General features: G+C 67.5%; 95 protein-coding genes and 1 riboswitch (2 of these 96 cut by a window edge). Of the genes, 56 read left to right on the top strand and 39 right to left on the bottom strand.

Annotated elements, in window-relative coordinates; genetic code table 11:
* Positions 1-1017, top strand: partial view of an aldehyde dehydrogenase family protein gene (locus tag Y958_RS28925; protein ID WP_244909743.1) — the 3' portion only. The gene continues 396 nt to the left of window position 1, outside the view; the window shows 1017 of its 1413 coding nt (coding positions 397-1413); its start codon lies off the left edge, out of view; its stop codon occupies positions 1015-1017.
* A 42-nt stretch (positions 1018-1059) separates the two neighbouring features.
* Here Y958_RS28925 and Y958_RS28920 read toward each other — a convergent pair whose 3' ends face one another.
* Positions 1060-1479, bottom strand: a complete 420-nt coding sequence (locus tag Y958_RS28920) for a YkgJ family cysteine cluster protein (RefSeq protein WP_211098834.1) — start codon at positions 1477-1479, stop codon at positions 1060-1062.
* 156 nt (positions 1480-1635) lie between these two features.
* Here Y958_RS28920 and Y958_RS28915 point away from each other — a divergent pair, with 156 nt between their 5' ends.
* Positions 1636-2361 carry an SDR family oxidoreductase gene (locus tag Y958_RS28915; protein ID WP_088875391.1) on the top strand — a complete coding sequence of 242 codons (726 nt, stop codon included), beginning with the start codon at positions 1636-1638 and terminating at the stop codon, positions 2359-2361.
* 282 nt (positions 2362-2643) lie between these two features.
* On the opposite strand, the gene Y958_RS28910 is transcribed toward Y958_RS28915, so the two are convergent.
* Complete coding sequence (locus tag Y958_RS28910; protein WP_088875390.1) at positions 2644-3750, bottom strand: threonine aldolase family protein; 1107 nt, start codon at positions 3748-3750, stop codon at positions 2644-2646.
* 264 nt (positions 3751-4014) lie between these two features.
* Between Y958_RS28910 and folB the strand changes: the two genes are divergently transcribed.
* Positions 4015-4380: a dihydroneopterin aldolase gene (folB, locus tag Y958_RS28905; protein WP_088875389.1), complete on the top strand. Its 366-nt coding sequence runs from the start codon at positions 4015-4017 to the stop codon at positions 4378-4380.
* Positions 4381-4460: 80 nt separating this feature from the next.
* Here the strand turns inward: folB and Y958_RS28900 are convergent, their stop codons facing one another.
* A complete protein-coding gene (locus Y958_RS28900; RefSeq protein ID WP_088875388.1) occupies positions 4461-5453 on the bottom strand; it encodes a LysR family transcriptional regulator in 993 nt (330 codons plus the stop codon).
* Between the two features lie 324 nt (positions 5454-5777).
* Here Y958_RS28900 and Y958_RS28895 point away from each other — a divergent pair, with 324 nt between their 5' ends.
* The 6 genes from Y958_RS28895 to Y958_RS28870 all read left to right on the top strand — a co-directional run bounded on the left by Y958_RS28895 (position 5778) and on the right by Y958_RS28870 (position 11366).
* Complete coding sequence (locus Y958_RS28895) at positions 5778-6356, top strand: TetR/AcrR family transcriptional regulator (RefSeq protein ID WP_088875387.1); 579 nt, start codon at positions 5778-5780, stop codon at positions 6354-6356.
* A 92-nt stretch (positions 6357-6448) separates the two neighbouring features.
* Entirely contained in the window at positions 6449-7192 is a 744-nt protein-coding gene (locus Y958_RS28890; protein WP_088875386.1) for a 3-oxoacyl-ACP reductase family protein, read from the top strand.
* 192 nt (positions 7193-7384) lie between these two features.
* Positions 7385-8866, top strand: a complete 1482-nt coding sequence (locus Y958_RS28885) for a catalase (protein WP_186291656.1) — start codon at positions 7385-7387, stop codon at positions 8864-8866.
* A gap of 191 nt (positions 8867-9057) precedes the next feature.
* On the top strand, positions 9058-10437 hold the full coding sequence (locus tag Y958_RS28880) for a serine hydrolase domain-containing protein (protein WP_088875385.1): 1380 nt from the start codon (positions 9058-9060) through the stop codon (positions 10435-10437).
* Between the two features lie 71 nt (positions 10438-10508).
* A complete protein-coding gene (locus Y958_RS28875; protein ID WP_088875384.1) occupies positions 10509-10859 on the top strand; it encodes an antitoxin Xre/MbcA/ParS toxin-binding domain-containing protein in 351 nt (116 codons plus the stop codon).
* Positions 10860-10868: 9 nt separating this feature from the next.
* The gene (locus Y958_RS28870; protein ID WP_088875383.1) at positions 10869-11366 is read left to right on the top strand and encodes an RES family NAD+ phosphorylase; all 498 of its coding nucleotides are present in this window, start codon (positions 10869-10871) and stop codon (positions 11364-11366) included.
* 7 nt (positions 11367-11373) lie between these two features.
* Here the strand turns inward: Y958_RS28870 and Y958_RS28865 are convergent, their stop codons facing one another.
* Positions 11374-11952 carry an NUDIX domain-containing protein gene (locus Y958_RS28865; protein WP_088875382.1) on the bottom strand — a complete coding sequence of 193 codons (579 nt, stop codon included), beginning with the start codon at positions 11950-11952 and terminating at the stop codon, positions 11374-11376.
* A gap of 124 nt (positions 11953-12076) precedes the next feature.
* Positions 12077-12661, bottom strand: a complete 585-nt coding sequence (locus Y958_RS28860; protein ID WP_145727917.1) for a chorismate mutase — start codon at positions 12659-12661, stop codon at positions 12077-12079.
* Positions 12662-13038: 377 nt separating this feature from the next.
* Between Y958_RS28860 and Y958_RS28855 the strand changes: the two genes are divergently transcribed.
* The 3 genes from Y958_RS28855 (at position 13039) to Y958_RS28845 (ending at position 15620) form a co-directional block, all read left to right on the top strand.
* Entirely contained in the window at positions 13039-13479 is a 441-nt protein-coding gene (locus Y958_RS28855; protein ID WP_088875380.1) for a baeRF12 domain-containing protein, read from the top strand.
* 80 nt (positions 13480-13559) lie between these two features.
* Positions 13560-14462 carry an ROK family protein gene (locus Y958_RS28850; RefSeq protein ID WP_088875379.1) on the top strand — a complete coding sequence of 301 codons (903 nt, stop codon included), beginning with the start codon at positions 13560-13562 and terminating at the stop codon, positions 14460-14462.
* A gap of 60 nt (positions 14463-14522) precedes the next feature.
* Positions 14523-15620 (top strand): LacI family DNA-binding transcriptional regulator, encoded by a 1098-nt coding sequence (locus tag Y958_RS28845; RefSeq protein WP_088875378.1) that lies wholly within the window; start codon positions 14523-14525, stop codon positions 15618-15620.
* Here the strand turns inward: Y958_RS28845 and Y958_RS28840 are convergent.
* Positions 15589-17190, bottom strand: coding sequence for a sodium:solute symporter (locus tag Y958_RS28840; protein WP_088875377.1), 1602 nt, complete (start codon positions 17188-17190; stop codon positions 15589-15591). The genes Y958_RS28845 and Y958_RS28840 overlap by 32 nt on opposite strands.
* 354 nt (positions 17191-17544) lie before the next feature.
* Here Y958_RS28840 and Y958_RS28835 point away from each other — a divergent pair, with 354 nt between their 5' ends.
* The 15 genes from Y958_RS28835 to Y958_RS28765 all read left to right on the top strand — a co-directional run bounded on the left by Y958_RS28835 (position 17545) and on the right by Y958_RS28765 (position 42508).
* Positions 17545-20019, top strand: a complete 2475-nt coding sequence (locus tag Y958_RS28835; protein ID WP_088875376.1) for a TonB-dependent receptor — start codon at positions 17545-17547, stop codon at positions 20017-20019.
* Between the two features lie 112 nt (positions 20020-20131).
* Positions 20132-22003 carry an alpha-amylase family glycosyl hydrolase gene (locus Y958_RS28830; protein WP_088875375.1) on the top strand — a complete coding sequence of 624 codons (1872 nt, stop codon included), beginning with the start codon at positions 20132-20134 and terminating at the stop codon, positions 22001-22003.
* Positions 22000-22917, top strand: coding sequence for an ROK family protein (locus Y958_RS28825; protein ID WP_088875374.1), 918 nt, complete (start codon positions 22000-22002; stop codon positions 22915-22917). Before Y958_RS28830 ends, Y958_RS28825 begins: the two co-directional genes overlap by 4 nt.
* A gap of 337 nt (positions 22918-23254) precedes the next feature.
* Positions 23255-26335, top strand: a complete 3081-nt coding sequence (locus tag Y958_RS28820) for a TonB-dependent receptor domain-containing protein (RefSeq protein ID WP_211098833.1) — start codon at positions 23255-23257, stop codon at positions 26333-26335.
* A gap of 233 nt (positions 26336-26568) precedes the next feature.
* Positions 26569-27123 carry a hypothetical protein gene (locus Y958_RS28815; protein WP_145727918.1) on the top strand — a complete coding sequence of 185 codons (555 nt, stop codon included), beginning with the start codon at positions 26569-26571 and terminating at the stop codon, positions 27121-27123.
* A gap of 174 nt (positions 27124-27297) precedes the next feature.
* Positions 27298-29610 (top strand): TonB-dependent receptor, encoded by a 2313-nt coding sequence (locus tag Y958_RS28810; RefSeq protein ID WP_088875372.1) that lies wholly within the window; start codon positions 27298-27300, stop codon positions 29608-29610.
* A 48-nt stretch (positions 29611-29658) separates the two neighbouring features.
* The gene (gene copC / locus Y958_RS28805; RefSeq protein ID WP_088875371.1) at positions 29659-30033 is read left to right on the top strand and encodes a copper homeostasis periplasmic binding protein CopC; all 375 of its coding nucleotides are present in this window, start codon (positions 29659-29661) and stop codon (positions 30031-30033) included.
* Positions 30034-30051: 18 nt separating this feature from the next.
* On the top strand, positions 30052-31965 hold the full coding sequence (locus tag Y958_RS28800; protein WP_088875370.1) for a CopD family protein: 1914 nt from the start codon (positions 30052-30054) through the stop codon (positions 31963-31965).
* A gap of 184 nt (positions 31966-32149) precedes the next feature.
* A complete protein-coding gene (locus Y958_RS28795; protein WP_088875369.1) occupies positions 32150-33136 on the top strand; it encodes an OmpA family protein in 987 nt (328 codons plus the stop codon).
* 233 nt (positions 33137-33369) lie between these two features.
* Entirely contained in the window at positions 33370-34305 is a 936-nt protein-coding gene (locus tag Y958_RS28790; protein WP_088875368.1) for a VOC family protein, read from the top strand.
* Positions 34306-34393: 88 nt separating this feature from the next.
* Entirely contained in the window at positions 34394-34711 is a 318-nt protein-coding gene (locus Y958_RS28785; protein WP_244909742.1) for a Rieske (2Fe-2S) protein, read from the top strand.
* Positions 34712-34908: 197 nt separating this feature from the next.
* Positions 34909-37395: a TonB-dependent receptor plug domain-containing protein gene (locus Y958_RS28780; RefSeq protein ID WP_244909741.1), complete on the top strand. Its 2487-nt coding sequence runs from the start codon at positions 34909-34911 to the stop codon at positions 37393-37395.
* Between the two features lie 465 nt (positions 37396-37860).
* Entirely contained in the window at positions 37861-40041 is a 2181-nt protein-coding gene (locus Y958_RS28775; RefSeq protein WP_088875367.1) for a methyl-accepting chemotaxis protein, read from the top strand.
* Between the two features lie 317 nt (positions 40042-40358).
* Complete coding sequence (locus Y958_RS28770; RefSeq protein ID WP_088875366.1) at positions 40359-41513, top strand: alpha/beta hydrolase family protein; 1155 nt, start codon at positions 40359-40361, stop codon at positions 41511-41513.
* 11 nt (positions 41514-41524) lie between these two features.
* On the top strand, positions 41525-42508 hold the full coding sequence (locus Y958_RS28765; protein WP_088875365.1) for a fumarylacetoacetate hydrolase family protein: 984 nt from the start codon (positions 41525-41527) through the stop codon (positions 42506-42508).
* Here the strand turns inward: Y958_RS28765 and Y958_RS28760 are convergent, their stop codons facing one another.
* Positions 42509-43570 carry an alpha/beta hydrolase gene (locus Y958_RS28760; RefSeq protein ID WP_145727919.1) on the bottom strand — a complete coding sequence of 354 codons (1062 nt, stop codon included), beginning with the start codon at positions 43568-43570 and terminating at the stop codon, positions 42509-42511.
* A 114-nt stretch (positions 43571-43684) separates the two neighbouring features.
* Here Y958_RS28760 and Y958_RS28755 point away from each other — a divergent pair, with 114 nt between their 5' ends.
* Entirely contained in the window at positions 43685-43945 is a 261-nt protein-coding gene (locus Y958_RS28755; protein ID WP_088875363.1) for a type II toxin-antitoxin system Phd/YefM family antitoxin, read from the top strand.
* 168 nt (positions 43946-44113) lie between these two features.
* On the opposite strand, the gene soxR is transcribed toward Y958_RS28755, so the two are convergent.
* Positions 44114-44542: a redox-sensitive transcriptional activator SoxR gene (gene soxR / locus Y958_RS28750; RefSeq protein WP_425600699.1), complete on the bottom strand. Its 429-nt coding sequence runs from the start codon at positions 44540-44542 to the stop codon at positions 44114-44116.
* A gap of 355 nt (positions 44543-44897) precedes the next feature.
* On the opposite strand from soxR, the gene Y958_RS28745 reads away from it, so the two are divergent.
* The 8 genes from Y958_RS28745 (at position 44898) to Y958_RS28710 (ending at position 55302) form a co-directional block, all read left to right on the top strand.
* On the top strand, positions 44898-47243 hold the full coding sequence (locus Y958_RS28745) for a TonB-dependent receptor (protein WP_088875361.1): 2346 nt from the start codon (positions 44898-44900) through the stop codon (positions 47241-47243).
* 133 nt (positions 47244-47376) lie between these two features.
* A complete protein-coding gene (locus tag Y958_RS28740; protein ID WP_088875360.1) occupies positions 47377-48369 on the top strand; it encodes a LysR family transcriptional regulator in 993 nt (330 codons plus the stop codon).
* Positions 48370-48452: 83 nt separating this feature from the next.
* Positions 48453-48695 carry a type II toxin-antitoxin system Phd/YefM family antitoxin gene (locus tag Y958_RS28735; protein ID WP_088875359.1) on the top strand — a complete coding sequence of 81 codons (243 nt, stop codon included), beginning with the start codon at positions 48453-48455 and terminating at the stop codon, positions 48693-48695.
* Positions 48695-49117 carry a type II toxin-antitoxin system VapC family toxin gene (locus Y958_RS28730; protein ID WP_088875358.1) on the top strand — a complete coding sequence of 141 codons (423 nt, stop codon included), beginning with the start codon at positions 48695-48697 and terminating at the stop codon, positions 49115-49117. The genes Y958_RS28735 and Y958_RS28730 overlap by 1 nt, the downstream gene beginning before the upstream one ends.
* Before the next feature lie 465 nt (positions 49118-49582).
* On the top strand, positions 49583-49792 hold the full coding sequence (locus Y958_RS28725) for a hypothetical protein (RefSeq protein ID WP_088875357.1): 210 nt from the start codon (positions 49583-49585) through the stop codon (positions 49790-49792).
* A gap of 260 nt (positions 49793-50052) precedes the next feature.
* Entirely contained in the window at positions 50053-50826 is a 774-nt protein-coding gene (locus tag Y958_RS28720) for an alpha/beta hydrolase (RefSeq protein ID WP_244909740.1), read from the top strand.
* A 35-nt stretch (positions 50827-50861) separates the two neighbouring features.
* Positions 50862-52055, top strand: coding sequence for an efflux RND transporter periplasmic adaptor subunit (locus Y958_RS28715; RefSeq protein WP_088875356.1), 1194 nt, complete (start codon positions 50862-50864; stop codon positions 52053-52055).
* A gap of 52 nt (positions 52056-52107) precedes the next feature.
* The gene (locus tag Y958_RS28710; protein ID WP_088875355.1) at positions 52108-55302 is read left to right on the top strand and encodes an efflux RND transporter permease subunit; all 3195 of its coding nucleotides are present in this window, start codon (positions 52108-52110) and stop codon (positions 55300-55302) included.
* A gap of 60 nt (positions 55303-55362) precedes the next feature.
* Here the strand turns inward: Y958_RS28710 and Y958_RS31685 are convergent, their stop codons facing one another.
* Positions 55363-55575: a hypothetical protein gene (locus Y958_RS31685; RefSeq protein ID WP_145727920.1), complete on the bottom strand. Its 213-nt coding sequence runs from the start codon at positions 55573-55575 to the stop codon at positions 55363-55365.
* Positions 55576-55785: 210 nt separating this feature from the next.
* On the opposite strand from Y958_RS31685, the gene Y958_RS28705 reads away from it, so the two are divergent.
* A complete protein-coding gene (locus Y958_RS28705; RefSeq protein WP_211098831.1) occupies positions 55786-57012 on the top strand; it encodes an AGE family epimerase/isomerase in 1227 nt (408 codons plus the stop codon).
* 126 nt (positions 57013-57138) lie between these two features.
* Positions 57139-59226 (top strand): glycoside hydrolase family 31 protein, encoded by a 2088-nt coding sequence (locus Y958_RS28700; protein WP_088875354.1) that lies wholly within the window; start codon positions 57139-57141, stop codon positions 59224-59226.
* 10 nt (positions 59227-59236) lie between these two features.
* Here the strand turns inward: Y958_RS28700 and Y958_RS28695 are convergent, their stop codons facing one another.
* The 7 genes from Y958_RS28695 to pdxR all read right to left on the bottom strand — a co-directional run bounded on the left by Y958_RS28695 (position 59237) and on the right by pdxR (position 72833).
* Entirely contained in the window at positions 59237-60094 is an 858-nt protein-coding gene (locus Y958_RS28695; protein WP_088875353.1) for an alpha/beta hydrolase family protein, read from the bottom strand.
* A 4-nt stretch (positions 60095-60098) separates the two neighbouring features.
* Positions 60099-61262, bottom strand: coding sequence for a glycosyltransferase family 9 protein (locus Y958_RS28690; RefSeq protein WP_211098830.1), 1164 nt, complete (start codon positions 61260-61262; stop codon positions 60099-60101).
* A 14-nt stretch (positions 61263-61276) separates the two neighbouring features.
* The gene (locus Y958_RS28685; protein ID WP_088875351.1) at positions 61277-63628 is read right to left on the bottom strand and encodes a tetratricopeptide repeat-containing sulfotransferase family protein; all 2352 of its coding nucleotides are present in this window, start codon (positions 63626-63628) and stop codon (positions 61277-61279) included.
* Between the two features lie 45 nt (positions 63629-63673).
* A complete protein-coding gene (locus Y958_RS28680; protein ID WP_244909739.1) occupies positions 63674-64285 on the bottom strand; it encodes an invasion associated locus B family protein in 612 nt (203 codons plus the stop codon).
* 363 nt (positions 64286-64648) lie between these two features.
* Positions 64649-70432: a hypothetical protein gene (locus tag Y958_RS32645; protein WP_244909738.1), complete on the bottom strand. Its 5784-nt coding sequence runs from the start codon at positions 70430-70432 to the stop codon at positions 64649-64651.
* Between the two features lie 202 nt (positions 70433-70634).
* On the bottom strand, positions 70635-71180 hold the full coding sequence (locus Y958_RS28665) for a cysteine hydrolase family protein (protein WP_088875350.1): 546 nt from the start codon (positions 71178-71180) through the stop codon (positions 70635-70637).
* Between the two features lie 231 nt (positions 71181-71411).
* A complete protein-coding gene (gene pdxR / locus Y958_RS28660; protein ID WP_088875349.1) occupies positions 71412-72833 on the bottom strand; it encodes a MocR-like pyridoxine biosynthesis transcription factor PdxR in 1422 nt (473 codons plus the stop codon).
* 122 nt (positions 72834-72955) lie between these two features.
* On the opposite strand from pdxR, the gene Y958_RS28655 reads away from it, so the two are divergent.
* From Y958_RS28655 to vapC, 3 genes are all read left to right on the top strand, one after another.
* Positions 72956-73408, top strand: coding sequence for a carboxymuconolactone decarboxylase family protein (locus tag Y958_RS28655; RefSeq protein WP_088875348.1), 453 nt, complete (start codon positions 72956-72958; stop codon positions 73406-73408).
* 240 nt (positions 73409-73648) lie between these two features.
* The gene (gene vapB / locus Y958_RS28650; protein ID WP_040849228.1) at positions 73649-73873 is read left to right on the top strand and encodes a type II toxin-antitoxin system VapB family antitoxin; all 225 of its coding nucleotides are present in this window, start codon (positions 73649-73651) and stop codon (positions 73871-73873) included.
* Positions 73873-74280 (top strand): type II toxin-antitoxin system tRNA(fMet)-specific endonuclease VapC, encoded by a 408-nt coding sequence (gene vapC / locus Y958_RS28645; protein ID WP_088875347.1) that lies wholly within the window; start codon positions 73873-73875, stop codon positions 74278-74280. Before vapB ends, vapC begins: the two co-directional genes overlap by 1 nt.
* A gap of 47 nt (positions 74281-74327) precedes the next feature.
* Here vapC and Y958_RS28640 read toward each other — a convergent pair whose 3' ends face one another.
* From Y958_RS28640 to Y958_RS28625, 4 genes are all read right to left on the bottom strand, one after another.
* Positions 74328-74591 (bottom strand): toxin-antitoxin system HicB family antitoxin, encoded by a 264-nt coding sequence (locus Y958_RS28640; protein WP_088875346.1) that lies wholly within the window; start codon positions 74589-74591, stop codon positions 74328-74330.
* Positions 74588-75013: a putative toxin-antitoxin system toxin component, PIN family gene (locus tag Y958_RS28635; protein ID WP_244909737.1), complete on the bottom strand. Its 426-nt coding sequence runs from the start codon at positions 75011-75013 to the stop codon at positions 74588-74590. The genes Y958_RS28640 and Y958_RS28635 overlap by 4 nt, the downstream gene beginning before the upstream one ends.
* 81 nt (positions 75014-75094) lie before the next feature.
* The gene (locus Y958_RS28630) at positions 75095-76678 is read right to left on the bottom strand and encodes an MDR family MFS transporter (RefSeq protein WP_186291655.1); all 1584 of its coding nucleotides are present in this window, start codon (positions 76676-76678) and stop codon (positions 75095-75097) included.
* A gap of 43 nt (positions 76679-76721) precedes the next feature.
* Positions 76722-77822 (bottom strand): HlyD family secretion protein, encoded by a 1101-nt coding sequence (locus Y958_RS28625; RefSeq protein ID WP_088875344.1) that lies wholly within the window; start codon positions 77820-77822, stop codon positions 76722-76724.
* 209 nt (positions 77823-78031) lie between these two features.
* On the opposite strand from Y958_RS28625, the gene Y958_RS28620 reads away from it, so the two are divergent.
* Entirely contained in the window at positions 78032-78616 is a 585-nt protein-coding gene (locus tag Y958_RS28620; protein ID WP_088875343.1) for a TetR/AcrR family transcriptional regulator, read from the top strand.
* Between the two features lie 8 nt (positions 78617-78624).
* Here Y958_RS28620 and Y958_RS28615 read toward each other — a convergent pair whose 3' ends face one another.
* The gene (locus Y958_RS28615; RefSeq protein ID WP_088875342.1) at positions 78625-78975 is read right to left on the bottom strand and encodes an antibiotic biosynthesis monooxygenase; all 351 of its coding nucleotides are present in this window, start codon (positions 78973-78975) and stop codon (positions 78625-78627) included.
* Positions 78976-79148: 173 nt separating this feature from the next.
* Between Y958_RS28615 and Y958_RS28610 the strand changes: the two genes are divergently transcribed.
* Positions 79149-80339, top strand: a complete 1191-nt coding sequence (locus Y958_RS28610) for an acyltransferase family protein (protein WP_088875341.1) — start codon at positions 79149-79151, stop codon at positions 80337-80339.
* On the opposite strand, the gene Y958_RS28605 is transcribed toward Y958_RS28610, so the two are convergent.
* Positions 80336-81241, bottom strand: coding sequence for a ketopantoate reductase family protein (locus Y958_RS28605; RefSeq protein WP_088875340.1), 906 nt, complete (start codon positions 81239-81241; stop codon positions 80336-80338). The genes Y958_RS28610 and Y958_RS28605 overlap by 4 nt on opposite strands.
* Positions 81242-81416: 175 nt before the next feature.
* Here Y958_RS28605 and Y958_RS28600 point away from each other — a divergent pair, with 175 nt between their 5' ends.
* Positions 81417-82172 (top strand): Crp/Fnr family transcriptional regulator, encoded by a 756-nt coding sequence (locus Y958_RS28600; RefSeq protein WP_244909736.1) that lies wholly within the window; start codon positions 81417-81419, stop codon positions 82170-82172.
* A gap of 6 nt (positions 82173-82178) precedes the next feature.
* Here Y958_RS28600 and Y958_RS28595 read toward each other — a convergent pair whose 3' ends face one another.
* Positions 82179-83438 (bottom strand): MFS transporter, encoded by a 1260-nt coding sequence (locus Y958_RS28595; RefSeq protein WP_088875338.1) that lies wholly within the window; start codon positions 83436-83438, stop codon positions 82179-82181.
* Between the two features lie 209 nt (positions 83439-83647).
* Here Y958_RS28595 and Y958_RS28590 point away from each other — a divergent pair, with 209 nt between their 5' ends.
* The 4 genes from Y958_RS28590 (at position 83648) to Y958_RS31680 (ending at position 87414) form a co-directional block, all read left to right on the top strand.
* Positions 83648-84358, top strand: coding sequence for a glutamine amidotransferase (locus tag Y958_RS28590; RefSeq protein ID WP_088875337.1), 711 nt, complete (start codon positions 83648-83650; stop codon positions 84356-84358).
* 36 nt (positions 84359-84394) lie between these two features.
* Positions 84395-84919 carry a GAF domain-containing protein gene (locus Y958_RS28585; protein ID WP_040849237.1) on the top strand — a complete coding sequence of 175 codons (525 nt, stop codon included), beginning with the start codon at positions 84395-84397 and terminating at the stop codon, positions 84917-84919.
* A 257-nt stretch (positions 84920-85176) separates the two neighbouring features.
* A complete protein-coding gene (locus Y958_RS28580) occupies positions 85177-86388 on the top strand; it encodes an NnrS family protein (RefSeq protein ID WP_088875336.1) in 1212 nt (403 codons plus the stop codon).
* 372 nt (positions 86389-86760) lie between these two features.
* Entirely contained in the window at positions 86761-87414 is a 654-nt protein-coding gene (locus tag Y958_RS31680; protein WP_145727935.1) for a hypothetical protein, read from the top strand.
* A gap of 42 nt (positions 87415-87456) precedes the next feature.
* Here Y958_RS31680 and cydB read toward each other — a convergent pair whose 3' ends face one another.
* Both cydB and Y958_RS28565 read right to left on the bottom strand, forming a co-directional pair.
* The gene (gene cydB, locus Y958_RS28570; protein ID WP_211098829.1) at positions 87457-88470 is read right to left on the bottom strand and encodes a cytochrome d ubiquinol oxidase subunit II; all 1014 of its coding nucleotides are present in this window, start codon (positions 88468-88470) and stop codon (positions 87457-87459) included.
* Positions 88467-89903 carry a cytochrome ubiquinol oxidase subunit I gene (locus Y958_RS28565; protein WP_088875333.1) on the bottom strand — a complete coding sequence of 479 codons (1437 nt, stop codon included), beginning with the start codon at positions 89901-89903 and terminating at the stop codon, positions 88467-88469. The genes cydB and Y958_RS28565 overlap by 4 nt, the downstream gene beginning before the upstream one ends.
* Positions 89904-90197: 294 nt before the next feature.
* Between Y958_RS28565 and Y958_RS28560 the strand changes: the two genes are divergently transcribed.
* Both Y958_RS28560 and Y958_RS28555 read left to right on the top strand, forming a co-directional pair.
* Positions 90198-90662 carry an Rrf2 family transcriptional regulator gene (locus Y958_RS28560; protein WP_088875332.1) on the top strand — a complete coding sequence of 155 codons (465 nt, stop codon included), beginning with the start codon at positions 90198-90200 and terminating at the stop codon, positions 90660-90662.
* A gap of 127 nt (positions 90663-90789) precedes the next feature.
* Positions 90790-91623 (top strand): metallophosphoesterase, encoded by an 834-nt coding sequence (locus Y958_RS28555; protein WP_088875331.1) that lies wholly within the window; start codon positions 90790-90792, stop codon positions 91621-91623.
* A 5-nt stretch (positions 91624-91628) separates the two neighbouring features.
* On the opposite strand, the gene Y958_RS28550 is transcribed toward Y958_RS28555, so the two are convergent.
* The 11 genes from Y958_RS28550 to Y958_RS28500 all read right to left on the bottom strand — a co-directional run bounded on the left by Y958_RS28550 (position 91629) and on the right by Y958_RS28500 (position 103324).
* Positions 91629-92603, bottom strand: a complete 975-nt coding sequence (locus tag Y958_RS28550; protein ID WP_088875330.1) for a PDR/VanB family oxidoreductase — start codon at positions 92601-92603, stop codon at positions 91629-91631.
* A 41-nt stretch (positions 92604-92644) separates the two neighbouring features.
* Positions 92645-93409 (bottom strand): GntR family transcriptional regulator, encoded by a 765-nt coding sequence (locus Y958_RS28545; RefSeq protein WP_244909735.1) that lies wholly within the window; start codon positions 93407-93409, stop codon positions 92645-92647.
* Positions 93406-94542, bottom strand: coding sequence for an aromatic ring-hydroxylating dioxygenase subunit alpha (locus Y958_RS28540; RefSeq protein ID WP_088875329.1), 1137 nt, complete (start codon positions 94540-94542; stop codon positions 93406-93408). Before Y958_RS28540 ends, Y958_RS28545 begins: the two co-directional genes overlap by 4 nt.
* A gap of 111 nt (positions 94543-94653) precedes the next feature.
* Positions 94654-95886, bottom strand: a complete 1233-nt coding sequence (locus Y958_RS28535; protein ID WP_186291654.1) for a ComEC/Rec2 family competence protein — start codon at positions 95884-95886, stop codon at positions 94654-94656.
* A gap of 13 nt (positions 95887-95899) precedes the next feature.
* Positions 95900-98281, bottom strand: a complete 2382-nt coding sequence (locus Y958_RS28530) for a TonB-dependent receptor (RefSeq protein WP_276328599.1) — start codon at positions 98279-98281, stop codon at positions 95900-95902.
* 147 nt (positions 98282-98428) lie between these two features.
* Positions 98429-99394: a FecR family protein gene (locus Y958_RS28525; protein ID WP_186291653.1), complete on the bottom strand. Its 966-nt coding sequence runs from the start codon at positions 99392-99394 to the stop codon at positions 98429-98431.
* A complete protein-coding gene (locus Y958_RS28520) occupies positions 99391-99894 on the bottom strand; it encodes an RNA polymerase sigma factor (protein ID WP_088875326.1) in 504 nt (167 codons plus the stop codon). Before Y958_RS28520 ends, Y958_RS28525 begins: the two co-directional genes overlap by 4 nt.
* Positions 99895-100049: 155 nt before the next feature.
* Positions 100050-100466, bottom strand: a complete 417-nt coding sequence (locus Y958_RS28515) for a hypothetical protein (protein ID WP_145727937.1) — start codon at positions 100464-100466, stop codon at positions 100050-100052.
* A gap of 150 nt (positions 100467-100616) precedes the next feature.
* The gene (locus Y958_RS28510) at positions 100617-102212 is read right to left on the bottom strand and encodes a FlxA-like family protein (RefSeq protein ID WP_088875324.1); all 1596 of its coding nucleotides are present in this window, start codon (positions 102210-102212) and stop codon (positions 100617-100619) included.
* A gap of 455 nt (positions 102213-102667) precedes the next feature.
* Complete coding sequence (locus tag Y958_RS28505; protein ID WP_040849120.1) at positions 102668-102916, bottom strand: hypothetical protein; 249 nt, start codon at positions 102914-102916, stop codon at positions 102668-102670.
* A gap of 3 nt (positions 102917-102919) precedes the next feature.
* On the bottom strand, positions 102920-103324 hold the full coding sequence (locus Y958_RS28500; RefSeq protein ID WP_088875323.1) for a hypothetical protein: 405 nt from the start codon (positions 103322-103324) through the stop codon (positions 102920-102922).
* A gap of 602 nt (positions 103325-103926) precedes the next feature.
* Here Y958_RS28500 and Y958_RS28495 point away from each other — a divergent pair.
* The 3 genes from Y958_RS28495 (at position 103927) to Y958_RS28485 (ending at position 106956) form a co-directional block, all read left to right on the top strand.
* Positions 103927-104613 (top strand): response regulator transcription factor, encoded by a 687-nt coding sequence (locus tag Y958_RS28495; RefSeq protein WP_004273973.1) that lies wholly within the window; start codon positions 103927-103929, stop codon positions 104611-104613.
* Between the two features lie 30 nt (positions 104614-104643).
* Complete coding sequence (locus Y958_RS28490; protein WP_088875322.1) at positions 104644-106158, top strand: sensor histidine kinase; 1515 nt, start codon at positions 104644-104646, stop codon at positions 106156-106158.
* Between the two features lie 120 nt (positions 106159-106278).
* The gene (locus Y958_RS28485) at positions 106279-106956 is read left to right on the top strand and encodes a Fe2+-dependent dioxygenase (RefSeq protein ID WP_088875321.1); all 678 of its coding nucleotides are present in this window, start codon (positions 106279-106281) and stop codon (positions 106954-106956) included.
* A gap of 12 nt (positions 106957-106968) precedes the next feature.
* Here Y958_RS28485 and Y958_RS28480 read toward each other — a convergent pair whose 3' ends face one another.
* Positions 106969-109986: a DUF748 domain-containing protein gene (locus tag Y958_RS28480; RefSeq protein WP_088875320.1), complete on the bottom strand. Its 3018-nt coding sequence runs from the start codon at positions 109984-109986 to the stop codon at positions 106969-106971.
* 130 nt (positions 109987-110116) lie between these two features.
* Positions 110117-112528 (bottom strand): exo-alpha-sialidase, encoded by a 2412-nt coding sequence (locus tag Y958_RS28475; RefSeq protein ID WP_244909734.1) that lies wholly within the window; start codon positions 112526-112528, stop codon positions 110117-110119.
* 264 nt (positions 112529-112792) lie between these two features.
* Between Y958_RS28475 and Y958_RS32085 the strand changes: the two genes are divergently transcribed.
* Positions 112793-112966, top strand: a complete 174-nt coding sequence (locus Y958_RS32085) for a hypothetical protein (protein ID WP_186291652.1) — start codon at positions 112793-112795, stop codon at positions 112964-112966.
* 59 nt (positions 112967-113025) lie between these two features.
* Positions 113026-113137: riboswitch (yybP-ykoY riboswitch) on the top strand.
* A gap of 120 nt (positions 113138-113257) precedes the next feature.
* Positions 113258-113833 (top strand): manganese efflux pump MntP, encoded by a 576-nt coding sequence (locus Y958_RS28470; RefSeq protein ID WP_088875319.1) that lies wholly within the window; start codon positions 113258-113260, stop codon positions 113831-113833.
* 8 nt (positions 113834-113841) lie between these two features.
* Here Y958_RS28470 and Y958_RS28465 read toward each other — a convergent pair whose 3' ends face one another.
* Complete coding sequence (locus Y958_RS28465) at positions 113842-114852, bottom strand: adenosine deaminase (RefSeq protein WP_088875761.1); 1011 nt, start codon at positions 114850-114852, stop codon at positions 113842-113844.
* 219 nt (positions 114853-115071) lie between these two features.
* Here Y958_RS28465 and Y958_RS28460 point away from each other — a divergent pair, with 219 nt between their 5' ends.
* Positions 115072-115343 carry the beginning of a multicopper oxidase family protein gene (locus tag Y958_RS28460; RefSeq protein ID WP_244909733.1) on the top strand. It continues 1852 nt past the right edge of the window, so the window shows 272 of its 2124 coding nt (coding positions 1-272); the start codon lies at positions 115072-115074; its stop codon lies off the right edge, out of view.

Here is a 115343-nt window from a genome sequence, read left to right as displayed (position 1 = left end):
GATTACGTCCCCATGGGCGTGGTGGGGGTGATCGCGCCCTGGAACGCGCCGCTGATCCTGGCCATGCAGATGGTGGCCCAGGCCCTGGCCGCCGGCAACGCGGTGGTGGTGAAGCCCTCGCCCTTCACGCCGCTGGCCACGCTGCGCCTGGGGGAAATCGCCGCCCGCGCCCTGCCGGCCGGGCTGGTCAACACCCTGTCGGGTGGCGACGCCCTGGGACGGTGGATGACCACCCATCCCGGCATCGACAAGATCGCCTTCATCGGCTCGACCGCCACCGGCAAGAAGGTAATGGCATCCGCCGCCGCGACCCTGAAGAGAGTGTCGCTGGAACTGGGCGGCAACGACGCCGCCATCGTCCTGGACGATGTGGACGTGGCGGCGGTCGCCCCCCGTCTGTTCGCCAGCGCCTTCGCCAACAGCGGCCAGATCTGCATGGCGGTGAAACGCGTCTACGCCCAGGCCGCCATCGCCGACGCGCTGGCCGAAGCCCTGGCGGCGGAGGCGCGGCGGGTGCGCCTGGGCAACGGGTTCGAGCCGGACGTCGACTTGGGCCCGGTGCAGAACCGGCCGCAGTTCGACAAGGTGCTGGCCATCCTCCAGGACGCGCGGGCGCGGGGCGGACGCATCCTGGCCGGGGGTGGCGCCCTGGACCGGCCGGGCTATTTCATCGCCCCCACCATCGTCACCGGCCTCACCGAGGGCGCGCGCCTGGTGGATGAGGAACAGTTCGGGCCGGTGCTGCCCATCCTGGGCTTCGACATTGAGGAAGAAGCGGTGGCGCGGGCCAACGCCACGCGCTTCGGCCTGGGCGCCTCGGTCTGGAGTGGCGACCAGGCCCGCGCCGAGGCCGTCGCCCGGCGGCTGGAAGCCGGCACCGTCTGGATCAACGGCCACGGCGGCGCCACACCCGACCTGCCGTTCGGCGGCTTCAAGGAATCTGGCATCGGGCGGGGCATGGGCGTGGCCGGCTTGCGCTCCTACGCCGAAATCCGGGTGGTCCACGGTGCCCATTGAGCGGAACACGATCATGGGTGATCGGATCTCGCCCAAAGGCGCTTAGCGTCGCCTAGGGGGGACCGGCTTTGGAGGCGGCATCTCCGCGATGCGCTCAAACGCCGCCACCTGCTGGTCGGTGTCCAGCACTTGTTCCAGCCCCATCTCGCGGGCGCGTTGCAGCCGGTCGCGGCCGCGCGCCAGCAGGGCGTCGTCAAACACGTCCCCACGCCGCAACAGGATCTTGCGGACCCGGCGGGGCAGGCGCTCCAGCGCCAACGCCGTACGGGCGCAGTGGAAGCGGCGGCAGACCGAGGGCCGCCGGGCGTGGATGGAGCACCCGGTTTCGACCAGGTAGACGCAATCGCCGGTGGCGGGGTTGCGCTTCAGCGCCGGCACGGTCCGGCCAGGATAGAGCGCGGAAACGATCGGCTCCCACAGGTAGAACCCCAGGTCGTCGCCAGCCTCGGGATGCAGGATCACCTGGTCGTTCCGACAGCACTGGACGCAGCCGTCACAGGGGATGGCGTCCTGGTCTTGGGGTGGCCGTTGCCCATCACTGTTTGCCGATGTCGTATTATCTTTGTCCATGTCATATTAGAAGCATGGTCGGTTCAACATGAATAGAGGATTTCAACGATGGATCTTTCCGGCCAGGTGGCGATCGTGACAGGCGCCAGTTCCGGCATCGGGGCGGCCGTGGGTCGCAGGCTGGCGGCGGCGGGCATGAAGGTTGCCTTGGTCGCCCGCAGCTTGGATCGGCTGGAGGCGGTCGCGGCCGAGGCGCGGGCCGCCGGTGGCAGCGCCCAGGCCTACGCCGCCGACGTGACGCGGGAAGATCAAGTGGAGAACGTGTTCGCCGCCATCGGCCATGACCTCGGCTCCCCCGATCTGCTGGTGAACAATGCCGGCATCGCCGACAAGACCCCGCTGGAGGAATTGACCCTGGCCCGGTGGCGGGCGGTGCTGGACATCAACCTGACGTCGGCGTTCCTGTGCAGCCGCGCGGCCGTTAGGCTGATGAAACCCCGTCGGCGGGGGCGCATCCTGATGGTCGGCAGCATCTCCGCCTTGACCCCGCGCGAGGACACCGCCGCCTACACCGCGTCGAAATTCGCGCTGGACGGGCTGACGCGCGCCATCGCCTTGGACGGCCGCGGCCACGGCATCACCGCCGGCGTCATCCGCCCGGGCTCGGCCATGACGAACTTGGTTCCCGGGCTGGACCGGCTTGGCCCGGAACAAACCATGCAGCCGGAACACGTGGCCGACCTGATCCACTGCGTCGCGGCGATGCCGGCAGAGATCAACGTCCTGGAATCCGTGATCCTGCCGATAGGGCAGCCCTTCCTGGGGCGGGGGTGAGGCACTGCGAGTACCCCTGCAAAACAATGGCCCACTCTTACACGACGGCGTGCTCAAGAAGTTTCGTTTATCATTGAATTAATGGACTTTATCGACAGGCCCCCGCGCGGATAGGGGTTCCCGTATTCCGCCGCCCAATTCCAGCGCGCCAAAGACGCGAAGGGGTGCTGCATTGTCGCTCTCGAACAATCCGACATCCCGAATACGGCGTTGAATTTCCGGATAGCGCTTACGCGAGATTCAGCTCGCCTGAGACAGCGACGACCCGCTTGGCGCCGTCCGTCAAACGCCGGCCAGCCGCGCGAAGTAGGGCAGCACCTGGGCGTTGTCGAGGCCCAGCAGGGTGTCGCCGACATACAGCTCGGTCACGCTCCAGCCCGGCACGTCGGTGGAGCGGATTTCCCCCGCCACCCAGCGGCCCTCGTCGCCGGCGATGGCGTCCCGCGTCTCCGCCACCATCTCCGCGGGACGGTCGAAGAAGATGTGCAGCATGTTGGTCTGCGGCACGGCGGGGTTCAGGCGGATGCCGGGAATGCCGCCCAGGCCCGCCGCCAGGTCCAGGGTGCGGCGGTAGCAGGCGTCCATCTGGGCCAGCCGCGTCTCGAACCGCATGGCGGCGGTGGCCACCATGGGGCTCTGCCGCACCAGGGTGCCGCCCAGGCGCCGTTGCCACAGCCGGGCGTTGGCGATGAAATCGGCACCACCGGCCAGCACCGCCCCGGCGACGCCGCCGATGCCCTTGTAGACCGAGACGTAGACGGAGGCGAAGCCGGCGGCGATCTCGGCATAGCTGCGGCCGTAATAGGCGCGGCTTTCCCACAGGCGGGCACCATCCATGTGCAGCGGCAGCTGGCGCGACCGCGCCAATTCCTTCAGGGCCTGCAACTCATCCCAGTCCGGCAGTTGCCCGCCGATCTCGCGCAAGGGCAGTTCCACCAACAGGCACGCCAGCGGCTGGGACACAGCCGCCAGATCGCGGGCCAGGATGGGCCGGCGGCGATCACCCACCGGCACGCCGTGGAAATTGAACAAGGCCTGATAGGCCTCCTCCTCATGCAGGGCGAGGTGGGAGGTGTGGGGCATGCCGAAGCGGGGTACGCCGCTGACCTCGGTCCACAGCCGCATGGCGATCAGCTGGGCCATGACGCCGCTGGGCATGAAGGCCGCCGCCTCCTTGCCCAGCAGACCCGCCACCGTGCCCTCGAACGCCGTCAGCAGGTCGCCCTGGCCGTACTGGTCATGGGTGACGCCGTTCGCGTCGCACCAGTCTGCCACGGCCCGAAATTCCTCCGCCGGGGTCAGGGTGCGGAAGCCGGGGAAAACGACGGGGCAATCCAGGCGCAAACGCTGGCGGTGGACGGCGAGAGTCCCGGCGGGGGCGGCAGGCATGGGCGTACGATCCGGTTTTACGGGAGAACCCGCTGGGGATGGCCATTATAGGACGGAGGGCGCCACCCTGCGACGGCCCCTTTCCCGGCGCAACAGCCAAATCACATGCCCACATTTATGCCACAGCGCGGGCAGGGCAAGGCGTGACGGAACGGCCGTGACAGCGCACCGGGGAAAGGGCAGCCTGTGCCGGGCCCAGCGGCGTTGGCCCCAATGGCGTTGACCCCAGTGGCGTTGCCCCCGGCCTTGAGAGGAAACCACCCCATGACCGATCACATCCTGGTCCACCGCATCGCCATCTACGCCCACCACGGCCTGACGGCGGAAGAGGCCAAGCTGGGCCAGCGTTTCTACATCTCGCTGGACTGCACGCTGGATCTGTCGGTGGCAGGCAAGGCCGACGATTGGGATCTGAGCGTGTGTTATGCCAAGCTGACGGCGGCGACCACCCGCGTCGCCACCGCCCGGCGCTTCATGACCATCGAGGCGGTGGCGGAGGCGGTGGCCGGCACCCTGTTGGATGAATTCCCCCGCATCGACACCATCACGGTGCAGGTGGACAAGCCCTCCGCCCCCGTTCCCGCCATCATCGACGGCGTATCGGTGCGCATCACCCGGGGGAGAGGATAATCCGCGCGGGCCTCCTCCGGGCGCGAAGGGGCGGACCGGCAGACCCGCCCTCTTTCCATGACCACGGCGGCGCGGCCGGCTCAGGCAACGGCCTCCAACCCCACGCGGCGTTCGGCCCGGCCGTGAACCGCGGCCATGGGCGCGGTGGCGGGAGCGCCCGCCTGATAGCCGCCGCCCTGGCCCCAACGGTGCACCTGCTGTTCCAGCAGCGACAGGGCCAGCGTGGCGGCGTGGGGCAGTTGACGGCCCAGGCGGGTCACCAGGTCGACGGTCGTGGTGTCGGTATCGACGTCGCACAACGGCGTGGCCACCAGGCAGCCGTCCTCAAGATCGGCCAGCACAGCGGCGCGCGGCAGGATGGTGGCGGCGCGACCGCTGAGCGCCAGTTCACGCATGGTATGGACGGAATTGGTGGTGATGGTGGCGCGCAGCCAGACCTGGTGGCGCATTTCCGCCGCCGACAGCAGCTGGCGGATGCGGGTGTCACGCGGCGACAGGCACAGATCGTGGGCGGACAGATCCTGCAGGGTCACCGCCCCACGCTTGGCCACGGCGTGGTCGGGGCGGCTGACCACCATCAGCGGCTGGCGGGCGGAGGTGCGGACGCGCACCTTGGGATCGCTGGGAATCTGGGCGCCGATGGCGATGTGCACCTCGTCATCCACCACCATGCGCACCAGCTCGGCGGTTGAGACGGTGTGCAGCGCCAGCTCGACGCCGGGATAGCGGCTTTGGAAGGTCTCCAGCACGCCCTGCACGGCCTGGACGGTGCAGCCCTCGCCCACCGCCAGTTCCACCGTGCCCATGCGCATGCCGCGCAACGCCTCGAGCCGGGCGGTGAAGGCCTCACGGTCGGCCATCTGCGCCTGGTAGTAGTCGAATACCATTTGCCCGGCGGTGGTGAGCTTCACCGACCGGCGGCCGGTCTCCAGCAGGGGCATGCCCATGGCCGCCTCCAGCTGGGCGATCTGCCGGCTGACGGAGGACACCGCCACGTTCATCTTCTGGCTGGCCGCGCGCATCGACCCGTGGATGGCGGTGGCGTAGAAGTACTTCATCGCAACGTCTGACATCTCGCGTCCCTCATCTCTGTTCCGGGCCGGCAGTCGGGGAACCGCGGGCCTCAGGTCTGGTGATCACAGGGGGGATGCCAGAGGTCCGTGACGGACCCCAACCAGGCGGCGGCTTAGCCCCCATTCGCCTTGCAGTGTATGTGCGCCAACCGCACCACTATTGTCCGGACCTGCACCGATTTGGCGTTAAGCCTTGTTAAATGTTGCAGGGCGGCACTTTTTGCGGCGGCCAATATCGTTTCACATCCAAGGATTTAGAAGAATCGTGCGGCTTTTTGTCGAATAATTATGGACAGATCAGTCTGGAATCACTATCTGGGAATCATGGCGAGACCCAAGGAATTCGACGGCGAGGTGGCGTTGGGCGCCGCCATCGCCCTTTTCTCCCAGCACGGCTTCGAGGGCACCTCGACCGACGCTTTGCTCCGCGCCATGAGGATTAGCCGGCAGAGCCTGTACGACACCTTCGGCGACAAGCGGCAGCTCTATCTCGCGGCCCTGCGCCGCTACAACCAGGAGAACGTGGCCGATTTCATCCACGCCATGACGGCGGCGCCCACGCCCCTGACGGGGGTGGAATACGCCTTCATGGCCTTCATCGCCAAGGCGGCGGCGTCCCATCATCCCAGCTGCCTGGGCGTCAGCGCCGTATGCGAGTTCGGCCGGGCGGACGCGGAGGTCGCGGCCATCGGTGACGCCTCGGCCCATACCCTGGCCCAGGCCCTGGAAACCCAGCTGACCGCCGCCCGGGCGGCGGGTGAAATGGGAACGGACGTGGACGTGCCAACGGCCGCCGCCTTTCTGGGCGCCACCCTGGCCGGGCTGAAGGTGTCGGCCAGGGCCGGCGCCGACGCCGACACGTTGCGGGGCGTGGCCCGCCTGGCGCTGAAGAGCCTGAAGTGACTGCTTAACCCCCTTGGGCTCCATGAGCCTCAAGGATCGGACTCAGCCTAATTTTAGACTGTTACATCTGTAACAATATGGAGATAGACATCATGACCCTTCCCTTCGGCGGAAAGATCGCCCTGGTCACCGGCGGCTCTCGCGGCATCGGCGCCGCCATCGTCCGCCGCCTGGCCCATGACGGCGCCACCGTGGCCTTCACCTATGCCTCGTCGGAGGCGCTGGCCGGGGCCCTGGTGGATGAGATCAAGGCCGCAGGTGGCCGGGCCCTGGCCATCCGCGCCGACAGCGCCGACGTGGTCGCCCTGCGCCAGGCGGTGGATGAGGTGGCGCAGCTGCAGGGCCGGCTGGACATCCTGGTCAACAACGCCGGCCTGTTGACCCATGGCCTGGTGGACGATTACCCGCTGGAGACTTTCGACCGCATGGTGGCGGTCAATGTCCGCGCCGCCTTCGCGGCGGTGCAGGCGGCCCTGCCCCATATGGGCAGGGGCGGGCGCGTCATCACCACCGGCAGCGTAGCGGCCAACCGCACCGCCTTTCCCGGCGCATCGGTCTACAGCATGACCAAGGGGGCGGTGGCGGCGATGACGCGGGGCATGGCCATCGACCTGGCCCCCCGGGGCATCACCGTGAACGCCATCCAACCCGGCCCCACCGCCACCGACATGGTGCCCACCGACCCGGCCGTGTTGACCCGCCTGATGACGCTGATGCCCATCGGCCGCCTGGGCAAGGATAGCGAGATCGCCAGCCTGGTGGCCTATCTGGCGGGGCCGGAGGCGGGCTTCATCACCGGCGCCTGCCTGACCATCGACGGCGGCTACACGGCGTGACGCCAGCGGCATGAGGTCATGCCGTCGTAGGCCCGAAGGGGCCGCCGGAACACCGCAGAGGTGATGCGGTTGGCGCAACAACGGCAGGGCGGGTTGTGAATGAAACCCGCCCCTGCTTACGGGCCAAATCCGACGCGTGAGCACCGGGGCCCTACCCCGGGCTTCCCCCACGCCTTCATGGAGCCCGCACCCATGTCCGATACATTCGAGTCCGGTGGCCCGTCCACGCCCCACATGACCCATGCCACCGGCGCGCCGGTGGTGGACAATGTGAATATCCAGACCGCCGGACCGCGCGGTCCCGCCCTGCTGCAGGACATCTGGCTGATCGAAAAGCTGGCCCATTTCGATCGCGAGGTGATCCCCGAGCGCCGCATGCACGCCAAGGGCAGCGGCGCCCACGGCACCTTCACCGTCACACAGGACGTCAGCCGCTATACCAAGGCCAAGATCTTCGCCGAGGTGGGCAAGCAGACGCCCCTGTTCGTCCGCTTCTCCACCGTGGCCGGTGAGCGCGGCGCCGCGGACGCGGAGCGAGACATCCGCGGCTTCGCCGTCAAGTTCTATACTGAGGAAGGCAACTGGGACATCGTGGGCAACAACACGCCCGTGTTCTTCTTCCGCGACCCCCTGCGCTTCCCCGACCTGAACCACGCCGTGAAGCGGGATCCGCGCACCGGCATGCGCAGCGCCAACAACAATTGGGACTTCTGGACCCTACTGCCCGAGGCGCTGCACCAGGTCACCATCGTCATGAGCGAGCGCGGCATTCCCCGCAGCTATCGCCATATGCATGGCTTCGGCAGCCACACCTTCAGCCTGATCAACGCCGCCAATGAGCGGCACTGGGTGAAGTTCCACTTCACCTGCCAGCAGGGCATCGAGAACCTGACGGACGGCGAATCCGAGGCCGTCATCGGCAAGGACCGCGAAAGCCACCAGCGCGACCTGTTTGGCGCCATCGAGGCCGGCGACTACCCGCGCTGGACCCTGTCCATCCAGGTCATGACCGAGGCCCAGGCCAAGGCGCACAAGCATAATCCCTTCGACCTGACCAAGACTTGGCCCAAGGCGGACTTCCCCTTGATCGAGGTCGGGGTGATGGAGCTGAACCGCAACCCGGACAACGTCTTCGCCGAGGTGGAGCAGGCGGCCTTCTCCCCCGCCAACATCGTGCCCGGCATCGGCTTCTCCCCCGACAAGATGCTGCAGGCCCGGCTGTTCTCCTATGGCGACGCGCAGCGCTATCGCCTGGGGGTGAACTTCAACCACATTCCGGTGAACGCGCCCAAGTGCCCGTTCCACAGCTATCACCGCGACGGCGCCATGCGCACCGACGGCAATAAAGGCGGCACGCTGCACTACTACCCCAACAGCTATGGCGAATGGCCCGACCATCCCGACTTCGCCGAGCCGCCCCTGCCGCTGGAAGGAACGGCCACCCACTGGGACCACCGGGTGGACGACGACCATTGGGAGCAGCCAGGCATCCTGTTCCGCAAGATGAACCCGGCGCAGCAGAAGCTGCTGTTCGAGAACACCGCCCGGTCCTTGAGCGGGGCGGAGGCGGCGATCCAGGAGCGCCACATCGCTAACTGCGCCAAGGCCGACCCGGCCTATGGCGAGGGTGTGGCCCTGGCCCTGCGCGCCCTGGCGGTGGCCACCGCGCGCTGATCCCGTGACAGGGGCGCCGGCGCCGGTCGAAAGGCGGTGCTTCCCAAGGAGCGGAGGGCCGTCCCCTTTTTCTTGCGCTGGAGGCGACGGTCTTTGGCACGGCAGGCGCCTGGGCGCGTTACTAAGCCCCGTTTCCTAAAGCGGGACGGAGTGACAGGATGACCGTCCCTTCAGCCCACCCCGGGAAGCTCATGCGTACGTTGCTCGCCACCCTGTTCATGAGTGGACTGTTGCTGTCTGGCGCCGCCACCGGCGCGGACCTGGCCCCCGACGTGACCGCCAAGATCGACGCGGCGGTGACGCAGGCGCTGGCGGATAGCGGCACGCCCGGTGCCTCCATCGCCGTGGTGCGCGACGGTACCATTGCCTACGTTCACGCCTATGGCCAGGCGCGGCGGGAACCGGCGGTGGCGGCGACGCCGGCGCAGCGCTTCGCCATCGGCTCGGTCTCCAAGCAGTTCACGGCCGCCGCGGTGATGCTGCTGGTGGAGGATGGCGCGCTGTCGCTGGACGACACGGTGGGCAAATTCATCCCCAACCTGACCGACGGCGATCGCATCACCATCCGCCAGGTGCTGAGCCATACGGCGGGCTATCGCGATTTCTGGCCGCAGGACTACGTCCCCGCCATGATGGAAAAGCCCATCACGGCCGACGGCATCTTCGACCGCTGGGCCCGAGTACCGCTGGATTTCCAGCCGGGCGAGGCCTGGCAGTACTCCAACACCGGCTTCACCATCGCCGCCCGCATCGTGGAAAAGGCCTCGGGCCAGCCATTCTTCACCTTCCTCACCAACCGGGTGCTGAAGCCCCTGGGCCTGGACGCCGCCGACATCGACAAGGGCCCGCTGGGCCCCAAGGACGCCGCCGGCTACACCCGCTACGCCCTGGGCCAGCCGCGCCCCGCCCCGAAGGAGGCGCCCGGCTGGCTGGTGGGCGCCGCCCAATTGGCCCTGACGCCGCAGGATCTGGCCCGCTGGGACATCGCGTTGATGGGGCAGAAGCTGCTGAAGCCGGAAAGCTGGCGCACCATGGAGACGAGCGTGCGCCTGAACAACGGCCAGGACGCGCGCTATGGCCTGGGCCTGACGGTCACCAGCGACGGCGCCGCCCGCCTGCTGCGCCACGGCGGCGAGGTCTCGGGCTTCCTGGCGGAAAACCGGGTGTGGCCGGACCTGGGCATGGCCATCGTCGTGCTGGTCAACAGCGACTATGGCGACCCGGCCGGCATCGCCCAGAAGATCAGCGCCCTGTTGCCGCTGGCGACCCAACCCAGCGCGGAGGAAACCGCGACCGCGCGCGCCTTCCTGGAGGGCCTGGCCCATGGCCACGCCGACGCCACCCACCTGACCGCCAATGGCGCCGCCTATTTCAGCCCGGCGGCGCTGGCGGACTATGCCGCGACCTTGGGCCCGTTGGGCGCCGTGACGGACCTGAAGCCCATGGCCCGCCGCCTGCGCGGCGGCTTCACCGAGGAGATCTACCAGGCCCGCTACGCCAGCCGCAGCGTGCGCATTGTCGCCCGGGCGGACGCGGGGCGGTATGAACAGTTCCTCGTCTATGTCGACTGACCGCCAATCTTGATAGCCGCAGGAATTGACGCCATATTGCGTCATATATGGTGGCTATGAGGATCGCGGCCATGTCACTCACCCAATACGCGGACCACGGCCTGTTCGCACCGGCCAAGATCGCCGACAGCCTGCGCACCACCAGCGAGGAGATCGCCCGGTCAGCCGGCTTGGGCCGCGACGCCATCCAGCGCAAGGATCGCCTGCGGTCCGCCAAGACCCAGCGGCGACTGCGGGAAATGGTGGAGGTCATCAATAAGGTCGAGCCACGTTTCGGCTCGGCCCTGATCGCCTACGCCTGGTACCGATCCGAACCCCTGGCCGGCTTCGCCGGTCAAACGGCAATGCAGCTGGTGCGCGACGGCCGGGCCACCGATGTGCTGGACTATATCGACGCCGTCGACGCCGGCATCCACGCCTAGCCCCCGCCTATGGAGTATCGGGGCCTGCTCTATCGTGCGCTGAATCCGGTGTATGCACGGGAGCCGCTGTCCGGACGGGGGGCGGAGCTTCATGGTGGCCGCTTCAACGCCAAGGGCACACCGGCGCTCTATTGCTCCCTCTCCATCATGACAGCGGTGCGGGAGGCCAACCAGGTGGGCGCCCTGCAACCCACCACCCTTGTCTCCTATGACGCAGACATCGCCGCCGTCTTCGACACCCGCGATACCGCCGCGCTGGCCTCGGAAGGCATGGATGCCGACGGCCTGGCCGACCCGGCTTGGCGCGAGCGGATGCGCCAGACGGGGGAGGCCGCCACCCAGGCCTTCGCCCGGCGTCTGATCGCACAAGGCTTCCACGGCCTGCTGGTCCGCAGCTACGCCCGGGGCGCCGGGGCGATGGACCTGAACTTGGTGCTCTGGCGATGGGGTTCCGCAGCCCCGCGCCGGCTGACCCTCATCGACGACGAGCAACGGCTTGCCCGCTGACGGGTCGTTAGCCCACCAGTCCGTTCAGCTTGGCGTACTGCAGCAGCATGATGGTCTTGGCATCGACGATGCGGCCGTCGGCCACCATGGCCAACGCCTCATCCAAAGTGGGCTCCAGCACCTCGATGTCCTCGCCCTCCGCCACCAAGCCACCGCCGGCGCCGACACGGTCGGCGGCGCTGTAGGGGGCGACGAAGAAGGTCAGGCGTTCGGTGACGGAGCCGGGGCTCATGAAGGCCTCGAACACCTTGCGCGCCTCACCGATGCGGCAGCCGGCCTCTTCCTCTGCCTCGCGGCGGATGGTTTCCTCGGGCGAGGTGTCGTCCAGCAGGCCGGCCACCGCCTCGATCATGGGGGTCGTGTAGCCGGCGACGTAGGCAGCATAGCGGAACTGGCGGATCAGCAGCACGGTGCCACGCACCGGGTCATAGGGCAGGATGACGGCGCCGTGTCCCCGGTCATAAACCTCGCGCGTCATGGTCTGCCAGTCACCGTCGCGGCGGTGATAGTCGAAGGTGACGCTGCGCAGTTCGGACCAGCCCTTGGACAAGAGACGGTCCTCACGAACGCGAATGCGGTCTTTCATGGGGGTACGCTTTCATAGGGGCCGCGGCAGGGCGCCGGGCTCGATAAGGCAATCATTCTGTCGCAAGACCGGTTCTGCCCGCATCCCCCGGGCCGCGAACCCCACCTGCGCCCCACACGCAGGGCTACCCGCCGCACACCCCGACCATGGCGCGGTCCAGCGCGATGGCGTCCAGCGTGCCCGCCGGCAGTTGGCGACGATAGAGATAATCGTTCACCGCCGCCGCCACCTCCGCCCGGCAAGTCTTCCGTGCGCGCAAGGGGGCCACGCCCGGCAGGGCAGCCATCAGCGCCTTCTGCGCCGTGTCCAATTGCGGGCGCACATCACGCACCAGGTCAATCGGCGCATGGTCCGGCGCCGCCCCGCTTCGCGCCCAGTCCGCGATCAAGCCGTATTGCACCAGCTTGTTGGCCTCGATCTGCGCACGGAAAACGCTGGCCACCCAGATGCGCTCCAACCCCTGGCCTTCGCCCTGGGAGACGGCGCTCATGATCACCACCGCCTCGCGTCCGCCATCCTCCACCGCGGCACCACTGTCCCACTTGGACAACGCCACCTGATGGGCCAATGCCAGACGATCGGCCGAGGCCTCGACGACGGCCCGCAGGCTGTCAGCCGGGTCTGCGGGCGGCGCGGCCCTGCCCACGGAAGCCATGCCGATAACGGCCATACCCAGGGCGACACAGGCCAAGAGATGCCGGCGCACCATCAGCGACCATCCGTTCCGGTAATGCAACGATCCAAGCGGACCGGGATTCCATCAAGGCGGCGGTCGTTGGACGCAACGGTCATGGTTCCCCTTTCAAGGCTTGGGCGGGCTCTCTCGCCTCAGACTGGCGTGCGGACGGGTGTGGAGACAAGCGGAATCCCAGACCTTGAGGATGGCCGGAAAATTTTCCACCCTGTCGGGCCAGCTGTCGATTCCGCCCTGTGTCGCACGTCTCTTGGCCACCGGGTGCCCGAAGGGCTGGAACCTTTCCACCGCCCCGCCGTTCCCCGGCAGGCGTCCCCGCAGGCTTGGGTCCCGTAAATTCGGATCCCGTAAGCCCGGGTGACGAACGAGCATCGACTGGGAGGGATGAGATCATGGACGGTATTGTGATTGCCCGGCACAGCTGGATCGTGACATGCGACGGCGCCAAAATGCTGGTCCTGCGCAACGATGGCGACGCCCAAGCCCTGAACCTGACCGTCCAGCACACGGAGACGCGGCCGACCACGCCCACCCGCGAGTTGGGTACCGACCAGCCCGGGCGCTTCGGCATGGGCACCGTGCGCAGCGCCACCGAGGAAACCGACTGGCAGGAGCAGGCGGAGGCGGAATTCCTGGCCCATGTGGCCCAGCATCTGGACACCATGGTGCAGGCCGGCACGGTCGGCCGCATGGTACTGGCCGCTCCGCCGCGCGCCCTGGGTATCCTGCGCAAACATCTGACCCCGGCGACCCGTGACGTCATCGTGGCTGAGGTTGCCAAGGACCTGACCAACCTGCCCGTGCCGGACATACAGCAATTGCTGGCCGCCTAACCACGCGGCCGGCAACTGCCATCGTTGTCAGACGGCCCTGCCCTTGGCAGGATGCCCGCCTCAAAAGCGGGAGGCAGGGCATGAAGCGCATCGGGGCGGTGGAACTGGGCGGCACCAAGGCCGTCGTGGGCGCGGCCGTCATGGAGGGTACAGGGCGGCCGCAGCCCATCGGGACCGTCCGCATCCCCACCACCTCGCCGGAGGAAACGCTGGCGCGCTGCGTTGAGACGCTGCGCGAACTGGGCGGTCGCATGGGCGGCCTGGACGCCGTGGGCGTCGCCAGCTTCGGGCCCCTGCAACTGGATCCCCATCGCCCTGAATACGGCAGCATCACCCGTACCCCCAAGCCAGGGTGGGCCGGCGCGCCGGTGCATGATTACCTGGCCAACGCCCTGGGGGTTCCCGTCGCCATCGACACCGACGTCAACGGCGCCGCCGTGGGTGAAGGCCGTTGGGGTGCCGCCCAGGGCCTGGACAGCCATGTCTACGTGACCGTGGGCACGGGCATCGGCGTTGGCGTGGTGGTGGGCGGACACCCGCAGCACGGCCTGGTGCATCCCGAGGGCGGTCACCTGCTGGTACGGCGCGATCCGGCCCGCGACCCCTACGGTGGTCATTGCCCCTATCACGGCGACTGCTTGGAGGGTCTGGCCTGCGGTCCCGCCATCGAGGCGCGCGTGGGCCGGCCAGCCACGGACCTGGCGGACGACCACCCCGTCTGGGACCTGGTGGGCGACTATCTGGGTCAGATGGCGACCAACCTGCTGTTCGCGCTGTCGCCCCAGCGGATTGTCATCGGCGGCGGCGTGGGTGGGCGCCCCGGCCTGCTGGACCGCGTCCGCCATCATGCCCAACGTCACATCGGCGGCTACATCGACCACCCCGCCCTGACCGAGGGCCTGGCCGGCTTCATCGTGCCGCCCGGCCTGGGCGGGGAGGCGGGCCTGGCCGGCGCCTTGGCCTTGGGGTGGGACGCGCCGTGACCGTCGGCAATCCGGACCCGCTGTTGTATGGTCCGCTGGTTGAACTGTCAGGATCAGGACATGGCTGATAAGCCGGCCGCGACGGCCGCGACACAGGAAGGCCAGGCGAGGACCAAGATGGGCGCTGTCAAGATGGACGACATCGCGCGCATGGCCGGTGTTTCCAAATCGACCGTATCACGCGCCCTGTCCGGCAGCCCGCTGGTGAATGAGGAGACGCGGGCCCGCATCCAGGCCCTGGTGGAGTCCCACTCCTACCGGGTCGACACGCGGGCGCAGGGTTTGCGCAAGGGACACACGCACACCATCGCCGTGGTCATCCCCCTGCTGCACGAACACGACCAGCCCATTTCCGACCCGTTCTTCCTGGAATTGCTGGGCCATATCGCCGACGCCGTTGCCGACCACGGCTATGATCTTCTGCTGTCCAAGATCGGTCCCGGACGGACGAACGGCATGGCCGACCTGGTCGATACCGGGCGGGTGGACGGGCTGATCGCCATCGGCCAGAGCACCGCCCACCTGGGGCTGGAGCGGCTGGCTGCCCGCGGCATGCCCCTGGTGGTCTGGGGAGCCCAGCTGCCCGAGCAACACTATGTGACCGTGGGATCCGATAACCGGGCGGGGGCGGAGCGCGCCGTGGCCCACCTGATCGCCCAGGGGCGGCAACGCATCGTGTTCCTGGGCCAGCGGACGGTGCCGGAAATCCGCCTGCGTCATGAGGGGTATGTCGCGGCCCTGGCGGCGGCCGGCATCGAACCCGATCCAGCGCTGGACGTGCCCACGCGCTTCGCCAGCGCCGCAGCACTGACGGCGATGCGCAGCCTGATCTGTGGCGGCGCATCCTTCGATGCGGTGTTCGCCTGTTCCGACGTCATCGCCATCAGCGCCATCCGCGCCCTGCAGGACCAGGGCCTGAAGGTGCCCGAGGACGTGGCCGTGGTTGGCTATGACGACATCCAGATGGCGGCCTTCTACAACCCCGCCCTGACCACCGTGCGCCAGGATACCGCCACCGGCGGCCGCCTGCTGGTGGACCTGCTGTTCGCGCAGATCGCCGGCCGCACCGCCCGCTCGGTCATGCTGCCGACCGAACTGGTGGTGCGGGCCAGCTGCGGGGCCGCCCTCAGCGGAACCACCACACCAGGACCGCGGTGAGGCCCACCAGGCCCAGCGACAGCACCCGATAGTTCATCCACAGCGGCTGCCCCGCCAGGGTCGCCGTCTCCGCCCGGAAGACGGCCGGCGTCCATACCAGCGCCGCGCCCTCCTTGGATTGGCCGGTGCCCGGCTTGCCGTCACCCGTGGCCAAGCTGACCACCACCAGGATGAGGGCGGAGGCCAGCACCAGCACGGGCGCCATCAGCAGGAAGTGGGGGCCGCCGTGCCCCAGCACCACGCAATAGACGAACAAGCCCAGGCCCAGGGCCAACCCTCCGGCGAAGGCGGCGAAGGCGCCCGTGGCGTTCGCCCGCGCCCAGAACAGGCCCACCAGGAACAGGGCCACGACCGGCGGCACGGCGTAGGCCAGGATGGCCTGGAGGTACTGCCACAGCGAACCGAAGCGGGAGATCTGCGGCGCCCACAGTACGGCCAGGGCCATGAAGGCCAGGGTGGCCAGGCGCCCGGTGGTCACCAAGCGCTTCTCCCCCAGGTGGGGCCAGCGCAGGCGCACGAAATCCATGGTCACCAGGGTGGAGGCGGAATTGAAGGTGGAGGCGGTGGCCGACATGATGGCCGCCAGGAAGCCTGCCACCACCAACCCGACCACGCCGGCGGGCAGCAACTTGAACACCAGCGAGGGGTAGACCAGGTCGCCGCGCGGCAGGCCCGGGAACAGCAACAGGGCGGCGGTGCCGGGCAGCACCATCAGGAACAGCACCGGCAGTTTCAGCAGGCCGGCGAACAGGCAGCCCCAGCGGCCATGGTCGATGCTCTTGGCCGACAGCACGCGCTGCACCATGAACTGGTTGGTGCACCAGAAATAAAACCCGATGAGCGGCACACCGGTGACCAGGCCCGTCCAGGGCAGCACCGGGTCGTTGGCCGGGCGGATGAGGCTCAGCATCTCGGGCTTGGTGGCGGCCATCACCGCGTCCCAACCGCCGGCCTGGCTGAAGGCCATGACGGCGATGACGGCGGCGGCGGTCAGCAGCAGCACGGCCTGGATGGTCTCCGTCACCATAACCGCTGCCAGGCCGCCGGCCGTGGTGTAGATGCCGGCGCCCAGGGCCAGCAGCAGCACGATGACGCCCATGGGCACGGCCGGGAAGGCCAGCTGGAACATCAACGCCCCGCCGTACAGCGTGCCGGCCGTGTCCACCGCGATGTTCAGGAACAGGGTCAGGCCAGAGAACAGCAGGCGCGAGCGCCGGTCATAGCGCCGTTCCAGGAATTCCGGCGTGGTGTAGACGCCCGTCTTGAGCAGGAAGGGCAAGAGGAAGATGCAGAAGAACACCAGGACGACACCCGCCATCCATTCATAATCGAAAACGGCGATGCCGTGGTCGTAGGCGGCGCCCGCCAGGCCGATCAGCGTGGTGCTGGAGATGTTGGAGGCCAGAAGGGCCAGGCCGATGACGGGCCAGGTCTTGGACTTGTGGGCCAGGAAATAGTCCGACGCCGTACGCTGGCGCCGGCTGACCGCCAGGCCGATGGCGATGATGACCACGACATACACCAGGATGATCGCCACATCCCAGGACCCCAGCGGACTGCCGCCGTTCATCCCATCCTCCCTTCAACTCTTGCTTATCCTTGGCGCCGGGGCGGCATCGAAGCGAGCCCCAGCGGACGCACCTTGATCGCCCCAGCAGAAAATTGCAATCGGTTGTATAAAAAACAATTGCCGCTGCCCTGGCCGGCCCATTGCCCCACCACCAAGCCGACTGACAAGCTCTTGGTTAATAAAGATTAATGCGCCTGTCGCGCACCGTGTCATTCGCGGAATGAAGCCACTCAGCAAAACTCCAGAAGACTATTGCAATCGGTTGTAACGTGTGTTTGGGTAAAGGCGTCCAGAGGCGGCCGGGGAGGTCGCCCACAATCGACAATAAAAAAAAGACAAACTAGGGAGATCACCATGAAGCGCCATTTGGCCCGCGCCCTGCTGTTGGGTGCCGCCGTCACGCCCGCCCTGTTCACCCCCGCCCTAGCCGATGAGGTTCCCGCCCAGGGCCAAGCCCCGCAGGGCCTGGACATGGATGAAATCGTCATCACCGCCACGGCCCTGCCGCAGAGCAAGTTCAACACCAGCATCTCGGTCAGCACGCTGAACCCGGACCAGATCGCCCAATCCGCGCCCAGCAGCGCCGCCGACATCCTGCGCAACATCCCCGGTTTCCGGGCCGAGGCGTCGGGCGGCGAAGGCAACGCCAACATCGCGGTCCGCGGCCTGCCGGTCGCCTCCGGTGGCGCCAAATTCCTGCAGTTGCAGGAGGATGGCCTGCCGGTGATGCAGTTCGGCGACATCGCCTTCGGCACCGCCGACACCTATCTGCGCGCCGACTACAACGTGGCGCGCGTGGAGGCCGTCCGCGGCGGCTCCGCCTCCACCTTCGCCAGCAACGCGCCCGGCGGCGTCATCAACTTCGTCAGCGACACCGGCGAGAAGGAGGGGGGAGCCATCGGCCTGACCCGGGGTTTGGACTATAACGAGACGCGGGCCGACTTCGCCTATGGCGGCCCCATCGCCCCCGGCTGGCGCTTCCATGTCGGCGGTTATTACCACACCGGCGAGGGCCCGCGTTCCGTCGGCTATGACGACGCCATGAACGGCGGCCAGGTGAAGGCCAACGTCACCCACGACATGGAAAAGGGCTTCATCCGCCTGGACTTCAAATACCTGAACGACCGCTCGCCCGTTTACCTCCCGGTGCCGCTGGCCATTTCCGGCAGCGGCAGCAACCCGCACATCTCCTCCCTGCCCGGATTCGACGCGCTGAGCGGCGCCTTCCAATCACCTTACTTCCGCAAGGACCTGGCGATAGATGCCAACGGCAACCGCCTGACCACCAACATCGGCGACGGCTATCACCCGGTCAGCACGGCGTTCGGCGGCGAGGCCTCATTCGAGGTGGCGCCCGGCTGGACGCTGGACGACAAGTTCCGCGTGGCCGACAACACCGGCGACTTCGTTGGCCCCTACCCGCAGGAGGTGGACCGCGCCTCCGTCCTGGCGACGGAAATCGGCGGCACCGGCGCCACCCTGCAATACGCCAGTGGTCCCAACGCCGGCCAGACGGTCGGCGCCGCCAGCGTGGGCGGCAACGGGCTGGCATCCCGCATCGCCCTGTTCAACGTCAAGCTCAACGACCTGGGCACCTACACCAACGACCTGAAGGTCACCAAGACGCTGGACACTTTGCCCCTGGGCAAAGGCGCCGTCTCCTTCGGTTATTACAAGGCCCGCCAGAACATCGACATGGACTGGCACTGGAACACCTATCTGGAGACGGTCAACGGCAAGGACGGCGCGCTGCTGAACGTGCTGAACGCCAGTGGCAAGGCCGTCACCTCCAACGGCCTGGTCGCCTATGGCGAGCCCTACTGGGGCAATTGCTGCGTGCGCAGCTATGACATGCACTATGACATCGACGCGCCCTATGCCGCCCTGAACTGGGCCTGGGACAAGCTGACGGTGGACGCCAGCCTGCGCTACGATTACGGCCATGCCTCGGGCAGCTACGCCGGACCCACGGGCACCACGTCCCTGGACGTGAACCAGGACGGTGTGCTGCAGGTGCCGGAGCTGACGGTGCCGGTGGTCAACCAGTCTGCGGCCAACCCGGTCAATTACGACTGGCACTACATTTCCTATTCCATCGGCGCCAATTACGCCATCGACCACGATCTGGCGCTGTTCGTGCGCTATAGCGAGGGTGGACGCGCCAACGCCGACCGCCTGGCCTTCGGTTCCATCAACGCCGATGGCTCCACCGCCTATCAGAACGCGGTGAACAAGGTGAAGCAGGCCGAGGGCGGCGTGAAATGGCGGTCTGACGTCGGCCTCAGCGTCTTCCTCACCGGCTTCTACGCCAACACCGAAGAAGCCAACCAGGACGTGACCTCGCTGACCCAGCGCTTCATCTCCCGCGTCTATGACGCGGAGGGGGCGGAGTTGGAGGCCAGCTACCGCTACGGCGCCTTCCAGCTGGACGCGGGCGTCACCTATACCCATTCCCGCATCACCAAGGATGAGATCACCCCCAGCGACGTGGGCAACGTGCCCCAGCGCCAGGCCGATTTCGTCTATCAGATCACCCCGTCCTACGTGGGCAACGATTACAGCGTGGGCGTGAACATCATCGGCACCACCGACAGCTACGCCGACACCACCAACAAGCTGGTGATGCCCGGTTATGCCCAGGTCAACCTGTTCGCCACCTATAACCTGACCAACGACATCGTCTGGTCGTTCTCCGCCAACAACCTGTTCAACACCCTGGGCCTGACCGAGGTGGATGGAACCACCGATGCCGTGCCCAGCAACGGCATCCTGCTGGCGCGGTCCATCAACGGCCGCACCTTCAAGACCGGCGTCAAATACAGCTTCTGACCCTGGCACCGGCTGGCGGGCCCCACTTTCCTCCCCAGTGGGAACGCCCGTCGCGGGCACCCTCCCGCCAGCCGGTTCTTTTTGACATCGACCCTCCTGGAACTTTCACGGCATGACCTCTTCCGTCTTCAGCCGGGCTGCGGCCCTGCACGATCGCCTGGACCGGCACTGGCCCGTGGCCGACGCCCTGCTGCGGCGGCTGTATGGCGGCACCCCCGGACCGGACCACTGGCTGGACCACTGGCTGGGCCAGGTGCGTGAGGCCGTCACCCGGGCGGCGCGGAACCGGCCGCAGGCCCTGGCCGACCTGGACACGTGGCGTCAGGCGAAGCCCGACTGGTTCCAGCGGCCGGACCAGCTGGGCTATTGCTTCTATGTCGACCGCTTCGCCGGCACGCTCGCCGGGGTGCGGCGGCGGCTGGATTATCTAGCGGACCTGGGTGTGACCTACCTGCACCCCCTGCCCCTGCTGGCCATGCAGTCCGGCGACAATGACGGCGGCTTCGCCGTGGCCGACTATCGTTCGGTGGAACCCCGCCTGGGCACGGCGGAGGATCTGAGGGCGCTGGCGGAGGATGCCCACCAGGCCGGCATGGCCTTGTGCCTGGACGTGGTGTGCAACCATACCGCCCGCGACCATGCCTGGGCCCAAGCCGCACTGGCGGGCGATCCGACCTATCGCGCCTATTACCACGTGCTGGACAGCGCGGACGAGGTCGCCGCCTATGAGGCCACGCTGGGCCAAGTCTTCCCCAAGACGGCGCCGGGCAATTTCACCCCCGAGCCGTCGCTGGCCCGCGATGGCGGTGGCGCCTGGGTATGGACCACCTTCTACCCCTACCAATGGGACCTGAATTACGCCAACCCGGCCGTGTTCCTGGAAATGCTGGAGGTGCTGCTGCACCTGGCCAACCAGGGCGTCGACGTCTTCCGCCTGGACAGCACGCCCTTCCTGTGGAAGACGCCGGGCACGTCCTGCCGGGGGCTGCCGCAGACCCATTGGATCGTGCAGGCCTGGCGGGCGCTGCTGGCCATTGCGGCGCCCGGCGTGCTGCTGAAGGGCGAGGCCATCGTCGACCCGGACGACGTGGTGTCCTTCTTCGGCCGGGATGAGGCCACCGGGCTGCCGGCCGCCAACGAATGCCACCTGGCCTACAACAACGGCATGATGACGGCCCTGTGGCTGGCCCAGGCGACCGGCGACGCGAACCCCGCCCATGCCCTGCTGGACCGGCTGTCTGGGCGGCCGCGGCAGGCGGCCTGGATCACCTATGTCCGTTGCCATGACGACATCATCTGGGACGCGCTGGCCGCCCTGATCCCGCAAGAGACGCTGCACCGGGTTTCCGCCTTCTACGCCGGCGCCACGGCCGGCAGCTACGCCCTAGGCGCCGCCTTCCAGGCAGACGGCGGCGGCGCACCCAGCACCAACGGAATGGCGGCCTCGCTGGTGGGCCTGCGGCCGGAAGGGCGCCCCGGCGAAGCGGACACGGATGCCGCCCTGGCCCGCCTGCTGCAGCTGTACCAGGTCACCCTGGCGCTGGATGGCCTGCCGGTTCTGTACATGGGGGACGAAATCGCGCTGACCAACGCCCCGCTGTCCGGCCTGCCCAATGGCGAAGGCCGCTGGCTGCATCGGCCGCATATGGACTGGGACCAGGCCGCTGGACGCGATGACGGCGCCACCGCCGCAGGCGCGTTCCATACCGCCCTGCATCAGCTGATCAGAGTGCGCGCCAGCCTGCCCGCCCTGCATGGCGCGGAACCTGCTCAGCCCTTGGCTGGCTTACCGGCGGGTGTCCTGGGCTTCCGGCGCGTCGGCTTCCGACCCCTGCTGTGCCTAGCCAACCTGACGGGCGAGACGGTCACGGTAGCGCTGCCCACTGGCTCCGCCGGGCGGGACGTGGTGGTGGAAAAGGATGTCGACCCGGCGGCCGTGCCCCTAGCTGCCTGGCAGGCACGCTGGATCGAGGTCCGGTCATGAGGCGTATCGGGGCGGTGGAACTGGGCGGCACCAAGGCCGTCGTGGGCGCGGCCGTCATGGAGGGTACAGGGCGGCCGCAGTCCATCGAGACCGTTCGCATCCCCACCACCTCGCCGGAGGAAACGCTGGCGCGCTGCGCCGAGACGCTGCGCGAGCTGGGCGGGCGCATGGGCGGGTTGGACGCGGTGGGCGTCGCCAGCTTCGGGCCCCTGCAATTGGATCCCCACCGCCCGGAATACGGCAGCATCACCCGCACACCCAAGCCGGGGTGGGCCGGCGCGCCGGTGCGTGACCATCTTGCCAACGCCCTGGGGGTTCCGGTCGCCATAGACACCGACGTCAACGGCGCCGCCCTGGGCGAAGGCCGCTGGGGCGCGGCGCGGGGCCTGGACAGCCATGTCTACGTGACCGTGGGCACGGGCATCGGCGTGGGTGTGGTGGTGGGCGGGCGTCCGCAACACGGCCTGGTGCATCCCGAGGGCGGCCACCTGCTGGTGCGCCGCGATCCGGCCCGCGACCCCTATGCTGGCCATTGCCCCTATCACGGCGATTGCCTGGAGGGACTGGCCTGCGGCCCCGCCATCGAGGCGCGCGTGGGCCGGCCGGCCACGGAGCTGGCCGACGACCATCCCGTCTGGGACCTGGTGGGCGACTATCTGGGCCAGATGGCGGCCAACCTGCTGTTCGCGCTGTCGCCGCAGCGCATCGTCATCGGCGGCGGCGTGGGCGGGCGCCTCGGCCTGCTGGACCGCGTCCGCCATCATGCCGAACGTCACATCGGCGGCTACATCGACCACCCCGTCCTGACCCAGGGCCTGACCGGCTTCATCGTGCCGCCGGGCCTGGGCGGGGAGGCGGGCCTGGCCGGCGCCTTGGCCCTGGGGTGGGCGCACCTTGAAACCGTCTCCGCCTGAGTCGCGCCCCTGTCGCCGCTCATCAATCGGCTGTCGGAACAAGTAAGCTACCGCCGTAATCACGCGCCTCGAATGGCCACCCCAACAGGTTGAGCCATCCTACCCTGAATGGGGGTAGGTGCGGCCATCCCACCGCACCAGAAAGTTATAAAATTCCATTCATTGTGTTGCATTCTTGCGACGTTCGTTTTGAACATCAACAAGAGAGCAACAAAACAGGATTGACCCTGACCGTTTGGTCAACCTCCCATTGATGCCATAACAGGCATCAATAACAACGGGGGCAACTATGGGTCGGTCTACCCAATCGTCGCACTTCTGCCAAAAAATCAACCCCTTGCGCCTATCCCTGATGGTTGGCGCCGCCATCGGCACCATGGGAACGGCCGCCAGCGCCTGGGCTCAGCAGGCTGGGGACGCAACTCCTGCGCCGGCGCAGGTGGCGCAAGCCGCTCAGCAACCGGCCGACACCGCCGCCACCGGCACGCAGCAGACGACCTCCCTCAACGAAATCGTCATCACCGGCTCACGCATCAAGCGCGCCAACTTCGACACCATGCAGCCGGCCGAGGTCATGGGATCGGATGAGATCGCGAAGCGTGGCTTTACCAACCTGGGCCAAGCGCTGCAAGAGCTGCCGGCGTTCGGTGTCCCGGGCAACAGTCCCGTGGGCAGCCAGGGTTCCTTTGGCGCCGGCCAGACCTTCGCCGACCTGTACAATTTGGGCTCCCAGCGCACCTTGACGCTGGTGAACGGCCGCCGTTTCGTGTCGTCCGCCAGTTCGTCCATTTTCGGCGCCGTCGCCGGCAGCCCGGTGGACCTGTCGGCCATCCCCACGGCCCTGGTTGACCGCACCGAAGTGGTGGCGGTGGGCGGCGCGCCCATCTACGGCTCCGACGCTATCGCCGGCACCGTCAACATCATCCTGAAGAAGGATTACCAGGGCGCCGACGTCAGCGTGTCCAGCGGCCTGTCGGAATATGGCGACGCTGCCGACTACAACGCCTCGGCGGTGCTGGGCCGGAACTTCAACAACGGCCGCGGCAACATCACTGTCGCGGTCCAGTACGATAAGCAGAATGGCCTTACGGACGAAGACCGCAAGGGCACCATTGGCGGCGCCAGTAAATTCTACGGCAGCGCCACCAAAGGCCAGACCTTCACACAGCAGCTCTATTCCGGCGGCCGGCATTACAATATCTTCACCAACACCGGCATGCCCATGGTGGACGATGGCATACCTATTTCCCGGGGCCAAGCCGCGTCCGCCATCACCAATGACGCCGGCCAGGCCCTGTACTTCGGCCCCAACGGCCAGCTGACGCCGTTCATCAATGGCCAACTGACAGGCAACGCCATCTATCAAGCCGGCGGCAGCGGCTTCCCCCTTGCCGACTACGGCAACCTGCAGGTCGAAAGCAACCGGACCCAGGTCACGTTGCTCAGTCATTACGACCTGACCGACCATGTGCGTTTCAATACAGAGCTGTGGTACGGCCACCTCCGTGCCGCCAACTTGCGCGACCAGCCCTATTACAACACCGCGCAATTCGGCAATGCGGGCGATCCCAACGGCAACCTTATCCTGAGCACGGACAACCCCTATCTAAGCGCCGCCGACCGCCAAACCATCATCAACAACCTGGTGGCCGCGGACGCCGACCCCAGCACCTTCTACATGGCCCGCGCCAACACGGATCTCGCCACCGGCGCCTTCCGTAGCACGACCAACGTCTATCGCGTCGTAGCGGGGCTGGAGGGTGACTTCTCGGCGCTTGACCGCACCTTCAACTGGGACGTGACGGGAACCTACGGCAAGTCGGAAACCTCGAACGAGGACCGGCAGGTGGTGACCCAGAACCTCTTCAACGCCATCAACGCGGTGCGGGACAGCAGCGGCAACATCGTCTGCGCGCCCGGCTACACCAACGCCGCCATCGCCACGCTGAGCAGCACCTGCGCGCCGTTGAACATCTTCGGCATCAACCACGCCAGCAAGGCGGCAACGGATTACATCACCGCTATCGCCGACCCCAGCCAAGACAATGCCCAGTACGACGTGCTGGCCAACATCGGCGGCAGCATCGTCACCTTGCCCGCCGGCGACGCAAAGTTTTCGCTGGGCTATGAATACAGGCGCGAGACGACCGCCTTCGATCCCGGTGCGTTCTATTACGGACAGCCCAACGGCGACGGCACCCGCACCCAATTCGGCAACAGCATTCCCATCGACCCGGTGGCGGGCGAGTACCACACCAACGAAGGCTTCGGCGAAGTGGACATTCCGGTGGTGGCGCCGGACATGAATCTGCCGCTGATCTATAACCTGGAACTGCAGGGGGCGGCGCGCTTCGTCGACAACAGCCAGACCGGCACCTTCTGGTCCTACAGCGGCGGCGGCACCTACCAGCCCATCCGCGACATCACCCTGCGCGGCAACTACACCCGGTCCTTCCGTGCCCCGGCGGTGACCGAGGCCTATAGCCCCACGGGCAAGATCTACACCACCGCCGACGACCCCTGCGACCAACGCTACATCACCGGCGGCCCCAACCCGGCCAACCGCGCCGCAAACTGCGCCGCCGCCGGCATCACCCAGCCCTTCACGTCCGACATCGTCGACTTCACCAGCCCAGGCACCAGTTCCGGCAACCCACACCTGCAGAACGAAATCGCCGATAGCTGGACGGTGGGCACGGTGCTGCGCCCCCGTTACACCCCCGGGCTGACGCTATCCGCTGATTACATCAGCATCGACATCACCAATGAAATCGCGCAACTGAGCGCCACCGACTTGCTGGACGCCTGCTATGACGGCGCCCCCGGCAATTCGTTCTGCGGCACCTTCGCGCGCGATGGCAGTGGGCAGGTGACATCGGTGGCCGAGGGCTACTACAACGCCGCCATCGAAAGCTTCAAGGCCCTGCAGGCCGAACTGGATTATGCCTTCAACCTGGAGGACGTGGGCCTGCCAGCCAACTATGGCGCCATCGACTTCAGCGTCAATTACCTGCACACCTTCAGCCATTATTATAAGGTGGGCACTGGCGATAAGCAGTACACGGTGGGTGCAGTGGAAGAACCCCGCAACAACTTCACCGCCAACATCAACTACAAGAATGGCGGGTTCGATTTCCTATGGCAAACCCAGTACTATAGTGAAACCCGCCTCAACGTGAACACACCGCTATCCAACTACCAGTACCCGGTCATGGACCCGTACGTGATGTACAACGCCTCGGCCGGCTATGAGTTCGAGGGCGGCTATCGCATACGCTTCCTGGTGGATAACGTTCTGAATTCCCACGTTCCCTTCCCGCAGGCGGGCTATACGGGCGCGAGCGGCACAGCCCTTCCCCGCTACTACAGCGCCGTTCTGGGCCGGTACTATCGCCTCACGGCCGGTTACAAATTCTGATCCACTGACGGTTCGGAGTCGTGAAAAGGCCCGCCTTCGAGTTCCCGGAGGTGGGCCTTTTTTATAGAATCGGATCGACGCAGCGCACACCCGGCCGAATCCACACCGGTGATCCGGTGGCGATGGCAGGCTTGACCCATCTCAGGGTAGACAAATCGGAACCGGGATAGGATGCTGGCGGCACATCGTTCTGGTTGCTGATTAACAATCTTTGCGCGCACAAAAGTAGCATTATGACACTCCGCCCCTTGTCCCCCCTGTCGGCTGTGCTGGCCGCCGCGCTGAGGTTCCTGGACCTCGGACGGGCCCGGCGTGCGCCGCGCGGATGGGCTTGGCTGGTGCTGGCGGCGGTGCTACTGCGCGGGCTGATTCCTGTCGGCTATATGGTCAACACCGGTGGCGGGCCGGCGCCCTTCATGCTCTGCCCTGGCGTGCATGACGTGCTGGATCAGGTGATGGCCCCCATGGACGCCCCCTGGGATGCCCCCATGCCGCCCGCCTCCGTGGCGCACGTGCATCACCATCACCCCGACGCCGAGCCCGGCGGCCTGTTGACGCCATCAGGTCATGCCGGCCATCACGACCACCGGCCGGGCGGCGACCAGGACCATATGGGGCCTTGCGCCTTCGCCGCCTTGGCGGCGCTGGCCGTCCCGCTGCTGCTGCTGATCCTGGCGCTGCCCACGCGGCAGGCGCGGCAAAGCTGGCGGCCCAGCACCCGGGCCCGGCGTTTCACCTCGCGCCTGCCCGGCACCCCCGGCGCCCGCGCCCCGCCCCTGGCCGCTTGAGCCCGGGGCACCCCGCGTTCCAGCGGCCTTCCCACCTCGGGCATCCCCGACATCGCCCGCCGTCCGGCCCCTTTCCGGGGCCGGCGACGGCACCCCTGTCCTGAACGGCCGTGTCCCGCGCCGCCCGGCACCGTCCCGGGCCGCCGCCGGCCGTCCCCCGAAGGGATCACCTTCATGGTATGCCTATCCCGGCGCCCGTCGCGCCGCCCGCTCACCGCCGCCATCGCCCTGGGCGTCGGCCTCTTGGGCATGGTTCCGTCTGCCCCGTCCCTGGCCGCCCCGGCGCCGGAGGCCGACGCCGACCTGGACCTTGCAGCCAACCCCATCGTCATCACCGCTGACCGGCCGGCCCTGGAGAAGTACGCCGCCCCGCAGACCGCGGTGGGAGTCACCGGCGCCACGGTCATGGAAACGCAGAACGTCCTGGACAGCGAGGACGCGCTGAAATACCTGCCTAGCCTGTTCCTGCGTAAGCGTAACAACGGCGACACCCAGGCCGTGCTGGCCACCCGCACCTGGGGCGTGAACTCCAGCGCCCGCACCCTGGTCTATGCCGACGACGTGCTGATCTCGGCCCTGATCGCCAACAACAACACCATCGGCGCCCCGCGCTGGGGCCTGGTGGCGCCGGAGGAGATCGAGCGGGTCGACGTGCTGTACGGCCCCTATTCCGCCGCCTACGCCGGCAACTCCATGGGCGGGGTGGTGCAGATCACCACCCGCACGCCCGAGAAACTGGAGGCCGATGCCCGCCAGTCGGAGGCGGTACAGAGCTTCGGCCTTTATGGCACACACAAGGATCTGGTGACCTCGCAGACCAGCGCCCATGTCGGCGACCGCCTGGGGCGGTTCACCTGGTCGCTGAGCGCCAACTACCAGGACAGCGACAGCCAGCCGCTGAGCTTCGTCACCAACGCCAAGGTGCCCACCGGCACCAGCGGCACCTTCCTGGCACAGAACAAGACGGGGGCCGTCGCCGACGTGGTGGGCGCCAGCGGCCTGCTGCACACCCAGATGACCAACGCCAAGCTGAAGCTGGGGTATGACCTGTCACCGGTCTGGCGGCTGAATTACACCCTTGGGTACTGGCAGAACGACGCGACGTCGGACGTGCAGACCTATCTGCGCGACAGCACCGGTGCCGCCACCTTCGCCGGCCTGTCCGGTTTCGCCAGCGGCAAGTACAGCCTGTGGCAAAGCCATCTGGCCCAAAGCGTCACCCTGCGCAGCGACAGCAAGGACACGTGGGACGCGGAAGTGACGGCCAGCCATTATGAGATGCTGGACGACATCCAGCGCACCCCCACCGGCGTGACCGCCAACGGCACCGGCTTCAGCACCGCCGGCCGCATCGCCCGCATGGACGGCACCAACTGGACCAATGTGGATGCCAAGGCCCTGTGGCGCACCACGCCGTCCAATACCGTCAGCGCCGGCCTGCACGCCGACCAGTATGAGCTGGTCAATCCCACCTACAACACCGCCACCTGGCAGGGCGGCAGCGACCAGGGTCAAAGCCTGTACAGCAGCGGCCGGGGCAAGACCCAGACCCTGGCCCTGTGGGCGCAGGATGAATGGAGCTTCCTGCCTGACTGGACCGCCACCCTGGGCGGACGGCTGGAGCGCTGGCAGGCCTTCGACGGTTATAACTACAGCGGCGGCAAGGGGGTGCAGCAGCCGGACACGGAAAGGGGCGCCTTCTCACCCAAGGCGACCCTGACCTGGACACCCACCGGCGACTGGCACGTCACCGCCTCGTTCGGCGAGGCCTATCGCTTCCCCACGGTCAGCGAACTGTACCAGCTGGTGCAGACGGGCCTGACCTATACCGCGCCCAACGCCAACCTGAAGCCGGAACGGGTGTTGAGCGGCGAACTGGCGATCGAGCGCAGCTTCACCGATGGCCCCTTCGCGGACGGGCGCGTCCGCCTGTCGCTGTTCCAGGAGAACACCCACGACGCCCTGATCGCCCAGACCGCCTTCCTGACGGGATCCACGCCGGTCAGCTACACCGTGAACGTGGATGAGGTACGCAACCGGGGCGTCGAGCTGGCCGCCAGCCAACAGGATGTGCTGGTCAAGGGGCTGGAGCTGTCGGGCAGCGTCACCTATGTCGACAGCACCATCCTGTCCGACCCCAATTTCGCCAGCACCACCGGCACCACGGCCACGGGCAAGCACGTGCCCTACGTCCCGGACTGGCGCGTCACCCTGGCGGCGACCTACCGGCCGGACGAGCAATGGGCCTTCACCATCGCCGGCCGCTATAGTGGAAAGCAGTATTCGACGCTGGACAACACCGACAGCGTGGCCAAGGTATTCGGCGCCTTCGACAGCTTCCTCGTCGCCGACGTCCACATCGACTACAAGGTGCTGGACAATTTGACGCTGGACCTGGGCGTCGACAATCTCAATGATGAGAAGTACTTCCTCTACCATCCCTTCCCGGGGCGGACTTTCTTCGGCGGCCTGAAAGTGTCGCTCTGACGCCCGGTCACGTCACCCGTTTCCCCTTTCATCTCAAGGATACGCCCCATGACCTACCGCACCGTCGCGGCCTCCGCCGCCGCCTTCGTCATCGCCCTGGGCCTGGCCGGCACCGCGGCCGCCCACGCCCACCTGAAGCGTTCCGTCCCCACCGCCAGCAGCACCGTCGCCGGCCCCACCCAGGTGGAGGCATGGTTCACCGAGGATCTGGAGCCCAAGTTCAGCACCATCACCGTCACCGGGCCTGGTCCGAACGGCAAAAAGGTGGACAAGGGCGACACCCACACCGATCCGGCGGACGCCAAGCACCTGATCGTCGGCATCGACGGCGCCACCCCCGGCACCTACACGGTGACCTGGGCCGTCACCTCGGTCGACACCCACAAGTCCAATGGCAGCTTCACGTTTGAGGTTCAGAAGTAAGGCGTCTAAACCCATCTTATGAACACGTTGGAAACCGGCCTGGCCATCGCCCGGGCATTGCATCTCGCCCTGGCGCTGGCCGCCTGGGGCCTGCCCGCCTTCGCCGCCCTGGTGGTGGCGAAGGCGCCCGCGGGCCCCGCCCGTGACGACCTGACCGCCACCCTGCGCCGCTGGACGCGCGGGGCGGCGGGAACAGCCGTCGCGGCCGGGCTGCTGTGGTTCGCCGCGCAGGCGGCCGTGTTCGTGGGTGACGACAACCCCGCCGCCGTGCTGGGTGCGCTGGCTGCCACGGCGGCGACCCGTTACGGGCATGTCGTGTTGCCCCGCCTGGCGTTGCTGGTCGCGGCGGTGGTCCTGGAAAAACGGTTGTCGGTGCAAAGGCTGGCCGGCCTGCTGGGCCTGTCGCTGGCGCTGCACGCCGGCGTCGGCCATGTCGCCGTCACCTTCGACGCCGCCAGCCTGCCGGGCCTGGTGGCGGAGGTGCTGCACCTGCTGGCGGCCGGCGCCTGGCTGGGCGGCATGGCCGGGCTGCTGCTGGCCCTGTCGCGTCCGGCGCTGGCGGCTGATCTGGCCATGCGTTTTTCTACCCTGGGCGTCACCTGCGTCACCCTGCTGGCTGCCACCGCCCTGCTGAACGGCATGGGCCTGATCGGTACCCTGGCCGGCCTGATCGGCACCACGTATGGCCATGTCGCCATCGCCAAGGCCGTGCTGTTCGCCCTGATGCTGGGCTGTGCCGCGCTGAACCGCTGGCGCATTGCCCCCGGCTTGGCCCGGGGCACGGTGCCGCTGGGGATGTTGCGCACCTGCGTGCTGGTGGAACTGTCCCTGGGTATTGCCGTGGTGGCCCTGGCCGCCTGGCTGGCCAGCATCGTGCCGGGGGTGCATGACCAGCCACTGTGGCCCTTCACCCGCAAACTCAGCGGCGAGATCCTGTCCGATCCCGACTACGGCGGCCTGGCGTGGAGGGCCATCCTCCTGACCGGCCTGGGCATCCTGGGCCTGGCCCTGGCCGTAATGCCCCCCTGGCCTGGGGCTTGGCGCCGGCCCGCCCTGGCCCTACGCCTGCCGGCCCTGGCCGCCGCCGGTGCCGCGCTGTGGTTCGGCGTGCCTGACCTGGACCTGCTGACGGTGGAGGCCTTCCCCACCAGTTACTGGTCATCCCCCACCGGCTTCACCGCCGCCTCGGTGGCGCAGGGGGCCGCGTTGTTCCCCGGCCACTGCGCCCGCTGCCATGGCGCTGGCGGCGCCGGTGATGGGCCCGACGCGGCCAAGCTGAGCATCCCGCCCGCCGACCTGACGGCCCACCATCTGCTGGACCACAGCGAGGGCGACATCTTCTGGTGGCTGAGCCACGGCATGCCCGACCCGGACGGCAAGCCGGTCATGCCGGCCTTCGAGGGCCAACTGGCGGAAGACGACCGCTGGGCGCTGATCGACTACATCCACACCCTGAACAGCGGCACGACGGTGGCGGAGGCCAAGGGCGTGTGGACCTGGGGCATGCCCGCCCCGGAATTGGACCTGAGCTGTCCGGCCGACGGCGCGCTGGCCAGGACCGGCAGCCTGGCCGACCTCACCGGCCACCCGCTGCTGCTGGCCATTGGTTATGCCGAGGTGCCCCCACAAGCCCTGGCGGCGGTGCAGGCAACACCGGTGGTGCCCATCATCGTCAGCACCGACCCCGACCGGGCCCCGCCCGCGACCGCCTGCGGCAGCACCAGTCCGGAAGCGGCCGTGGCCTATCGGACCATTGGTGGCGCCCCAGAGGGACCGCTGCTGGTGCTGGTGGACAGCCGGGGCGCCCTGCGCACCATCTGGCAGGGCCCTTTCCCGGCGACGCCGGCCGCGATCGCTGTGCTGGCGGCCAAGGCGGAGGAAGCCGAACGCCATCCCTTCGCCACCGGCGGCGGCGGGCATCACCATCACTGAGATATTAATGACCAAGGGACGCAAGGGCCTTGTCATCTCCCAGGCGCACAGGCCGCTACCTCTAACACCGTATTCCCGGTGACATACCCAGTCCAGAATCGGGCCCTTGGCCTTGCCTGGCAGCAGACCGCACCCTATCCAAATCCGTCATTTCACGAACAACGACAGCGGATTTGGAACGATCATGACGATCTTTTCTCGTTATCATTCCATTAAAGCCAGGAACTACCAGGCAGTACTGACGGTGGCCCTGCCGTTATTGGCGGCAACCCCGGTGCTGGCCGCGGGCGACGTGCCCGGTTCCAAAGACCATCCGCTGGTCTCACGCTTCGCCGGCGCCACCATCACCGCCTATGAACACAAGGACTTCGATGAGGCCTTCCTGCCCGACCGGCCGGTGAAGGACGAAGACAAGGCCGAGGGCCTGCACCTGGAAGGCAAGGTGACCCGCGTCTGGTACACCATCGCCACCGGCAAATCGACGCTGGAGGTGGAACGCAACTACCAGGACGCACTGCAGAAGGCCGGCTTCCAGATGGTGTTCCGCTGCGCCAAGGAAGAATGCGGCGACGACTTCCAGCGGCTGGTCATCAACTCCGGCAAGGTGCTGACCCCAGGCAAGGGCAATGCCGCCTTCGGCGGCGCCCACCGCACCATTCTGGCCAAGCTGCCCCGGCCAACCGGCGACGCTTACGTCTTCCTGCACATCATGGAAGACAGCTCCAACCAGCGCACCCTGGTGAATGAGGAGGTGGTGGAAATCCAGCCCATGCAGACCGGCCAGGTGCAGATCATGGACAGCGGCACCATGAAGAACAGCCTGGCCAGCAGCGGCAAGGTCGCGCTCTACGGCATCTACTTTGACACCGACAAGGCGGAGGTGAAGCCGGAATCCAAGGCCCAACTGGATGAGATGGCCAAGCTGCTGAACAGCAACCCGGCCCTGAAGGTCTACATCGTGGGCCACACCGACAGCCAGGGGCAATTCGCCCACAACCTGGACCTGTCGCAGAGGCGGGCGGACGCGGTGGCGCAATCCCTGACCGGCACCTACCACATCGCGCAAGGGCGCCTGGCGGCCAAGGGCGTCGCGTCGCTGGCCCCCGTCACCACCAACGACAGCGACGACGGCCGGGCGCAGAACCGGCGGGTGGAACTGGTGCAGCAGTAGCTGGGATCAGGCGGCACCGGCGACGGCCCTCGACCCCATGGGAAATGGATATTTCCGCTAGGGATCTATTGGCGGCATCCATAGATGCCGCCCCCTCCTGCGGGCGGACCCATCGGTTTCATCCATACGTGCAATGGATAGGAACGGTTTTTAACAGCGCGACCGGATCCCTAGATTTCAAGCTGGATCGCCCCGCGGGAGAGGGCGGCCCCTACTCGGGAGACGAACGCCTCATGAATATCATCGGACCGGACGCCCTGGTGTTCGGTGTCGACGATGTCGACGCCTGCAGCCAGTATCTGACGGATTACGGCCTGACGCCGGCCGGTGACGGCCGGTTCGAGGCGCTGGACGGCACCTGTGTCGTCATCCGCGCCGCCGACGACCCCCGCCTGCCGCCGGCCATCGGCCCCGCCCCCTCGATCCGCGAGATCGTCTACGGCGTGGGCGACGCGGCGACGCTGGAGGCCATCGCCGCGGAACTGTCCAAAGACCGTGAGGTGCGCCGGGGCGAGGGCGGCAGTGTGCACGCCGACGACGATTCCGGTTTCCACCTCAGCTTCGCGCTGACCATCCGCCGGCCCTACACCGCCCCGGCCGACCTGACCAACGCCCCCGGCCACCCGCCCCAGCGCGGGCCCAACCTGCTGGGCATCAACTGGGATATGAAGGTCGAGCCGCGCACCCTGTCGCACGTGGTGCTGTTCGTTCCCAATATGGAGCAGGCGGAAGCTTTCTACGTGAGCCGCCTGGGCTTCCGCCTGACGGACAAGTTCATCGGCGTCGGCCCCTTCCTGCGCCCGGCAGGCACGCAGGACCACCACACCCTGTTCCTGATCCAGACGCCGCCCTTCATGAAGGGGGTGGAGCATTTCACCTTCCACCTGGGCAGCGGCACCGAGGTGCTGCTGGCCGGCACCCAGTTCGAGGCCAAGGGCTACACCACCTTCTGGGGGCCCGGTCGCCACTACCTCGGGTCCAACTGGTTCTGGTACTTCAACAGCCCGCTGGGCTGCCATGTGGAGTACGACGCCGACATGGACCTGCACGACGACACGTGGGAGGCCCGCCACCGTCCGCCGGGGGCGGACAATTCCCAGCTGTTCCTGTTCACGGCGCGGGAGAAGTGGTTCCCCAGCGGTCCGCCGCCTAAGGGCGGCGCGCACTGAGGTGGCCATCCCATCCGATATCCCCGGGGCGGCAGCTCCGGGGAGGAGCCACCTTACCCCGCTATGCGCCCTGGATGCCTTGCCGCCGGTGGGCCAGGCACGGGGCTTCGACCCGGCCAAATCCGGCCGCGACACGGTTTTCGCGCTGCGCCGCAGCGACGGCATCCGGGTCTACCGCAACCATTGCCCCCACCAGGGCGTACCGCTGGAATACCGCAAGGACCGCTTCCTGTCCGGTGACGGCCAGCGCATCCTTTGCTACGCCCACGGCGCCCATTTCGACGCCGACAGCGGCCTGTGCACCGACGGGCCCTGCCGCGGTATGTCCTTGGCATCCTTGCCCTTGGTCATCGAGGACGGCTGGCTTTACCTGGCCTTGGCCCCGGACAGCCCCCTCTTGCGCTGATCGCTCTGCCCATCAGCGGCACGGCAAGGTCATATCCCGTTCAGCCGAAGGCGAAATGTCGCATCCCCAACCCTAAGTCGCGTCCCGTACGCTTTCCCCAAGAGCAAAACGTGCCGCAAGCGCGAAACGGGCAAATAGGGATAAATCACCACGAAGCGACCCAGAGCGTATCGAAACGATAATCTGGGAGACTTCATATGGGATTTTGCGGCAGTGCGCGGTGGTCCGCGCATGAATGGCGACGTGCGCGCGTTTTTACTGCGCTGACTCTTCTGGCCGGCACGGCGCTGGCCTCCATTCCGCTGTCATCCGGGGCCTGGGCCGCGACGGCACCCGCCGATGCGGACAACCTCGGCGAGATCATCGTCACCGGCACGCGCCGTATCGACCGCTCGGTGGCCGACAGCCCCTCCCCCGTCGACGTCTTCACGCCGGAGGATCTGGAGCGCCAGGCCGGCAGCGACACGCAGGACCTGATCCGCACCCTGGTGCCCTCCTTCAACGTCGGCCATTTCTCCAGCGACGACGGCTCGGGCATTGTGCGCCCGCCGACGCTGCGCGGCCTGCCGCCGGATGAGACCCTGGTGCTGATCAATGGCAAGCGGTTCCACCGCTCGGCCCTGGTGCAGATCGCCGGCGATGCTCAGACCTCGGGCTCGCAGGGTGCCGACCTGAACCAAATCCCGGCCATCGCCATCAAGCAACTGGAGGTGCTGCGCGACGGCGCCTCCGCCCAGTACGGGTCGGACGCCATCGCCGGCGTCATGAACTTCACCCTGAAGGATGCCGCCGACGGCGGCAGCGTCATCGTGCAATGGGGCCAGGACTATGCCGGCGACGGCGCCACCGGCCACATCCAGGTGAATTCCGGCCTGCCCCTGGGTGACCGTGGCTTCGTCAACATCAGCGCCGAGTACCAGAAGAACGACCCCACCGACCGGGGCGTGGAGCGCAGCGACGTCACCGACCTCAAGGCGTCGGGCTACAACCCCGGCCCCAAGGGCTATCCCACGCCCAACCAGCGCTGGGGCGACAACGCGGTGGAGGCGGAGCGGCTGTTCATCAACAGCGGCATCGACCTGACCGACAATTCCAAGATCTACCTGTTCGGCAACTTCGGCCACAGCAACGAGAAGGAAAGCTTCTACTACCGCGACCCGGTCAGCAGCTGGCTGGGCACGACCTTCCCCCTGACCAGCGGCGGCAATTTCTCCTGGGCCAGCGTCTACCCGGGCGGCTACCACCCCTGGTTCTACGGCGACATCCTGGATAGCAGCATCACCGGCGGCTACAAGACGACGCTGAAGTCCGGCCTGATCATCGACGCCAGCGCCAGCTATGGCCGGGATGAGGTGCGCTACAACCTGACCAATACCGTCAACCCCTCGCTGGGCCCCAGCAGCCCCACCCAGTTCTACGTCGGCACCCAGACGCAGGAGGAGACCGACCTCAACCTGGACCTGACCTACCCGGTCCACATCGATTGGCTCGCCAGCCCCCTGACCCTGGCGGGCGGCGCGGAATACCGGCGCGAGACCTATACTATCACGCCCGGCGACGCGGCCTCATACACCTCCGGCGCCTATGCCGCCTACGTGCCGGTGGGGTCCAACGGCATGCCGGGCTTCACGCCCACCGACGCCGGCCAGTTCCCGCGCAGCAACTACGCCTTCTACGCCGATGCCGAAGCGGACGTGATCAAGGACCTGAGCCTGGGCTTCGCCCTGCGCTATGAGGATTTCAGCGACTTCGGCAACACCACCAACTGGAAGGTCACCGGCCGCTATCAGCTGACCGACTGGCTGGCCGTCCGCTCCTCCGTCAACACCGGCTTCCGCGCGCCGACGCCGGGCCAGGAGAACGTGTCCAAGGTCACCACCATCTTCCAGAACGGTAACCCGGTGGAACAGGGCACCTACCCCGTGGGCAGCGCCATCGCCCGCTATTACGGCGCCCAGGCGCTGAAGCCCGAAACCTCGTTCAACATCGCCGGCGGCCTGGTTTTCGACCTGCCCTACAAGGTCAACCTGACCGTCGACTACTACAACATCAAGGTCGAGGATCGCATCGGCATCACCAGCACCTATTCGGTGACGGCGGCCGACATCGTGGCCCAGCCGGCGCTGGCGGCGGTGGGCGTGGGCGGCCAGGTCAACTACTTCGCCAACGGCTTCGACACCCGCACCCAAGGCGTCGACATCGTCGCCAACAAGACCTTCGACCTGGATACGGCGGGTGAGCTGCACGCCACCGCGGCCATGAACATCAACCACACGGTCGTCACCAAGTACAACCCCACGGTCATCGGGCTGGGCCAGGTGCAGGACCTGCAGAACGAAAGCCCGCACTACCGCGCCACGCTGACCGGTGTATGGGACATCGGCAAATTCAGCATCCTGGGCCGCGCCAGCTATTTCGGCGCCTGGGAAGACAACGTCAGCATCTGCGGCACCACCTGCCTGGGCCAGAACTTCGACCCCGCCTGGATCTTCGATGCCGAGGTCTCATACAAGGTGCTGGACGACCTGACCGCCAGCATCGGCGGCCAGAACGTGGGCGACAAATACCCCGCCAAGATCCGGCCGGAGTTCGGCACCTATGGCGTCGGCCAGCAGTACTCCTTCAGCAGCCCCTACGGTTACGACGGTGGCTATTATTATGTGCGCCTGAAATACGATTTCTGACGACAGGAACCGCCCCGCCCCGGCCGTACCACGGGAATGGGGTGATCGTTCCCCAGTTCCCTTCCTCGGGTTGGCCCCCTGGAAGGCACCTCGGGGCCGCCGGACTTCCCGCCGGCGGCCCTTTTTTAGATGGCAGAAATAGCGGGAACGCCATCGGAAAAAGGGAAATCCCATCCTTCAGCAAGGGAACGTGCCTAGACCACGACTGATCGGCACCCGGTGTTCGACGTTATGGTATCGAATGAGGCCAATCTCAAAACACCGTTAACGATACTTATTCGTCTATTATTCCCAAATGGGCATCGATTTGCGACTGAACTCCTGCAGTGAACATATCCGTTGGTATATGATCAAGGCGATTAACCATTTCCTCTTGATCTGGATCACCTCATAACAATCCTACCTATGTATTTTTCCCCTGGATAAATGCCGATTTCGCCGGCCCACATAATCCAGGAGGCTGCCATGCGCTTTAAATCCTTACAAACCAAGATCAGTTTACTTTCCGCGCTGTGCGTCTTGGGGGCAACGGGCGCCCTGGTTGGCTATGGACTGGTCGCGTCCAGCAACACCAAGGCCTTCGTTGGCGATCAGGTCGGGCAACTGAGCGATAACAAGACGCGGGAAAGCCTGCAAACCCTGGCCTCCACCCAGGCCGGCATTGTCCGGTCCACCCTGGATGGGGCGTTCGACAGCGCCCGCGACATGGCCCGCACGTTCGAGGTGCTGGCCAACGCCCAGGACAAGGTCGGCACCGCGCCGGCCCTGCGACGCGCGCAGTTCAACGCCGTCCTGCTGAATGTCCTGAAGGCCAACCCCCGGTTCAACGGGACCTACAGCGCCTGGGAACCCGACGCCCTGGACGGCCAGGACACCGCTTTCAAGGACAAGCATGAAGTGGGTTCCGATGCCACGGGACGTTTCCTGCCCTATTGGACGCGCGACGCTTCGGGCCACATCGCCATCCAGCCGCTGGTGGAATACGACAGCCACGCGCTGCACCCCAACGGCGTCATGAAGGGCGGATGGTATATCGGGCCGCAGGGCGGCGGCGGCGAAAGCATCCTGGACCCCCTGCCCTATATCGTACAGGGCAAGAGCGTGTATCTGGCCACCATGTCGGTGCCGATCATGATCGACGGCAAGTTCCGCGGCGTCGCCGGTGCCGACTTCGACCTGGCGTTCGTGCAGCAGCTGGCCGAACAGGTGAAGGCCTCTGTCTTCGGCGGCAAGGCGTCGGTCACCATCATCAGCCACATGGGCCTGATCGTCGCGTCCAGCGAGCATCCCGACGCCATCGGCAGTTCCTTCGAGCGTTTCGACCACAACTGGCAGGCCGATCTGGCGGTGATCCAGGCCGGCAAGCAGCAGGTGACGATGGACGCGGCGTCCAACTCCATCAAGGCGTTCGCCCCCATCACCCTGGGCCGGACCAAGACGCCCTGGTCCGTGCTGGTGGACGTGCCGCGGGCGGTGGCGATGGCGGAGGCGACGGCCCTGGACAGCGCGCTGCAGCAGCGCGGCAACCGCGACACGGCGCTGCAACTGGTCGTGGCCTTGGCCATCGCCGCCGGCGCCGTCGGCGGCATGTGGTTCGTCGCCCGCGGCATCGCCCGCCCCATCCGCGCCAGCGCCCACTTCGCCGAGGATGTGGCTGCCGGCCGGGCGGACAAGGATCTGGTGGTCGATCAGCTGGATGAGACCGGAACCCTGGCGCAGGCCCTGAACAAGATGGCGGCCGACCTGAAACGCGCCGAGCAGGAACGGGGCGCCATGCAGGCCGCCGCCGAGGCGGAGCGGCGGGAAACCCTGGGCCGCATGGCGAATGAGTTGGAGGCCAGCGTCAAGGCGGTGGTGGCCACCCTGAGCGGCGCCGCCGACCAGATGGGCGGTGCTGCCACCAGCATGACGGCCACGGCGGACCAGACCAACAGCCAGGCCAATCTGGTGGCCGAAGGCTCGCAGGAGGCCAGCGCCAACGTGCAGACGGTCGCCGCCGCCACGGAAGAATTGTCTGTCTCGATCAAGGAGATTGCCAGCCAGGTGGCCAAATCCACGACCATCGCCACGGACGCGGTACGCACGGCGGACGCGGCCAACGTCCAGATCATGGGCCTGACCACGGCGGCCGAGAAGATCGGCAATGTGGTGGAGCTGATCTCGTCCATCGCGGGGCAGACCAACCTGCTGGCACTGAACGCCACCATCGAGGCGGCGCGGGCGGGTGACGCCGGCAAGGGCTTCGCCGTCGTGGCGTCGGAGGTAAAAAGCCTGGCCAATCAGACGGCCAAGGCGACCGACGAGATCGCCCAGCAGATCGCCAACATGCAGCAGGTGGCGCGGGAATCCGCGACCACCATCCAAGGCGTGGGCCGGGTGATCGAGGAAATGCGCAGCATCACGACGGGCATCGCCTCGGCCGTGGAGGAGCAGAACGCGGCCACGGCCGAAATCGCCCGCAACGTTCAACAGGCGGCCAGCGGAACGCAGGAAGTCACGGTCACCATCCAGGGCGTCACCCAGGCCGCCGCTGACACGCGGGAGGCGGCAAGCCAGGTGATGAAGGTCTCTGGCGAGATCTCCCACGAAACCGGGCGCTTGGGTCAGGCCGTCGATGGCTTCCTGGCCAAGATCCGGGCGGCGTGACACAGCCTGCGTCCGGTCCCGGCATGCCCTTGACGGCGCCGGGACCGGGCGCGCCATCTCGCGCGGGCGGCACCGCATCATCACCCAAACCGTTAGCGCTCCATCGCATCGTTCGATTTCCCAAATAGCCGCCCCCGCGTCAGGGTGCAGACGTGCGTATCGTTGGTGCCCAAGGCCACCGGCGGACGGCGGGAGGGAAAGCGCGAGACGGGGCGGAAAGTAGCCCCATAGGCGGCCGCCACGGCACCGTCACCATCCCATCGTCCAGCCTGGTGCCCAGGCCCAGCGCCCCTTTCGCGACCAGAGGCCAGGACCCCATGTTCGAATACTTCCCCAAGAATTACGTCTGGAACCTATCGGTGGACATCGCCATCGAGTCCGGCGCCCAGATCGGTGAGATCGATGAGATGTGCCGGCCGCTGCGCGACGCGGCGGCGCGGGGGGAGGATACCGGCACGGGGGAGTTCCTGAAGCACTGGGTAGCCATGGCCGACAAGCTGGTCGACCTGGCCGCCGAGGACGAGGCCCGGGGCCGCAACTTCTCCGCCGGGACCAAGCTGCAGCGCGCCTCGCTGTACTACACGACGGCGGAGCGCATGCAGGGCCACGGCCATCCCGGCCGGGCCGACACCTATGCCAAGGCGCAGGACAGCTTCCGCCGCGCCATGGCGCTGGGCAAGGAGAACGCCGAGCGCATCGAGATCCCCTACCAGGGCGGCGTCATCGCCGGCCTGTACACCCGGGCGCCGGGCCCCGGCCCCAAGCCGGTGGTCGTCTATGTCAACGGCCTGGATAGCTGCAAGGAGCTGCTGTACTGGTCCCGCCTGCCGGAGGCGCTGCTGCGCCGGGGCATCTCCACCCTGTGCATCGACCAGCCGGGCAGCGGCGAGGCCCTGCGCCTGCATAACCTACCCGCCACCCACAAATCGGAGGAATGGGCGTCCAAGGTGGTGGATTGGCTGGAGACGCAGGGCGACGTCGACCCCAAGCGCATCGGCATCACCGGCATCTCCCTGGGGGGCTACTTCACCCCGCGCGCCGTGGCGTTCGAGCCGCGCTTCGCCCTGGGTGTCGTCTGGGGCGCCAACCACAATTGGGCCGAGGTGCAACAGAAGCGCCTGGCGCGCGAGGGGGAAAACCCCGTGCCCCACTATTGGGCCCATGTCAGCTGGGTGTTCGGCGCCACCGACATGGACGACTTCTTCGCCAAGGCGGAAGGCATGACCCTGAACGGCGTGGTGGAGCGAATCCGCGTGCCCTTCCTGGTCACCCATGGCCAGAACGACCGCCAGATCAGCCTGGACTACGCCCACCAGACCTATGACCAGCTGGTCAACAGCCCCAAGCGCGAGCTGAAGATCTTCACCCCGCGCGAGGGCGGCATCGAGCATGTGGGCGTGGACAACATGTCCTACGGCCGCGACTACATCGCCGACTGGATCGCCGAGACGTTCGGCGGAAACGTGGGCTGAGGGAATATCCGATGAAGTTCGCCACCCTGCCCAACGGGACACGCGGCAGCCGTGACGGCCGTCTGGCCGTCGTGTCCCGCGATCTGCGCCGTGCCGCCTACGCCGACGGTATTGCCGCCACCCTGCAGGATGCCATCGAGCGCTGGGACGAGGTCGCCCCCGCGCTGCAGGCCCTGTATGAGGCGGTGAATATCGGCCGCGACACCTTCCCCTTCGACCCCACCCAGGCCCTGGCCCCCCTGCCCCGCGCCTGGCAATGGCTGGACGGCTCCGCCTATCTCAGCCATGGCGAGCTGATGGCCAAGGTGTTCAAGATCGACAACGTCCAGGGGACGGAGCCGCTGATGTACCAGGGCGTCTCCGACCGTTTCCTGGCGGCGACCGAGGACGTGGCCCTGCCATCTGAGGCGGACGGCATCGATTTCGAGGGGGAGTTCGGCGTCATCACCGGCGCCGTGCCGCTGGGCGTGACGGCGGAGCAGGCGCTGGCCCATGTACGCCTGGTGGTGCAGATCAACGACTGGTCGCTGCGCGTGCTGGCGCCGCGCGAGATGAAGACCGGCTTCGGCTGGGTGCAGGCCAAGCCGCCCTGCAGCGTGGCCCCGGTGGCGGTGACGCCGGATGAACTGGGGGACGCCTGGCGGGAGGGACGCGTGCACCGGCCGCTGGACGTGTGGTTCAACGGCGCCCGCTTTGGCGCCGCCGAGGGCGGGGCCATGGCCTTCGGCTTCCATGAGCTGATCGCCCACGCCGCCCGCACGCGCGACCTGTGCGCCGGCACCATCATCGGCTCCGGCACCGTGTCCAACGACAGCTACCGCACCGTGGGGTCCAGCTGCATCGCGGAGCGGCGGGGCATTGAGATCCTGGACGAGGGGGAGCCCAAGACCCCCTTCATGCGCTATGGCGACCGGGTGCGCATGGAGGTGAAGCTGGCCGACGGCGCCAGCGTCTTCGGCGCCATCGACCAGCGGGTAGTGCCCGTAGTGCGCTGATCAGGGGGTGCCTTCACCCTGGCGCGGGTTGCGGGGATGCGTCCAAGGCCAGCGGTAGGCGTCCTGCGGCTTGGCCGGGACGGGCGTATCCTCACGCACCAGGGGACGGTATCCGCCGCCCTGGTGCCCCAGGGCCGCCAGCTTCGCGGCCGTGTCGGCGCTGGGCATGAATGCCTGGTCAGCCAGCGCATCCACCACCGGATAGACCGCCAGGCGTTGCAGCAGCGGGGAATTGCCCTGAACGGGTGTTCGGTGATCAGCCGTCAACGGGCACGTGGACCCCTTGGGCAGGCTCAGCGTGCCGGAATTGGCCTGGAAGAAATAGCGCCCGGCCGTGGCCGGCGTGTGGGCGTAGAGGTCCGCCGCCATGCGCTGGTCATTCACGGTGTCGCCGTCATAGACCTGCCAGCCGCGCAGGATCCAGGACGGCAGGTGGGCGAGGTCATTGTCGCTGGTGCCATAGCTGTACCAGGGCGCCAGCATCAGGATGAAGCCACCCCGGCTGCCCCAACCCCGATCCACGAAGGCGCGGCTGGCCAGGAAGGGCACCGCCCCACCGCCGAAGGAATGGCCGATGATGCCCACGCGGCTGAGGTCCATGGCCACCCCTTCGGCCGCCACCGCCGCGGCGAAGCCATCCCACAGCGCGCCATAGCGCTGGTCCTGCGTGGCGCCCAGGGTGGGATAGGGCGCGAAGACCACCACCGCCCCCCGGCTGACCAAGTGGCGGATCAGCCCTTCATAAAGGGTCCAGCGGTCGGCGCCAAAGCCATGGGCGAACAGGATCACCGGGCTGGGGCCGGGCGCCTGCGCCGGCAGAAAGACCTGCACCTCCCGCCCTGCGGCGGCACTCGGCACGGCATGCTGGACCAGGGCATAGGGACCATCGACCCCGGCCGGCATGCCCGGCGGCAGCACCGTGCCGTCGCAAGCCGCCGGCGTCGTGTGCTTATCCCCCCGCAGCGCCTTCACCCCCTGCCGCGCCGCAAAGAAGCAACCAGTGCACAAGGGCAGCAAGGCCGCCAGCACCACCCCCTGCGCCATCAATCGCCGTACCGCCATGTCAACCCTTCCCACCCCGTCACAGCCGGTGATACGGGCGCGGGGGTGTAAAGTTTTCGGGGACAAAAGCTCACCCTCAATTAAACTGGTCTTCCAACCAGTTTGAGACCCGCCATGGCCACCGTAGGCGCATTTGAAGCTAAAACCCATTTGGCTGCGCTGCTTGATAAGGTCGAAGTGGGCGAGGAAGTAATCATCACCCGCCACGGTCGTCCCGTCGCCAAACTCAGTCCTATCGATGGTGGCAAGGATATCGCCTCAGCGAAAGCGGCAGCGTCCGCGCTGACGACGCTGCGCCATTCCATTGCGGCGAAGGACCAAACGCCCTTCGCAATGGCTGAGTTGGATGAATACCGCCTTGAAGGCCGCCGATGACCCTATGGCGCAGGCCCTGGACGCGGTCTCCAACCTCGCCCTACGCCTCCCCGTCATGATGCAATCCGTTTGGAACTGGCGTTGAGGTCGGGCCTGCCGTTCGCCACCTTGAGCACGGTGTTGCGGCAAGCAACGTCCGCCTGATGTTGCCTTAAGACCACCGTCGCCTCACTCCGCTGCCCCGCCCACACCCGGCTGCAACAGCACAGGGCCCGCCGCATCGGCGCCCAAGCGGTCGTAGGGGTTGCGCAGGGGGCAGTCGCCCAGTGACAGGCAGCCGCAACCGATGCAGGTTTCCAACTGGTCGCGAAGCTGCATCAGGCTGTCGATGCGCTGCTGCAGCATGTCCTTCCAGTCACTTGACAGGCGGCGCCAGTCGGCCTGGGTGGGGGTGCGGCCGTCCGGTACTGTGCCCAGGGCGGCATGGATGTCCGCCAGGGCGATGCCGGCGCGCTGAGCCACGCGGATGATGGCGATGCGCCGCAGCACCTCTCGCGGATAGCGGCGCTGGTTGCCGGTGCTGCGGCTGGCGGTTATCAAGCCCTTGGACTCGTAGAAATGCAGGGTGGAAACAGCGACACCGGCGCGTTTCGCCACCTCCCCCACGGAAAGTTCACGTTTCAGTTTGGCAGGGGACAGCTTTGGCGAAGCGGGCATGGAGCAGACCTGAACCTGAACATTGGATGAGGTTTTATAGGGCCCATCGATAACCGGGGCAAGGATGCGACGACAGGACAGGCACCCCTTCGCATGTGCGGCATCTCGCCACCGCGTCAAATGTGCAGTATATTGCCCTTAAGATATAATCAAAGCGATCAGAAACCATTCGTTGTAAGTATAACTTACATGGTTTTGTAATGTTACCGCACCCATTTTGAAATCAAATCTTAATTTGCCGCACTGCGGTAGCGTGGCTATTACCCCAGCAATTTCGTAGCCCTGGGGGAAAGAAATGCAAATCCGTCACCTATTGGCATCGGCCGCCGCCCTGGCGCTGATGACCGGCCTGGCCCTGCCGGCCTCGGCGCAGCAGGCGCCCGACGCGGTCGCCGCCGACACCGATCAGATGCAGGAGGTCATCGTCACCTCGTCCCGCCGCTCCGCATCGGAAATCGAACTGCCGACCCGCGAGATCCAGGCCATCATGCCCGGCGTGAATGCGGTGAAGGCCATCAACATGCTGCCCGGCGTCATTTTCCAGAACGCCGACCCGTGGGGCAACAACGAGCAGAACTCCTCGCTCTACATCCATGGCTTCAACGCCCAGCAGCTGGGCTACACCCTGGACGGCGTGCCGCTGGGCGACCAGTCCTACGGCAACTACAACGGCCTGTCGCCGCAGCGCGCCATCATCAGCGAGAACATCGGCCGCATCAGCCTGGCGTCGGGCGCCGGTGACCTGGGCACCGCCTCCACCAGCAACCTGGGCGGCACGCTGGCCGTGTTCTCCGACGACCCCAAGGCTGACGCCGGCGCGCAGGTGGAGCAGGTGTTCGGCAGCTACGACACCTTCCGCACCTTCGCCCGCATCGACACCGGCGATCTGGGCGGCGGCAACAGCGGTTACGTCTCCTTCGTGCGCCAGGACTCCCGCGCCTGGGACTTCAACGGCCAGCAGGGCGGCTACCAGGTCAACGGCAAGTTCGTGCATGCCGGTGACAAGGGCACGCTGAAGGCCTTCTTCGACTGGTCGGACAAGGTCGAGCCCAACGAGGACGCGACCTCCATCGCCGCCAACCAGGCCTACCAGCCCTATACCCGCCCCTTCCTGTATCCGGACCTGGCCAAGGCGTTGACCTACGTGGACGCCAAGGGCAACACCCCGGCGGCCCTGGGCGCCAACTATTCCAACTATTTCAGCGCGGCGCAGCGTACCGACTACCTGGGCTACGTCAGCTATGACTACCAGTTCAGCGACGATCTGGTCTGGCACAACCAAGTCTACTATCACCATGACGACGGCCGCGGCATCGTGGCCCTGCCCATCAGCGGCGCCGCCTCGGTGTTCAAGGTCTATTACCCGACCCAGGACCTGAAGACCGTGCTGGGCAACACCGGCTACGGCGTGCGCACCACCGAATACACCATCGACCGCGAAGGCGTGCGCTCCAACGCCACCTATACCCTGGGCGATCACCAGATCGAAGGCGGCGTGTGGTGGGAGCATAACGAGACCACCACCGCCCGCCGCTGGTACCAGCTATCGCTGACCAATCCGCTGACGCCCTATGACGTCCCGGACAATGCGCTGTTCACCCAGGTGGAAAGCAAGATCACCAATGACGTGATCCAGCCCTACCTGCAGGACCAGTGGCAGGTGCTGCCCACCGTGAAGCTGCAGGCCGGCTTCAAGGCCAGCCTGCAGTTCGCCGACGGCAAGATGCCGGTGCAGCCGCTGTCCGGTTCTTACAGCGGCACCACCGTGAACCTGCCGGAGGGGCAGATCGACACCAAGGAGGGTTTCCTGCCGCAGGTGGGCGCCCTGTGGGACATCACCGGCAACGACCAGCTGTTCTTCAACATCCAGAAGAACCTGCGCCAGTACATCACCTACGGCCTGGGCGGCGCCTCGCCGTGGAGCCTGGGCAACCAGGCCGCCTTCGACCTGTTCAAGAAGACCGGCAACCCCGAAACCTCGTGGACGTATGAAGCCGGCTGGCGCGGCGACCACCCGGTGGACCTGGGCTTCATCACCGGCATCGGCGGGCAGATCAACTACTACCACGTCGACTTCAGCAACCGTCAGCTGCTGATCAGCCCGAACGCCACCCTCACCAGCTTCGTGGGCGGCGTCGGCATCCTGCAGAACGTGGGCAGCGTCACCACCGACGGCGTGGACGTGGCCGCCACCGTGCACCTGGGCGACCACTTCTCGGTCTATGACGCCCTGTCCTACAACCACTCCCAGTACGACCAGAACTACGTCAGCGGCGCCAGCACGGTGCAGACCGCCGGCAAGCTGATCCCCGGCGATCCGGAGTGGATGAACCGCTTCATCGTCAGCACTAACTACGGCGCCTTCGGGGCCAAGGTCAGCGGCGAGTACTACGGCAAGCGCTACGCCACCTACACCAACGACCTGTGGGTCCCGTCCTACTGGCAGTTCAACCTGGAAGCCAGCTACGACCTGGGCGCCATCGCCCCGGGCGTGAAGTCCTCCTCCATCGCGCTGAACGTCACCAACCTGATGGACAAGCAGGCGGCCAGCACCATCACCGTGGGCTCGGCCTCCGGCACCTACGCCATCTACCCGCTGGCCCCGCGTCAGTTCTTCGTCACCCTGAAGGCCGGGTTCTAAGCCTCAGGTTCCTGACGGTTGGACGGGTTCCAGGGGGCGCATCCCTGGAACCCGGCCTCCGGCGGCACCCCCTGGAACTGAAGAACGTTCCTGCCTACATTGCTCCGGACCCAAGTTCGTTCCGGGGATACCCATGGACAAGTTGCAGGCGATGCAGGTCTTCACCCGCATCGTGGAAGTGAACAGTTTCTCCAAGGCGGCGGACACGCTGGGCCTGCCCCGCGCGTCCGTCACCACCATCATCCAGAACCTGGAAGGCTTCCTGGGCGTGCGCCTGCTGCAGCGGACGACGCGGCGCCTGAGCCTGACCCCGGACGGCGCCGCCTATTACGAGCGCGCCGTCCGCATCCTGTCCGACATCGACGAGGCGGAGTCCTCCTTCGCCAACATGAAGAAGAACCCGCGCGGCAAGCTGCGCGTGGACATGCCGGGCGCCATCGGCCGGCTGCTGGTCATTCCCCGCGTCCATGAATTCCGCCGGCAATATCCCGACATCGACCTGATGATCGGCATGGGCGACCGGCCGGTGGACCTGGTGCAGGACGGCGTGGACTGCGTGGTGCGCGTGGGCCATCTCCAGGACAGCAGCCTCATCGCGCGACGCGTGGGCGTATTCCAGGGCGTGACCTGCGCCAGCCCGGCCTACATCGCCACCTACGGTGTGCCCGAAACGCTGGAGGATCTGGAACGGCACCAGGCTGTGAACTATTTCCACAGCCGCACCGGCAAGATCGTCGATCTGTCCTTCATCGTGGAGGGCGAGGTGCAGGAGGTGAAGGCCGCCGGCCCCGTCGCCGTGAACGACGCCGACGCCTATCTCACCTGCGGGCTGGAAGGGCTGGGCATCATCCAGCCGCCCTATTTCATGGCCAAGCCCTACCTGCTGTCCGGCCAGCTGAAGGAACTGCTGCCCCGGTGGAAGCCGGAGCCCATGCCTATATCCGCCGTCTATCCCCACAACCGCCACCTGTCGCCCAAGGTGCGGGTGTTCGTGGACTGGGTGGCCGACCTGTTCGACAGCTGCCCCCTGTTCAACGGCCAAGCCACCAGCCTCTGCCCGGAAAAGCCGCCCGCCCCGGTCACGGTCGATGCGGAGGAAGAGGAGAAGTGCCTGATCTGCGCGTGAGGGTGCGCGCGCGGGCAACCGACATTGTTTTCAGGGAGGGACAGGTCTATATCTGACCAACTATCTGGTCAGAAGCAACGGACATGACCACGATCAACCTTGCTGATGCCAAGGCACACTTGAGCGATCTGATTAGCCAGGCCGAAGCGGGGGAAACCGTGATCATCACCCGCCGGGGCAAGCCCGTCGCCCGTCTGGTCCCAATGACTGCCCCCCGGCAGCCGATCGCGCTAGCCCCAATGCAAGCGCTAACCGGAAGCACGCCGCCGCAAGCACAGCCCGCTGAGGCCTTCGTGCGTGCCATGCGGAACGACGACCGGTATTGATGCTCTACCTCGACACCTCACTGCTGGTCGCCGCCCTGACGAATGAGCCCGCTTCGCATCGCATCCAGACATGGCTGAGCCGGCAGGACGCTAATGCCCTGGTCATCAGCGATTGGGTGATGACGGAGTTTTCCTCGGCCTTGTCCATCAAGGTACGGACAGGTCAAATCAGCACTGAACATCGGGCACAAGCCTTGAGAATATTTTCGGAGTGGGTCGATGCTTCTTTCGGCCTGCTGCGGATTTCACCTCATCATTTTCAAACCGCCGCGCGTTTCTGCGACCATCATGGTTTGGGTTTGCTGGCCGCCGACGCCTTGCATTTGGCTATCGCCGCCGATGAAGGCGCGACCCTTTGCACTTTGGATCGCAAACTCGCCGAGGCGGGGCTAGCCCTGGGCATCGCGACAATGATACCGTAACGTCATTGCGCAGCCGCAGCGCGGGCAGGGGCTCCCAATCCCCCGATTATGCGGTTTTTTCTAAACAGAGTATTCGCATTATCGCGTATTCCGCTTAGAGCGGCATTCGCTATGATGGAACCGTTGCTGCAGTGCCGGTCACGGACCGGTCAGCGGCCCGGATCCGGGGGATGCTCCTGGGGTCCGCCCTTCGCGAAACCGCCCCGTTCGGGGCCCCAACCTAGTCTCGCGGCCTGATCGTCCTTTTCCATTGGAGAGGGGCGCGGACGCGTTGTCCCTGGCGTGACCCGTGGTCTTGGCAGTCTCCGGTCCCGCCACCCCTTGCCTGATGCCGGCACCCTTGCCGGAACCCCGCGGCCGATACCGCCGCCCGCATCCGCGCCGATTTGACGGCGGGAAACGGGACGCGACCGCCGCAGTTCCCGGCATATGCCTGGCGTCACCCGTTCGTGAGGAGTTCGTTCGATGGCCGCACCGACCTTTGATGTCCAGAACAGCCTGACGCTTCCCACATCACTGGTGGGGGAGGCGCCTGGCTCCAGCCACCTGCTGACCTCGGACGCCCGCATGACCCTGGCGGTCCTGGTGGCCATGGCCACTGGCCTGTCCCTATTCGCCGGCCTGGCGCTGTGCGACCTGTTGCCCTTCATCGGCGTCATGCTGCGGGGTTTCTAAGCACCGCCCACTTCTGACGATCCGCCCTCATGCGTACCGCGGCGCACCAGCCGCGGTACGCGTTGCCGTCTCCGCCCGGCACGATTGTTCTGCCAATCCGAATTGTGTAGCAGCGAAACACTGATTTATTCGCCGCAACACCCCTCATACAGTCCACCCTGTCATAACCAGGAGGGACGCACCCGCGTCCATGTGAAATGTCCAGGCCATCGCGCCATAATCCCTGTGAAACAACCACCAGCGGCCCGGATGAGGTGACCGTGTGCGAGACGCGCATCCCGGGCTATGCCCAGGAGGTGACCTTGCGCCTGTACCGTCCGGCCGTGGCGCGCAAGACCCTGCGGCCTTCGCTGCCGGTCGTGCTGGTGTTCCACGGCGGCGGCTTCACCAAGGGCGGGCTGGACGATGCCGATCCGGCGGCGCGCTTCATCGCCACGCATACGCCCGCCTTCGTCATCTCCGTGGGCTATTCCCTGGCCCCGGCCCACCCCTTCCCCGCCGCCCCCGGCGATGCCTACCGCGCCGCCTTGTGGGCCACCGAACACGCCAAGGACTTCGGCGGCGCCGCCAACCGCCTGGGCGTGGCCGGGTACGACGCCGGCGGGCACATCGTCGCCTCGCTGACCTTCATCGCCCGTGACCAGGGTGACGTGCCGCTGAAGGCGCAGGTGCTGATCGGCCCCATGCTGGACCCCAGCCTGACCCGGGTGGGGGACGAGACGCTGCTGAGTTCGGACATCACCATCGCCGACTGCGCCAAATGCTACCGCGCCTATCTGCCGGAAGCGGCGCAGCGCCTGCATCCCTATGCGGCGCCGCTGGAGTCCCGGCGCCTGGCCGGCCTGCCCCCGGCGCTGATCGTCACGGCCCAGAACGACGTGCTGCACGTCGAGGCCGAGAAGTACGCGGGTCAACTGATCGGGGCCGGCGTGCCCACCGAGGTGACCCGTTTCCCCCGCGTTTCCCATGCCGACCTGGCCGCCAATCCTGCGGCCCTGGCGGCCGTCGCCAACTTCCTCGGGCGTCGCCTGTAACGCCCCGCCAACGCCGTCTCAAGGAGTATCATTCCATGTCCAACACGCGCACGAAGCTGGTGCTGGCGCTGGCCGCCGGCGTCGCCCTGGTCGCCATCGGCGGCTTTTTCCTGCACGGCCCCTCCGGCGCCCAGGCCGCCTCCACCCCCGCCGCCCCGCCGGCGGCCGAGGTGGACGTGGCCCCGGTGCTGGCCCGCACCGTCGTCGACTGGCAGAGCTATTCCGGCCGGTTGGAGGCCGTGGAGCATGTGGACATCCGTCCGCAGATCTCCGGCCCCATCGTGGCCGTGAACTTCAAGAATGGCGCCCTGGTGAAGAAGGGCGATCTGCTGTTCACCATCGATCCCCGCCCCTTCCAGGCGGAGGTTGACCGGGCGGAGGCGGCGCTGGCGTCGGCGCAGTCGCGCCTGCGTTTCGCCACCACGGACCTGGAGCGCGCCCGCAAGCTGATCACCAGCAACGCCATCCCCCAGCGGGACCTGGACGATCGCGAGAACACCGCCCGCACCGCCGCCGCCGACGTGAAGGCGGCCGAGGCGGCGCTGGAGGTGGCGCGCCTGAACCTCAGCTATACCCGCGTGGTGGCGCCGGTGGACGGCCGCGTTTCCCGGGCGGAGATCACGGTGGGCAACATCGTGGCCGCTGGTGCCGCCAGCGTGCCCCTGACCACGCTGGTCTCCGTCTCGCCCATCTATGCCTCCTTCGACGTGGATGAGCAGACCTACCTGCGCTACATCGCCAGCGTGAAGGACGGCACCGCGCCGGTGCAGCTGGGCCTCGCCACCGAGGACGGCTATTCCCGGACCGGTTCGGTGGAGCATGTGGACAACCACCTGGACACCGTGTCCGGCACCATCCGCGTACGCGCCAAGTTCGACAACGCGGACGGCCTGCTGGTTCCCGGCCTGTACGCTCGCATCAAGGTGGGCGGCAGCAGCCCGCATGAGGCGCTGCTGGTGGACGATCGCGCCATCGGCACCGACCAGGACAAGAAGTACGTCCTGGTGGTCGGCGACGACAACAAGGTCGCCTACCGCGAGGTCGCCCTGGGCGGCATGCAGGACGGCCTGCGCGTCATCACCAAGGGCCTGAAGGCCGGGGAGCGCATCGTCGTCAACGGCGTGCAGTTCGCCCGCCCCGGCGACGCGGTGAAGCCCAAGAACGTCGCCATGGCGGGCGAGAACCCCGCCACCCAGACCCGGCAGACCGCCGCCGGTTCCGCCCTGTGAGGCGCAACCCCCGAGGTGCCTGGATGAACGCCCGTTCCCTTAGAGAACAGCCATGAACATCTCCCGTTTCTTCATTGATAGGCCGATTTTCGCCGGCGTGCTGTCGGTGGCCATTTTCGTGGCCGGCCTGATATCCGTGTTCCAACTGCCCATCTCGGAATATCCCGAGGTGGTGCCCGCCACCGTGGTGGTGCACGCCCAATACCCGGGCGCCAACCCCAAGGTCATCGCCGAAGCCGTCGCGGCGCCGCTGGAAGAGCAGATCAACGGCGTCGAGAACATGCTGTACATGCAGTCGCAGGCCAACAGCGACGGCAATCTGGCGGTGACGGTCACCTTCAAGCTGGGCACCAACCCCGACCTGGCCCAGCAGATGGTGCAGAACCGCGTCTCGCAGGCGCTGCCCCGCCTGCCGGAGGACGTGCAGCGCCTGGGTGTCACGACGATCAAGAGCTCCCCCACCCTGACCATGGTGGTGCACCTGATCTCGCCCAACGACCGCTATGACATGACCTATCTGCGCAACTACGCCGTCCTGAACGTGAAGGACAGGCTGGAACGCATCCAGGGCGTGGGCCAGGTGCAGGTCTGGGGTTCGGGCGACTATTCCATGCGCGTCTGGCTGGACCCGCAGAAGGTGGCCCAGCGCAACCTGACCGCCGAGGACGTGGTGGCGGCCATCCGTGACCAGAACGTCCAGGTGGCAGCGGGCGTCATTGGCTCGTCCCCGTCGGTGAAGGGCGTGCCGCTGCAGCTGTCGGTCAACGCCCGCGGCCGTCTGAAGACGGAAGCGGAGTTCGGCGACATCATCCTGCAGACCACGGCCGACGGCGGCGTGACTTACCTGCGCGACGTGGCCCGCATTGAGCTGGCCGCCTCGGAATACGGCCTGCGCGCCCTGCTGGACAACAAGCCGGCCGTGGCCATGGCCATCAACCAGTCGCCCGGCGCCAACTCGCTGGCCATTTCCGATGAGGTCCGCAAGACCATGGCGGAACTGGCCACCGACATGCCCCCCGGCGTGGAATACCGCATCGTCTATGACCCGACGCAGTTCGTCCGCGCCAGCATCAACGCGGTGATCCATACCCTGCTGGAAGCCATCACCCTGGTGGTGATCGTGGTCATCGTCTTCCTGCAGACCTGGCGGGCGTCCATCATCCCGTTGCTGGCGGTGCCCGTCTCCATCGTCGGCACCTTCGCCCTGCTGCTGGCCTTCGGTTATTCCATCAACGCGCTGTCGCTGTTCGGCATGGTGCTGGCCATCGGCATCGTGGTCGACGACGCCATCGTCGTGGTGGAAAACGTCGAGCGCAACATCGAGGCGGGGCTGTCGCCCAAGGAAGCGACCTATCAGGCCATGCGCGAGGTCAGCGGTCCCATCATCGCCATCGCCCTGACCCTGGTGGCCGTGTTCGTGCCGCTGGCGGCCATGAGCGGCCTGACCGGCCAGTTCTACAAGCAGTTCGCGATGACCATCGCGATCTCCACCGTCATCTCCGCCTTCAACTCGCTGACCATGTCCCCCGCCCTGGCGGCCCTGCTGCTGAAGGGTCATCATGACGGCCAGGATTGGCTGACGCGTGGCATGAACACCGTGCTGGGCCCCTTCTTCCGGGGCTTCAACAAGGTGTTCCACCGTGGGTCCCAGGCCTATGGCAACAGCGTGGGCGGCGTCATCCGACACAAGGGCATCATGGTCGGCATTTATGTCGCCCTGCTGGGTGCCACCGTCTTCCTGGGTAACACCGTGCCCGGCGGCTTCGTGCCCGCCCAGGACAAGGAATACCTGGTGACCTTCGCCCAGCTGCCCAACGGCGCCTCGCTGGACCGCACGGAGGAGGTCATCCGCAAGATGTCGGAGATCGCGATGAAGCAGCCGGGCGTGACCCATGCTGTCTCGTTCCCCGGCCTGTCGGTCAACGGCTTCACCAACAGCTCCAGCGCCGGCATCGTCTTCGTGCCGCTGGAACATTACGACGATCGTCCCGGCCACATCTCGGCCGCCGAGATCGCCGCCAACCTGCGCAAGGAATACGCGGGCATCAAGGACGCCTACATCGCCGTCTTCCCGCCCCCGCCCGTCATGGGCCTGGGCACCCTGGGCGGTTTCAAGCTGCAGCTTGAGGATACCGGCGCCCTGGGGTACGAGGCCATGGCCAAGGCCTCCAACGACTTCATCGCCAAGGCCATGAAGACGCCGGAACTGGGGCCGACGTTCTCCAGCTACCAGATCAACGTTCCGCAGCTGAACGTGGACCTGGACCGGGTGAAGGCCAAGCAGCTGGGCGTGTCGGTCAACGACGTCTTCGACACCATGCAGATCTATCTGGGTTCGCTGTACGTCAACGACTTCAACAGCTTCGGCCGCGTCTACCAGGTGCGGGTGCAGGCGGACGCCCCGTTCCGCGCCCATGCCGACGACATCGGCCTGCTGAAGACCCGCAACGCCCAGGGGATGATGGTGCCGCTGTCGTCGCTGGTCAGCGTCAGCCCGACCTATGGTCCGGAAATGGTGGTGCGCTACAACGGCTACACCGCCGCCGACATCAACAGCGGCCCGGCCCCCGGCTATTCCACCAACCAGGCCCAGGCCGCCGCGGAGCGGATCGCGCATGAGGTCCTGCCCCGGGGGATCAAGCTGGAATGGACGGACCTGACCTATCAGCAGATCCTGGCCGGCAACTCCGCCCTGTGGGTGTTCCCCATCAGCGTGCTGCTGGTCTTCCTGGTGCTGGCCGCCCAGTACGAGAGCCTGACCCTGCCGCTGGCCATCCTGCTGATCGTGCCCATGAGCCTGATGTCGGCCCTGGCCGGCCTGTGGCTGACGGGCAGTGACAACAACATCTTCACCCAGATCGGCTTCATGGTGCTGGTGGGCTTGTCGGCCAAGAACGCCATCCTGATCGTGGAGTTCGCCCGTGAACTGGAAATCCACGGCAAAACCCCCGTCCAGGCCGCGATCGAGGCCAGCCGCCTGCGTCTGCGTCCCATCCTGATGACCTCCATCGCCTTCATCATGGGTGTGGTGCCCCTGGTGATGTCGACGGGGCCGGGTGCCGAAATGCGCCATGCCATGGGCGTCGCCGTGTTCTTCGGCATGCTGGGCGTGACCTTCTTCGGCCTGGGCCTGACGCCGGTGTTCTACGTCCTGCTGCGCAAGCTGGCGGGCGGCAAGCTGATCACCCACGAGAAGCTGGACCAGCCGGCCATCAACGGCCACGCGGCGCAGCACGCCGCCGAGTGATCGCACCCGCCGCCTTCCTCTCCCCCCTACAGGCGGCGGTTACGATGCGGCCCAGGTCCTTCACTGGACCTGGGCCGTTTTCTTATCGGCACGCCTTTTGAGTGCCCTCGAAACCACCCGGGTCAAAAGGACAAGGGCCGAACAGATCAGCGCGCCGGATATGAGCCAGCGGAAGAGAACCGGCTTTTCGATGATCCGCATCATGACAACCGCGCCGACCATCCCGCAGATCGCCATGCCAGCGAAGACGTTCTTGGACGCCCGTCGTGTCATGCTAGAACTCCCCACTTGAGCCGCCGTGCTGTTTACGGTTCTCCGTGGCGAATCCCTGTATCCCATGAGGCATGCCGGGCCGGGGACGGTCAGACTCATCGGTCACCGAAATATTACGGCCAGTCACGGCCTTGGCACTGGCCGGCAGGCAGCAGCGCTTTTATGGTCACCCTCAATTCTTCCCCCCAAGGCCGGACCGGAAAGCGAACCATGATGCACGCGGCTGTCCAATCCTCCATCACCCCCAACTCCACCCCCACCGGTGCCGTGGCCGACGCCGCCGCGGTGCGTGGCCAGCTTAAGGCCTGGCTGGTGGAGCAAGCCTACCCCCTGTGGTGGGAGGTGGGGGCGGACCGGGTGAATGGCGGCTTCCATGAGAAGCTGGGCCTGGACGGCAAGCCGACCAACGATGCCCGCCGCGCCCGGGTGCAGGCCCGCCAGGTCTATTCCTATTCCGTCGCCGCCAAGTCCGGATGGAACGGCCCGGTGCGCGAGGCGGCGGAGCATGGCCTGACCTTCTTCCTGAACCATTACCGCCGACCCGACGGCCTGTTCCGCACCAAGGTGGCGCCGGACGGCACCGCCCTGGACGATACCGTGGTGCTGTACGACCAGGCCTTCGCCCTGTTCGCGCTCGCCGCCGCGCAGAGCGCCACGCCGGAGAACCGCAGGGCGGAGGAGATGGCCGTGGCCCTGCGCCAGCGCCTGCTGGACACCCTGCACCACGCCCAGGGCGGCTTCGAGGAGAGCCATCCCCGCACCCTGCCCCTGCTGTCCAACCCGCACATGCACATGCTGGAGGCATCGCTGGCCTGGATGGAGCAGGGCGGCGACGGCGGCTGGCGCGACCTGGCGGAAGAGATCGTGGGCCTGGCGCTCACCCGCTTCATCGACGACGACATGGGCGGGCTGAAGGAGTTCTTCGACGGCGACTGGCGGCCCCAGGCCGGCACGTCCGGCCGCATCGTCGAGCCGGGACACCAGTTCGAATGGTCGTGGCTGATGCTGCGCTGGGCGGCGCTGACCGGCAGCAAAGCGGCCGCCGACGCCGCCTGGCGCATGATCGCCGTGGGCGAGGGGCCGGGCGTGGACCCGGCGCGCGGGGTGGCCATGAACGCCCTGCTGGACGACCTGACCCCCCACGACCCCGTCGCCCGCCTGTGGCCGCAGACCGAACGCATCAAGTGCGCCGTGCTGGCCGCCCTGGCCACCCGCGACGACGCCGACCGCAGCGACACCTACTGGACCATGGCCGCCAACGGCGGGCGCGGCCTGATGAAATACTTCGACACGCCGGTGAAGGGCCTGTGGCGCGACCGCCTGAACCCGGACGGCACCTTCGTCGAAGAGGCCGCACCCGCCAGCAGCTTCTACCACATCGTCTGCGCCATCCAGGAACTGGACCAGGCGTTGGCCGCCATTGGACACCCAGGCTGAAGTCCTTGTTCTGACGTCAGAACGGCCGTTTCACGCGTCCCGGCCCTGCGGGGAAACCCTGGCAGCGCCGGTGCCGATTGGGGTATGGGCTTACCTCATGACCCGGCGGCAGTGAGGAACGGAGCCATGAGCGTGGTGCAGGATATGGTCGGCGCGGCGGCGTCCCCCAATTGGGGCCGCATCCCCGCCGTGACCGTGACGGCCAAGGCCCGCCTGATGGGCGACACCGTCCTGCTGGAAACCGACGCCGGGCCCCTGTGGCTGACCCTGCATGACTTCGGTGCCCGCCTGCGCACCGGCGAACGGGCTATCGGCGGCTATGGCCTGCTGGCGGCCGAGCCGGCGGCGCTGACGCCCACCCTGGAGGCGGAGGACGATCGCACCGTGATCACGGCCGGCGGCCTGATCCTGACGCTGGACCACGCGCCCCTGTCCTTCACCCTCACCCGGGCCGATGGCCGGGTGGTGCAGTCCTCCCCCAGCGATGGGCACTTCGTCCGCCGGTTCCGTCTGCCGCCCTTCGCCAAATTGGACGGCGCCTGGTTCGTCAGCCTGGACCTACGGTCCGGCGAGCCCGTCTACGGCCTGGGGGAGAAGTGGGGACAACTGGACCATCGCGGGCAGTTGCTGCGGTCGCGCAACGAGGACGCGCTGGGCGTCAACGGCCAATGGTCCTACAAGAACACCCCCTTTGCCTGGTCGCCCGAGGGCTGGGGCCTGCTGGTGCACACGCCCAGCCCCGTCACCCACGGCGTGGGCTATGCCCCCTGGTCGCAGCGCGCCTACGGCCTGGTGGTGGAGGATGACCACCTGGACCTGTTCCTGTTCGCCGGTGGCGACGGCCCCGCCCTGCTGGAACAATACACCGGCCTGACCGGCCGGGCGCCGGTGCCGCCGCTATGGAGCCTGGGCGTCATCCTGTCCAAGGCCTATTACCGCACGCCGGAGGAGGTCATCGCGGTGGCGACGGAGGTGCGGGCCAAGGGCATGCCCTGCGACACGATCACCTTCGACGGCCGCGCCTGGCAGGACACCGACACCCGTTTCGCCTTCGAATGGGATCCGAAGCGCTTCCGCGACCCGGCCGCCACGCTGGCGACCCTGAAGGCCATGGACTTCAAGATCTGCGCCTGGGAATACCCGCTGGTGTCGGTCAACAACCCCCTGTTCGATGAACTGGCTGCCAAGGGCTGGCTGCTCAAGGACCGGCGCACGGGTGAGGCCTATCGCTATCAGTGGGACCTGGAACCCTTCGGCCCCGTCTTGACCCCCCTGCCCGACAGCGGCCTGATCGACTTCACCCATCCCGACGCCTATGCCTACTGGCGCGACTGCCACAAGCCGTTGTTCGACGCCGGCGTGGACATGATCAAGGCGGACTTCGGCGAGCAGGTGGAACCCGACATGCTGGCCAGCAATGGCGAGACCGGGCATGCCCTGCACAATGTCTATGCCCACCTTTATAACCGCTGCGTCTATGAGGCCGCGCAGATCTACTGCCCCAGCGGGCCTTTCCTGTTCTCCCGCGCCAGCTGGATCGGGGCGCAGCGCTATCCCGCCCAGTGGGGCGGCGACCCGCAGGCGGATTGGGAAGGCATGGCGGGCAATTTGCGCGGCGGCCTGTCCTGGGGCCTGAGCGGCGCGCCCTACTACGCCACCGATGTCGGCGGCTTCTACCGCGACCAGCGCGACCCCGTCCTGTATGTCCGCTGGGCGCAGGCGGCCGTCTTCTCCGCCCACATGCGCCTGCACGGCATCGGCCCGCGGGAGCCCTGGTCCTATGGGCCGGAGGCGGAGGCCGCGACCCTGGCCGCCCTGAAGCTGCGCTATCGCCTGATCCCCTACCTGCACGCCGTCATGGAAACCGCCGCCGCCACCGGCCTGCCGGTGCAGCGCGCCATGGTGCTGGCCTGCCCCGACGATCGCGCCGCCTGGGCCTTCGAAGACCAGTTCTTCTGCGGCCCCGACCTGCTGGTGGCCCCCTGCCTGAACCCAGCGGGCACCGTTACCGTCTACCTGCCCGCCGGGCAATGGCACCGTTTCCCCGACGGCGCGGCGCTGGAAGGCGGGCGTGCCCACACGCTGACTCTGGCGCTGGACGAAATGGCGGTGTTCGCCCGCGCCGGCGCCCGCATCCCCCTGGGACCGGAAGTCGAGCACACCGGCGCCTTGGGCGGCCGGCCGGTGGTGGCGGGGTATTGGACGACAGGCTGACGCGAACGCGTCACGGCAGCCAGCCGGGGATGGCCTTCATCTCCGGCCGCCGGGCAAGCGTGGCCCAGGCGGCGGCCCAGCAGCAGCCGTGGTCTTGGCCGGGCACGGTGATGATGCTGGCCTGCGCACCAGGCTGATGCGCCACGAAGGACTGGGCGATGGCGACGTCCACCACCTTGTCGTCGGCACCGACGAAATGAACCTGCGGCCGGCCCGCCAGCTTGGCGGCGTCGGCGACGGGATCGACCGACTGCGACAGCGGCGTCAGATCCAGCATCTTGGTCCACAGGCCGAAGTCCAGGTTGCCGGACACGCTGACCAGGCCGGCCACGTCGGCGCGCCGTTCCGCCAGCACCGCCGCCAGGCCGCCGCCGCCGGAATAGCCCACCAGCACCAGGCGTTGCGCGCGGGCGTCGGCCTTCAGCCGGTCCAGCGCCAGGCTGGCGCTGTCCACCACCTCGGGCGCCAGGCGGGCCTTGGTCCAATAGCCCACCTGGCAGTTGCGCGGGCGGGTTTCCATGACGTACTGGCAGGGCCGGGCAAGATAGGCGACGGGCCCGGTGCCGGGATGGCCCATGGCCAGGCGCAGCGCCAAGGGATCGGTGGGCGTGGGATCCTGCGACGGTTCCCGCGCCGACAGGTAGGCCAGGCCATCGCCCTCGATATAGACGGTCAGCACGTCGCCGCCAGGGCCGGGAGCGTAGGGTTTGACCGCCGTCGCCAGGTCGAAACTGCCCGCCGAAAGGTAATCCCAGCGCCAGCCACCACCCTGGGCAAGGGTAGGTCCCCGCTCCTGCCGGCCATGGATGCCGGAGCAGGCGGCCAGGCCGCCCGCCAGCACCAGAGCCATCAGGGCGCGGGCCCGCATACCGTCAACCCTTCTTGGCCTTGAACTCCGCCAGCGCCTTGGCCACGCGATCGACCACTGGACCCCACTGCCCCCATTCCGTCTGGCGGAAGAGGCGGACGGACGGATACCAAGGCGTGTCGTCACGGTTCTGCAGCCAGCGCCAATCCGGCAGCAGGGGCAGCATGACCCAGGCCGGGCGGCCCAGCGCGCCGGCCAAGTGCACCGGCGAGCTGTCGATGGAGATCAGCAGGTCGACCTCCATCAGGATGGCGGCTGTGTCCTCGAAATCCCGGATTTCGGGGCTGAGGCTGACGACGTGCTTGCCCAGGGCCAGCGGCGGGTTCAGCGCCTGCTCTTCCTTCGGCCCCTTCTGCACGGAAAACAGGGTGACGCCGTCCTGTGCCAGCGGCGCCAGCATCTCCAGCCCCATGGACCGGTTGGCATCGTTGAAATGGGTGGGCCGGCCGGCCCAGAGGAAGGCCACCTTCAGGCCCTTATAGGATTCCAGTCGCTTGCGCCAATGCTCCCGCCGGTCCGGTAGGGCCGACAGGTAGGGCATGGGCTCGCCGGGCAGTTGGCTGAGCTGCAGCCCCATGATCATGGGCAGGCTCATCATCTCGGCGTGCACGTCGAAATAGGGCGGCAGTTCGCCGCGCAGGGTCATCGCATCGAAACCCTTCATGCGGCGGGCCAGGCTGGCCGTCTCATGATTGATTTCCAGGATGACGTTGGCCTGGCTCTTCTCCTTGGCCCAGGCGACCATGCGCATGAACTGAAAGGTGTCGCCATAGCCCTGCTCATCATGGATCAGCAGGGTCTTTCCCGGGATGGGACGGCCGTCCCAGCGCGGGCGCTGCACCTTGCGCTCGATGCGCGTGGTGTGCGCCAGGCTGTAACGGTAGGCGTATTCGCGCCAGCCGCGGTCGAACTCCCCCAGCAGCAGCAGGGTTTCCGCCAGGTCGAAACGGGTGGACAGGTGCCCGGGCAGGGCATCCACCAGCATCTCCTGGATGGGCTTGGCTTCAATCACCCGGCCCTGCACGCGCAGCGCCTGGGCCAGCAGCGCCCACAGGGTCACGGGGCCGGTGCCACTGGCCAGCAGGGGCCGGATCATGGCCTCGACCTCGACGCCCCGCCCCGCGATCAGCATGGGGCGGACCTGCTGCTCAAGTTCCTTCATGTCCATGACGGCAGGCCCTGTCAGCTGGCGGCCGGCTTGCGGCGGCTGCGCGCCGGCTTCGCCGCATCCTCGGCGGGGGCGGCGACAGGCTCAGCCACCGGGGCCTCGGCCTTGGCTTTCTTAGGTGCCGCCTTGGCCTTCGGCGCGGAAGCCTCAGGCGCGGGCGTCTCGACCACCGGCTCAGGCGCCTTTTCGGCCTTGGGTGCCGCCTTCTTGGCGGCCGGCTTCTTGGCCGGCACGGCCGCCGGAGTGTCCACCGGGGCGGCGTCCACTGGGGCGTCGGGGGCGTTGGGATCAATCCCCAGCGCCGTCAGCAGCGGCGTCAGCTGGGCCGCGAACGGCTTCCAGCGGCCTATGCTGCTGCGGAAGATGGGCTGGCGCACTTGGTTCAGGCTGGCGGTGCGGATGGTGCGTTGGGTCTTGTGGAAGTCCAGGACGGCGGAGTCCCAGTTCAGGCCGACGGCCTCGATCAGGCGGCGGGATTGGCCTTCCTGGTCGTCCACCACGTCCTCGTACCGCACTTCGATGAAGCGGTCGGCAGGCAGCACGGCCCGCCAATGGTCCATCAGCCGTTCATAGGCGCGGTAGAACTGACCCAGCTCCGCCAGGTCGTAGGTGAACAGCTGCTCACGGGTGAACAGCTTGGTGTAGCAGGACAGGCAGGTGTCCACCGGGTCGCGGCGCACATGGATGATGCGGGCGTCCGGCAGGGCCAGGTTGATCAGGCCGGCGAACAGGAAGTTGGACGGCATCTTGTCCACGACCTTGCGGCGGCCGCCCGCCAGGGGGCGGACGAAGTCCAGATAGCGCTGACCCAGGCCGCCGGTGATCTCCGGCGTCAGGTGGCCGGCGACCTGGGGATACGGGCCCAGCTGGTTCACCAGATTGTTGAAGGTCGACAGCTCGCCGGCGGCGGCAACCTGGGGATGGCTGGCCAGGATCTGCTCAATCAGGGTGGTGCCGGAGCGCGGCATGCCCAGCACGAACACGGCCTGGTCGCTGCCTGCCAGGGTGGACTTGGCCTTCTTGAAAGCGTCGGCCGGGAAAGCGGCGGCGATGTCGGCCATCCAGCGGCCCGTGGCGGCGGCATCATAGGCGAAGGTCGCGCGCTTCTGGCGGTTGCCCTCGTTCAGGTAGCCGAAGGCGCGGTCGGCGTCGCCGATGTCCATCCACGCCTTGCCCAGGGCGAAGTTCAGGGCGGTGCGGTCGGTCTGCGACTGCACGGGGTCGGGGCCGTACAGCAGCGCTTCCATCTTGGTCACGGCCGGGTCGCCGGCCTGGAAGCGGTGCAGGTCCGACATGTTGAACCATGCGGAGGCGGAGCGCGGGAACTGCGCCACCACCTGTTCGAAGGCGGCCTTGGCCTCGGCCTTGTCGCCGCGTTCCATCAGCAGGACGCCGCGGTTGATCAGGGCCTTTTCGGGGGCGAAGCCCAGGGTCTTGGACGCCTTGTCGAAGGCGGCCAGCGCCTCGTCATGCTGGCCCAGGGCCTGCAGCACCTCACCCAGGACGTTCTGCGCCTCGCCATTGTCGGCTTGAGAGGCCACGGCGCGACGGGCGTCGGCCAACGCCTCCTCCAGCCGTTCCAGGTGGCGCAGGGCCGTGGCGCGCACTGTCAGGGCGCCGGCATGCAGCGGGGCGTAGCTCAGCAGCGCGTCGATCCAGCGCAGCGCGTCCTCATTGCGGTTGCGGCCCAGTTCCACCGCCGCCGCGTTGATGTAGGCGTCCGACAGGCGCGGGTTCAGGTCGATGGCCTTGCGCGCCGCGGCCAGTGCCTCGTCCGGGCGGCCCAGGTCGTTCAGCAGGTTGGCCAGGTTGCTCTGCGCCTCGGCATAGGCCGGGGCCAGGTTCAGGGCGTATTCGTAACGCTGGCGGGCCTGGTCCAGCCGGCCCATGCGCTTCAGCGTGTTGCCCAGGTTGTTGTGCGCCTCGGCATAGTTGGGCTGCAGCGCCACCACCCGCTCCAGGCAGGTCAGGCTGTCTTCCAGCTTGCCGGCTTCCTGCAGGATGATGCCCAGGTTGTTCCAGCCGGCCACCAGGGAGTTGTCCATGGTGACGGCGCGGCGGGCGGCCACCTCGGCCTCGGCCAGCAGCCCGCGCTGACGCAGCATCTCACCCAGGTTGCTGAGGTAGACGGCCGGCACGCGCGGCGCCTGGCAGGCGCGGCGCAGGTGGTCGATCGCCAGGTCCAGGTTGCCGTAGGCGTGGGCCATCAGGCCCATCAGGTGCAGGGCGTCCGACTGCCCCGGCCACAGCGCCAGCACATGCTGACACAACCGTTCGGCCTGGTCGGCCTGGCCGGCGTTCCAATGGGCGTGGGCCTGGCCCAGCGCCTGCTCAACGGTCATGGTGGTCTGCGGTTGAGTGTTCATGGCTTCACAGCGCTTTTCAGGAATGGGTCAGTCAGGGCGGGTGGCTTACGGGGTGCGCTTGGGCGGCGTCGGCAGGGCCTTCAGCGCCGCGGCCAGGCCGCTCAGCTGCACAGGGATGTCGACGGCGGCCTTGTCGCCATTGATATAACGCACCGCCAGGACCTTGCCGCCGGTGAAGTGGTCCAACACCTTGCCGTCTTCAAGGTCGGCGGCGGCGACGCACCCGCCCTGCTGGCAGGCGTCGAAGGGCAGGGACAAGGGCTTGTCCTGGTCCACCACCAGGGTGATGCCCGGCTGCAGCAGCACGCCCAGGGGCGTCGCCAGGATCAGGCGCGGCTTGCCGTCGGGGCCGAGATAGCCCACACGGACATGCAGCATCATGACGTTCTGGGGTGTGGCGATGGCGAACTGCTCGACATAGCAAATCTCGGCGCCGGCATCGGTCTTGGCGCAGCTCTTGGACCACAGCGGGCCCGGCGCCTTGGTCACATCGGGGCCTTTGCCGGCGGCCGCGCCATTGGCAGGGGCTGGAATGGACGTCGCCGGCGGGGGCGTCTTCACCGGCTCCGCCGCCACGGTGGCGGTGGCCGCCCCGGTGTACGCCATCAACACGCCGGCCGTCATCGCGACCAACGCCGCCCTCGCCACTATGCTCATCTCGGTACTCCGGCCCCTGCAAGTATGCGGTCTAACCGCTTATAGAATGAAATGGCGGCCTCCCGCCACGTCCTAACTATCGCCCACAGCCTATACGGAAGGACGATAAGGGACTAACCAACAGGGCGATAACAAGGTCAAGCTCTCAAAAGCTTTTTTCGCGCCATTTAGAAGGCGGGCGGCGGTGCCGGCGGTAGACCCGGGGAAATCGCCCACCTACCTCTGATCAATTCTGATTAAAAATGAGCGGCTGTCTGTAAAGGGCAAGCAGTTTTTCACACTTTCGTCAAATCTGTGCGGAAATGGCGCTCGGGCGATTCGTTCACACCCGGGCTACATGCGCTGGGACGGATCTCCGCGCCGTCAAAACGCCCAGGTGGCACGCAGAATGCCGGCGTGCGTCTGATAATCCCGGCGATATTCCCCACTGTATTCAAGGCGCAGGCTGACGCTGTCGCCCTGGCGCAGGGTGGCGCCCACGCCGATGGCGACACCGTCGGCGCTGACCTGGGCCGTGGTGCTGGCGAAAGCCACGCCGGCCAGCACGCCCGTGGTGGCGACGGGACCGTTCAGGTAATCGTGCACCCAGTCCACGCGCAGCTCCGGCATCAGGGCGCCCAGGCCCGTATTGAATTGGGTGGCCATCGTCGCGCCCAGCTCTTGGGTGATGTTGCTGGTCACCAGCGAGTCCACGGCCAGGTCGGCCACGCCCGCGTCGTGTTCCTGGTACCCGTGGTTGGTCAGGCGCACGGCGCGCAGGCTGTATTGCGGCGTCAGGGTGAAGGTTGCCGTCAGCGGCAGGTCATAACCCACCGTCACCTTGCCCAGGTATTGCTCCCCCCCATAATTGGCGTTGGCGCGGGCGCCCAGGAAATCGATCCAGCGGCGCTGGTCGTAATGGTTGTAACCGAAGCTGACCTGGCCGGCGACGGACAGGCGCTGGTCGGCGATGTCCGGCCGCCAGACGCCGTAGGCCGTCAGCTGATAGCTGCCCGCCCGCGTCAGGCTGTTTGCCGACACCCCCTGCCCCACCGCCGCGCTGTTCAGCCAGCTGAAGGCCAGGCCGGCCATCACCTGGTCATCGGCATACCAGTCCGCGCCCAGCACCAGGCCGGCGCTGCTGGCGCGATACCCGGCCGCATCCGCGCTGTTGGCGCGCAGGGCGCCACCGCCCAGGATTTCCCCCCAAATGGCGCCCTGCTGACCGCCGGAGCCGGCAGCGGCGCCGGTGCCAGCCATCAGGCCCGCCACCGTCTGCTGGTGCTGGCTGATGGCCGTGGTGGTGGGCGCCGTCATGGACAGGGTCATCTGCGGCGTCGTCTGGTTGGGCGCAAGCTGCGCCACCGCCAGCCGTTGCGCCGTGACCGACAGACCGGACAGGGGCGTCAGCACCGCCGCCTGGAAGGCCGTGGCCGCACCGCCGCCGCTGGCGGCGATGACGTCCAGTGCCGCCCCCGCGCCCATGGCCGCCCCACCCTGGGCCAGGCCCACCGCGGCATAGCGGGAGCCGACGGGGGGCGTCGGAGTGGTCGTGCCGCCACCGGTGCCCGTCCCACCCGTGTTCCCTGTGCCACCCGTGTTGCCCGTTCCGCCGTCCGTCCCCCCGGTGTCGGTCCCGCCGCCGGTCGACCCGCCGGTTGAGCCCCCAGTATTTCCGCCACCCGTATTCCCGCCCGTATTGCCCCCCGTGGTGCCGGTACTGGCGGTGTTCAGGGTCAGCACCAGTTGGGTGTGGCCGCCGCTGGTCACGGTGGAACTGGTCACGGTGTAGCCGGCGGCCGCCAGGGCCAGCGTACCCATGTTAAGCCCGCCCCCCGCCGACACGATGGTGTAGCTGCCGGCCGTCAGCGCCCCACCTGCCGTAGGCTTCAGCGTCACCGATCCGCCGCCCAGGCTGGCACTGCCGCTGATCACCAGGCTGCCGTAGCTGCTGGTGGAAGCGACGCCGATCACCAGACCGCCGCCCGTCTGGCTGTAGCTGCCCGTGATGTTGATGGCGCTGTTGACCAGCAGGGTGGCGCCACTGTTGACCACGCCATGCGTGCCGACATCCAGATGGTCGTTCAGCAGCAGCGTGCCGGAAATGAAGCGCACGTCGGCCAAGCGGCTGGTGATGGACCCCAGCCGCCCGCCGGCGCCGGTCAGCGTGCCGGGGGCATCATCCGTGCCCCCGCTGATCACCAGGGGATTGGCTGACTGGTTCACGATGTCACCGGCGATGATGCCGCTGTTGGCCAAGGTGCCCAGGGCGCCACTGGCCGCGATGTACAACGCCGTGGCGCCACCGGCGGTGTTGGCGAGCGTTCCGGAAATGTCGAGCTTGTCCAGACCGCCACCGACATAGTCGTTGCCGGCGACGGCCAGCAGGTCGGTGCCGCCGGTGGCGCCGGTGGCCGACAGGCCGGCAACGCCGCTGGTAACCGTGGCGCCCGCGTAGCTGGACCCCACCCCACCGTGGATCAGGGTGACGCTGTCGCCCACTTGGTAATTGCCCCCGGCGCCCACCCCGGCCGAGACCACGCCGCCCATCACACGGGCCGCGTCGCTGACGCTCAGCACGTGGCCGGCGGCGACCAGGGTGCCCGCCGCCTGGGTGTAGGCGCCGGTGATGGCCACGTCGCGCGACAAAGCGATGTTGGCGCCGCCGTTGACCACCGTGTGGCCCGCGGCGTCGATAACGTCGCCCAGGCTGAGGTCACCGGCGGCGAAGATCAGGTTGCTGAGGCTGTTGTGGATGATGCCGCCGGCGAGTGTGCCCACCGTACCGCCGCTGCCACCCGTCAACACCAGGTCGTTGGCGCTGGCATTCACCACATCCCCCAGGATGGCGCCGGTGTTCGCCAGGGTGCCCAGGCTGCCTGCCGGCGTTATCATCACCGCCGTGGCGGCCGACAGCACGCCGCTGTTGGTCAGGGTGCCCAGAGTGCCGCCGATATAGTCGCTGACCAGCGTCAGCACCAGGTCGGTCGCGGCCCCGTTGGTGGTTGTGCCGAGGGTGGCGGTGAAGCCGCTGGCGGCGGCGGTCAGGCCCGTGGCGGTCAGGCTGCCGGCCGCCACGATGGTGTAGCTGTCGCCCGCCAGCAAGTTGGATCCGGCCATCGCCGCCACGGCGACGGTGCCGCCCGTCAGGCTGGCCGCCCCACTGACGACCAATCCACCCATGGAGGCCCCGCCGATGCCCGCCGCCAGGGTGCCGCCCGTCTGAACATAATTGCCGGTCACGCTGACGATGCTGGCCAGCAGCACCGATGCCCCGCTGTTGACCAGCGTGTGCCCGGTCACGTCCACCGCGTCGTTCAGCAGCAGGCTGCCGGTCGGCAGCACCACGTCGGCGCCGGTGCTGACGATGGCCCCTTGGGCGCCGGCCAGCCCCGTCAGGGTGCCCATGGCGCCACCGCCGCCGCCACTGATGCTGAGCGTGTTGGGGGAGGCGTTGACGATCCGCCCCGCGATCACGCCGCTGTTGCTGACGGCGCCAATGCTGCCGCTGGTGTATAACGCGGTCGCGCCGGTGATCAGGCCACTGTTGGTCACGGTACCGATGGTGCCGAGGTTGGCGACGGCCGCCACGGTGCCCACCAGGACACCGGTGTTGCCGGCGGTGCCCAAGCTGCCCGTGGCCGCGATGTGGACAGCCGTGGCGGCCGTGATCACGCCGCTGTTCTCCAGCGCGGCCAGGGTGCCGCCGACATAGTCGTTGGTGGCCGTGGCCACTAGGTCCACCTGCCCGCCGATGGTCATCGCCACCGCAGCCACCGACAAGCCGGTGACACCGACGTCCACCGCCATGCCGCCATAGCGCGAGGCCAGGCCACCTGCAACCAAGGTGCCCGCGACCTCTCCCGCCATCCGGTTGGCGGTGGCGGACAGGCTGGCCGTGACCGTGCCGCCGGTCAGTTGCGCCGCCTCCGTCACCACCAGGGTGTTGCCGCCCAGCGCCAGGACGCCACCGGTCTGGCTGTAGCCGCCGGTGATCGTCAGCGTGCCGCCCAGCGCCACGGTGGCGCCGGTGTTGGCCACCGTGTGCCCGGCGGCGTCGATGGCGTCGTTCAGCAGCAGGGCGCCACCGGCCAGGACCACATCGCCGCCGCTGCGCAGCAGTCCCGGGCCGCCCGCCATGCCGGTCAGCGTGCCGATGGCACCCCCGAGGCCACCGGCAATGGTCAGGGCATGGGCAGTGGCATTGACGATGGTACCGGCGATCACCCCGCTGTTGACCACGGTGTCCAGCGTGCCGGCGCCGTAGATCGCATAGGCCGTCCCCTCCAGGGTGCCGCTGTTGTTCAGGGTGCCTAGGCTGCCGGTCGCCGCAATGTGTACGGCCGTGGCGGCCGCCAGCGTGCCGGTGTTGGCCAGTGAGCCCTGGGCATCGCCGATGTAATCGTTGGCCGCCACCGCCAGCAGGTCGGTGCCACCCGCCTGACCCGCCAAGGCAAGGCCCGCCACGCCGCTGGCGACGGTGACGCCGGCATAGCTGGATCCGGTGCCGCCCTGGACCAACGTACCCACGGTAGCGCCCACCCGATAGGTGGCCATGGCCGTGGGCGACGTCATGACCGTGCCGCCGCTGATCAGGGCGGCACCGCCGACCACCAGCCGGGCGGCGACGGTGGCCAGGTCCAGCCCGCCTTGCGCCTGGGCATAGGCCCCGGTGACACTGACCACCGTATCCAGCACCACGGTGGCACCGGCGTTCACCAGGGTGTGGCCGCCGACATCCACGCCATCGTTCAGCAGCAGGCGCCCGCCGCCCAGCACCACGTTGGCCAGCGTACTGGATACCATGGCCTGGCCGCCGTTGGTGCCGGTGTAGGTGCCGAGGACAGCCCCGCCCGCCAGCGTCAGGGTGTCCGCCGACAGGTTCACGATGTTGCCGATAATGGTGCCCTGGTTGACCAGGCCGGCCAGGGTGGCGCCGCTGTTCAGGCGCAGGGCGGTGGGGCCGATGATGGTGCCGCTGTTGCTGACCGTCCCCGTGGTGCCTGACAGATCCAGCGCGAATCCCGTGCCGCTGATCAGCCCGCTGTTGGTCACCTGGCCCAAGCCGGCGGCGTTGGCGATGGCCTTGTAGCCGCTGAGGGTGCCGCTGTTGTCCAGCAGGGCCAGGGTTCCCTGGCCGTTATAGATCGCCTCCCCCCGGCTGCTGGTCAGGGTGCCGCTGTTGCTGAGCGTGCCCACGGTGCCGGCGTTCACCAGGCCGTCGCTGCGCCCGATGATGGTGCCGCTGTTGATGACGCTGTCCAGCGTGCCGGCATTGTCCAGGCCGGTAAGCAGGGCATTGATGGTGGCGCCGTTGTCCACCGTGCCGATCCAGCCCCGGTTCAGCAGACCAGCCAGGGTGCCGCCGCTGAGGGCGCCGGTGTTGATCAGCGTGGCGATGCTGCCGTCGTTCCACAGGCCGGCCTGGCCGGCGATCAAACCGCTGTTGCTGACCAGGCCGACGCCGCCCAAGGTGCGGATGTACAGGGCGGTGCTGGCGGCATTGATGATCCCGCTGTTGTCCAGCCGGCCGATTGTCCCCTGGTTCATCAAGGCGATGACCGGCCCCTCGATGGTGCCGGTGTTGCCCAGGCTGCCCATGGCGCCGACGTTGACCACGCCACCGGAAAAACCGCTGATCAGGCCACCGTTGAGGACGGTGCCGATGCTGCCGGTATTCAAAAGCGCATGCCGGCCGAAACCGATGCCGTCGCCGATGCGGCCCTGGTTCACCAGGGTGCCGATGCTGCCGCCGTTGTATAATGCCGTGGAATTGGCGCTGAGGCCGCCACCGGCGGTGATGCTGACACTGGCGATGGTGCCTTCGTTGCGCACCGCCATGCCCGATGCCTGAACGGTGCCGCTGTCAACCAGTGCGCCGATGCTGCCTTGGTTCAGCACGCCAAAAGTGCCGCTCAGCGTGCCATCATTGGTCAGGGTGGCGATGGCGCCGGTGTTGGCGATACCCGCGACCGTGCCGCCCGCCACGGTGGCCGTGCCGGCAACCAGCAACACCCCCAGCGCGCCGGCGTTGGCATAGCCGATGGTGGTCCCGGTGAGCGTGACATCCTGCGCCCGCGCCGATCCCGCCGCCAGTGCGACACCCACCGCCAGCAAGGAGGTTCCGCCCTTCAGCAGCCGCGCCGCCGTGCCCGTATTAAGCCCCATATGGCCCTCCCCGCCTTGATCTGGGCGCGCCCTTGAGCGGGCGCCGCCCCTTTCAAGCGTGCCGGCGTTGGCCTTGGCCTGTGACCAAACGGTGACCAGCGGGCGCGAAACGGAGGGTGCTCAACAAACCTGCGTCTTTTCCATTACTTGCACCTACCTGGGTATTTTGGACAGCGGCGGATGGGCAGGCCAGGATCCTCTGTCAAAACCCCACGGCCGCCGCCGCCATGACCTGAGCGAAAGGCCCGCCCAGCGTCAGGTTGTGGTGGTGGATGATGGCGCCCGCGGCCAGGGCCGGCGTGTCGATCGTCGTGTGGGCGTCACCGGCCAACACGGCCTCGAAGCCCAAGTCACGGGCGGCGCGGCAGGAGGCATCGACGCAATATTCCGTCTTCATGCCCGACAGCACCACGCGGCCGATGCCATGGTCGCGCAGCAGGGCCGCCAGCTCCGTGCCGGCGAACACGCTGGGCCGCGACTTACGCACTACCAGGTCGCCGGCCTGGGGCGCCAGCTGTTCCACAAGCTGCCAATCGGCGGAACCCGGGGCGGCGCGCGACCCTTCCGGGCCGTCATGCTGGACCAGGACCACCATGCCGCCGGCCTTGCGGGCGCGATCGGCCATGTCCTGGATGCGCACGACCACGCCGGCGCCGCCATGGGGCGGCACGGGGCCATGTACCAAGCCCACCTGCATGTCGAGGACGATGAGGGCGGAGGAGGAACGACGGGAGTGTTGGGGTCTCATGAGGGGTCTCCGTTCGGGTCTTGGAACGGAGGCGCCTCTGGCCGTCTCCCCCGTCCCGTTAGGGCGGGGGGTTGCGGAACGACCTGGCTTTACGCCGACAAGCCCATCCCGCACCGCCCGCCGATGGCGGTGGTGGTGATGGTTTTAGTGGCCAGGGCGGCCACGAGGATGGAGGACAGGGCGTTCATGACAGGCACCATGCCGGGTGGGCGTGGACGGCGTCAAGCCCCCTTATCCGAAGCGTGCCACCAACTCCGCCAGTCGTCCGCAGTCGGCGGCCAGGTGGCGGCCGTTCAAGTTGGTAACGCCCAGCAGCTGGCCGGCCTGGTCGTTACCGTCGGTCGCGTACCAGGGCGACAGCGGCACCGGCGCCATGCCGAAGGCCAGGGCCTGGTTGGCGATGGCGATATCATTGGTACCGGGGGGCAGCGACACCACCACCGACAGGCCGGCCGTGGCCCGTACCGGCAGCAGACCATCCAGGGCGCGCAGCAGCGTGGCTCGCCGGGCAGCGTACAGCCGCTTCATGCGCCGCAGGTGGCGCAGGTAGTGCCCCTCCGCCAGGAAGGCGGCGACGGCCCGCTGCATCGGGGCCGCCGGGGCCGGCGACAGGCAGGCGGCCACGTCGCCGAAATGGCCGGCCAGGGCGGCCGGCACCACCAGGAAGCCCAGGCGTAGGGCCGGGCTGATGGTCTTGCTGAAGGTGCCCGCGTGCAGCACCCGGGCGTCACCGCCCGCCGCGTGGTCCACCGCCGCCAGGGCGGGCGCTGCCCGGCCGGCCAGTTGCAGCTCGCTCAGGTAATCATCCTCCAACACCCAGGCGCCGGTGTGGCGGGCCCAGTCCAACAGGGCGATGCGGCGGGCCAGCGACAGCGCCATGCCCAGGGGCGCCTGCTGCCCCGGCGTCACCACCGCCAGGGCGGCATCACGGGCCGCCGCCACCCCGGCGGCCACGTCCAGTCCCTCGCCGTCCACCGGCACGGGCACCGGCCGCATCCCGGCCAGCGACAGGGCCGTACGGGTCAGCGGGAAGCCCGGTTCCTCCATCCACGCCGCCTTGCCCTCCAGCCCCAGGGCGCGAACGGCCAGGTTGAGCGCCCCGGCATAGCCGTTGGTCACGAGCACCTGGCCCGGCGCGCATTGGATGCCGCGGGCGATCGCGAGGTAAGCGGCGATCGCGTGCCGCAACTCGGGATGGCCGCGCGGGTCGGGATAACCCACCGGCGCCTGGGCCGCCGTGCGCGCCGCACGCGCCAGGACGCGGGACCATTGGGTATAGGGAAAGGCATCCTGAGCCGGCACACCCATCTGGAAGGCCAGCGGCGTGCCCTCGAAATCATGGAAGAAGGCCGCCATGGGCAAGGTTTCCGCCGGCGGCGGCCCCGGCGGCAGGTCGGGCACAGGCCAGCGCGCCACCCGGGTGCCGGCCGCCCCCATGCCCACCACCAGCTGCTCATCCATCAGCCGTTCATACGCCACCCGCACGGTGCCGCGCGCAACACCCAGCTGGGCCGCCAGGTCGCGCCAGGACGGCAGGCGGGCACCGGCGGCCAGACGGCCGCCCAGGATGGCCTGACGCAGGGCGCCGTGGATCTGGGCCGCCAGCGGCATCGCCGCCGCCCGGTCCAGGACGATGGAAAGGTCGGTATCCATGGACCGTCATGGTACAGCCTTTTTGGTAATTCTTGGTCCTGTTTCCTGATCCATGCCGGGTGCATCTTCCTGTCAACGGCCCCCGCCACCCGACCCAACAGACAGACATAAGGAAACGGATCATGACCCTGCGTCTCGACTACGCCAACGCCTCCCCCGCCGGCATGAAAGCCTTGGGCGGCGTCTATGGCTACATCACCCAGAGTGGCCTGCCCGCCCAGCTGGTGAACCTGGTCTACCTGCGCGTCTCGCAGATCAACGGTTGCGCCTACTGCATAGACATGCATTCCCGCGACCTGCTGAAGGGCGGGCTGGACGTGGAAAAGCTGGTGCTGGTCCCGGCCTGGCATGAGGCGGGCGCCCTGTTCACGGAGCAGGAGCAGGCGGCCCTGCGCTGGGCGGAGACGGTGACCCGGGTGGCCGAGACCACCGTGCCGGACGCGGAGTTTCAGGCCGCCCGCGCGCGGTTCAGTGATAAGGAGCTGGCTGACCTGACCATCGCCATCGGCCTGATGAACGCCTACAACCGCATGGCCATCAGCTTCCGCGCCGTGCCGGCCGCCGCCAAGATTTGAACAGACCCATCATACCAACAGGCGGGCGGGGCGGCGGCGCTACGCGGCATCGCCTCCAGCGGTCGCACCGGCACGGTTCGGACGGTCAACGGCGGCCTTGACATGACCCTGGCGGCCCCGCGCGAGCTGGACGGCAAAGGCGAGTCCGATGACGCGAGCCGCTGATGGGGCAAACGTATATCCCATTGACATATCCACTCCGGGATATACGCTGTGGATATCCCGGAACGGAGGCATGCCATGGCGGTCCGCACCACTCTTTTCCAATCCAATCGCAGCCAGGCCGTTCGCCTGCCCAAAGACGTCTCCTTCCCGGCGGACGTGCGGGAGGTGGTCATTATCCGGGAAGGCAAGAAGCGCATCATCGTACCGGCTGACGGCCTTTGGGACGACTTCTTCGATGAGCCCGCTGCGGATTTCCCTGACCGAGACCAACCCGAGCATCAGGCCCGGGAAGAGCTTTGATGTTGCGCTACATGTTGGATACCAACGTCTGTATCCGGGTGCTGCGGGACAGGCCACCGGCGGCGCGCGCAAGATTCAACGCCGCCGGCCCCGGCGGCCTCTGCATCTCGACCATCACCTTGGCGGAGTTGTTCCACGGGGCGGCCAACTCCACGCAGCCAACGCAAAACCGGGACAAGGTTGAGCGCCTGATCGCCCGCCTGGAGGTGCTGCCCTTCGATGACGATGCGGCATCCCACTATGGCGACATCCGCGCGGACCTGGAACGTCGAGAATGCCTGATTGGGCCTTATGACCTGATGATCGCCGGTCATGCACGCAGCCGGGGCCTGGTGGTCGTGACGGGCAATCTGGGGGAGTTCCGGCGCGTGGACGGGCTGCGCTGCGAGGATTGGCTGGACGCCTGATCTAAAAGCAAAAGCGCCCCATGAAGGGGAGGCATCGCCCCGGTCCCTTATCGGCCCTCGGGCTCTTCATCCAGCCTGTCGTCATCCCGAGGTGGATTCCCCACCCCAGCCTCAGCCAGGATTTGTCGGGCACGCCCCGGAATCGCGCGGGCGGCGCGGGCGGCGAAGTATCGCTCGGCGTCTGTTTGAGCGCCAACCCGCCCAGCCACGGCGACCGCGATGAACTGATTCAAACTCACTCCCGCGCGCTCAGCCTGTGCGGCGGCGGCGGCTTTCAAGTCGTCGGGCAAACGCAAGGGGAAGGTGGTCATTCCCGAATCCTCCGTAAGACGTCAGCGGGTCGCAGGCAGGGAACCCCAAATTGGGCGGCGGGGGCGGCCAGGTGCTTCAAATTGAAAGTGGCGATGTAGTCCGCCACACCGTTGACAGCCGTTTCCAGGACCAAGTCATCATCCGGATCTTGAGCCGCAGGCCGCCAGCGATAATCGAGCCCAACCGGCACACACAAACCCGCCAGTTCATCCAACAGGTGGTAGACGGCTCCGGTCGTAAGGCGCGCCTGCGTCAGAGTCGATGACCTGGTCAGCACCGCTTCGTATTCAATCATCAAGGTTGTCGACAAAAGTAACTGGTATGACCGATCCAGCGCCGCCAGCAGCAACGCCCGAGACGCCCCCGCATCGCTCTGCAAGGCCGCAACCATCACATCGGTATCCAGTACCACCTTCAACATGGAGATATCATAGGCGACATCACGCCTGGATACAATTGCGCTCCCACCCAAGCCGGATGGGGCGCCTCTCTTTAACGGGCCTCAATGCGCCCCCGCCCCGCCGCCGCTGGTCTTTTTCATCATCAGGGCGGCCAGCAGGGCCAGCACCAGGGCACCACCCATGAGGTAGAAGGCGTCGCCGTAGGCCAGCAGGAAGGACTGCAGCTTCACCGACTTGCCGATGGCCTGCACCGCCTGGTTCCAGGCGAGGTCGGGGTCGACGCCGCCCACCGAGAGGAAGCGTTCCTGCAGCTGCTGGATGCGGTCAGCCGTCGCCTCGCTGAAGCCCGTCACATGGGTGGTGATGACGGTGGAGTGGAACTGTTCCCGCTTGGTCAGGATGGTCTGCAGGCCGGCGATGCCGACCGAGCCGCCCAGGTTGCGCATCATGTTGAACAGGGCGGAGGCGGAGCCGGCGCTCTCACGCTCGATGCCACCGGTGGCCAGCGCCGACAGGGGCGTCATCACCAAGGACTGGCCCACGGCGCGGACCACGTTGGGCAGGACCAGTTGGTCGGCGGCGTAGTCCTTGGACAAATGGATGTTCAGGAAGCAGCTGGCGGCGAAGAGGAGGAAGCCCACGCCCACCAGGATACGGGCATCGACCTTCTTCATCAGGAAGGGCACGAAGGGGATGATGAGCAACTGGGGAAAGCCGGTCCAGGCCAGCACCTCGCCCACCTGTTCCGAGTTGTAGCCCTGCATCTGCGACAGGTAACTGGGCAGCAGGAAGACCGAACCATAGAGCGCCATGCCCAGGATAATGTTGCTGACGCTGCCCAGGCCGAAATTGCGCCGGGTCAGCAGGCGCAGGTTCAGCAGCGGGTTGGCCACCGTCAGCTCGATCCACAGGAAGGCGCCCAGCGACAGCACCGCCACCACCGACAGCTTCACGATGAAGGGGGAGCCGAACCAGTCGTCCTTGTTGCCTTCCTCCAGCACCGTCTGCAGGGCGGCCAGGCCGATGGCCAGGGTGGCGATGCCGGGCCAATCCCCCCTCTTCAGCAGCGACAGCTTCATGGGCGCCGCCGGCAGGGTGGGGAACAGAGCGGCCAGCATGACGGCGCCGGGCACGACGTTGACGTAGAAGATGTACTGCCAGCCGTAGGTCTGGGTCAGGTAGCCGCCGATGGTGGGGCCGATGGCGGGCGCGAAGGTGGCCGATAGGGCGAACAGCGCAAGGCCGATGGGCTGCTTCGACCGGGGCAGCATGGTCAGGGTGATGGTGAAGGCCAGCGGAATAAGCACGCCGCCGAAGAAGCCCTGCAGGGCGCGCAGCAGGATCATCTGCTGCAGGTTGCCGGCGAAGGCGCAGGCCACCGACAGCACCAGGAACAGGGCCGTGTTGGTCAGCAGGTAGCGGCGCAGCGAGAACACCGGCACCAGGAAACCGGTCAGCGGGATGACCACGATCTCCGCCACCAGGTAGGAGGTGGAGATCCAGCCGCCGTCGTCGATGCCGGCGCCGATGGCGCCCTGGATGTCGGGCAGGGAGGCGTTGGTGATCTGGATGTTCAGCACCGCCATGAAGGCGCCGATCATCGACCCCACCACCGCGAACCAGGTCTTGAAGCTGGTGGGCGCTTCAGCGCCGGCGGGTGCCGCCTGTGATACTGCGTTTACCATGACCCTCACTCCTGGAAGCGGCGGGTTGAGCCGGGACGGGCTGTCAGTCCGCGTCCTTCGTGTTGATGGTGGGTTCCACGGACATGCCGGGGCGCAGCTGCACCGCGCCCTTGCCGGCGGCGGCGTAGGCATCCAGCGTGATCTTCACCGGCACGCGCTGGACGATCTTGGTGAAGTTGCCGGTGGCGTTGTCCGCTGGCAGCAGCGCAAACTTCAGCCCGCTGGCGGGGGAAATGCTGTCCACCCGGCCATGGACGACGACGCCGGGATAGGTGTCGACGGCGATGTCCACCGGCTGGCCCGGCTTCACGTCGGTCAGCTGGGTTTCCTTGAGGTTGGCGACAACATAGACCTGCTGCAGCGGCACCACCGCCATCAGCTGCGTGCCCGCCTGGACATAGCGGCCGACGCGGACGGAGCGGGCGCCCACCACGCCATCCACCGGGGCGGTGATGGTGGCGTAGCCCAGGTTCAGTTCGGCCTGGTGCTCCGCGGCGCGCGCCTGGTCCACCTCCGTCTCCGCCGTGACTTTCTGGGTCTTCAGCACCTCCACCTGCTGGCGGGCGGCGACCAGGCCAGCCTCGGCCGTGCTGAGGTCGGCATCCGCCTGTTGGCGCACGGAGGTCGCCTGCTGCGCCTTCTGCGCGCTGCCGGCGCCGGTGGTGACCAGCTGGTTGAAGCGGTCGCTGTCCTGGCCGGCGAAGGTGGCCGCCGCCTTGGCCGACATCCGGCGGGCGGCGGCCTGGTCGATGAGGGCCTGTTGCAGGGTGATCTGCGCCTGGATGTTGGCCACCTTGGCCTCCGCCGTCTGGCGGGCGGCCCGGGCCTGGTCCAGCGCCGTCCTCAGGTCCTTGTCATCGATGACGGCCAAGGGCTGGCCCGCCTTGACCACCTGGTTGTCGTCCACCAGCACCTTGGCGATGTAGCCGGAAACGTGCGGCGCGATGGTGGAGGCGTCGGCATCGACGTAGGCGTCGTCCGTCTCCACCAAGAACCGGCCGGTGCGCCAATAGTCCAAACCATAGTGGCCGGCGGCGGCCAGGGCGGCGATGCCGACACCGGCCAGCAGGATGCGCTTGAGGATGCCACCGGCACGGGCGCCAGCGACAGCGGGGACGGCGGCGGTATCAGTGATGTCGACCATGGAAATCTCCTGAGGCACCAGAAGGGGTGAGTTCAAGTTTCGATACAAGTTGGATCGTTTCGTAATTCACGAGCAGCGCCACCTTTGAATGTGAGACATGCTGTGCCGTAATGTCTCACTGCTCTCGCCCAGCCCCCGAATGGGGCCTATGGTGAGGTGGATGCCCAGGCGAGCTTGAAGCTCGGACTATATTGCTGAGGAGAATCCCCATGGCCCCCGTCGGTCGCCCCCGCAGCGACGCCAGCCACGCCGCCATCCTGAAGGCGACCTATGAGCTGTTGCGGGAAGAGGGTCTGGCGCGGCTGACCCTGGACAAGGTGGCCAGCCGGGCAGGCGCCTCACGCAGCACGCTGTATCGCTGGTGGCCCAGCCGGGGCGCCATCGCCATGGAGGCGACGCTGGACATGCTGAATCAGGAGCTGTCGCTGGAACCCAAGGGCGACAACGCCCTGGCGGAGTTTCGCCGGCTGCTGAAGTCGGTGGCGCGGGCCATGCGGGGCAGCACCGGTCCCATCATGGCCGGCATCCTGGCGGAATGTCAGCGCGACCCGGAAACCCTGCGCCTGTTCAAGGAGAACCTGGTGGCCCCCCGCCGGGCGGAGGTGGTGCCCCTGCTGGAACGGGGCATCCAGGACGGATCCATCCGCCCGAGCGTGGCGCCGCACACCATCCTGGACCTGACCTTCGGCGCCATTTACCACCAGCTGCTGCTGCATGTGCCCACCGATGACGCCTGGATGGATGGCGTCATCGACATCCTGGTGAACGGCATCGCCGCCAAACCGACAGCCTGATCCACTGATCAGCCCAGGCGCATGTAGCTGCCCATGTCAGCCTTTATGCCCCACTGGGCCAGGAAGGCGCCGGGGTTGAAATCCTGGCGCCGGTACTCCTCAGCCGCACGGGCCTTGGCGGCGGCCATGGCCTCCTCACTTTCCCACTGCACCAAGGTGACGACGCCGTAGTCGCCATCATCCAGCCGCCATTCATACAGGCCATGCTGCAAGCAGCCGGGCTGATCATGCAGGAAGCCGTCGATGAAGCGGATACGCTCGATAAAGGCATCGCGCGCCGCCGCCGGCACGGTGAACTTGTCGATGCGATAGCGGTGACTGGCGTCCGCGCAGGAGGACACGGGGGCATGGGTGTTCATGGGGGGGCTGGCTCCAACCGGATCGTTCAAAGGCCCCCGCACGCTAAGACCTCAACATAAGTTGAGGTCAAGCAGGAAAATCGCCTCGCCGGCCTTGGTGAAATCTCATATGACAACGTTGTCAGAATATGTCATGGTGCGCCCCATAAAAGATCGGGGAGAACCGGAACGTCATGACCATCGCCGCCGCCACGCCATCCGGCGCACACGCCTCAGCGACCAACCGCCTGCCCTCGCTGGACGTGCTGCGCGGCCTGGCCGTCGCCGGCATGATTCTGGTGGTCAGCCCGGGGGACTGGAACAAGGCCTACGCGCCGTTAAAGCACGCGCCCTGGGACGGCTGGACCCTGGCGGACATGGTGTTCCCCACCTTCCTGTTCAGCGTGGGCCTGGCCATTGCCCTGTCCTTCGGGAAGCTGGCGCGGGACAAGCGGGCGGCGGGGGCTAAGATCGCGCGGCGCGCCCTGATCCTGATCGCCCTGGGCCTGGTACTGAACGCCCTGCCCTATTTCGACCTGCCGCATCTGCGCCTGCCCGGCATCCTGCAGCGCATCGCCCTGTGCTACACCCTGGCCACCACGCTGTGCCTCGCAACCGACAGGATGGATCCGGATGCCGGGAGCACGGTGAACCGGCGGGCGTTGCTGGTCGCCATGGCGGTGGTCCTGCTGGGCTATTGGGCGGTGCTGGCCTGGGTGCCGGTGCCCGGCATCGGCGCGGGGCACCTGGACCCCGGCGGCAACCTGCCATCCTGGATCGACCGCGGCGTCTTCACGGTGCCCCATCTGTGGCCTTACGGCACCGATGCGGCCGGCGCCGTTGTCTATGATCCCGAGGGCCTGCTGTCCACCCTGCCCGCCACGGTCAACGTGCTGGTGGGCGTGCTGGCCGGCACGGCGCTGAAGGCATCCAAAAGCCGCCTGAACCTGCTGGTCGCCGCCGTCCTGCTGATGATGGCGGGCTTGGCGCTGGACCCCGTGCTGGTCATCAACAAGCGCATCTGGACCAGCAGCTTCGCCCTGTTCAGCAGCGGCTTTTCCCTGGCTGTCCTGGTCGTCCTGTCGGTGCTGCTCGATCAGGGGCCCGCGGCCCTGCCCCAGACGCTGAGCTTCCCCTTCCGCGTGCTGGGCGGCAACGCAATCCTGGCCTTCACCCTGTCACAGAGTCTGAGCGCCGTCGGCGGCGTGCCCTTCATCGTCACCGCGCAAGGGCGCATGACCCCGCAGGCCTGGGGCGATGGGCTGGCGGGGGCGGCCATCGCCGACCCCTACCTGGCATCCTTCGCCTGTGCGCTGGGCATCCTGAGCCTGGTGGTGCTGACGCTGCTGCCCCTGCACCGCAGGGGCCTGCATGTGCGGCTTTAGACGGCCAGGGCGGCCTTGGCCTCCAGCAGCTTGACCAGGGCCAGCAGCGCCCGGTTGGCCGGCGTGGGGATGCCCAGGCCCGCCCCCTGGCGCACGATATGGCCGTTCAGGTAATCGATTTCGCTCCGCTTGCGCCGCGCCAGATCCTGGGCGGTGGAGGAGTATTGGTTGGGCATGGCCGCGGCCAGGGCCATGACCCGGTCCAGGATGTCGTCGCCCACGGTAATGTCGCGGGCGCGCGCCACGGCCACGGCCTCCGCCACCACGTCGGCCATGACGGCACGCACCTCGGGCACGGTCACCATGGTGCCGTAGGTCACCTGCGCCACCGCCGACATGGCGTTGTAGGCGCAGTTGATGATCAGCTTGTCCCACAGGGCGGCGGTGACGCCGGCTGATACCGTGGCCGGAATATTGGCCGTCCGCAGCAACTCGGCTACCCGCCCGCTGTCAGGCCCCGTGCCCAGGATCAGGTCGCCCCGGCCATGGTGGCGCACATGGGCCGGCCCCGCCATGTCGGTCGCGACATACACCACCACCGGCACCACCGGTCGGCCCAGCACGGCGGCCAGCCGTTCGGCGTTGTCGACGCCGTTCTGCATCGCCAGCACCACCGCACCCGGCTTCAGATGAGGCAGCATGGCGCGCCCTGTCGCCTCGGTATCTGCGGACTTCACGCAGAACAGCACCAGGTCGGCATCGGCCAGCGCCTCCGGCCCCGGGGCGGCGCCGATAACGATTTGGCCGTCGAACCCATCCTTCATCTGCAGCCGCAGGCCATGGGCGCGCACCGCCTCCACCAGGGCCGGCCGGCCCACCAGGGTGACGGCATGGCCGGCACGGGCCAGCAGCCCGCCGAAGAAGCAGCCGACCGCGCCGGCCCCCATGACACCGATGTTCATCCTGCGTGTCTCCCGTGTGGTGCGCGTCTTTCGCTACGCGGCGTTGCGGTTAAGGTGCGGGGGACAGGGAAGCGGCGCAACGGCCCATCGCTCATCCCTCCCCCGCCGAAAGCGCATCCGCCGGACCGGATCCCGCCCTTCACCGTTCCCAGCGGCCGGGCTATCCTTTCATCCCATGCCGTCCACCGTTCCCCACGCCGCCTCCCACGCTGCCCCGGCCCAAAGCGCCGGCTGGCCACCCCAGGCGCTGGCGGGAATGGAGCTGTTCCGGGGCCTGGAGGTGCCTGCCCTGGCGGAGGTGATGGCCGTGGCCCTCATCCGCACTGTGCCCCGCCATACGCCGCTGTTCCATCAGGGCGACCCGGCCCAGCACTGCCACGCCCTGCTGAGCGGCGGGGTGCGCATCAGCCAGACCAATGCCGCCGGCGCCCAGGTGGCGCTGCGCTTCATCGGCGCCGGCGAGATGTTCGGCAGCGTGCCGCTGTTCACCGACCGCCTCTATCCGGCCGACGCCGAAACTGTGGCCGACAGCGTGGAGATCCGCTGGACCGAGGCGTCCTTGCGCGAGCTGATCACCCGCCACCCGGCCATCGCCCTGAACCTGGTGACGGTCATCGGCCGCCGGTTGATGGAGGTGCAGGACCGCCTGCGCGAGGTCACCACCGGCCGGGTGGAGCAACGCCTGGCCCGCGCCCTGCTGCGCCTGGCGGCCAGCGGCAAGACGTCCGACGCCGGCACCGCACTGGCCTTCCCCCTGACCCGCAAGGATTTGGCGGAACTGTCCGGCACCACCCTGCACACCGCCAGCCGCACCCTGGCGGCGTGGGAAAAGCGGGGCTGGCTGTCCAGCGGCCGCGCCCAGGGACGGTCCCGCATCACCCTGCACGACCAGGCGGCGCTGGCCGCGGTGGCGGAGGAAGGGCGGGAATAGCGACGGTCAGGCCTCGACCGGCTGCTCCGCCCCCTGGCCCACCCCGTGGCCTACCCCTTGGCCGGGCCGAAAGAACAGCGCCAGCAGCACGGCCCCGGCCAGAGCCAGGGCCGTCGGCACCAGGAACAGGGTGCGGTAGTCCACCGCCGCCTGCGGCCCGGCGGCCGTGTCCACCACCACCGTCCACCGGCTGGACAGGGCGGGAAAGACGAAGCTGGCGATGACGTTGCCGACGCCCAGGATCAGCAGGTTGAACAGGCCCTGGGCGCTGACCCGGACATCCTTGGGGAAGGCGTCGTCGACGAAGATGTACACGGTGGCGAAGAAGAAGGCGTAGCAGACGCCGTGCAGCAACTGCACCGCCACGATGGCGGGCACGCTGTCCGCCAGGAAGGCGAAGACCAGGAAACGGGCGGCATGCCCCAGGATACCGATGATCATGGTGAGCCGCCAACCCAGGCGGGCCAGGACCCAGCCCAGCACGGCCATGGTCGCCATCTCCGCCACCTGGCCCAGGCTCAGCACCACCATGCTGAGGTTTCCGGCGATGCCCACGCGGTTGGTGAGGAAGGCATCCGACATCACGAAGTAGCCGTTGTGGACCACGGCATCCAGCAGCGTGACCAGGAACAGCACGGCCACCGCCGGCTGGCGCAGGCAGGCGACGGCCCGGCGCCATGCCAGCCGGTCGACCGCCCCCTCCCGCCCCCCTTCCCGCTGCGGCGGGGTGTGCGGTAGGGCCAGGGCATAGGCCGCCATGGCGAAGGAGAGGATGGCGGCGACCAGGAAGATCCAGCGCACCTGGGCCGCCGTCGCCTGCGCGCCCAGCAGGAAGACGAAGGGCCAACTGGCCAGCACCCAGCCCAGCGTGCCGCCCAGGCGCACCGTCCCGAATTCCCGCGCCGGCTGCACCAAGTTGGCGAAGGCCAGGGTGTTGGCCACCGACAGGGTGGGCACATAGACCAGGCTGTAGCCCAGGAAGCAGGCGAAAAAGGGCCAGAAGTCGGTTGCGAACCCCGCCCCGACTAGGCACAGCCCGCCGATCAGGTGGCTGACCGCCAGGAAACGCTCCGCCGAAAAGCGGCGGTCGGCGAACTGGTTGGAGAAGAAGATGCCGATAACGGAGGCGATGCCCCAGGCGCTGCCCACCAGCGCCTGCCGGCCGGGCCCGAAGCCCAGCATGGTCATATAGGGGAACAGCTTGGGCGCCCAGGCACCCCAGACGGCGGTCTGCAACGCCATCATCACCAGCAGGCGCGTCCTCATGCCCCCTCCCCCTTTATCGGATTGCCGCCCATTCCTGCGGCTTGGCCGACTCATAGGGCTGATTGGCCTTCATGTAAACCTTTACATTGAGAGCAGAGCGGGAAGATGGCCGAGAAAAGCGCTGCCCCAGCCGCAGCAAAATCACCTACCCGCCGCCCTTTCCCGCCCCCTATAACGAACCCTCCATTCCGGCACCGGAGGTTCCGTCCATGTCGCGTACCAGGAAAGCCGTGGCGTTGCGCCATGTGGCGTTTGAGGATCTGGGCCTGCTGGCGCCCGTGCTGGCCGCCGGTGGCTGGGATGTCGGATATCGCGAGGCGCCGGTGGATGATCTGGCCGACCCGGCCATCGCCGATGCCGACCTGCTGGTGGTGCTGGGCGGCCCCATCGGCGTGTATGAGGATAAGGAACATCCCTTCCTGACGCAGGAGATCGCCCTGCTGGAACGGCGGCTGGCGGCCGGGCGGCCGGTGCTGGGCATCTGCCTGGGCGCCCAGCTGATGGCCCGCGCCCTGGGAGCCCGCGTCTATGCCGGTCCCGCCAAGGAGATCGGTTGGGGCGCCTTGGAACTGACCGAGGCGGGCCGCGCGTCCTGCCTGGCGCCGTTGGGGGAGCCGGGGGCCCGGGTGCTGCATTGGCACGGCGATACCTTCGACCTGCCGCAGGGCGCCACCCGCCTGGCCGGCAACAGCCTTTATCCCAACCAGGCCTACAGCCATGGCACAAACACCCTGGCCCTGCAGTTCCATATCGAGGCCGATCCGGCGCGCCTGAACCTGTGGTATGTGGGCCACGCGGCAGAGCTGTCGGCCGCTGGCCTGTCGGTGCCGGAGCTGCGCGCGGCCGGCGCTGTGATGGCCGCCCGCGCCGCCGACCAGGCGACACGTATATTCACCCCCTGGCTGGCGCGGCTGGATTGAACCCGCGCCATCATTTGCCCCCGAGGACGCCTTCCCATGTTCCAAGCCCGCACCAGCGACACCCCGCGCGACAAGGCCACGCTGTACAGCGACCTGAAATCCGACCTCAGCGGCCTGTTGACGGATGAGCGCGACGCCATCGCCAACGCCGCCAACCTGTCGGCGCTGCTGTTCACAACCCTGCCCGACCTGAACTGGGCCGGCTTCTATTTCATGCGCAACGCCGCCAAGGGCAACCTGGGCGGCACCCGGGAGCTGGTGCTGGGGCCGTTCCAGGGGAAGCCGGCCTGCGTGCGCATCGCCGTGGGCCGGGGCGTCTGCGGCACCGCCGTGGAACGGCGCCAGTCCGTACTGGTGGAGGATGTGCACGCCTTCCCTGGTCACATCGCCTGCGACGCGGCCTCGCGCTCGGAACTGGTGGTGCCGCTGATCCTGGATGGCCAGGTGCTGGGCGTCATCGACCTGGACAGCCCCAGCCCCGCCCGTTTCGACGCACAGGACCAGGCCGGCATCGAAGCCCTGGCCGAGCTGTTCGTCACCGGCAGCGACTGGCCTTTGTAAGTTTGCCCTGCGGGCGCGTCCCAGCAACTATGTAGTTCCCTGCGGGCGGTCACATCCGTGGCCTTGCCATCCTCGCTGCGCGCCTCTTTACACCAACTGGGCGGTGCTCACTGCGGCGGACGCGGTCGCGTCCTAGCCCGCTGACGCTGGCATTTGGCGGTGTAGGGTTTGCGCCAGCACAACGATGGCCGTCGGTGGAAAGCCCATCCTGAGCAGGATCGCGCCGGGTTCGGCGCTCTTGTCCGGAGGGTTTTGCCATGGCCACCGCGCCCCGTCCTTATGCCGGCCCCGTGCTGCTGGCCGAGGGGTTTCGTCCTTTCTTCCTGGCGGCGGCGGTGTGGGCCGCCGTCGCGCTGGGCCTGTGGGTGGCGCTTCTGAGCGGCGCCATTGTCGGGCCCCGTGCCCTGGATCCGCTGGCTTGGCACATCCATGAGATGCTGTTCGGCTTCGTCATGGCGGGGGTGGCCGGCTTCATCCTGACCGCCATCCCCAACTGGACGGGCCGGCCCCCTCTGCGCGGCACCCCCTTGGCCGCCCTGGTCGTCCTGTGGCTGGCGGCACGCCTGCTGGCGCTCACCAGCTTGGTGGCGACACTGCCCTTGGCCCTGGTGGCGGTGGTGGACGCCGGTCTGCCCCTTGCGCTGGCCGCCTATGCCGCGCGCCAGGTGATGGCCGCGCGTAACTGGCGCAACCTGGTGATGACGGGACCCCTGCTGGTGCTGGCCATCGCCGATGGGCTGATGGTCGCGGAGGGCGCAGGTGTCACCGTGCCCCAGGGCCTGGGCTGGCGCCTGGGTCTGGCCGCCATCATCATCCTGATCTCCGCCATCGGCGGACGCATCATCCCGGCCTTCACCCGCAACTGGCTGATGAAGCGGGGCGCCACCGCCCTACCCCCGGCCAGCCCCGGCCCGGTCGACCGACTGGCGCTGGCCAGCCTGCACACCGGCCTGCTGGCCTGGGCCTTCCTGGCCAACGGCCATGGGCCGGGCACCGCCCTCACCGGTGGCCTGTTGCTGCTGGCCAGCGCCGCCAACCTGGCGCGCCTGGCCCGTTGGCGGGGATGGACCACCCTGGCCGAACCGCTGCTGAGCATCCTGCATCTGGGCTATCTGTGGGTGGTGGTGGGGGCGGCCCTGCTGGGCGGCACCCTGCTGACCAGCACCGTGCCCATGGCGACGGCGATACACGCCCTGACCGCCGGGTCCATCGGCACCATGATGCTGGCGGTCATGAGCCGGGCGACACTGGGCCATACCGGCCGCCCCCTGACCGCCGACCGGGCGACGGTCAGTGTCTATCTGCTGGTCAACGGCGCCGCCCTGTCCCGCATTGTGGCCAGCCTGATGGGGGGTGCACACCTATCGCTGCTGGCTCTGTCGGCCCTGCTCTGGGTCACCGCCTTCGCCCTGTTCGCGGCGCGCTACCTGCCTTATTGGCGGCGGCCGCGCCTCGAACGGATCGCGTGAACGCGCAAACGCGTCGGCGCGGATGTCCGCTCGCGGACAGGATCGGCCAAACCGGCCGTTGTTGCGACTTGGGCACGACCGGTGCCTGGCGGGGTGGCCTCACCCTGGCGCGAGGCCGTCGCCGTAGTTTCCCAGAAAATTTGTCACACGGGGGGGTGCGTCTTCACATTTCTTCAAGACTCCAAACCCGGAGATCCATATATTTAGAGCGATCATAAATAATTCGGCGGGCGCATGTTCGCGACCATCCAAGAAAAATGATCAGTCATAGGCAAGTTTTTTGCGCAATATGCGTCCTGTCACAATATATTGTTCGTCCTTTTGCGTGGTATCGGCCTCAGGAATCGATAATTCGTATCTGGAAGAAATATCATGCACAACATTCAACGGAATATATCGCCAGAACGCCATAATCCGGACACGATTGCGCTTATAAAGTTAATGTCTGATCAAGGATATCCCATTTATCGGATAGCCAGCGCCCTGAATATGAGCCCAAGTTATTTATCGATATTGATAAATTGGTATTTTCCAGAACTCTCCAGCCGAAATATCGACCTGCGATTATATCAGCTTGAAACGATCGAAGCGCTGCTGCGCGCCGGTGAAACCGTGCCATCGATCGCCGTGATTCTGGGCAAGAGTCAGCACACCATCCGGCAATACATATATAGGAATATCCGAGGATTTGGTGGAACCAGCAAGCTGACGCCCGAGATCATCGCCCGTATCGGCGAGCTGTACCGCCAGGGCCATAAGCCAGCGCATATCAGCCGGGAAACCGGCGTTTCGGAATATTATGTCCGTAACGCCATCGGCCAGTACTTCCCAACCTTGAAACCGCGCAACCCCGCCGTCCTGAAGGAACGGATCCGCAAGATCGGGGAGATGCTGGATGCCGGCCAGTCCTACAAGGCGATTGCCGCGGCTCTGGATACCAGCACCGGCAACGTCCATTCGCTGATTTTTCGCCATTTCCCCAGCCGCCGGAACGAACCACGGGGCGGGAAGTACATCGCGAAATGAACGGCGCCCCGGCCGGCATCGACGCCGGCCGGGCTCCCGTCATCAATGATAGCCCGCGTCCGCCTTCACCTTGCCGCGGAAGACCCAATAGGACCAGCCGCTGTACAGCAGGATGATGGGCAGCAGGAACAGCGTGCCCACCAGCAGGAAGGCCTGGGTGCTTTCCGAGCTGGCGGCGTCCCATAGCGAATATCTGTGGGGCACAATGTTGGGCCACAGGCTGATGGCCAGGCCCAGGTAGGCAGTGATGAACAGGCCGATGCCATAGACGAAGGGCCAGGCGTGATGGTCACGGCCCAGGCTGCGCCAGGTGGCCCAGGCCAGAACCGCGCTGGCGAGGGGCACCGGCGCCAGGAAGACGATATTGGGCCAGGTGAACCAGCGCTGGGCGATGTCGGGCTGGGCATAGGGAGTCCACAGGCTGACGATACCGATGCCAACCAGCACCAGGATCAGCGCCCGCCGCCCCTGCACCCGCGCCCAGTCCTGCAGGCCCCCCTCGGTCTTCAAGATCAGCCAGCCGGCGCCCAGCAGGGTGTAGCCCGCCATCAGGGCCACGCCCGTCATGACGGAAAAGGGCGTCAGCCAATCGAAGGAGCCACCGGTGAACTGCCGCCCCTCCACCTGGAAACCCTGGATGAAGGCGCCCAGCACCGTGCCCTGGGCGAAGGTGGCGACGGCGGAACCGTAGGCGAAGGCGTTGTCCCAGAAGCCCCGGTGCTCCTTGTCCTTGAAGCGGAACTCGAAGGCCACGCCACGGAAGATGAGGGCCAGCAGCATCAGCAGCACGGGGAAATACAAGGCCGGGATGATGATGGCGAAGGCCAGGGGAAATGCCGCCAGCAGGGCCAGGCCGCCCAGGATCAGCCAGGTCTCGTTACCGTCCCAGATGGGGGCGATGGAGTTCATGATGATGCCGCGCGACGTGCTGTCGGGGTTCAGGCCGTAAAGCATGCCCACGCCCAGGTCGAACCCGTCCAGCAGCACGTAGAAGAAGACGCCGGCGCCCAGGATCACCGTCCAGACGCCGACCAGGTCGAGCATGGGGCCGTTCATGGCGTATGTCCCTCCGCAGCATGTCCCTCGGGAAGTTGGGCCAGCGGCAGGGCCACCACCGGCTGGGCCGGCCGGCCGCTTTCCACCGGCGTGTCGTTCTCCGCATCGTGATCCAGCGGCCCGTTGCGCACGATGCGGCGCAGGAGCAGCAGACCCGTGGGGTAGATCAGCAGGTAGACCGCCATGTACATCAGCAATGACAGGATGACGTCCCCGCCGGTCAGGGACGGCGTCACCGAGTCCGCCGTCCGCATCAGGCCGTAGACGGTCCAAGGCTGGCGACCCACCTCCGTCGTGGTCCAGCCGGCCAGCACGGCGATGAAACCCAGAGGCCCCGCCCATTGCAGGCCGCGCAGATACCACTCGGTCGTGTAAAGCCGCCCGGACCAGCGCAGCAGCCAGCCCACGCCGACGATGGCCAGCATGGCCAAGCCCGCCCCCACCATGACGCGGAAGGCCCAGTAGACGACGATCACCGGCGGCCGTTGGTCGGCGGGGAAATCCTTCAGTCCCTTCACCGCCCCATCCCAATGGTGGGTGAGGTACAGGCTGCCCAGCTTGGGCACGGTGATCTCGAAATGGTTGGTTTCCGCCTTCTGGTCGGGGAAACCGAACAAGGAGGCCGGGACGCCCTGCCCGCCCTCCCACAGCCCTTCCATGGCGGCCAGCTTGGCCGGCTGGTGTTCCAAGGTGTTCAGGCCGTGCATGTCGCCCAGCACGATCTGCAGCGGCACGAACAGGGTGAGGAAGCCCAGCGCCATACGCATCATCACCCGTCCCTCATCCGGGAAGCGGCCCTTGCGCAGGGTGTAGGCCGCCACCGCCAGCACGACGAAGGCGGTGGTGACATAAAAGCCGCTGACCACGTGGGCCAGGCGGTAGGGGAAGCTGGGGCTGAAGATGATGTCCACCCAGCTGGCGGGGAAGAAGCGCCCATCGACGACGGTGTAGCCCCGGGGCGTTTGCATCCAGCTGTTGACCGCCAGGATCCAGAAGGTGGACAGCAGGGTGCCCAGCGCCACCATGCTGGCGGCGATGAAATGGGCCCAGGGCGGCACCAGCTTGCGCCCGAACAGCAGCACGCCCAGGAAGGCCGCCTCCAGGAAGAACGCCGTCAGCCCCTCATAGGCGAACAGCGGCCCCACCACGTTGGAAACGGCGTCGGTGAAACGGCTCCAGTTCGTGCCGAACTGGAAGGGCATGACGATGCCGCTGACCACGCCCATGCCGAAGGTGACGGCGAACACGCGGATCCAGAACTTGGAAATCCTCAGGTAGACGGGATTTTTGGTCCAGGCGTGCAGCCCTTCCAACATGGCGATGTAAGAGGCGATCCCCACGGTGAAGGCCGGCAACAGGATGTGCCAGGCCACCACCCAGACGAATTGCAACCGGGACAGGATCAGGGGATCCAACAGGCGGTCGGTGGACATGGGACTGGTCTCCTTCTCGAAGGCCGCCGGGGGTGGAGCCTGTCCGCGGTTGAAAATGCCCCTGGCGTTCACGTGCGCTCAAGATCCGCTTGCTCGGGCGAACCGTCCAGCGGTCGAATTGTCTAAGGCACCGAGCCCGGAAATGATTGGTGATTTTTGCGGTAACTTGTCGGAACCGGTTGGCATCATCCGGTCTTCACGACCAGCATCGCATGACACCCATAACAAAACCGGCGAACATGCCCCTGTGAATGGGGTATAGATGTATCCTTCATGCTGTTTTTGAGGGCGCCCATGCGGCTGTCGAGCTATACGGATTACGCGTTGCGCACGCTGGTCTTCCTGGCGCTGAAGTCCGACGGCCTGGCCACCATCAACGACGTCGCCCAGACCTACGACATCTCAAAAAACCACCTGATGAAGGTGGTGCACCAGTTGAGCCAGCTGGGATACGTCGAGGCCGTGCGCGGACGGGGCGGCGGACTGCGCCTGGGCCGCAACGCGGAAGACATCCGCCTGGGCGAGGTCGTGCGCGCCACGGAGCAGGAGCTGGACATCCTGGAGTGCTTCTCCAGTACCTCGCCCGCCCTGTGCCGCCTGAATCCCACATGCGTGCTGAAGTCCGCCTTGAAGGAGGCGCTGCAGGCTTTCCTGGCCGTGCTGGATGACTATACCCTGGCCGACCTGGTGAACCCCCGCCGCACCCTGGCCGGCTTGCTGGATTTGCCGCTGCCCGCCAGCTTGGCCGGGACCGCCTGACCACCCGCCACGCCCCGGTGTCCCGATCCGCGCAGGGTCGCCCCGATGGCAACGATGGTGACAGGGGAACGTCCAGCCCTTACCGTCGGTTACACCCCACCCGCATCCTTGCCGGATGTCATTCGCAATGCTGAACCGACTGCGCGCCGCCCTGAGGCCGGCCCAGGCCCGTCCCGACCGGACGGCGCCCCGGGCGCCGGACGGGCATGTCCTCTATGCCGTAGGCGACGTCCACGGTGAACTGGGATTGCTGCGCCGCTTGCTTGACGCCATCGCCCGGGACCACGCCCAGATGGTGGAGCGCCATGGGCCCCTGACGCCGGTGCTGATCATGCTGGGCGACTATGTCGACCGGGGTCCGGACAGCCGCGGGGTCGTCGATCTGCTGCGCGGCGGCGCCGATCCGGCCGGGCGCACCCTGGACGATATGTTGCCCGGCTTCACCCGCCATTGCCTGCGTGGCAACCACGAACAATCCATGCTGGACTTCCTGGACGATCCCATGGCCGCCCTGCGGTGGCTGGACTTCGGCGGCCCGGCCACCTTGCGCAGCTATGGCCTGCCCGCGGTGATGGAGGGGCCTGCCGTACTGCAGGCCGTGGCGTTGAGCGAGGCACTGGCGGCCCAGCTGCCCCCATCGCACCGCCGCTTTCTGGACGACCTGACTTATCAAGTCGTCTACGGCGACTATGCCTTCGTCCACGCCGGCATACGCCCCGGCCGGCCCCTGGCCGAACAGACGGCGGAAGACATGCTGTGGATCCGCGCGCCCTTCATGCTGGCCGAGGGGCCGCACGAGAAAGTCATCGTCCACGGCCATACCATTGTGCCGGACGTCGACATCCTGCCGCAACGCATCGCGGTGGACACCGGCGCCTACCGCAGCGGCCGCCTGTCCGCCGTGGTCCTGCACGGACCTGACATCCGTGTCCTGGACGCCCAGCGGGCGGGGCCGCTGTAAGGCCCTCACCCCGCCCTGTCCCCCGTGTCCAGCGTCACCGTGCCGGTGGCGCGGGAGACGCAGACGCACATCTGGCGGCCCTCCGCCTTTTGCCGGTCGCTGAGGAAGACGTCGCGGTGGTCCAAGGTGCCGCCGGCCACATCCACCACGTCCAGGGCGCAGAGGCCGCATTCACCCCGGCGGCAATCGTACATCAGGTCGGCGCCAGCCTCCTGCAGGGCCGACAGCAAGGTCTGGTCGGGACGCACGGTCACCGTCAGGTTCAGGCGCGGCACGCGGGCGATGAACGGCTGGGCGGGAGAGGCGCCGCCGGCACCGAAGGTTTCCAGCCGGAAATCGGACGGCGGGCGGCCCAGGGCGGCCCACGCCTGGCGTGCCGCCGCCATCATGGGTGCGGGGCCGCAGATATAGACCTCGCCGCCCGGCGCCACGCGCGCCAGCTCGAGCTTGAAGTCGATGACTTGGCCCTCGGCGTCCAGGAAGATCTGCAGCCGGTCGCCCAGCAGCGTCCGCAATTCCTCCGCGAAGGCTAGGTCCACGGCACGGCGGGCGGCGTAGAGCAGGCGGACGGCGGCGTCCCGGCGGGCCAGCGCGCGCGCCATCGCCAGGATGGGGGTGATGCCGATGCCGCCAGCGATGAGCAGATGATCGGGCCGGCCGGCCGACAGCTGGAAATGGTTCAGGGGCGCACTGATGGTCAGGCGCGCGCCCGGCGTCAGGCCCCACATGTAGGCAGAACCGCCCCGGCTGTCAGGCAGCCGCTTCACCGCGATGCGCAGGATGCCGTCGCCCGGTTCCCCCACCAGGGAATAGTGGCGCACGTCCGGCTGGCCGCCGATCAGCACCTGCACCTGGATGTGCGATCCGGGGCCGTAGGCCGGCACCGGCCCCTCAGGCTGGATGTCGAACTGGCGGACACCATCCGCCACGTCGCGGGTGGCCAGCACGCGCGCCAACCCCCATTCCGCCTTGAATCCCATAGGTCGTTTTCCTCCCGTTATGTTTCAGCGCCGCGCCACGGTCACGGCCACGCCGCCGCCAGCCGCAGCAGCGATCCGCCAGGCAGGCCGGTCAGCTTGTCCCGGTCGCTCAGGGCGGCGCGCAGGCGGCGCTGGGCCACGCGGGCATGCTCGGCGGCCAGCGCCTCGGCCCGGGCCCCTTCGCCCCGGCTGATCGCTTCAAGCAGCAGGCGGTGCTGTTCCTGGGCCACCACCAGGGTGTCGCGGCCCGCCGCCTCGGTGGCGTGCAGCTGTACGAAGGCGGAAGGGCCGGCGAAGGGTTGTGCCGCCGCCTGCTCCACCGCGCGCGCCACCACGCCGCTACCGGCCAGGCGCACCAGTTCCTCATGGAAAAAAGCGTTGAGGCGGACGTACTCGTCAAAGTCCGCCTCGCTCAGCACCGGCTGGGCCACCACCCGGTCAAGCGCCGCCACACAGTCGCGCAAAGGTGCCAGGGCGGCGGCGGTGGGCCGGCGCTCCGCCGCCAGGCGGGCGGCCAGCCCCTCCAGCGTGCCGCGCACCTCGATGGCGTCGGCAAGATCCGCGGCAGTGAAGGCGCGCACGACGAAGCCGCCGCTGGCCCCGGGCGCCACCAGCCCTTCCTGCGCCAGCCGCTCCAGGGCCAGGCGCACCGGCGTGCGCGACACGCCAAGCCGCTCGACCATGGCCGGTTCGGACACGCGCTTGCCGGGCGGCAGCTCACCCGCCAGGATCAGCTCGCGCAGACCCTGCTGCGCGCGCGCCACCTGCATGCCCCTGCCCTCTTCCTCCGCCACCATCGCCTTCATTCCGCCGCCACCCGCTGCGGCCGCTCGGCCGCGATCATGCGGTCGATCAGGCGACGGGCCCACATGCCGCCGGCGTCGATGTTGAGATTGTAGAAGCGGCGATCCGGATGGCTTTCGATGGCGCGCTGCTGCGCCTCCAGCACCTCTTCATCCTCGCCGAAGATGCGGTGCACGCCCTCGCGCAGCTCGTGGGTCAGGCGTTGTTCACCCAGGCGGTAGTTGCGGCAGAAGGCCCAGAAGTAATGGCAGCTGCCGTCCGCCTCGGGGGTGATGGTGTTCAGCACATAGCCGTTGACACCCTGGCTGCGGTCGCCCTCCGGCGCGCCGGTGCCGGCGGGGGCCACGCCCACGTCGATGGCGATGGTGCAGGGCGCCTCGAAATTGATGATCTGCCAGCGGTCGACCTTGCCCGGCTTGCCCAGCTGGGCCGCCCAGAAGGGCGGCGGGTCGATGCCGTGCATCCAGCGGGTGACGGTGGCGGTCTTGTCGGTATGGGTCACCTGGAAGGGCGCCTCGGCCACCGCGTCGTTGCCGATGCTGGAGCCGTGCACGAAGGTTTCGTGCGTCAGGTCCATCAGATTGTCCAGCACCAGGCGGTAGTCGCACTTCACCGTGATCAGGTGGCCGTCGCCTGCCCAGTCGGGATCATGGTTCCAATGCAGGTCGGGCACCAGGGCGGGGTCGGCCAGGGCCGGATCGCCCATCCATACCCACAGGAAACGGTGACGCTCCACCACCGGATAGGATCGCACGCATGCCGCCGGGTTCAGCGTTTCCTGGCTGGGCATGTGGGTGCAGCGGCCGTTGGCGGCGTATTCCAGGCCGTGATAGCCGCAGCGCACGCCATCGCCCACCAGCCGGCCCTTGGACAGCGGTACCAGGCGATGCCAGCAGGCGTCGGCCAGGGCCACCGGCGTGCGGTCCAGCTGACGGTAGAACACCAGTTGCGTGCCGCAGATGGTACGCGGGAACAGGGCCCGACCCACCTCATGGTCCCAGGCCGCCGCGTACCAGGCGTTGTCCGGCCAGGCCTTCGCCGCCGTATCCAGCCCAGGGGCCCCAGCCCCTGAAACCAACGAACGCCCCGTCACCCAGGACTGGCCCTCACCCTGCGCGCGATCGTCCCGACCCATGGCACCGCTCCTCCACATTTGTTATGGAGCATATGTACCGTATCGCGGAGATGCATGCAACTTGACTCTTTATCGGCGGAATCTGACGTCCATTGCCCTATTTTGTATACATCAAGCCCGGCAGGCATAAGGCCCACAGGCCAAGGTAACGCCGCCCTCCTCCCTCGTCGGGTCCAGGACGAAGATGCGGTAGCTGTCGCCACCGGGGGTGACGCGCACCACCACATGGCCCTGGCGGCTGCGCAGGGCCGGCAGAAAGCGTTCGTTGACCTGGGCCGCCGCCGGCAGCAGTTCGGTGGCGAAGACATCGCGGGGCTTGGCGCCCGGCCAGGCATTGGTCAGCCGTTCCATCTGCGCCATGCCCGGATGGGCGGCGTGCCAGGAGGGGATGATATAGGCCTGGGCGTCGAGCAGGCGGACGAAGTCCGGCCCGCAGGCATCGAAATAGCCGTGATGGTCGGCCACCGCCACCTCCACCCGGCCGCAGGCGGCGGCCACGGGCGTCTCGACATCCATCCAGGGAAAACGGCCGTCGCGGGTGGACGCCGTCAGATCACCGCCGGTGAAATAGCCGAAGCGGCCATAGTCCAGGCGCAGGGCCAGGGACATCATGTTCTCCACCGGCCGGTCGGCGGGCGCCAGGGTGGCATTGTCGGGGAACAGCGGCCGGCTGTCCGGGCCCTGGCCCGTCCACACGCGGCCATTGCCCGCCACCACGCGGATGGCGAAGCCCGCCACCGGGGTGCGCGACCGGATCTGGTCCACCGATCCCACCCGCACCGCCGCCACCGCCCGGCCCGACCGCGCCCGGGCATCCAGCCAGGCGCGGTAGTTGGTGGCGAAAGGCGCCAACAGGGGCGGCAAGTCGCCATAGTCGGGATAGGCGCGATCGATGACCATGGCCGCCGGCATGAGGCGGTCGACCTCGCTGAGGCCCGTCAGGCGATAATCGCCGTCCGGCGCCTGGGCCAGGTCCGACGTCACGTCACCGATATGGTCGGGGTGGATATGGGTGGCGACCATATAGTCCAGGCTGTCCCGTCCGGCGGCCCGGGCCTGGCGCAGGGCATAGCGCGCCACCCATTCCCCCGGCTGGCGGCTGGCGTCGGGCCGGATGGGGGCGGAGAGGCCCGGCCCGTCATGGTTGGTGCCGCAATCGACCAGCAGAGTGGTGCCGTCGGGTGCCAGGATGAAGGTGGCGTTGCCCCGGCCGGTGTCGATGTGGTGGATGTCCAGCGTGCCTGGCGTCCAGGGCGGCAGCGCCTCGCCTGCAGCTCCCACGCGCCGGGTGCCGGCCAACAGCAGGCCGCCGGCCAGGGCACCACAGAATTGGCGGCGATCCATGTGCGCCCTCATCTTAAAACGACGCCGACAGGGTGAAGCCATAGGTGCGCGGCGGGCCCAGATATTCCGACAGCACGCCCGCCGTGGACGGTGTCTGCAGGAAGGCCGTGTCGAACAGGTTCTTGCCCCACAGGGTCAGACGATAGCGTCGGTCCGGCGTTTCGAACGACAGGCTGGCGTTGAGCAGGTCATAGGCCGGCACGAACAGCTGCGGGCTTTTGGTGGCGCCGGTGTAGTAGTCGTCCAGCCAGGAATAGCTGACGTTGCCACTGAGGAAGCCCAGCGTGCCCACTGGCGTCTCATAATTGGCCGTCAGCGCCACCTTGTGCTTAGGCGAGGAGCCCAGGGGGTGGCCGGTGTTGTTCACCACCTTGGCGATGAAGAAATCGTCATAGGCGGTGTCCAGGTAGGAATAGGCAGCGGTCAGGTCCAGGCCCTGGACGGGATGCAGGCCCAGCTCCAGCTCCGCCCCCTGCGATGTCGCCTTGGCGGCGTTCAGGATGGTGCCGATGCCGGTGACGGTGTTCTGCACGAATTCCTGCTTGTCGCGGTAGTCCAGGTGGAACAGCGCCAGGTTTGCGGTCAGGCGCTGGTCCCACCAGCCGGTCTTGGCCCCCACCTCATAGTTCGTGACCTTTTCGGGGTTGAAGGGGGTGACGATGGCGGCAAGGCTGCTGGCCTCGGTGTTGTACCCGCCGGAGGTGAAACCCTTGGCCATGCTGGCGTACAGCATGGTGTCGGGGATGGGTCGCCACGACAGCACGGCGCGCGGCGTGAACTGCGCCCAGGCGCTGTTAAGGTCCCCGGTGCGGAAGCCCGCCGCCGGCACCAGGTAATTGGTGCGGACCAGGTTGCCCTGCTTCTGGTCCAGGGTGTAGCGGCCGCCCAGCGTCAGCTTGACGTCCGCCGGCAGGTTGATAGTGCCATCGAGAAAGCCGGAGATGCTGTCCGTGCCCACCGACTGATTGGCCAGCTGATTGGTGGTCAGCACGCCGGTGCGTGCCGCGTAATTGCGGGTGCCCAACTGCCGGCTGGCGTCCTCGTTCAGGTAATAGACACCGGCGACGAAGGTGCCGAGGTCCCATTCCGGGCTGGTGTAGCGCACCTCCTCAGAGAAATCCTTCACATCGTCGGCATCGTCGTTCATCTGCTGGCTGCCGGTGGTGAGGAAGGCGTAGTTGGTGCCGGTGGAGGAATAGCGCTCCACCGCGCGCGACAGGCGGTAGGCGGTGATGGCGGTGACCGTGCCCTGGCCCACGTCGATCTCGGTGTTGTTGGCGAAACCCGCCATGTGTCGGGTGAAGCTCTGCGGGAAGCCCAGCTCGGAGGTGCGCGGGTTGCCGTCATTACCACCGCCCAGCGACGACAGGGTGCGCCCGCCGTTGTGGTCGTCGCCGTAGTCCAGGGTGAACAGGGTCTGCACCCGGCCAGCGCGGGCGCGCAGCTGGCCACGAACGCTGGTGCTGTCCAGATCATCCTCCGCCCTGCCGGTCAGGCGATCCTCGCCATAGCCGTCATGGCTGCGGCGGGAGACCACCAGCTTGGCCGCCACATCGTCGCTGACCGGGCCGCTGACCAGGGCGTTGAGGTCCACCGCGTTATAGTTGCCGTAGCCGACGGAGACCGAGCCCTCCGGCGTGGTGAAGGACGGCTTGCGTGTGTTCAGCAGGATGGCGCCGCCGGTGACGTTGCGGCCGAACAGCGTGCCCTGCGGCCCGCGCAGCACCTGCACCGAGTCCAGGTCGAACAGGTCGAACATGGCGGCGGAGCTGCGGGTGATGAAGACGTCATCCAACACCACCGCCACCGGCCGGTTCACGCCGATCTGGGTGAAGGTGTTGCTGGCGCCGCGGATGGCGATGGTAGGGCTGCTGTAGTTGAAGGAGGAGACCAGCAGGCCCGGCGTCACCCGCGACACGTCCTGCAGGTTGGTGATGCGCTGATCACGCAGGGCCTTCGCCGGCAGGGCCGTCACCGCCACCGGCACGTCCTGCAGCTTTTCCTCACGCCGCTGGGCGGTGACCAGGATTTCCGTCAGGTCGGCGGCGGCGTACCGGGCCGCCTCCCCCGCCGCCGCGTGCGGCACCGCCTTGCGCACCACCAGGCCGCCGCCCGCATCCGGCACCACCTCCAGCCCGCTGCCGGCCAGCAGCCGGACCACGGCGTCCCACACGCTCATGCGGCCGTCCACCGCCGGCGCGGTGCGGCCCGCCACCATGTCGGGCGCGAACAGGATGTTGGTGTCCGTCTGGCGCGACAGCTCCTCCAGCGACGCCGCCAGCGGCTGGACCGGCAGTTGCACCTGTGCCTGGGCAGGGCCGGCCGGCGCTTGAGCCTGGGCGGCCCCCACCGCCAGGCAAGCCAGCGCCGTGCCCACGATCAAGGACCGGGGCAACCGCCCGACCACCATTTTCCTGTGATGAAACGCCATGATTTTCCCCCGAGTGACAGGGCTGATTTCCAGCCTCTTTCCCTCGACGCCGGGGGCCCGCCTTTACCTCACCCCCCTTTGGGAAATTTCACGAAATTGTCATCCGGCTCTTTACCGGACGAGCGTCAGCCGGTCCCCCTGCCCCACCACACGCAAGGTCAGCAGGGTGCCCACGGAGCGGGCGAAGGCGGCGTTGTCGCCCACGCGATAGGTGCCGCTGACCCGCAGGGCCGCCACCTCGGGCGCCACCGCCAGCTTCACAGCGCTGTAGCGGTTCATTTCCGCCACCGCCGCCGCCAGCGTGTCGTCGCGGAACACCGCGCGCCCGCCCTGCCAGGCGATGGCGTCGGCCACGTTGGGCTGGCTCAGCCGCACGCCGGCGGCTGCCGTCGCCAACTGCTGGCCCCCGGCCAGGGTGACCGGGGCGGCGTCTCCCGGCAGTCCCACCACCTGGGCGCCGCCATCCACCAGAGTGACGGTGACGTCGTCGGCATCGCGGCGGATATCCAGCTGGGCGACGCCCGGCTGGACCTGGACGTGACGACCGGCGGCTTCCACCTCAAAGGGGCGGGGGTCGGTGGCGGCGGTGGTGAAACTGGCGCGACCGCGTACCAGGGTCACGCGGCGGGCCTTGTCGTCCAGGCGCACCCGGATCCGGCTGTCGGTATCCAGGATGACCCGGGTGCCGTCGGCCAGGGTCACGCGCCGCTGCTCACCCACGGCGGTGCTGTAGACGGTGGCGCCCGCCCGCTGCCAAAAGCCGATGCCGCCCACGGCCAGGACCAGCCCGCCGGCGATGCCGGCCAGGACCAGGCGGCGGCTGGGCACGTCAGGCGCCGGTGGCGGCGACAGGCTGGCGCGCTCCGCATGCAGGCCGCCGGCCACCTCCCACACCAGGGTCATGTGTTCGAACGCAGCGGCGTGCGCGGGATCGGCGGCGCACCAGGCGCGGAAGGCCGCCACGGTGTCCTCGGTCCGATCGGGGGCATGCAGACGCGCCATCCAGGCGGCGGCCTCGACATCGGCCGGCTCATGCGGCGACACACTATGGGATTGTGCCCGGGCCACCTGTCTCACCACCCCTTCGTCCATTCGGCCAAGGCCAGGGCCGCCTTGGCGATGTGCTTTTCCACGGCACTCTGGCTGATGCCAAGACGGGCCGCGATCTCATGGTATTTCAGCCCATCCAGCCGGTGCATCAGGAAAATCTCCCGCGTGCGCGGCGGCAAGCGACTGATGCCCTCGCGCACCCGGTCCAGGCGCTGGCGGGCGGCGTAAACCTCGTCCTGCAGGGGAGCATCGTCGGCCAAGGTGTCGGCCATGCCCTCGTCCAAGGGGGCGGCGGCGGTTTGGCGACGGGCACGGCGGTGCTCGTCCAGGGCGCTGTTCGCGGCGGCCCGCACCAGGAAGGCCTCGGGATTACGCACCTGTTCCCGGGCGCGGTACGCCTCCAGCTTCATGAAGGCGGCGTGTAGATGGTCGTCCACGTCCTGCGCGCCCGTCAGGCGGATCAACTGCCGACGCAGGCGCGCCCACAGGGTGCGGCTGGCCAGGGCGTCCTTCTGGTGCTGGTCCATGGGCGCGGGGTTCCGTCAGGCGGCGCGGCGTAAGGAATATATACGCGCGCATGATACCGCGGCCGGCGCACCCCGGGAAAGGTGCGCCGCGCAGAAGCCCTCCCGCCCCCCGCTTGCCCGCCCCCGCTTGGGAGGGCTTGGCCATGCGGTCCGGATCAGGCCCGGCCCGCCTTGACCGGCACGTCCTCTGGCGCGTTCACCAAGGCGTCGGCATGGTCCAACAGGTGCTGGCGGATCTGGCGGCCGCTGAGGCCGGTGTCCGCCAGGCTGTGGCTGTTGAACACGGTGCGGTCCTTATCGCCGCGCCGCAAGCCATGGGCCCACAGGTAGAATTCTCCGGTGGTCGCTTCCACCACGATGTCATCCAGGCCGGCGCCCAGGCGCTGCATTTCCGCCGGGCTCAGTTCGGCCACGAAGATGATGAAGCGGCGCACGGACTCGTCGTTCTCGCGGTTGATGCGCAGGATGTGGCGGATGCCCTGCTCCATCAGCGCGTTGATGCTGGTGCCGTCCAGCGCCGCGCGGATCTTGATCTGCCGCAGCAGGTCGGGTTCCAGGCGGAAGGTGGTCATGACCCGCTGATCCTTAAGCTTGGGGGTGGCTTTTTCCGGCATGACGGTCGTGCTCCTCTTCGGGGGCGGTCCCGTCCATCAAGCTTTCATGATGGCATCGGGACCTTGGAAAAGGCCCGGCCCCCGAGGGAGCCGGGCCCGGTGATGGACTTAGAACGGGTAGTAACGGAAAGCGGTGTAGAGCACCGTGTCGTCGGTGCTGGGGCTGCCGCCCACGCCCTGGAAAAGGTCGCGTCGGATGTATTCGCCCTGCATGCCGAACTGCATGGTGCCCATGTTGCCGTGGTAGAATTTCCACCAGAAGCCGGCCGTCGCCTCACGCACCGAACGGGTGTTGCCCGCGCAGGCGAGGGGCGAGTTTTCGGTGTAGCAACCGGTGTTGACGGCCAGGCCGCTGCCATAGCCGTAGGCCTTGCCGGCAACCGTGAACGCCTTGCTGTCGTCCTGTTCCAGGCCGTAGTAGGCGTACAGATCCCAATCGGACGTGGGGTGGCCGATGACGCCGGCCATGGCCGTGACCTCGGTGATGGGCGACAGGCGGCCGTAGGGGTTGACCGTCACGTCCGGCAGGCTGGACGAACCATAGCGGCCGATACCCTGGCCGGCCATGGTGCTCAGCTGAATGTCCACATACTTGGGCACCACCGGCAGGATGGCGGCGGCACCGAAGCCGAAGCCGGTCTCGGTGTAGTTTTGACCGGCGGCACGGCTCTGAAACTCACGCGCCAGACCGAACACCTCATAGTGGCCCCAGCCGGGCTCGGCCACGGCCTTCACGATCAGGTCGGGGGCGATGTCGGTGGAGTAGTTGGCCGTGCTGTTCAGCAGCGAGCCGCCGGGGTTGGTGTTGCTGTTGGGTACCAAAGCGGTCGAACCGCTGATGGACGCCTGCGGGCTTTCCAACGCCACACCCAGCCAATAATGGCGGTTCCAGTCCTTGACCACGCGCAGGCCCCAGTTGCGGGTCCAGTCGAAGCCGGCGGCGTACTGGGCGTCCGGGCCCATCGGCAGCGCTTCGGTGCGGGGATCGATGCCGGACTTGTTGGTGGTGACCAGGCTGAAGGACTGGCCCGCCAGCAGGTGCCAGCCGGTATCCTTCCAATCGGCGGTCAGGTAGCCCTGGCGCAGACGCGGAACATAGCTGTTGCTCTGCCCGCTGTTGGAGGACGTGCCGACGCCCAGGAAGTCGGATTCGAAGTAGGCGCCCAGGTGGGTATCGGGGCCGACATCGCTTTCGGCCAGCATGGTCACGCGGCTCTGGCGCGCGCTGCCGCGGAACTCACCCCGATCATAGTTGGAGGAGTTCTTCAGCGGGATGGCGGCATAGGGGGTGGCGACGTCCGCGGTCATGTTGCGCGAGCGGTAGACGCTGGCCGCTTCGATGAAGCCGCCGAAGGTCAGCTTCACGCCCTTGCCCAGGCGCAGGCTGTTGTCGTTGGGGTCGGTCACCTTCTGCTGCTGGGCGATCTGCGTGGCGGCAGTGGCCGCCTTTTCCGCGGCCGCGCGGGATTCCACCACCGCCTTGGCGTTGGTGTCCTGCTGGGACGCCAGCGCCTGCAGCTGGGACTGCAGCGCCTGGATCTGCTTGTTCAGGGCATCGATCTGCGCCTGGGTCGCCACGATCTGGGTCGGGGTGGCGGCGGTGGCGGCAGCCGAGGCGGCCTTCTTATGCTTCGTGGTGCTGGCGGCGTCCTCAGCGCGCGCCGCCGTCGTCGCACCCATCAGGGCGACGCAGGCCGTGGTCATGAACGCGGCACGCGCGAGGGCGCGGCCTTTCCGGATCTGATGCGGCGGATGGGTCCATCCGTTCCGCGCTTCAATAGACATTACTGTCCACTCCCATCAACTGATTGGCTTCTTATCCGCACCCGGACAGGCGCGATGGCCCTTTAAAGCAGTTGTCGATTGAAGAAATGTGGCAGTCGACTAAAGGATCTTTTAGTTAAGTAAATTCGTTTTTAAGATCCTATGAGCGACTTTAAGCCGCACGTGCGAGCCATCATTCAATGTAAAGCACGATATACTGCTATATTACTAGCTAAAGACCGCGCCCCGCCGCCGGGTTTTCTGGGGGATGCAACCGGCGGCGGGGCGGGCCGATAGGCCCTGGGTGGTCTTGCGGGGGCCACCCGGGCCGTACGACGGATCCCCAGACAGGCGGGACGGGGATCCGTCGATGGCGGGTGAGGGCGGGAAGCGCCTTAGTTGATGGGCACCAGGGTCTGGGTCATGGCGGCGTCGAGATTGTCGACGCAGCGGGAATGTTCCCCCGTGCCCGGGGTAAAGCCGACCTCAGCACAGGCGCGGTTCTCTTGCGCCAGCCGCTGGGTGGCGAAGGAGGGGCCAGCGCAGGCGGCCAAGCTGCCGCCGATGCCGGCGACGAGGGTGACGGCGGCCAGGATGGCGGCCCAATGGGCCTTGATCAGGCGGCGGCTGATGGCGATGGTCATGGTTTAGTTCCCCCCGGCGACGTCGATCGGGTTTTGGGTGGAGTGATAGGCGGCGACATGGGTGGCGTTGCCCAGGACCTTGTCGCGATAGTTCAGCACGCACATGGCGTAGTCCGGCGTATCCGGGGTCAGGCCCTTCTGGCTGCACGCCGACTGGCCGGCCAGGTTGGCGGAAGCCTCCGCCCGGTTCGTGGCGGCTTCGGCCAGCGATCCGGTCAAGCTGTCCACGCAGGCGACATAGTCGGTGTTGGGTGCCGTCAGGCCCATGGTGTCGCGACAGACGCGCTTCACGGTGTCCAACTGAGTGGCGGGAACCGTCGCGGCATGGGCGCAAGCCGCCACCCCGGCCCATACCAGCAGAGCCAGACCGGCCTTCTGCACTTTGGCATTATTCAGTATACGCTGCATCTTCCACTCCAACCGTCAAGTGAATGACTGATGGATCGAATGTTATCGTCACAGACTCGCGTCACAACTAAAGCTTAGTTTATTTATTAAAACTGATTTTATGTTTTCAGTAGTTGAGTCAATCAACTTACCAAAGATGTCCTCAGTAAACTCACACTGACAAGAACCATATTGGTCGCACCATATCGAAAGTTTCAAAAATCCTGCGGTAGATGTGCAGGGTTTTTTACAACTACATATCATGATATATTGCGACATTAGGTCACATCCCGGACTTTCACGGGCTAATGCGTTATCACAGCGCTCGCATAGCCAAAATTATAATTTTTTTTAGAAATCATTCGTCCTTTTTAATTGGCGGCGTTAATCAAACGAGCCGAAAGTTGCGGCGGCAACGTCCCCGCCAGAGGACCGCCGTCGTCCGTTTCCCGCCCCAGCGGTATCGCCGCGTTCACCATGTTTGGTGGTTGCCACCGGCACGCCCTTGGCGGATGGTCAGGCCTTCGCCTTGGACGCGCACGCGCCCAGGGTATTGGCGTAACGGCTGACGACGGAACCGGCGGATGGACATCGACACATTCGACGATCAGGGATGGCCCCCCGTGACTTCCAAAGCTCACATCCTGCTGATTGAGGATGATCGGGAAACCGCCGATGAGATCATCCGCGATATGGCCGACCGCGGGTATATGATCAGCCACGCCGACAACGGCCGCGTGGGCCTGGAGCGGGCGCGCGAGGGCAAGTACGACCTGCTGATCCTGGACCGCATGCTGCCGGAGGTGGACGGCCTGTCCATCATCAGCCAGCTGCGGGCGGAAGACGTGCGCGTGCCCGTGCTGTTCCTGAGCGCGTTGAACGACGTGGACGAACGCGTGCGCGGGCTGAAGGCCGGTGGCGACGATTACCTGACCAAGCCCTTCGTGCTGTCGGAACTGTCCGCCCGGGTGGAGGCCTTGCTGCGGCGGCCGGCGGAGCCGCGCACCACCCGCCTGCGCGTGGGCCCGCTGGAACTGGACCTCATCAGCCGCGAGGCCAACCGCGACGGCCGTCCGGTGGAACTGCTGCCGCGCGAGTTCAAGCTGCTGGAGTACCTGATGCGCCACCCCGCTCAGGTCATCACCCGCGCCATGCTGCTGGAAGATGTGTGGAACTACCGCTTTTCGCCCCAGACCAACCTGGTGGATGTGCACATCGGCAAGCTGCGGCGCAAGGTGGACGCGCCCGGCGACTTCCCCATGATCTACAACATCCGCAACGTGGGCTTCGTTCTTCGTGAACCTCAGTGACATCGGCGGTATTCGATCGTGACCGCTGAAATGCCGCCTTGCGCAAGTGTCGGACGCCGCCATCCGGCGGCCTGGCTCACGCGCCTCACGACGCGGCCCGCCAGCCGGCGCGCCCCGGCAACACCTTCCCATGACCGCTGGTACGAGATAGCCCGCACCACCAGTTTCCGGCTGGCCACGGTGTTCGCCTGCTTTTTCGCCGGATCGTCCCTGCTGTTGTTCGCCTTCATCTACTGGCGGGCCACGGTGTTTGAGACCAATCGCATCGATGCCCTGATCACCGAGGACGCACGCACACTGGCCAGCGAGGATCAGGACGCCATCCTGGCTCTGATCAACACCCACGTGACGGGTGATTTCCACCGCGTGGGCTATGCCGCCCTGTTCGCACCCAACGGCAGCCGTATCGCCGGCAACCTGGAAGGGGTGCCGCCCGGCCTTCCCATCGACGGCAAGGTCCACGTCGTGCGCGCCGCGCGCACCGACCTTCCGGCCATGGGTGCCATCGACGTACGCCTGGCGGCCCTGCGCATCGCCAATGGCAACATCCTGGTGATCGGCCGCAATGGCCAATACATGGTCGTGTTGCGCGAAGTGGTGATGCATGCCCTGACCATGGGGGCCATCCCGGCCATGGGCCTGGCGCTGGGCGCCGGCATGTTCCTGGCCTGGCGCACCCAGCAGCGCCTGAAGGAGGTGCATCGCGCCGCCGAGCGCATCATGGGTGGAGAGGTGCATGAGCGCCTGCCCATCGCTGGCATGGGCCCCCGGGATGAGCTGGACCGCCTGTCCCTGCTGTTCAACGGCATCCTGGATGAGACGGAACGCCTGCTGGGCGAGATCAAGGCCACGGGCGATGAGATCGCGCATGATTTGCGCACCCCCTTGACCCGCGTCCGCGCCCGCCTGGAGCGCACCATGAAGGGCGACATGGAGCCGGAGGAGACGCGGGAGACGGTGGGCAAGGCCATCGGCGGCCTGGACCAGGCGCTGGCTGTCATCACCGCCCTGCTGCGCATCCGCGAGCTGGAGAACAGCAAGCGCCAGCGCGGCTTCACCACCCTGGATCCGGCCGAGGTCATCCTGCTGATCGAGGAGTTGTACCAGCCCATCGCCGAAACCAAGGACATCACCTTCACCGTCGACATCGCGCCCGTGCCGCCGATGTTCGCCGACCGCGACCTGCTGATGGAGGCGGTGGGAAATCTGGTGGACAACGCCCTGAAGTTCACGCCCCCGGGCGGCCGGGTCACCCTGGCGCTGGGCCCGCGCGCGGATGACGGCGCCACCGTCATCCGCGTGGCCGACAGCGGCCCGGGCATCGCGGCACACGAGCGCGACCTGGTCTTCTCCCGCTTCTACCGCTCCGACCGCACCCGCCACCTGGAGGGCACCGGCCTGGGCCTCAGCCTGGTGGCCGCCATCGCCCGGCTGCACGGCATGGCGCCCCGGGTCGGCGACAACAACCCCGGCTGCGTGGTGGAGCTGGTGGCGGAGGGGGCACTGGCGCCCAGGGCGCCGGTGGCTGCCTCCCCGGCCGTTTGAATATCCGCCCGCCCCCAGCGTTCCGGCGCGCGCCAGCCCCACTGCCCGGTTGCCAGTCCCTGAGCCAACGGGCAAGGTGACCGGCCTCAAGAAGACGAACGCAGGGACGCCGCGGGCCCCATGATCACCATCTTCCCCAATGTCCTGAGCCCCCAGGAAGTCAGCCAGTTGCTGGTGGGCCTGCGCGGCACGCCGTTCGCCGACGGCGCCGCCACGGCGGGGGAGCAGATCCGGCAGGTGAAGAAGAACCTGCAATTGCAGGCGGGCATGCCGGGCTATGACAGCGCGTTCCGCACGGTGGTGCGTGGCATCGAGCGCTGTGAGGATTTCCGCCGCGCCCTGTTTCCCCTGCTGATGGCGCCGCTGGCCTTCAACCGCTATGACGAGGGCATGGAGTACGGCGCCCACAACGACATGCCGGTGATCAACACACCGGACCGGGGGCCCATCCGCGCCGACATCTCCTTCACCCTGTTCCTGTGCGATCCCGCGTCCTATGACGGCGGGGAACTGGTCATCGACCAGGGTGGGCACGAACAGGGGTTCAAGCCAGCGGCGGGGTCGCTGGTCGCCTACCCGTCCGGCGCCATCCACCGCGTGGCCAAGGTGACGCGGGGCACCCGCATGGCCGCCGTGGGCTGGCTGCAAAGCATGATCCGCCGGCCAGAACATCGGTCCATTCTGTATGACCTGGGCCAAGCCCGCACCCATCTGCACAGCCTGGAAGGCAAGAGCGCGCAATTCGACGCCCTGGCCCGCATCTACGCCAACCTGATGCGCGAGTGGACGGAGCTGTGAGGCCTTAACGGCCTAGTCGCCAGCGCTGGCCGCGTCCAGCTTCAGGGGAATCAATCCTTCCCTGTCCACCTTCGCCTGGACCTCGCCGCGCAGGCTGACCCGCTTGGGATCCAGGTTGGGCAGCCGCTGCTTCAGGGCGCCGGCTACTGCGGTCGCCCGGGCTTGCGCCAGGGCTTTCAAGGCTTGTTCCGCTACCGGTTCCATCTTGGCGACACGGTCGCGCAGGGCACCGACATAGCCCGGCTCATCCAGCACCGGGGCTGGTGGGGTCTTGGCGCCGGGAGCCGCCGGGGGCGTGCGGGTGAAGGAATCACGCAACAGCGGCAGTTGGTCGGCGCCCAGGCGCTCACGGAACTGCGCCTCCAGGAACTGGCGCTGGCCTTCCAGGGTATAGTTGTGGGCCAGGGCCTGGGTCATGCGGGCGTCCAGCGTGTCCATCTGCAGCTGTGCCTTGTCCGCCTCCGGCGCCACGACGCCGGGCACGACCAGGGCCAATTGCGGCCGGGCGCCCAGCGCCTGAGCCAGATGGACAATCTTCTCCTGCTCCGGCGGGGAAAGGTCGGCCCGGCCGGGAGCGAAGTCGATATGATCCAGCTTGTCCGCGTCCGCCCCGTCGAACAGCGCGGCCAGGGCGCGGAAGGGGGCGGTGACGAGATTGGTCAGCAGGTCGGCGGCAGCGGCGCGGATGACGCTGCCGATGTCAAAGCGCGGATCGTTGATGTTGCCGCTGACCGGCAGGTCGACGTTGATCTTGCCCTCGTCATCCTTCAGCAGGGCGATGGCGAGGTCCAAGGGCAGGTCCAGCGCGCCAGGCACATCCACCCGGTCACCCAGCTTGATATCGCGGATGACGACGCGGTTGGTGCCGTTCAGCGCGCCGCCCTTGACCAGGTAGTGCAGGTCGACATCCAGCCGCCCCCGGTCGATGCGCCGGCCGGCGAACTTCACCGTGTAAGGCGACAGGTCGGGGAATTCGACGTTGCGGAACAGCATGTTGACGTTGGAATCGCGGCCGGGGTCGAAGGGTACCAGCCGGCCGTCGATGGTCACCTGGCCGAAGTCGCCCACCTGGCCGCGCAAGGCCAGGCGCGAGGATGCCGTGGCGCTGGAACTGAGCGCCGCCACCTCCCCTTGCAGGGCGGTGATGTGGGCCGAGAACGGCAGGGGCAGGGAGGCGTCGCCGTAATCGGCCTTCCCGCCCGTGATCACCACCCGGCCCGCGCTGATCGCCGGGGCCGGTGCTGAAGCTTGTGCGGCCGACCCGGCGGCGGCCTTGGCCCGTGGCACTATCAGATGGTTGAAGTTGGTGGTCTGGTTGGCCGCCACCTGCAGGCGCAGATAGGGCGCCGCCACGGTGACCTGGGAAACGCGCAGCTCATTGGCCACCTGGCTGTATTCAAAGCGATCGATGCTCAACCTGTCCCAGGAGACGACCGGGATGCCACCGCCCTGCTCCGCCACGGCCAGCGACCGCACCTCGCCCTTGCCGACCACGGTGAGACCGCCGGGCGTCTTGCCCTCGGGCGGTGTGATCGTGATGTCACCCTCCGCCGACAGATGGCCATCGTTGATGTTCACCCGGGCGCTTTCGCGCACATAGGGCTGGGCGGCGGCGACCGGCAGGTCGGTCAGGGTGGCCGTGGCCTCAAGCCGCAGGGCCGGCATCGCCGTGACCTTGCCGTGCGCCGTCACCTGGCCGCCGCCGGACAGCGCCGCCGCCAGGGTGAAGGGGAATGCGGCGCCCGCTTGGTTGGAGAGATTGTCCAGGGTGAGGTCGATGGGCGTCAGCTCCAGCCGCGCCGGCTCATGCAGCGCCTGATCCTCCACCACCGCCTTGGCCTTGCGCACCTGGACCTTGCCCAGTGTGGCGGCCCATGGCGGCGCGTCGGCCCCCTTTGATGTCGGCACGGCCGTCGGGTCGTCATCCCCCGCCAGCCAGGGCATGGGGCCGACGCGGCCGTCCGCCTGGCGCCGCACGGCCACGGTCAAGCCGTCCACGCTGAGGCTGTCGGCGACGGCGGTGCGTTCGGGCCAAGCCAGGCGGCCACCGGCCAGGCGCAGTTCCGGCAGGGTCAGGAAAGGCCCCGCCACCCCGGCCTCATGCACCGCCAGGTCGCGCACCACCACACCCGCGTGGGTGACCGCCAGGGCATAGGCACCATCGGCGCGGCGGCTGACCTGATAGTCCAGGTCGACCGCGAGGGTGCCGGTCGGCACGGTGACCTTGAAGACATCGCCGAAATAGCGGGCCGCCAGGGGAATGTAAGGCCCGCGCGCCGCCACATGGCCGGCGGACATAATGGGGTTCAAGCCGGATGTGCCCGTCCATTCCAAGGTGGCGCCACCCTCCAGTCCCACCTGCAGGTGCTGTTGCCCCTGGCGTTCCGGCAGGGTGCTGAGGTCGTTGAACTCCATGCTGACGGGGCCGACCTTGGTCTTGAACGGTGTGCCCGGCACCTGGTCGGTCACATCGGCGGCCGCGTTGGTGATGGTCACGCGATGGATCAGCAGACGCGGCAAGCCCTGGCTGGGCGCTTCGGCCTTGCCCTGGTCATCGCCAGAGGCGGCGGCCTGGATCAGGCGCCCGATGTTGGTGTCGGTCTCGCCATAGCGCACCAGGGTGGCTTTCAGGCCATCCAGCTGGATGTCGTTGACGCCCCAAGCCCAGCGCAGCAGTCCGCTGGGCGCCAGGCGGACATACAGCCGGTCGAAACCCAGCAGAGGGGCGCCATCAGCCTCCGTCAGGCGGAAGCCGCCCAACTCCACACTGAGGGCGTAAGGGTTGACGCGCACCTCATCCAGACTGGCAGGACGTTGGAAGGCCTTCTGCACCACATCCACGATTTCCCGCCGCAGCACGGGCGGGGCGACGAAAAAGCCCCCCAGCGTGTACAGCGCCATAAGCAGGACGGCCCAGAAGCGCTTGCGCCGCACATTCCACCACAGGCGGGGCTCGCCCAGGCGCTGCCGGCGGATGAAGGCGCCGAGACGGTGGTGGAATGAGGACGGCGTGGGTGGCGGGATCGGCATGGGATGGGGTCCTGCGGCGTGGACCCCATCTTATAATGGCAAAGCTGCAAGGGATACGGGCTTGGTGTCGTCCGGACCTGCCCGGACGACACTAACCCTTTGGGTTAATTATGATTCCCAAGCTTTGGCCCTATTGGGGATCGCCATAGACGATACCCCGGCCATGGGTCCCGACATAGACGCGGCCATACCGCTTGGGGTCACCCGACACCTGCAGGATCAAACCCCACTGGTGCCGGTCATCGTTCACCCGCAACCAATGCCGCCCGGCATCGTCGGAGCGGAAGATGCCCCGCTGACGGTCGATGGTGCCCACCAGGTAAAGGGCGGCGATGTCGGCCCCGGGCGCGGCCTTGCCGAAGCCGAAGGCGTGCAACTCCTCCACACCGGGCAGGCGGGTGTAGGCCCCGCCATCGGCCGTGCCATGATAGAGCCCATCGAAGGCGGCGATCCACAGGTCGCCCTTGCGCCCGGGCGTGGTGTACAGGGCATCCTGGCCGCCACGCGGATCCCCCCGGCCGTTGCGCACCGCCGCCGGCGTGGGCAGGCCGTTGGGCAGGGTGAAGGGCCGCGCCTCGAAATGGGCGGCGCGGTCGGTGCTGACGTACAGTTTCCCGTCGAACAGCGACAGGGCGTAGAAGGTGTTGGAATCCACGGCGTCGCCGATCACCCGCACACCGTCCGGCAGGCCCTGGGCGGAGGTCCAGGTAGCGCCGTGGTCAGTGGTGACGAAGGCGCCGGACACCAGGCCTTCCTTCGCGCCCTGCGGCGTCCACACCCAGGTGGCGCCGTCGGCGGAGACGGCGACCTTGCCACGCTTGGCCTCCGGCACCGGCATCACCGCCGGCTTCCAGCTGCGGCCGCCATCCAGGGAATAGCCGATGTTGGGCGCGGGATAGCGTTCATCATGGATGCCCACGCGCACCACGACGCCGGGGTTCAGCGGCGCCGACACCACGCTGTCGGTGTTGCCGAACAGGGGCGAGGAGGCAGCGCCCTCCGGCGCCGGCTTGTCCAGGTCCCAATGCACGAATCCGCCATAGTCGCCGATGGCGGAAATCAGCGGGGCGCCCTGGACCGGGCTGTTGAAGGCCATGCCCACCGTTTCCTCGATGCCGGTGCTCATCACCTGCCAGTGGCTGGGCTGGCCCTTGTCCACGGCGGTGAGATCAAACGTCTCCCACCCGCCGTAGCCGGTGGTGAACATGGCGTGATCGGGGTTGGCGGGGTCGATCTCGATATCGAACAGCCAGTGGATGGGCGTGGGCCTCACATAGGGCGCCAGGCTGTAATCATAGACGCCGCCGTTCTTGCCGTCGCCCCGGGGGCCGCCGAACACGCCGTGCCAGGTCTTGCCGCCATCCAGGCTGCGGAAGATGTCCTCCCCCAGGCCGGGGTAGGAGCCCGGCTGGCGGTGCCGGTCGAAGGAGCTGGCGATGACCACCTTGGGATTGTGCGCGTCCACCGCCACGGCGGCATAGCCGAAAGCCGCCCCCTTGGCGGCGTCCGGCTTCTCCGGCGTGATGTCGGTCCACCTGCCCCGCCGGGTGTCCAGCTTCCATACGGCGCCGTCGGTCATGCGGGTGGGGCCGGGGCTGCTGCCGTAAGAGACGTAGAGCGTGCCATCGGCGGCGAGGGCGGCGCGCGTCGGCCGGTTGGCGGTGGGCTGGCCCGGCACCGGCGCCCAGGTCCGGCCGCCATCGGTGCTGCGGAACAGGTTGTCCCGCCCCTTGAGGGAGGCGCCGACGTAGATGGTGCGGCTGCCCTTGCCGTCCTTGGTCGCGCTTCTGGGATCGAAAATGACGAACACCAAGCCGGAGCCACCGCGCGCCCAGGGCGACACGCCAGCCGCGACCTCCTTCGACAGATCCTCCGTCACGTCGGGGAAACCGGCCGCGCGTGACCAGGTGGCCGCACCGTCGTGGCTGACCCACAAGCCGTCATGGCGGGTGCCGAGGTAGAGGGTGTCCGGGTCGTTGGGGTCGACCGCCAGGCGTTCGCCATTGCCACGACCGTTCTCGTTACCACCGAACTTGATGGGCACATCGACGCGGCGGAAGGTCCGCCCCCGGTCGTCGGAGCGCACGATGGCGCCGGTGGGCGCCAGCGGGTTGGTGTAGGTGCCCAGCGCCATGTAGACACGGTCTGGGTTGTGCGGGTCCAGCGCGATGCTTTCCACGCCCATCAGGTTGGTGTCGGCATAGGACACCCAGTCCAGCAGGGGGATCCAGCGCTTGGCCCCCTCGTCCCAGCGGTAGGCGCCGCCCATGTCGGTGCGGGCATAGCGCAGGCCGGGCACGGTAGGATGGAAAACGATGCCGTCGACGAAGCCGCCGCCCACGATCTGAACGTTCTTCCATTGATAGGGCGCCTGCCCCATCAACGCGGGCCCCTGCGGCGCCGATGGCGTGGCGGCGGCGAGCGGAGCCTTGTGGCCGCCATCAGTGTGACCGCCATCAGTCTGGCAGCCGGCCAGCGCCAAGACGGCTACCGTGGCGAGCAGCAGGCGTCGCGCCCGCGCGGAATGCGAGTTTCCTGTCATGACAGCGTTCCCAACCCCATTTTGTAATCGTTTTCGGGCCCACTGTTGCCTAAGTTACCGGTAACATCAAGGGCGCCGACCGAGCCCGGAACGTCGCAGGCAGCGGGAGGCCGACACAACCGCCGTTCCTCGTGCGGCATCGCCACGGGCCGCCAACCGCCATCAAATCTTCACAGCCTGTCACGGCATTGGCACGGGACGATCGCCGGCACGCCCCCGCATCATCCTGGCATCCCCGGCAGGATATCATGTGAAAGGAAGCCCATGCCCACGCGTACGCCCACACCTCCACCCAGAGCCACCACCCCCGGCCAAACCGGGACCACCGGCCCCGCCAAGGTCAATGACCGTCATGTCGACGAGCTGCTGGACGAGGCGCTGGAGGAAAGCTTTCCCGCCAGCGACACGCCGTCGGTTCCCCCGTCACGCGAACCATGACGGGGTTATTGTGCGGTGCGAAAGGAGTCTTGACAGACCGCCTCGCCAGCCGTTAATCACCGCCCATCATTGGGGAGTAGCCGCCTGCCGATTTTGAGCGGGCGCCGCGTCAACAGACTTGGGCCCCGCCGGTGCCTCACCGGTGCGGCCCATGGCGCGTGCGATCGATCCGCCCTGCGCGGATCGCTGGCGAGACCAGTGGCATGTCGCGTCCGACCTGGCCGGGCCGGACGCTGACTGCTGCTGTCGTCCGCCTGGCCTGTCGCATTGCCGCCCCCCGAGGTCTGTACCATGCCCATCACCACGTCCTTCGCCCTGGCGTTCAGCCTGTCCATGGATGCCTTCGCCGCCTCCTTGGGCAAGGGCGCCAGCCTGAACCGCCCCGGCGTGCGAGAGGCGGCCCGGGTGGGCGCCTATTTCGGCTTGTTCGAGCTGGCGGCCCCCATCCTGGGCTGGGGCCTGGGCCTGTCCTTCGCCCATTACATCGAGGCTTACGACCACTGGATCGCCTTCGGCTTGCTGCTGATCGTGGGCGGCCGCATGGCTTGGCTGGCGTGGAAGAATGACGGCGAGGACAAGCCCAAGGCCGACCGGCATTCGCCCCTGGCCCTGGCCATGACCGCCATCGCCACCAGCATCGACGCCACCGCCGTCGGCATTACCCTGGGCTACATGAATGTCGACGTGCCCACCACCATCGCCCTGATCGGCCTGGTGACATTCACCATGGCCTTCGGCGGGGTGATGTTGGGCCGGGCCGCCGGCCCCGTGCTGGGCCGCTGGGCCGAGGTGCTGGGCGGCCTGGGCCTGATCGGCATCGGCGCCAAGGTGCTGTACGACCACACCCTGGGAGGCTTTGGCGGCTAACTGCCGGGTTAAGGCGCTATAGCATCCAACTTGGCCAGATGCGGCGTCTGGGCCGCAGCATCCAGGAAGGACCCGGTGATGCTGTTGCGGGCCAGCCGCGCCAGCTGCGCCCGGTCCAGGCCCAGGGCCGCCGCCACGCGCACATAGTTGTCCAGCAGATAGCCGCCGAAATAAGCCGGGTCGTCGGCGTTGACCGTGGCCTTCAGCCCCAGGCCCAGCATGCGCCGCAGGGGATGCGCCTCCAGGCTGGGCACGACGCAGAGCTTGAGGTTGGACAGCGGGCACACCGTCAGCGTCGTGCCCTGGTCAACTAGGCGGCGGGTCAGTGCCTCGTCCTCCAGCGCGCGGTTGCCATGGTCCAGGCGATCCACGCCCAGGATGTCCAGCGCCTGCCAGACATAGTCGGGCGGCCCCTCCTCCCCCGCGTGGGCCACCAGCTTCAGTCCCCGCTCCCGCGAGGCCTGGAACACCCGGGCGAACTTGGATGGCGGATTGCCGACCTCGGATGAATCCAGCCCCACGCCCTTGATGCGGTCCAGATAGGGCTCCGCCGCCTTCAGCGTGGCGAAGGCGGCCTCCTCATCCAGGTGGCGCAGATAGCAGAGGATGAGGTGGGAGGTGACGCCCAGTTCATCCTTCGCTGCCACCATGCCGGCCAGCAGGCCATCGGCCACGACCTGGAAGGGGATGCCCCGGTCGGTATGGGTCTGGGGGTCGAAGAAGATCTCAGCATGCACACCGCCGTCCGCCGCCAGCCGGCGGAAATAGGCCAGCGCCAGGTCGTGGAAATCCTCCTCTGTGCGCAACACCTGGGCGCCCTGGTAATAGATGTCCAGGAAATCCTGAAGGTTGGTGAAGGCGTAGGCGGCCCGCACCTCCTCCACCGTGTGGAAGGGCAGCGCCACGCGGTTGCGGCGGGCGAACGCGAACATCTGCTCCGGTTCCAGGCTGCCTTCTATGTGCAGGTGCAGCTCCGCCTTGGGCAGGCTGCGGATGAAATCGGAGAGAGGGTCGGTCATCGAGCTGCCTTTCATCATCGCAAGAATGAACAGTGTAGCCTCAGCACCACCGCCGATGACAGACCTTCCCGCAGCGCCGTTAAAAGGCCGTCTACATCCGACGATGGGTATATCAATTGTGCATACTCGTTAAACGAGTGGATTGGTGCCACGCATCTGCTAGATTGCACCCCAATAACTCAACCAGAGGCGGCATCGTCCGCGAAGAGGGGGTGGAGCATGCAGAGATATCCGACGCGTGGCGCGTCATTGAAGGGACGCTTGGGGGCCGGCGTCGCCACCCTGGGCCTGATGCTGCTGGGGGCCGCCCAGCCGGCAGCGGCGCAAAGCACCTTCGCCAACCCACCCAGCTTGCCGCAGACGGCACCGGCGACGGGCTCGGCCAACGTTCCCGGCCTGCCCAAGGCGCCATCGGCCATCAGCCTGGCCACCGCCCCGGCGGCTCACGCCGGCAAGGAGCGGGCCTTCGACCTGCACATCCAATATACCGA

The sequence above is a fragment of the Nitrospirillum viridazoti CBAmc genome, assembly GCF_000730165.1.
Lineage (GTDB): Bacteria > Pseudomonadota > Alphaproteobacteria > Azospirillales > Azospirillaceae > Nitrospirillum > Nitrospirillum viridazoti.
The sequence above is the reverse complement of the archived record's forward strand: the minus strand, read 5'-3'. Positions and strand labels throughout refer to the sequence as shown.

Bases quoted from the DNA above. Each gene is read 5' to 3' on its own strand.
- Y958_RS28580 (WP_088875336.1), top strand. From the start codon at position 85,177: ATGGCCACCGCGCCCCGTCCTTATGCCGGCCCCGTGCTGCTGGCCGAG.
- Y958_RS28890 (WP_088875386.1), top strand. From the start codon at position 6,449: ATGACCCTTCCCTTCGGCGGAAAGATCGCCCTGGTCACCGGCGGCTCT.
- Y958_RS28615 (WP_088875342.1), bottom strand. From the start codon at position 78,975: ATGAACACCCATGCCCCCGTGTCCTCCTGCGCGGACGCCAGTCACCGC.
- Y958_RS28560 (WP_088875332.1), top strand. From the start codon at position 90,198: ATGCGGCTGTCGAGCTATACGGATTACGCGTTGCGCACGCTGGTCTTC.
- Y958_RS28540 (WP_088875329.1), bottom strand. From the start codon at position 94,542: ATGGGTCGGGACGATCGCGCGCAGGGTGAGGGCCAGTCCTGGGTGACG.
- Y958_RS28865 (WP_088875382.1), bottom strand. From the start codon at position 11,952: ATGAAAGACCGCATTCGCGTTCGTGAGGACCGTCTCTTGTCCAAGGGC.
- Y958_RS28695 (WP_088875353.1), bottom strand. From the start codon at position 60,094: ATGCGGGCCCGCGCCCTGATGGCTCTGGTGCTGGCGGGCGGCCTGGCC.
- Y958_RS28475 (WP_244909734.1), bottom strand. From the start codon at position 112,528: ATGACAGGAAACTCGCATTCCGCGCGGGCGCGACGCCTGCTGCTCGCC.
- Y958_RS28795 (WP_088875369.1), top strand. From the start codon at position 32,150: ATGACGATCTTTTCTCGTTATCATTCCATTAAAGCCAGGAACTACCAG.
- Y958_RS28900 (WP_088875388.1), bottom strand. From the start codon at position 5,453: ATGTCAGACGTTGCGATGAAGTACTTCTACGCCACCGCCATCCACGGG.
- Y958_RS28780 (WP_244909741.1), top strand. From the start codon at position 34,909: ATGGGATTTTGCGGCAGTGCGCGGTGGTCCGCGCATGAATGGCGACGT.
- Y958_RS28600 (WP_244909736.1), top strand. From the start codon at position 81,417: ATGCCGTCCACCGTTCCCCACGCCGCCTCCCACGCTGCCCCGGCCCAA.
- Y958_RS28885 (WP_186291656.1), top strand. From the start codon at position 7,385: ATGTCCGATACATTCGAGTCCGGTGGCCCGTCCACGCCCCACATGACC.
- Y958_RS28500 (WP_088875323.1), bottom strand. From the start codon at position 103,324: ATGCAGCGTATACTGAATAATGCCAAAGTGCAGAAGGCCGGTCTGGCT.
- vapC (WP_088875347.1), top strand. From the start codon at position 73,873: ATGTTGCGCTACATGTTGGATACCAACGTCTGTATCCGGGTGCTGCGG.
- Y958_RS28910 (WP_088875390.1), bottom strand. From the start codon at position 3,750: ATGCCTGCCGCCCCCGCCGGGACTCTCGCCGTCCACCGCCAGCGTTTG.
- Y958_RS28510 (WP_088875324.1), bottom strand. From the start codon at position 102,212: ATGACCACGGCCTGCGTCGCCCTGATGGGTGCGACGACGGCGGCGCGC.
- Y958_RS28860 (WP_145727917.1), bottom strand. From the start codon at position 12,661: ATGGTGCGCCGGCATCTCTTGGCCTGTGTCGCCCTGGGTATGGCCGTT.
- Y958_RS28725 (WP_088875357.1), top strand. From the start codon at position 49,583: ATGGCCGCACCGACCTTTGATGTCCAGAACAGCCTGACGCTTCCCACA.
- Y958_RS31685 (WP_145727920.1), bottom strand. From the start codon at position 55,575: ATGACACGACGGGCGTCCAAGAACGTCTTCGCTGGCATGGCGATCTGC.
- Y958_RS28545 (WP_244909735.1), bottom strand. From the start codon at position 93,409: ATGAAGGCGATGGTGGCGGAGGAAGAGGGCAGGGGCATGCAGGTGGCG.
- Y958_RS28800 (WP_088875370.1), top strand. From the start codon at position 30,052: ATGAACACGTTGGAAACCGGCCTGGCCATCGCCCGGGCATTGCATCTC.
- Y958_RS31680 (WP_145727935.1), top strand. From the start codon at position 86,761: ATGCACAACATTCAACGGAATATATCGCCAGAACGCCATAATCCGGAC.
- Y958_RS28590 (WP_088875337.1), top strand. From the start codon at position 83,648: ATGTCGCGTACCAGGAAAGCCGTGGCGTTGCGCCATGTGGCGTTTGAG.
- Y958_RS32645 (WP_244909738.1), bottom strand. From the start codon at position 70,432: ATGGGGCTTAATACGGGCACGGCGGCGCGGCTGCTGAAGGGCGGAACC.
- Y958_RS28470 (WP_088875319.1), top strand. From the start codon at position 113,258: ATGCCCATCACCACGTCCTTCGCCCTGGCGTTCAGCCTGTCCATGGAT.
- Y958_RS28610 (WP_088875341.1), top strand. From the start codon at position 79,149: ATGACCATCGCCGCCGCCACGCCATCCGGCGCACACGCCTCAGCGACC.
- Y958_RS28665 (WP_088875350.1), bottom strand. From the start codon at position 71,180: ATGAGACCCCAACACTCCCGTCGTTCCTCCTCCGCCCTCATCGTCCTC.
- Y958_RS28770 (WP_088875366.1), top strand. From the start codon at position 40,359: ATGTTCGAATACTTCCCCAAGAATTACGTCTGGAACCTATCGGTGGAC.
- cydB (WP_211098829.1), bottom strand. From the start codon at position 88,470: ATGAACGGCCCCATGCTCGACCTGGTCGGCGTCTGGACGGTGATCCTG.
- Y958_RS28715 (WP_088875356.1), top strand. From the start codon at position 50,862: ATGTCCAACACGCGCACGAAGCTGGTGCTGGCGCTGGCCGCCGGCGTC.
- Y958_RS28690 (WP_211098830.1), bottom strand. From the start codon at position 61,262: ATGGACATGAAGGAACTTGAGCAGCAGGTCCGCCCCATGCTGATCGCG.
- Y958_RS28775 (WP_088875367.1), top strand. From the start codon at position 37,861: ATGCGCTTTAAATCCTTACAAACCAAGATCAGTTTACTTTCCGCGCTG.
- Y958_RS28745 (WP_088875361.1), top strand. From the start codon at position 44,898: ATGCAAATCCGTCACCTATTGGCATCGGCCGCCGCCCTGGCGCTGATG.
- Y958_RS28680 (WP_244909739.1), bottom strand. From the start codon at position 64,285: ATGAGCATAGTGGCGAGGGCGGCGTTGGTCGCGATGACGGCCGGCGTG.
- Y958_RS32085 (WP_186291652.1), top strand. From the start codon at position 112,793: ATGCCCACGCGTACGCCCACACCTCCACCCAGAGCCACCACCCCCGGC.
- Y958_RS28760 (WP_145727919.1), bottom strand. From the start codon at position 43,570: ATGGCGGTACGGCGATTGATGGCGCAGGGGGTGGTGCTGGCGGCCTTG.
- Y958_RS28480 (WP_088875320.1), bottom strand. From the start codon at position 109,986: ATGCCGATCCCGCCACCCACGCCGTCCTCATTCCACCACCGTCTCGGC.
- vapB (WP_040849228.1), top strand. From the start codon at position 73,649: ATGGCGGTCCGCACCACTCTTTTCCAATCCAATCGCAGCCAGGCCGTT.
- Y958_RS28505 (WP_040849120.1), bottom strand. From the start codon at position 102,916: ATGACCATCGCCATCAGCCGCCGCCTGATCAAGGCCCATTGGGCCGCC.
- Y958_RS28710 (WP_088875355.1), top strand. From the start codon at position 52,108: ATGAACATCTCCCGTTTCTTCATTGATAGGCCGATTTTCGCCGGCGTG.
- Y958_RS28515 (WP_145727937.1), bottom strand. From the start codon at position 100,466: ATGACCACCTTCCGCCTGGAACCCGACCTGCTGCGGCAGATCAAGATC.
- Y958_RS28815 (WP_145727918.1), top strand. From the start codon at position 26,569: ATGACACTCCGCCCCTTGTCCCCCCTGTCGGCTGTGCTGGCCGCCGCG.
- Y958_RS28840 (WP_088875377.1), bottom strand. From the start codon at position 17,190: ATGAACGGCGGCAGTCCGCTGGGGTCCTGGGATGTGGCGATCATCCTG.
- Y958_RS28550 (WP_088875330.1), bottom strand. From the start codon at position 92,603: ATGGGATTCAAGGCGGAATGGGGGTTGGCGCGCGTGCTGGCCACCCGC.
- Y958_RS28765 (WP_088875365.1), top strand. From the start codon at position 41,525: ATGAAGTTCGCCACCCTGCCCAACGGGACACGCGGCAGCCGTGACGGC.
- Y958_RS28620 (WP_088875343.1), top strand. From the start codon at position 78,032: ATGGCCCCCGTCGGTCGCCCCCGCAGCGACGCCAGCCACGCCGCCATC.
- Y958_RS28825 (WP_088875374.1), top strand. From the start codon at position 22,000: ATGAGGCGTATCGGGGCGGTGGAACTGGGCGGCACCAAGGCCGTCGTG.
- Y958_RS28625 (WP_088875344.1), bottom strand. From the start codon at position 77,822: ATGGTCGACATCACTGATACCGCCGCCGTCCCCGCTGTCGCTGGCGCC.
- Y958_RS28730 (WP_088875358.1), top strand. From the start codon at position 48,695: ATGCTCTACCTCGACACCTCACTGCTGGTCGCCGCCCTGACGAATGAG.
- Y958_RS28880 (WP_088875385.1), top strand. From the start codon at position 9,058: ATGCGTACGTTGCTCGCCACCCTGTTCATGAGTGGACTGTTGCTGTCT.
- Y958_RS28875 (WP_088875384.1), top strand. From the start codon at position 10,509: ATGTCACTCACCCAATACGCGGACCACGGCCTGTTCGCACCGGCCAAG.
- Y958_RS28735 (WP_088875359.1), top strand. From the start codon at position 48,453: ATGACCACGATCAACCTTGCTGATGCCAAGGCACACTTGAGCGATCTG.
- Y958_RS28640 (WP_088875346.1), bottom strand. From the start codon at position 74,591: ATGACCACCTTCCCCTTGCGTTTGCCCGACGACTTGAAAGCCGCCGCC.
- Y958_RS28830 (WP_088875375.1), top strand. From the start codon at position 20,132: ATGACCTCTTCCGTCTTCAGCCGGGCTGCGGCCCTGCACGATCGCCTG.
- Y958_RS28740 (WP_088875360.1), top strand. From the start codon at position 47,377: ATGGACAAGTTGCAGGCGATGCAGGTCTTCACCCGCATCGTGGAAGTG.
- Y958_RS28705 (WP_211098831.1), top strand. From the start codon at position 55,786: ATGATGCACGCGGCTGTCCAATCCTCCATCACCCCCAACTCCACCCCC.
- Y958_RS28915 (WP_088875391.1), top strand. From the start codon at position 1,636: ATGGATCTTTCCGGCCAGGTGGCGATCGTGACAGGCGCCAGTTCCGGC.
- Y958_RS28895 (WP_088875387.1), top strand. From the start codon at position 5,778: ATGGCGAGACCCAAGGAATTCGACGGCGAGGTGGCGTTGGGCGCCGCC.
- Y958_RS28810 (WP_088875372.1), top strand. From the start codon at position 27,298: ATGGTATGCCTATCCCGGCGCCCGTCGCGCCGCCCGCTCACCGCCGCC.
- Y958_RS28870 (WP_088875383.1), top strand. From the start codon at position 10,869: ATGGAGTATCGGGGCCTGCTCTATCGTGCGCTGAATCCGGTGTATGCA.
- Y958_RS28685 (WP_088875351.1), bottom strand. From the start codon at position 63,628: ATGAACACTCAACCGCAGACCACCATGACCGTTGAGCAGGCGCTGGGC.
- Y958_RS28465 (WP_088875761.1), bottom strand. From the start codon at position 114,852: ATGACCGACCCTCTCTCCGATTTCATCCGCAGCCTGCCCAAGGCGGAG.
- Y958_RS28585 (WP_040849237.1), top strand. From the start codon at position 84,395: ATGTTCCAAGCCCGCACCAGCGACACCCCGCGCGACAAGGCCACGCTG.
- Y958_RS28605 (WP_088875340.1), bottom strand. From the start codon at position 81,241: ATGAACATCGGTGTCATGGGGGCCGGCGCGGTCGGCTGCTTCTTCGGC.
- Y958_RS28755 (WP_088875363.1), top strand. From the start codon at position 43,685: ATGGCCACCGTAGGCGCATTTGAAGCTAAAACCCATTTGGCTGCGCTG.
- Y958_RS28700 (WP_088875354.1), top strand. From the start codon at position 57,139: ATGAGCGTGGTGCAGGATATGGTCGGCGCGGCGGCGTCCCCCAATTGG.
- Y958_RS28635 (WP_244909737.1), bottom strand. From the start codon at position 75,013: ATGTTGAAGGTGGTACTGGATACCGATGTGATGGTTGCGGCCTTGCAG.
- Y958_RS28850 (WP_088875379.1), top strand. From the start codon at position 13,560: ATGAAGCGCATCGGGGCGGTGGAACTGGGCGGCACCAAGGCCGTCGTG.
- Y958_RS28630 (WP_186291655.1), bottom strand. From the start codon at position 76,678: ATGGTAAACGCAGTATCACAGGCGGCACCCGCCGGCGCTGAAGCGCCC.
- Y958_RS28845 (WP_088875378.1), top strand. From the start codon at position 14,523: ATGGCTGATAAGCCGGCCGCGACGGCCGCGACACAGGAAGGCCAGGCG.
- Y958_RS28485 (WP_088875321.1), top strand. From the start codon at position 106,279: ATGATCACCATCTTCCCCAATGTCCTGAGCCCCCAGGAAGTCAGCCAG.
- Y958_RS28490 (WP_088875322.1), top strand. From the start codon at position 104,644: ATGCCGCCTTGCGCAAGTGTCGGACGCCGCCATCCGGCGGCCTGGCTC.
- Y958_RS28595 (WP_088875338.1), bottom strand. From the start codon at position 83,438: ATGAGGACGCGCCTGCTGGTGATGATGGCGTTGCAGACCGCCGTCTGG.
- pdxR (WP_088875349.1), bottom strand. From the start codon at position 72,833: ATGGATACCGACCTTTCCATCGTCCTGGACCGGGCGGCGGCGATGCCG.
- Y958_RS28790 (WP_088875368.1), top strand. From the start codon at position 33,370: ATGAATATCATCGGACCGGACGCCCTGGTGTTCGGTGTCGACGATGTC.
- Y958_RS28835 (WP_088875376.1), top strand. From the start codon at position 17,545: ATGAAGCGCCATTTGGCCCGCGCCCTGCTGTTGGGTGCCGCCGTCACG.
- copC (WP_088875371.1), top strand. From the start codon at position 29,659: ATGACCTACCGCACCGTCGCGGCCTCCGCCGCCGCCTTCGTCATCGCC.
- Y958_RS28655 (WP_088875348.1), top strand. From the start codon at position 72,956: ATGACCCTGCGTCTCGACTACGCCAACGCCTCCCCCGCCGGCATGAAA.
- Y958_RS28555 (WP_088875331.1), top strand. From the start codon at position 90,790: ATGCTGAACCGACTGCGCGCCGCCCTGAGGCCGGCCCAGGCCCGTCCC.
- Y958_RS28535 (WP_186291654.1), bottom strand. From the start codon at position 95,886: ATGGATCGCCGCCAATTCTGTGGTGCCCTGGCCGGCGGCCTGCTGTTG.
- Y958_RS28520 (WP_088875326.1), bottom strand. From the start codon at position 99,894: ATGGACCAGCACCAGAAGGACGCCCTGGCCAGCCGCACCCTGTGGGCG.
- Y958_RS28855 (WP_088875380.1), top strand. From the start codon at position 13,039: ATGGACGGTATTGTGATTGCCCGGCACAGCTGGATCGTGACATGCGAC.
- Y958_RS28565 (WP_088875333.1), bottom strand. From the start codon at position 89,903: ATGTCCACCGACCGCCTGTTGGATCCCCTGATCCTGTCCCGGTTGCAA.
- folB (WP_088875389.1), top strand. From the start codon at position 4,015: ATGACCGATCACATCCTGGTCCACCGCATCGCCATCTACGCCCACCAC.